Source organism: Bacillus sanguinis (genome assembly GCF_018332475.1).
Taxonomy (GTDB): Bacteria; Bacillota; Bacilli; order Bacillales; family Bacillaceae_G; genus Bacillus_A; species Bacillus_A sanguinis.
In genome coordinates this window covers 1-89,235 of the sequence record NZ_BOQB01000013.1, presented here as the reverse complement: position 1 = coordinate 89,235, position 89,235 = coordinate 1, and the positions used below count along the sequence as shown (strand labels likewise).

The following is an 89,235-nucleotide window of genomic DNA, read 5'->3' as shown; positions in this document are numbered from 1 at the left end:
AAAGCAAAGTCCCCTCTTTAGAAAGAGGGGACTTTGCTTTATTTTATAGGAACATCATACCTGCAACTGCTGCATTTAAGAAGTTAGCTAGTGTACCAGCGATAACTGCTTTAATCCCTAATTGTGCAATTTGTTTACGGCGAGTAGGAGCCAATGTTCCTGTTACACCTAATTGAATTGCGATAGAAGAGAAGTTTGCGAATCCACAGATTGCGAATGTTAAAATTAAATTTGTTTTGTCAGAGAACTCTGCCATGTGTGGTCCTAAGTTTGCGTATGCAACGAATTCGTTGATTGCAAGTTTTTGACCGATAAAGCTTGCTGCTTGTACAGCTTCACCAGGAGAAACCCCGATTAAAATTGCAAATGGTGATAGTAAGTAACCGAAGATTAAATCAAGGCTAAGTTTAATATCGAACAGAGAGCCAATTAGTCCTAATAAACCGTTTAATAAAGCAATTAATGCGATGAAAGCCATTAACATTGCTGCCACGTTAATAACAAGTTGCATACCTTCAGATGCACCACGTGCCGCTGCGTCAATAACGTTTGCATCTTCACGTTCTGTAGAAAGTTCAACGTTATTATCTACTTTTTCTGTTTCTGGCATAATTAGTTTCGCAATTAATAAACTTGATGGAGCTGCCATAATTGCTGCTGCTAATAAGTGTTCTAACGGAATACCCATTGCTGCATAGCCGACAAGAACTGATCCAGCAACAGCTGTCATACCGCTTACCATAATAGTGAAGAATTCACTATTTGTTAAACGTGCTAAGTAAGGTTTGATTAAGATTGGAGCTTCAGTTTGTCCTAAAAACACAGTTGTTACTGAGTTTAAACTTTCTGCTTTAGAAGTTCCAAGAAGTTTACTTAATGCGCCACCAACGACACTAACAAATCTTTGCATAATACCGAAATGATATAAGATTGCTACTAATGAACTAATAAATACGATTGGAAGTAGTGCTTGAATGAAGAAAACAAATCCCCAAGGGCCTTTTGCGTTGACTAAATCCCCAGCAACGAACTTAATTCCCTCGTAAGAAAAATTAATTAATCCTTGAACGCCGTCCGCAGCGTATTTTAAACCTGCTTTACCGGCATCCCAGCGTAATACGATAAATGAAAATGACATTTGTAATGCTAGCGCGATTAAAATTGTGCGCCAATTAATAGCTTTGCGGTTGGAAGATAGTAAGAAAGCAATTGCTAATACTCCAATCACGCCGCCAATTCCCCATAAAAGATTCATGCAGTGTATGCTCCTTCCTCATAGTAAAAAAATGTATAAAACAGTTGTCTATACTTCTGCAAATATAACATCTTAAGTAACTTATCATAATGGACATCGGAGGTCAAACGTCTAACGAAAAGTTTAAATAAAAAGAAAATTCTTTAAAAAAACACATATAAAATAAATAGACATGAAATAGGTTATGTTTTTTATGTAAAAGTATACATTATGATAACGTTATGGATCATTATTGTAGAATATGGTGTATAAAATAGGAAAATAGATACATTATTTTTTCGGAGAAATAGGTTATACACATTAAAAAAAGTCTTCTAGTAATCTAGAAGGCTTTGAAACTATTAATTAAGGTGCTTTCGTGTATCCTAAGAAATGGCTCTTCCAATAAGAGTTACTTAACGAAGCGATTGCTACACCTTTATCTCCAGCTTGGATAAATGATCCGCCCCCAAGGTAAATACCCATGTGAGAAGGACCCGATTTATAAGTGTTTTGGAAATAAATTAAGTCGCCTGGTTGTGGATTTGAAGTTTGTGGTAGGCTACCCCAATATCCCGCAACACTTTGACGGCTAATGTTATGACCAAATTTCTTAAATACGTGGTAGATGTAGCCACTGCAGTCCACACCGTTAGCAGAAGTTCCGCCCCAAACGTATGGTACGCCTTGCATTCCTTTTGCATATGCAAGTATGGAAGAACTGTTGCCGCTATTATTACCTGTATTGTTGTTATTGTTTTGATTGTTATTTTGGTTGTTGTTAGGCTTATTATCTACTGCGCCCCCAACTGGTGTTTTAGAAAGATAACGTGTTCCGATATAACCAGTTTGACCGTTGTAATTAATTTTGCTCCATCCAGAGTTTTCAGAGATTACTTGAACCTTCTGTCCTTGTGGAAGTGCGCCTATGATTCTATAATTTGTGCCTTCACCACTACGTACATTTAAGGCAGAAGCATTAATGTAGTAGTCACCAATTGCACCTTGATTAGGTTGTTCAGGTTGTTTTGGTTGCTCAGGAGTAGTAGTGCCACCTTTAACGAATTTCATAAATTCGCTACTAACGTAGCCTGTTTTTCCTTGATAGTTAACTTTAAACCAGCTACCTTCAGAGCCAATTACGTTTAATGTCGTACCATTTAATACGCCACCAATTACGCTATGGTAAGTAGCAGGGCCTGTGCGAACGCGTAGAGATGTTGCGTTAACAACGTAAGTACCACCAGTTTGAACAGTTACATTATTATTTTGATTATTATTTTGGTTGTTTCCTTGTGTAGCGTTATCGCTAGAACCGCCTTTTGTTACGTAGTCTTTGCTTACGTAAGCTGTTTGTCCTGCATAATTGATTTTGAACCAATCTTGAACTTCGCCAACAACTTGTACAACTTGTCCTTTTGTAACAGAAGCTACAGTTGTGTGAGAAGTGCTAGGACCTGTACGAACACGAAGGGAAGATACATTTACTGTATAGTTTCCGCTTGCTGGTTTTACAGATTCTTGGTTGTTATTATTCGTATTGTTGTTTGAAGAACCTGCATTAGAAGAAACGCCAGATACGAATTCGCTACTTACATAACCAACTTGTCCATTATGATTGATTTTCACCCAACCATTTTCTTGACCAATTACGTTTAAAGCTTGTCCTTCATATACACGTCCTGAAACAGAACTAGAAGTGTTTGGAGCTGTACGTACACGTAATACATCAGCAGTAACTTTATTGTTTCCACCTGTTGTACTTACATTAGAATTGCTTGCTCCATTTTTTGATACAAATTCGCCACTAACAAATCCTGTTTGTCCATTAATGTTAATTTTGAACCAACCATTTTCTTCGCCAATCACGTTTAGTGATTGACCGTTATAAACACGCGAGATGATGTCGTGAGAAGTACTTGATCCTGCACGAACATGTAATACGCTAGTGTTTACCGTATAAGATGAGCTGTTTGATGCTGAAGCTTGGACAGTTGTAGCAGCTTTTTGTGTATTTTGTTCAGGGGCAGCTTGAACACTATCAAGTGTAGGTGCTGCTCCTCCTGCTACAGACACTGCCGCAAGACCGGCAAGGTATTTTTTCATAATTTGTCGATTCCTTTCTGTCTGTAATGTAGTGAAGAAATATTTACCAACTGTTAAAAATTCTAAAGAGCATGTCGATTACTGTCAAGACTTATGCGGGAATCTGAATATGACAAAAAGATTACAAAAAAAATCAAGGCATAAATCTATACCTTGATTTCCATTTAAATACATATATTGAATGTAGAAAGGATAGAAATTATACGTGTTTAAGAAGATGACATATTGGATTGTAACAAGCTTTGAGAAAATGATCTTTGTAGCATTTTTGTGATAGGGCCAACTTGACCATCTTGAATTGCAGTTCCATCAAGGTGAGTCATCGGCAAAATTTCAATCGTCGTTCCTGTAAAGAAGCATTCATCTGCTTGATAAACATCACGAATGCTGAAAAGTTCTTCTTGTACCGGAATGCGAAGTGTTTTCGCTAAAGAAAGGACATATTGACGAATGATTCCATTTAAAATAAGGTGATTGGCTGGATGTGTATAGAGAGTTCCATTTTTTATGAGAAAGAAATTAGAACAGCTGCCCTCAGTTACGGTACCATTTCGTACGAAAAGGGCCTCTTTACAACCTTTGCGCTCAGCTTTCGTAGCAGCTAATACATTGGGTAATAAATTTAATGATTTGATATCACAGCGTAGCCAGCGTGTATCTGGTTCTGATATAGCACGTACACCATATTCAATCCATAAAGCTGGTCTTTCTTTCTTCGTAATATAGGCATAGATTGTCGGAGGGACATCATATGAGAATGTATGGGAACGAGCTTGTACACCACGAGATACTTGTAAATAAATCGTTCCATCTTCGTGGAAATTATTATTTTCAATTAGTTTGTAAAGTAGGATAATAAGTTCTGCTTTTGAGAAAGGAAGTGATAATTCTATTTCTTCCATGGAGCGATATAATCTTGTGATATGTGGATCTAATAAGTGAAAGTTCCCTTTATATAGGCGAATAACCTCGTAGACACCATCTCCAAACTGCAAGCCTCTTTCTTCAAGTTCTATGTACGTTTTTTGTTTCGTTGTATCAATAACTGTATCATTCCAAAGTACAAATCTTTCATATGCCAATTGCCGTCCCATCCTTTCGTAAGTGCATAAGTAAAGTGAAGCTTTAATTCGTTCGGTCTGTGTACTAATAGTGGAATAAAGTCCTTATAGTAATTTTTATGTGAGTAATTCTTTACATATGACGTATATGTATTTGTAAATTGTAGAGAAGTAGTAGTGATTTACAGCATTTTGTATATACAAATTCGAAAATGAGAAATAAGAATCCTGCTTTTAAATAAAAAAAAGCAACATTCTTATGGAATGCTGCACAAGGAGGGTAGCTATCTTTCATAGGGACATCGTCTTATTAAATGTTTTGTGTATGGAAACAAAACATGTTGAAAGACAATTATAAGAAAGTAGAAATAAACGATTCACATATTTCTTTAAGGGATCTTATTACAGATGAGAGATAAGAAATATAGAGAATCTCGTTTACATATTTTATTATAGAGATGTTTCATTAATTCCATGTGAATATTTGGTAAAGGTTATGTAATGTTAAAGTTAATGAATATAAGTAATTGTATGGAGAAATATAAAAAAAAGAGGCTGAGATTACTCAGCGCTCTTCTTTTCTTCTTTAATAGCTGTCTTTACTTCACCAGTTTTGGTCTTGTTACTTTCAGAGAAGCGAAGTAAGTCACCTTCAATGATTTTGTCAGACATGTTCAATTCATTTTGGGCACGATCAATGAGTGGTTGAGATTCTTCTTTTGGCAGTTGTACAACTTCACCAGTAGTACGGTCGTAGAATGTACTGTTCGTGTACATGTACTTATCTGTAACGAAGCTACCGTCACGAAGAACAACGAATCCTTTATTGTCTGGTGAGAATACATCATGACCGAATTGAATTTGATTCGTAGAATCTACACCAAGTAAGTTTAGAATTGTTGGTTTAATATCAATTTCACCAGTTGGTTTTGAAATTGTTTTACCTTCTTTTTGACCTGGAACGTGAATAAACATCGGTGTTTTTTGTAAGTTCATATGGTCAAATGTAGTGATTTCTTCTTTTCCTAAGAACTGTGCCATTGCACGGTTATGGTTTTCAGAAATACCATAGTGATCACCGTAGAATACGATAACTGAGTTGTCGTAAATGCCTTCTGCTTTTAGGCGCTCAATAAAGTGTTTCATTGCTTCGTCTAAATAGCGAGCAGTTACCATGTAACGGTCAAATACGCCATCACCAGAATTGTATTCATCGATTAATTTCGTGTTTTCATCATAAGTGAATGGGTAATGGTTTGTTAATGTAAGGAAGCGAGTGTAGAACGGTTGCTTCACTTCTTTTAACATATCGATAGATTGATCGAAGTATTCGATATCTTTTAATCCCCAATTTAATTTTGTTTCTGGCGTAATCTTGTAGTCAAGCTCGTTGTAGTAACGGTCATAACCAAGTGCCGGATACATAATGTTACGGTTCCAGAAAGTTGCGTTGTTCGCGTGGAATACTGATGTGTGATATCCTTGCTCGCGTAAAATTTCTGGAGTTGCTGTATATTCGTTAGTACCGTGTGTGAAGAATACAGCACCACGGTCTAGTGGGTACATTGAAGTATCTACTAAGAATTCAGCATCTGATGTTTTTCCTTGCCCAGTTTGATGGAAGAAGTTATCAAAGTAATAACTTTCTTTCGTAAATTGGTTTAAGAATGGTGTAACTTCTTGTCCGTTAACTGTTGCACCAATTAAGAATGTTTGTAATGACTCAAGAGAGACAACAATTACGTTTTTTCCTTTTGCAGTACCAAACATATTTGGATCTGGTTTACTTTGCGTTGTTTTTACGTAGTTCTCTGTTTCCTGTAATTTACTACCGTCAGCAAATGCTTTTTGTGAACTTGATTTTGCTTGTAAGCCAAGGTCATACACTTGGTGTACATATAAACCTAAATTTTTAACAAGCATAACACGGTCGAATGAACGTGTTAATAGTTCTGGACGCTCAGCTTCTGCCAGTCCTAAGTTTACGAAGAAAATAGCAACTGTTGACACGAAATATAGGGAACGCATTGGGCGTGCTACACGCTCTGTCGGTGCAAAGCTTTTCTTCTTCTTCAATAAAATGAAGAATACGATAATATCAGCAAATGCAAGGATGATTTTGTAGTTGAACAATTCTTTCACACTAGAACCTAAACTTCCAAAGTTAGATGTTTGTCCTAGTACTGGTAAAGTAACGAAGTCATTGTAGAATCCGTAGAACATTACGTTACCAACAAGAACGATTGTTAAAACAAAATTAATTCCAAGTGCTATATAGTTACGTTTTTTCCCTTTTGCAAATAATGCAAGACCAACAAGCAGTAATGATGCTGCTAATGGGCTAAGGAATAAAATGAATTCTTGCATGAAAGATTCAAGTTTTAAATCAAAGCTTGTGCGTGTAATAAGATACGTCTTCAACCATAAGGCTAAAGCTACGAATACAGTGAAACGCACATTTTGAAATTGTGATTTCAAGGTTTCTTTCATTCATTTCCACCCTTTCTCTATCAGGCTTGGTCGATTTTGGAGCGAAAAATGCTAAAATAAAAAATACATAGTTTTCTTGGCCATAATTAGAGGTTCTATACTCACCCATATACGACTATAACTATGCATACCCTTTTGGTTTCTTGTGTTGCTCATAAGCATAACGTCATTTCTGTATTATACAACAAAATTCATTTCTGAGAAACACTATAACATTTTACATTTTTTGTATGAGATTTGTCACTACCAGAGAAAACTTTAACACTCGTTTATATGTCCGTCAACTAGAAAATATAACAAAGGTAGAGCAGAATGTTAAGTGAAATTGAAAATTTTCTTTGTTGAGAAATAAGAAATGACGATGGGTAAGCGGTTATCTAGAAACCTATTATATGAAGGAAAGTATGGAAAAATTAACGAACACTTGTTCTTTTTTGGTTTGTTTGTTACAATAAAAGTTCATTGATAGATTATGTGTAATTTTGATGAACTTTTACTGATAACATATTGTAGCTTATTTCTTTTTTAAAAATAGGGAGGCTTTCACATGGAACAAAAATTTTCAGTTGAAGCGTTTTGGAAGAAAGCAAAACATGTTGCAAAGCAAGCAGGGCAGTCGGTTATTTATGCAAGTTTATTATTGTTTTACGTTTTGCAAAGACCTGATGTTCCAAAGCGAGTGAAAATTATTGTGATTGGAGCACTTGCTTATTTTATTGCACCAATTGATGCCATCCCAGATTTCATTGCTGGAGTTGGTTATACAGATGATTTAGGGGCGTTGATGGCTGCGCTATTACAAGCGTCGTTATACGTCAATGAAGAGGTGAAAGATAAGGCACGAGTGAAGTTGGCAGAATGGTTTGGTTCGGATATAGACACATCCTTTATCGATCAGAAATTAGATCAATAGGTGAGAACTGTCATATGGTGACAGGGGGAACGTAAGCGAGGAAGTGCATTATGCCATCAGGAAGAACGCATACGAAAATAAACTTAATATCCCTTCCGGTTGTTTTGTTTATGCTCTTTTCGTATGGATTAACCAATTTTGATTTTTTATTAACTTTTGCAATTGGCTTTTTAGTAGGTACTACATTTTTAACGCCGGATTTAGATACGTATAGTAATGCGTATAATAAATGGGGATTCTTACGTATATTTTGGTATCCGTATAAGAAGGTAATGCCGCATCGCTCCTTCTTTACACATACAATTATACTTGGTGATGTGATTCGTATTGCATACATGTTAATTGTGTTTTCTCCATTTTTATTCCTATTAAATATAATCGCACTTGACGGGAATTTAATAGAACTTGCGAAGCAGCATGAGGTTGAAATTGTAACGTTCGTAATGGGAATTGTTGTGGCAAGCACGCTTCACATTATAGCGGATAAAGTGAATACGCGCCGCAAGAAGATGATGAGAAAAAAGAAGAAACGCAGAAGATAAAAAAACCGTCCTAAAAGATATTTTGGGACGGTTTTTTCTTATTAATCAAACGTTTGTTTAAAAAGGAAATTAAGCTTTCAGTACTTTAATACCTTTTACGATGTTCCAAATGAAGTAGTATAGGCTAATAATTCCGCAAATGCATAAGACAATCATTGTACCGATTCCAAGTGTTACATCTGGTTGATTTGATCCAATACCCATAATTCCTAGAATAGCAAATCCAATAAATGAAGCGATGCTTGGAATGATGTGTGTCCATAGAGCACGTTTTGCGTGTGGTTTTGTTTCAGAATCGCCCACAATCCACACAATAATAGGGAATAAGATAGGAGCAAATAATACACTAAAGTATGATAAAGCTGCTAATATTTTGTTTCCGTTCATATATATCACCTCATAAATAATGTCCGTTGTTATACCTTTATTATGCAGGAGATTTAGCGAGCTTCCTATCGATGAACATTACAAGAACGTGACGTTTTTGTAAGATTTCTATAGTAAATAATGAAATTTTCAAAAAAATCTTTCTAAATGGAAATTGTTGTGATAGAATTAATGAAAACGTTTTCTTAAGCGTTTTTTTATTTTAGACTTAAAGGTATGATGACCTGATAGTCTATTGATAAGTTTATTCTATTTAAAAGGGGATTCTTTAGGGGGAGAGAACAATGAACACATGGACACAAGTTTATGATCCGTTCGGAAACATTTGGATTTCGGCAGCGGTCGCACTTATTCCGATTATCTTTTTTTTCTTAGCTTTAGCAGTTTTCCGCATGAAGGGGTATGTGGCAGGATTTATTACAGTTGTACTTACAATTTTAGTGGCATTATTCGCTTATAAGATGCCGTTCAAGATGGCAATGGCAGCGACTGGATATGGTTTTTTATACGGACTATGGCCAATTGCTTGGATTATCATTATGTCGGTATTTTTATATAAAATATCTGTGAAAACAGGTCAATTCGATGTGATTCGTGCATCTGTATTATCTATTACAAATGACCATCGTTTACTCGTTATTTTAATCGGTTTTTCATTCGGAGCATTTTTAGAAGGGGCAGCAGGATTTGGTGCACCAGTAGCGATTACGGCAGCACTTCTTGCAGGTCTTGGGTTAAATCCTTTGTATGCAGCAGGTCTTTGTTTAATCGCAAATACGGCACCAGTAGCGTTCGGAGCGATGGGAATTCCGATTACAGTTGCTGGACAAGTAACAGGTATTGATCCACATAAAATTGGACAAATGGCTGGACATCAATTACCGTTCTTATCATTATTTGTTCCATTCTTTATCGTATTTTTAATGGACGGGTTGAAAGGGGTAAGACAAACGTGGCCTGCTTTACTTGTAGCGGGTAGCTCATTTGCCATTACGCAGTTCATTACGGCGACGTTCTTAGGACCAGAACTTCCGGATATTACGTCTGCACTTGTAAGTTTAGTTAGTTTAGCGCTCTTCTTAAAAGTATGGCAACCGAAAGAAATCTATCAGTCCGGGCAAGCAGATAGTGAAGTAGCCGCAACAACGGCGGCATCGATGCCAAAATTAACGTTAGGAAAAGTAGTAAAGGCATGGTCTCCATTTATCGTATTAACAGTTATGGTAGTCATTTGGAGTCAAAGTTTCTTTAAAGCATTATTTGCTCCAGGTGGCGCATTGGAAAACCTTGTGTTTAAGTTTGAGGTTCCAGGCTTACACAATCTAGTAATGAAAGCAGAGCCAATTGTAAATAAACCGACACCTTATGAAGCAATCTTGAAATTAGATATTTTATCAGCGACGGGAACAGCAATTTTAATTGCTTGTATCATTTCTATCTTTATTTTGAAAATGAGTGCAAAAGATGCAGTAGTAACATTTAAAGAAACGCTAAATGAGCTTAAGATGCCAATTCTATCTATCGGATTCGTATTAGGATTCGCATTTATCGCAAATTATTCTGGTTTATCTTCTACACTAGCGTTAGCGCTTGCTGGAACAGGCGGACTATTCCCGTTCTTCTCACCATTCTTAGGCTGGATCGGTGTGTTTTTAACAGGATCAGATACGTCAGCGAATGCACTGTTCTCGAATTTACAAGCGATTACCGCGCAGCAAGTCGGTGTATCTGAAGTACTTCTCGTTGCAGCAAATACAACGGGCGGTGTAACAGGAAAAATGATTTCTCCGCAATCGATTGCGATCGCTTGTGCGGCAGTTGGACTTGCTGGAAAAGAATCAGATTTATTCCGCTTTACAGTGAAGCATAGTTTATTCTTCGTAATAATTGTTGGGATTATGACGTATGTGCAGGCATATTATTTAACGTGGATGATTCCATAAAGAGCAAAAGAAATAAACTTTGCATTTTTCAGATTATCGTGTATGATGGGAAAGTATTGAAAATTAAATCAGTGATAAACTAGGGGTGCCTAACATATGCGTAGGCTGAGAGAGAAGCGCGTGAACTTCTTAACCCTTTGGACCTGATCTGGCTCGTACCAGCGTAGGGAAGTTAACGGCTTTACATAATGATGTCTTTATGAGCCAGGTCCTTATTTTTTTATGGACCTGGCTCTTTTTATTTTGGCATACGCTGGCCATATCTCGTCCTTGTCACGTACAGGGGGGCAACAAAGGTTATGAAACAGTCTGTTTCAGCTGAGCAAATTGAATTGAAATCGAGTTTACCAGGAAGTAAGAAAGTGTATGTGGATGGAACACGAGAAGGTATGAAAGTGCCGATGCGTGAGATTGAACAAAGCGATACAAACGGCGTTCCAAATCCACCAATTCGTGTATATGATACGAGCGGCCCTTATACAGATCCTGCGTATAAGGTGGAGCTGGAAAAAGGGTTACAGGCGCCGCGCCACTCTTGGATTGTGCAGCGCGGAGATGTAGAAGCATACGAAGGGCGTGAAGTGAAACCAGAGGATGACGGTGTGAAGGTGGCTTCGAAACACACACCTGTTTTCCCGCAAATGGATCGCAAACCGCTTAGAGCAAAGCAAGGTGCAAATGTTACGCAAATGCATTATGCGCGCAATGGCATCATTACGTCTGAGATGGAATATGTTGCGATTCGTGAAGGAGTAGAGCCAGAGTTTGTTCGTAAGGAAATCGCAGAAGGGCGTGCTATTTTACCAGCGAATATTAATCATCCGGAAGCAGAGCCGATGATTATCGGACGTAATTTCCACGTGAAGGTCAATGCAAATATCGGAAACTCTGCTGTATCTTCTTCTATCGCAGAAGAAGTAGAGAAGATGACGTGGGCAACGCGCTGGGGTGCAGATACGATTATGGATTTATCTACAGGTAAAAATATTCATACGACGCGTGAGTGGATTATTCGTAACGCGCCTGTACCAGTTGGAACTGTACCGATTTATCAAGCGCTGGAAAAAGTAAACGGAATTGCAGAAGATTTAACGTGGGAAGTGTATCGTGATACGTTAATTGAGCAGGCGGAGCAAGGTGTTGATTACTTTACGATTCACGCGGGCGTATTACTTCGTTACATTCCAATTACTGCAAAGCGTACGACAGGTATCGTTTCACGTGGTGGTTCAATTATGGCGCAGTGGTGTTTATTCCATCATAAAGAAAACTTCCTATATACTCACTTTGAAGAGATTTGTGAAATTATGAAGCAGTACGACGTTTCGTTCTCTCTTGGAGATGGATTACGTCCAGGGTCTATTGCGGATGCAAATGACGAAGCGCAGTTTTCTGAGCTTGAAACACTGGGTGAATTAACGAAGATTGCTTGGAAACATGATGTGCAAGTGATGATCGAGGGACCTGGGCATGTACCGATGCATTTAATTAAAGAGAATATGGAGAAAGAGCTTGATATTTGTCAGGGAGCGCCGTTCTATACACTTGGGCCGTTAACGACAGATATTGCACCAGGTTATGACCATATTACATCGGCAATTGGAGCTGCGATGATTGGCTGGTTTGGAACAGCGATGCTTTGTTATGTAACGCCGAAAGAACATTTAGGTTTACCGAATAAAGATGATGTTCGCACGGGTGTTATTACGTACAAAATTGCTGCACATGCAGCTGATCTTGCGAAAGGGCACAAAACGGCTCATCAGCGTGATGATGCACTTTCAAAAGCTCGCTTTGAATTCCGTTGGCGCGATCAATTTAATTTATCTTTAGATCCTGAACGTGCGATGGAATATCACGATGAAACATTGCCAGCAGAAGGCGCGAAAACGGCTCATTTCTGCTCAATGTGTGGACCGAAGTTTTGTAGTATGAGAATTTCACATGATATTCGTGAATATGCGAAAGACAACGATTTAGAAACGACAGAAGCAATTGAAAAAGGGATGAAAGAGAAAGCGAAAGAATTTAAAGACACTGGTAGTCATTTATACCAATAACACGTTCCACCTCTTTACTTGATTGATCACACTGTAGTACCTAACTTAAATATAGAAGAAGCCCGCTTTGCTAAGACGGTAGCAAAGCGGGCTTCTATTTTATAAGGCGAAGAATAAGTGTACCCAGTAGTATAAGAGGAATAAGGTGACGACTGTTGTGAGCGGAATAACGATAAGGGATACACTTAAATAGTCTTTCCATTTTACTTTAATTTTGTTTTGTTTCAGGATATACATCCAAATGAGGGAAGCTAGTGTACCGATTGGTAATAATAGTGAACCGATGTCACTACCAATGATATTTGCGAGATAGATAGTTTTTAATGTGACTGGATCTAGTCCCATTTCTGTTAACGTAATGGTCCCAATCATAAGTGCAGGGTGATTATTGAAGATGTTAGAGAGGAGGGAAACGAGTCCGCCCATTGCAAAACTAGCATAGAGTAGATGCTGACTTACAACTGGCTCAAGCCAATTTACAAGCGCAGCTGTTAACCCTGCGTTATGAAGCCCGTAAATAATGACGTACATAGAGAATGCGAAAATTAAAATGTGCCATGGTGTCTTTTTCAAAATGTCGACAGGGTTCGTTCGTAAGTAGTACCATCTCCAGATGAGAAGAACGAGTGAACCGAGTACGGCAACAATTTCAATTGGAATGGATAAGAAGGATGCAACGAATAGAAGACAGCGCATAAGGAAGACAAATCCTAATACTTTTAGCATGAATTTTGTCCGTTTTTGTTTCGTATCAACAGAATTTTTTCCTTTTAACGGATGGAAGTTTTTTGTGAAGAACATTTCTTCGATATCATATGAAGAAACAGGTAATTTCTCTGGTAGTTTTTTCTTTAAAACTGTGTACATAAGCCATGACATAAATAATAATCCTAATGTTGCAGGTACAAACATCATAGCAGTATGCATATAAAGAGTCATATTCACAATATTTAATGCGATTAAGTTTACGATATTACTTACACCAATTGGCGCACTAGAGGCAGTGGCGATTAAAGCACCACTTAATAAATAAGGGATTTGTTGATGAGGTTTTAATTTAAGGTTTCTCAGTAGTAAAATTAGGATTGGAGTTGTAATTAAAATACTGCCGTCGTTATTAAATAAAAGAGTCATCAGAAAACATAATAATTGAATATACCAGTATAAACGGCGACCGGAGCCTTGTGCTAAATTTGCAAGTTTCGCTGCGGACCAGTGGAAGAAGCCGAAGCTTTCTAATATAACCGCCATAACGATGGTCGCTAATATTGTTATAGAGGCACCGCCAATTTTACTAATAATGTCCATGACGTCTGGCTTTGATACAAGTCCAGTAATCAAGATAATGCCAGCACCAATTGCTGCCGGCCACGCCTCATTTAAACCACGGGGTCGCCAAAAGATAACAATCATCGTTAAGAAGAATACAATAATAGTAATCCATATTTCAATGCTCATATTTTGCCTACCTTTCTATTTTCCCTTGAACAAATGTAGCTTGTCTCAAGTTTGTATTGATAGTATATTCAGCAAAAAATAAGAAGAACTAGACGTATAATGGAATGAAGCGAATATGTGTTTTTCAAGCGAAAGGACAAGTGTCACGAATAGTGAAATAACTATTGTGAGAGGAGTCTATAAATTAGTGGGGCAGTAAGATAGTAAATGAAATTTATATGGGTGATTATGGAGATATATCGGCGCAACTTAAAATATATCAGCGATTTTTAAAATATATCGACTTATCGACAAAACATGACAAAAGAAGCCCATCCCAAAATGCCTTTTGGAACAGACTCCTCACTATATTATTTTTCCTTCAAAAAAGTTCGATCCTTCAAGAATAAATTCCAGAAGAAAATAAATCCTGGTAATAAAATTGCAATCCCAATTGCGTATAGAATAAGCAATGCATAGAATGTTTCGACCGTTGTAAAGCTTGTAAATACAGTTACATCAGGATAAATAATATACGGTAAATGCGCAACACCGTAAGCATAACTTGCAAATGCATATTGAGCGACGACTGCTAAAACGGCAATACGAGGGTATCCTAGTGTGTCATACTTCTTGTTTGTCCACCAGAGAGAAGAGTACCCGATAACGAATAAAACGATAGAAACTGTAAACCATGGGAATTGCTTTATTAGTCCTTGCATAAGCCAGTGTGTTTCTGGATCCATTACAACGAGGGCGATAATCGCCGTAACGAGCGTTGCAGGACCAAGGATGATCGCGTTTCTTCTATAAATTTTATATGCATCTTCTGAACCTTGTTCTCTCGCAAAATCAGCAAGAAAGAGAGAAGATAGAAATAGTTCCGAAGTTAGTCCAAAGAGCATATAACAATAAATAACAGGACTTGAAAGAAGTTTTCCATACAGGAGTACTTCTTTTCCTTCAGACATTGTAATATAGGCACCTTCTGTAACGGGTAACACGGTAATTAATAGGGCTGGAATTAAGAGTCCTGTAATACCTGAAATAATACGAAGAAGGTGTTGGTACTTCGGCAGAGAATAAGCAAATACCATAAATGTACTGCGAATTGCCACGAGTACTAAAATTAACATAACGGGTACGAACATTACTGTCGCAAGAGTAAAGGCTGCTTTCGGAAAGAAGCCAAGAAATGCGACAACGACAAAGACGAGAAACGTATTTGTTACTTCCCAAGTCGGTGATAAGTATCGGTTGGCAAGCTTGGCAGCGAGCGTTGGATGTTTTGCGTATACCATGCCCCAAAAACCTGCTCCAAAATCGATGGATCCTAATATACTGTATACGAAAATAAGGGCCCATAAGATGATGATTGCAATACTTTCCTCATGCACGAGAATCGCCTCCTTCGTGATGTAAATCATTTGTAAGGGGATGTTTCTTAAAGAATGTCCGTAGCACAAAGACTGTTAAAATACCGAGTCCAATATATAAAATGATGAATAGAATAAATAAAGGACCGACAAAATCAGCGCGTGTAGAAGCATCGACTGTACGTTGCATACCGTAAATGGTCCACGGTTGACGACCACTACAGCTGAAAATCCACCCGAATTCAATACCGAGCATCATAACTGGTCCACATGCGGCAGCTCCCCAAAGAAGCCACTTCGGTAGTTCGGCTCCTTTTTTTCGGTAAACAAAGTACCAATATAAGAGGGCGATTGCTGCAACTGCAAAAGTAAAGGCAGCGGTGCCGACCATTAAGTTGAATAATGTATGTGTGTAAAATGGTGGCCATGTTTCTTGCGGGAATTCATTTAGTCCTTTTACGACAGTGCTAGGATCTAGTCCCACTAGTAGGCTAAGCATGTTCGGAATTTCTAGTGCATAGTTTAGTTCCAGTGTGTTAGGGTCTACGACTCCGCCAATTGATAACGGTGCATGTGATGTCGTTTCAAATAAAGCTTCAGCAGATGCAAGTTTCTCAGGAGAATGCTTATGTAAGGCAATTGCTGATTCATGTCCCGAAAGCCACATCGTAGCACCTGTAATAAATGTCACGACGAGTCCTAACAGTAGTCCTTTTTTATGGTATGCGACTTCGCGTTTACTTAAATTCTTCTTTAATAATTTAAATCCAGCGATAGAGGCAATGACGGCAGCTCCAGTTGCATAGGCTGTAATCACAACGTGGAATGCGCTTGTGCCAAAACTCGGATTAAAGAAAGCTTTCCACGGATCAACGTTAAAAACTGATCCATCTGGCCCCATTGAAAAGCCTGCGGGTGTATTCATCCATGTATTTGCTGATGTAATAAGCACGGCGGATGCCGTGGCACCAATCATGACGAAGAATAGCGAGATTAATCTCATGAATGGAGGTAGTTTGTCAGCTGCATATACATAAATGGACATGAACAAAGCCTCTAGAAAGAAAGCGAAAATCTCAATTTGAAAGGGAACAGAAATCACCTGTCCAACAATTTTGGCAAAACCAGGCCAAAGAAGTGAGATTTGCACACCAACAATTGTTCCAGTTGGAATTGCTACACCAAGAAGGATGGCAAACGCCTTTGTCCATCTTTTCGCCATAATGGCGTAATCGGAATCTTTCTTCCAGTGGTAGAGTATTTCGCTTATAAAAATCATTAATGAAAGTCCCACGCCAAGTGTTGCGAAGATAATGTGGAATGCTAGTGAAGAACCGAAAAATGCTCTTGCTAATGTTACCGTATCCATATGTAAACTCCTCTTCTTTTTTGCCATTATTTTCTGATTGAATTGGAAGATTTATTCAAAAAAACTACCAAAAATATATATGTATTTAAAAAGTGGATATGGTAATATGTTGATTGAATATTTGGAATAGAAAGAAGTTAGTGTTTAATAATATTTTGTTTGTTTTTTAGTAAGGAATATTTTATAATCTTTTATGCGAACATAAGTTCTGTTTTTCAGAGTGAAGAAGTTTATGTGAAATGGAGAGGATGTTTTATGTATCCTGAAGTCATTAAAAAGATGGCATTTTCAAAAGAGCATAGAGATTTATTACTGAAGCTATATAATAAAGAGATTACGCGTAGTGAGTATGATCGACTCGTGGCATCGCTATATAGACCTTCTAAAGAGGCTTGTGAAGGATAGAGGAACGGGAGACAATCTAATAGATTGTCTTTTTTACATTTACGTATGTTCTGGTAAAATTAAGGATAGCCTTACTAGGGAGGTGAAAAGTTTGCGGAAACGTATATATATAGTGATTGGAGTTATTCTTTTAATCGCTTTAGGTGGAATTGTATTTTGGTCAGCTTTGCAAGGAAACCGTACGGAGCATTTTATTTTAAGACATATGATGAATGAAAATGGGACGCTTGCTACATATCGTTTAGAAGATACAAAAGCAGGTACCGATGAAGCGAAAGGCCGTGAAGCTTTATCGGAATCAGCAGGACTGTGGCTACAATATACATTGGATAAAGATGATCAAGCGTTATTCGATGAACAAGTTAAGGTTATTCAAAATAACTTTGTACATAAGGACCAAATTGTTTTATGGAAAATCTCTGAAAAGGGAGAAATGCAATCAGCTACAAATGCACTTATCGACGATCTTCGTATTATAGAACAGTTATATCGCGCTTATGAAATGTACAAGGAAGAGCGTTATAAAAACTTGGCAGATCAATTGAGTGATGCTGTAATTCGTTATAATAAGAAAGGTAATTATTACGTTGATTATTATGATGCAGATGCAGGGAAACAAAATAATTTTGCAACTACATCATACATAAATCCGCACGCATTCTCGTATATGAAAAAGTATGGGAAAGTTTCTGCTCAGCAATATCAGGAAGTCGTTCAATTTTTAGCCGATTACCCAAGGCATGGATGGGCATTCCCGAAAGAGTATAAAGAAGATGGTACATTTACGTACGATAAAGAAGTGAATCTTATTGACCAATCATACGTTGCATATCATCGTAGTTTAGGTGGCCTCTCATCAGATGCTTACTTGGAATTTATAAAGAAGAAGTTCCAGGAGGATGGAAAGCTATACGGTCGTTACAATCTAGAAACGGGAAAACAAACCGTCAAGTATGAATCACCAGCCGCTTACGGATTAACAATTTTGTACGTACTACAAACAGGCGATACAAAGTTTGCAAAGGAATTGTATGATCATATGGCCACATTCCGAAATGACAACGTATTTAGTAGATATTACGGTGGATACGTAACAGGCGAAAATAATAATACGCATATTTTCGATAACGTATTGCCACTTTTAGCGGAAATAGAACTAGAGAAGAGTAAACAATAGAAGGTGCCACCCTATGGGAATGGCACCTTTTATTTATTGATATCATTTTACGCCTTAATATTGGAGAAGTAATCAATCACAAATTCACGAAATTTCTGAGCAGTTTTCGATAAGTAGCGTTTCTTCGACCAACTTAAGCCGATAGTTCGCTCACAATTTGGTTCAATAATACGTAACTTATTTAATGCTAAAGTAGAGTTTTTTAATAAAGTTAAACTTGGGACAAAGGCGATGCCGAGACCTTGCTTAATAAGATCGCTAATTACGGTTGGTTCATCTACTTCAAAAGCGATGTGTGGAGTGAAACCAGCTTCCTTGCAAAATTCATCTGTTAGGTGCCGAAATCCGTAACCAGTGTTCATACTAATAAACGGTTCGTCTTTTACTTCATGCAGATGGATACTTTCGCGGCCTGATAAACGATGGCCTGCAGGGACGACTAAGAAAATCTCTTCTGTAATAAGTGGTTCCCAAATAATTTCCTCGCCTTCAATTGGCACAGAAGAAATGCAAAAGTCGATTTCTATATTATCTAGTTGTCGTTTCATAGAAGGAGTAGATGCGAGAAATTGCTGGAATCGAACGTTAGGGTGTTCTAGTAAAAAAGAACCGAGTAGTTCTGGTAATATTCTCGGAATAGAAACTGCCAGTGTAATAGAGCCTTGTTGTAATTCAGCTAAATCTTTAATTTCTCTTTCACCTTCACTTAATTCATGAAAAATGCGCTCTACTCGTTTTAAAAATACTTTTCCAAAAGAGTTTAATGTAATTTGTCGACCTTGGCGATCAAATAACGGGACGCCTAAGTCTTTTTCTAGTCTAGCAATTGTTTTGCTGAGTGAAGGTTGTGCGATATGTAATTCTTCAGCCGCTTTTGTCATATGTTCTAATCGTGCAACTGTTTGAAAGTATTTTAGTTGAAGAAGTTCCATTTTGAATCTCCTTTCTATAGACCAAAAGGAATGAATTGATAATTAAAGATGTATTATACAGTATGAAAATGGACGTGTATAGTAAATCTGTTAAACCATTCTAATGGTGTTAAATTAGGAGAAGGAGTATGTTTCATGAAGGGAATTCAACTTATATTTAAAGATTGGAAAGCGATGTGGCACCATAAACATGGACGTATCGCTTTAATTTTTTTATTAATCGTTCCTTTAATTTATTCAGGATTCTTTTTAGCTGGATATTGGGATCCGTACGGACGATTAGATAAATTACCTGTTGCGATTGTAAATTTAGATAAAGGTGCCGCGATGGATGAGAAAACAATTCGTGCAGGAGACGATTTTGTAAAAAATTTAAAAGAGAATAAGGAACTGGCTTTTCATTTCGTATCAGAAAAAAATGCTGATGAAGGACTAAAAGAAGATAAGTACTATATGGTTGTTACAATTCCAGAGGATTTCTCTAAAAAGGTAAGTACACTTATGGATGAGAAACCAGAGCCAGCGCAGCTTCAGTACAAAGTAAATCCGGGTAAAAACTTTGTAGCAGCGCAAATTGGAACGACAGCTGTTGAAAATATGAAAACAAAAATTTCAAATAGTATTACGAAATCTTATACAGAAGGTGTCTTTTCAAAGTTTCAAGACTTAGCACAAGGGTTGAATGATGCAAGTAATGGTGCTGAGAAGTTACATGAAGGAACGACAGATGCAAAAAATGGGGCAAATCAGCTTGCAGATGGTATTCATCGTTTAAGTGACGGGACATCAAAAGTGAAAGAGGGAAGTGACAAACTTGCTTCTAGCAAATCTGCCTTAACTGACGGAGCGAATGAGCTAAGTCAAGGAGCAACATCACTTCATAGCGGTATGGGGTTACTAGCACAAGGTGAAAAAACTTTACAATCAGGGGTTAGTGAATTAAGTGCTGGTACAAATGAATGGGTGAACGGAAGTGAGAAACTTGCTGACGGGCAAGTGAAAGCGGACAATGCAGCAAATAGTGTAAAACAACAATTAGAAGAGTACGTGAAAAGTCATCCAGAAGTGCAGCAAGATCCTGCTTTTCAAAAGATTATTGTTACGTCCAATGGATTAGCTCAAGCAACAAACACTTTAAATGATAGCCAACAAAAATTGGCACAAGGTGCGCAGAAGCTTGCAGATGGTCAGCGTAAGATTGAAGAAGGTATGAATACATTCGGAGTTAAGTTAAATGAAGCGACTGCTGGAACGAAAAAGATAGCAGATGGTGCTTCGAATGTAGCTGATGGATTTACAAAATGGGGAAATGGATTTACATCATTACAAGAAGGTGTAAATCACCTTGCGAGTGGCGGAACAGAGCTGAATCATGGTGCTGATCAGTTAACGAACGGACTTGTTAAACTTGACGATGGTGCGAAAGAGCTTTCTACGAAATTAGGAGAGGGCGCAGAGAAGATAGCAGATGTTCGCAATAATGATGCACGCAATACGATGTTCTCAGAGCCGGTTCAATTAGTGAAGTCAACAGTTTCTGATGTGCCTAATTACGGTTCAGGTATTGCACCATATTTCTTATCGCTTGCATTTTATGTTGGCGGAATTATGGCGTCGAATATTTTACCGCTTGGCCGTAGACAAAATATGAAAGTAAGCGGAACGGTACATTTTATTAATAAACTAGGGTTGGTATATGTAATTGGGCTTATTCAAGCATTGCTTGTGGATGTGGTTGTGCTAGGAGTTATGAAATTAGAAGTTGCAAGTGTGCCGCTCTTTGTTTTATCAAGTATCGTTATTTCCTTTACGTTCATGACGTTTATTCTTATGTTAGTAACGGTGTTTGGTCTTGTTGGAAAGTTTTTAGCGATAACGCTGCTTGTCCTGCAGTTAGCGACGAGCGGGGGTACTTTCCCAGGAGAATTAAATATAGATGTTCTTAGCAAAATTGGACAGTTCCTCCCAATGTCTCATTCTCTTAGAGGATTACAAGATGTGATCTCTTTAGGAGACTGGTCACAATTACAAATGCAAATTTTAATATTGTTATGTTACCTCGTTGTTGCTGGCGGAATTGCTTGGATCACGAGCCATATACAGCATAGAGAAACGAATGCAGAACAAATTTCTTAAAATGAAAGAAGCTATCCAGTTTTTTCGGATAGCTTCTTTTTTATTTGCGTTCCATTACCGCAAAGTAATTGTTTTCATTATCAGCAAAGTTGAATGCTCTACCAGTAGGTAAATCTACAACTTGTCCAACAGTAACGTTTTTCTCAGAAAGATCTTTATATAGTTGATCTAAGTTGTTAGAGAAGAACATAAGTGAAGGAGTACCTAAGTTTAATTCAGGTTGCATCTTTGCAATTAACGCTTTATCGTGAAGGACGATACTTGTGCCTACTTCTTTCGTTGGTGCAATTTCAATCCAGCGAAATCCTTGTCCGTTATTTTCTTCCGCAATAATTTGGAATCCTACTATCTCAGTCCAAAATTGCACTGCTTCATCTTGATTATTTACATATAACATAATTTGTCCAATTTGATTAATCATAGGTGTATCCTACTTTCTTTTCTTGTATGGAATTCTATTATATCAAAGATATGGTTTGCATACTTTTTCGTGATGTTTCCGAAGTATGATCTTCGCCCATTTTATATTTGTTGTAGGAGAAGGTCCTGTAATCCACGTATGAAGAGGTAGTGTACTACAAATAACCATTGCTGAAATCGAGATTGTGGCCGTTATTGTAAATAATAATAGGCTATATAATATTGTATTTTCTTGCATTGCGAATAAAGAAAGAAACTTTGTACATAGTTGCAAGAAGAAAAAGTGAGCTAAATAAGCACCATATGTGTAATTCCCGATAAATCGTAAAGCTTTATATAAGAAACCGCGTCTCTGTACGATTGTAATAGATAGCACGTAAAGTATAATAATTTCGCATACAATATATAAAAACATAGACGGTTTTAAATAAGTCGAAACGGTTAAATGAATAGAGTTTGCGCCGTAAAAACTAAATAACTCATAATTGATGAATAAAAATAAGATAAAAAATAATATTGTGATAAGCGGGATATGTTTCATGACGAATAGCCGCCAAGTTTTTAGTGCTACAGCAGCGATTCCTCCCATGACGAAATAGAACGAGTAGAAGAAGAAGGAACGATCTGTATAATGTAAAATGGTTGAGCTAGTCAATTTTTCTCCATTAAAAATGTAGTGAGAAGAATACCACATTAAGAGGAAATATAGAGAAGCAGAGATGGTCATATATTTATATATGTCTTTTTTATTTTCTGTTCGTTTTTGAAACCAATAAAATAGTGTGCATAGTAAAGGAAACAATAAATGAATTTGGAACATCATAATCACGTACCAAAGATGGGGTGCGGCTGTTCCGAGCAATAAACTTTTTATACCACTTTGTAGTGTAATCATATCGTTTGTTGTTAATAAGTAAAGAATAGACCAGAAGAAATAAGGAATGAGTAAATGTGCGGCTTTTTCAGAAATATATTCTTTGTATACTAATTGCTTCGTATATTGCTGGATTAAATGAAAGCCGACGATAAATATGAATGCAGGTGCCGAAAATTTTGCAAGGTTAAATAACATGCCCATAATGAGAGATTGCTCAAGTAAGACATTTCCTTGGTTCATTGTATATAATAACGAACTTTGCAAAACGACAGCAAGGAATGCAATGCTTTGCAAAACTTTAAATTCTGGTGCGCTTTGAGTCATTATGTCCATCTCCTTTTCCATACATGATTATAGTACGGAGAATGGATAATGGATGTGGAATATTTGTGAAGATTTCAACAAATTTGTGGCGGAATGGATTAACATCAAAAAAAGAGGATGCTCGTTTGGAGCATCCTCTTTCTATCTATTAAGCAAATTTGTTTTTGATCCAGTTCTTACCTTCTACAAGGCGAGCTGTCATTACGGCACAAGCGTTATCTGCTGTTACGTTTAACATCGTTGCAGGAGGATCGATGATTGTACTAATTGCCGCGATAATTGGCAATGCTTCTGGCGGGAAGCCGTATAGAGAAACGATTAACATTTCACCAATCATACCGCCGCCTGGAATAGCGCCCATTACTGTTCCTACTAATAGAGAAACAACAAGTGCGATTGCCAATGTTTTTGGTCCTTCGAATTCCATGTTGAAAATACCAAATAAGAAAGCAATTTTTAATACGCCACCTAAAACAGAGCCGTCTTTATGAAGTGTAGATCCAAGAAGGACAACTGTTTCACGAACGTCAGAAGAGATACCCATTTTCTTCGTTGCTTCCAAGTTCGCTGGAATACTAGCAGCACTACTACAAGTTGCAAGAGATGTAACTGTAGGAGAAACCATGTTCTTCCAAAATACTTGTACACCTTGCTTACGACCTGCAAGGTATGCATAGAACGTGAAGAATACAAAGAAATAAATGAGAGACGCTGGATAGTATACCATTGCTGCTCGGAAATAAGTTCCAAGAAGTTGTGGTCCGAATTCACCAACTAATGCTGCGAAGTAAGCAGCAAGTCCGATTGGAGCGTAGTACATAATGAAAGATACAACTTTCATTGAAATTTCTGCACCAGCTTGTAGGAATGTAGCGAATGGTTTTCCTTTTTCACCAACTGCTGAAGTTGCAATCCCCATTAAGATAGAGAAGAAAATAAGTGCTAACATATTTTCACGAGATAGTAACTTTGAGAAGTCAGATACTGTTAGAATACCAACAATTTGGTCCGCAACACTAACAGCTTTGTCAGCCTTGTCAGGTTGTGTTAGTTCTAATACAACACCTTGTGCTGGCGGGAATACTTTCACGACAATAATCATAAAAATAGCAGCTAAAATACTTGTAAATAAGAAAGTTCCAGCCATACTAGACATAATTTTACCGAAACGTTTTAATCCATCCATATTAGCAATAGATGACGCGATGCTAAAGAACACTAAAGGTACAACAATCGTAAACATTAAGTTTAAGAAAATGTCACCAAGCGGCTTTAAAGCAACTGCATCGGCACCCATGAAATAACCAATGAAACCACCAATTAGGATAGAAGATAATAAAATAAGTGGAAAGCGATATGCCTTCATAAATATACCCTCCTATCAATTATAAAAAATCATACTGAATCATTATAGCGAGTTAGAGCCTTCTTTACTAGAAGAATACTGATAGATGGAATAGCGTGAAAACCGAGAAATTTTTGTTTTTAAGCTCGGCATACAGCAGGAAATCTAGACATATATATTTGTAACCTAGTGGTGGCAAGGGGTGCATTATAACTTAGGTTGAGAACAAGGGGGAGGGAAGCGAGATGAATATTTTGCTTTGCTGTGCAGCGGGAATGTCTTCCAGTTTGATTGTTACAAAAATGGAGAAAGCAGCAGAGGCAAGAGGGATAGAGGTGAAGATTTGGGCAGTATCAGGTTCTGAAGTAAATAGCCACATTGATGAAGCGGATGTACTGCTACTTGGACCGCAAGTACGTTATTTATTACCGAAAATGAAAGAATTATGTAAGGAGAAAGGGATACCCGTTGATGTCATTCAATCTGTCCATTACGGGCTTTGTAATGGAGAAGCTATCTTACAAGCAGCTTTGTCAATGAAACCATGAGGAGAGTGGGATAGATGATACGGTTTTTAGAGAAATATGTAATGCCGGTAGCAGGAAAGGTTGCAGAGCAGAGGCATTTGCAAGCGATTCGTGATGGGATTATTTTGACGATGCCGTTCTTAATTATTGGATCATTTTTCCTCATCATTAGTGCTTTACCAATACCAGGGTATAATGATTTTATGGCAGGTTTGTTTGGGGAGAATTGGCAGAGGGCTTTGGGGTATCCAGTTAGTGCAACTTTTAATATAATGGCTTTAATAGCTGTTTTTGGAATCGCTTACAGACTTGGGGAGTATTATAAAGTGGATGCTTTAGCATCTGGGGCATTGTCGCTTGTGACGTTTTTACTTGCGACACCATTTCAAGTCGCATATATTATACCAAGTACAAAAGAGAGTGTACTTGTAGAAGGTGCTATCCCAGCAGCATTAATGGGAAGCCAAGGGTTGTTTGTAGCAATGATTATTGCACTTATATCTACTGAACTTTATCGGTTTATTGTACAAAAAAAGATAATTATAAAGATGCCAGAGACAGTTCCACCAGCTGTGACGCGTTCATTTGCGGCACTTGTTCCAGGATTTATTGTTGTAACGGTTATTTGGATTATACGCTTAATTATAGAAAATACTTCTTTTGGCAGTATCCATAATATTGTAGGGCAAATTTTGCAGGAACCACTTAGTGTACTTGGTGCTAGTCTTTGGGGCGCAATAATAGCAGTTATTCTCGTTCATGTTCTTTGGTCGTGTGGAATTCATGGTGCTACTATTGTTGGTGGTGTAATGAGCCCCGTTTGGTTGTCGTTAATGGATCAAAATCGAGTTGCTTTTCAAGCAGGGCAAGAGGTACCAAATACAATTACCGCACAGTTTTTTGATTTATGGATTTATATGGGCGGTTCCGGTGCAACACTTGCTTTAGTTGTAGGAATGTTATTATTTGCGCGAAGTCAGCAATTAAAAAGTTTAGGGAGATTGTCAATTGCACCGGGCATATTTAATATTAATGAGATGGTAACTTTTGGTATGCCGATTGTAATGAACCCAATTTTATTAATTCCATTTATATTGGTTCCAGTTGTGTTAACAATTGTTTCTTACTTTGCAATGGAATGGGGATGGGTAGCTCGGCCGAGTGGAGCTGCTGTACCTTGGACGACACCAATTCTATTTAGTGGATATTTAGGATCAGGCGGGAAAATTTCAGGCGTTGTTTTACAACTTGTTAACTTTGCGCTTGCATTCTTCATTTATTTACCATTCTTAAAAATATGGGATAAACAAAAGGTAGCGGAAGAAAAGGGGGAGTAAAGAACTAAAATGGATACGATAGAGACGAAAGCTTTTCATTTAATTTTGCATGGGGGAAATGCGAGAAGTTGTTCAATGGAAGCAATTGATTGTGCAAAGCGTGGAGAGTTTACAGAAGCAGAAGCGAAATTACAAGAAGCGTTAGAGGAATTAAAAGAGGCGCACCGTGTACAAACGGAGCTCATACAGAAAGAAGCTGGTGGTGAAAAGACCGAAGTTACTCTTCTAATGGTGCACGCGCAAGATCATTTAATGAACGCGATTACGGTGAAGGAATTAGCGAGTGAATTTGTAGAATTATATAGGAAGATATTAGCGACTGAATGAACCTTGCGTATGCAAGGTTTTTTTATGTATATGTCTGTACCATCAGTGGAGTGTTCGTGCCACTGATGGTATCATACAACCCTCCTTTTGTACGGATGAGTAAGAGTGTTAATTAATCAGTAGTAACAATTTCTCCTATACCACGAATTAATTTTTTTGTATGCATCCGTTCTGGTTTTAATATATTTACGATATAATCAATCGCTATTTGCGGTTCAACGGTTGTACCGCATGTATAACAATCAATGGCTGCAAAGTTTTTTTCTGGATAAGTGTGAATAGAAAGGTGGCTTTCTGATAGCAAAATTAATACAGTAACGCCATAAGGCTGGAATTTTTTTTTACTTACGTTTAAAACGTGTGCACCAGATTGATCTGCAGCGGTAACTAAATGATGTTCTAAAAAGTAAATATCATCTAATAGGGGAGAATCCACTCCCCACAAATCTACTATTATATGCTTACCGAAAGTAGAATATTCCATAAGATAGCACTCCTTACCATAGTATCGTTAAAACTCCATTTCCTGTTTGTAACATTCATGTAGGATAAGATTCGATTCTGAGTTTAGAAGAGCGAGATTACGTTGTTCTAAATGTTCTTCTTTAAATTGAAATAAAGGAGAAAGAAGAGAAGGTAATGTTCGAGGAGATGGCACTACGTATAATTGCTCTATTTGATCGAGTACATAAGCAGAATTAGCGGCAATATGAAATCCCCAGTCAGTTCCGAAAGAAGGAACGATTGTATGATAACTTTTCACAGTTAATCCAGCATGTTCAATTGTGTTACCGATGCTCCAATAAACAAGAGGTGCATCCGCAGGGGAATTAGATTGGCAGACGAACGCGCCGTCTTCTGTTAAGAATGTAGCTATACGAGCAAAAAGTTCGCTTGTATATAAAGTACTTAACAACTCTGTCGCTGGGTCTGGAAAATCAATAATGATTACATCGTATAAAGAGGAAGGAGTACTTAGAAACTCTTTTGCATCACATACGTGTGTATTTACACGATTATCAAAAAATGCGCTTTTGTTTAAAGAAACTAATTCAGGAACATTACGAGCCATATCAATCATCGATCCATCTAAGTCAACAAGATCCACATGTAGTACAGTTTCATATTTCAAAACTTCTCGCAGGGCAAGACCATCGCCACCACCTAATATGAGAACACGTTTTGGATCAATTACTTTTGACATAATTGGATGTACAAGTGCTTCATGATAAATTTGCTCATCGACGGAACTAAATTGTAGTTGCTTGTCCAAATATAAACGGATATCGCTTACTTGTAACAAAGTAATATTTTGATAATTGCTTTGTTCCGCAAATAAATTTGTATGTTCACCAGTTTGTATTTCCTTTAGAGAAATTTCATCCCACACATCTAAGCTGTGTGAATCTGTGGGTACTATGACTACATTTTCCGATTGTACTTGCTTGTCCTGCTTGTCTTGCTTGTCCTGCTTGTCTTGCTTGCCTTGCTTGTCTTGCTTGTCTTGCTTGTCCTGCTTGTCTTGCTTGTCTAGTTTGTCCTGTTTACCATGATTGTCCTGCTTATTTTCTATCTCCTGCTGTTCTAGTTCAAATTTGTCAGAGTCTAATTCAGAGCGCTTGTCTTTTTTATAGCTTGTTATTCTATAAATCTTTATTTTGCTTTGTTTTCTATGTTTTGGCATAGGAATCCCCTTTCGAATTGTGTTATTTTATTCTATTCTATGTAATTTAGTAGAGTCTGCTTGGACAATAGATAAGGGAGTGTGTTCAAGAGGAGTTTATTTTTAATAGATTTTCACGCTAAAAAATTTTTTTTAGTGTTTTTTGTTTTAAATACAACTAGACAACTAAACACTAATCTATTTTCATACAGTTATGTGTTAAAAGCGTGTTGTTTTATAACACACTGTGTGTTTTTTTGCTGACACACTAATTGAAAGCGTTAACACACAAAGAAAACAGTCGAAAAAGTGCTGATTTTAGTAGTTTTAAAAAGTTGGCACGCTAATTGCATTTATAAATAGCGTAAAGAAAAATAAATAAAACATAAATTTTTTATACTACACAAGGGGGATTTTCAAATGAATATTTTATTATGTTGCTCAGCAGGGATGTCTACAAGTTTACTAGTTACAAAAATGGAAGCGGCTGCAAAAGCTCGCGGTCTAGAAGGAAAGATTTGGGCTGTATCTGGGGATGCAGTAAAAACAAATATCGATCAAGCAGATGTACTATTACTAGGACCACAAGTTCGTTACATGCTTTCTTCAATGAAAACGCTTGCTGATGAGAGAAACGTTGGAATCGACGTTATCAATCCAATGCACTACGGCATGATGAATGGAGAAGCAGTTTTAGATCACGCGTTAACACTAAAAAAATAATTAGGGGGGAAGCGAAATGCAAAAATTTATTGCATTTATGGAGAAATATATTGTTCCTGTCGCTGGTAAAATCGGATCGCAACGTCACTTAGCTGCGATCCGTGATGGATTTATTGCAGTTATGCCACTTATTTTAGTTGGTGCACTGGCATCACTAATTAATGGTTTTCCGTCTGAAGCTTTCCAAGAGTTCATGAAAGGTTTGTTTGGTGAAACGTGGAAACAAGTTGGCGGTGGAATGTGGACTGGTTCTTTCGCAATTTTAGCACTAATCATAGCATTTACAACAAGTTATAACTTAGCAAAATCTTACGGCGTTGATGGTTTGTCAGCAGGTATTATTTCATTTGGTGCGTTAATTATTCTTACGCCAACAACACCGAAAGAAGGCGGATTGAACTTAGCTTGGACAGGTGCACAAGGGTTATTCGTAGCAATTATTGTGGCACTCCTTGTTACTGAGGTATTCCGTTTCTTTGTACAAAGAAACATTACTTTTAAAATGCCGGATGGAGTACCACCAGCAGTTTTAAGATCTTTCGCAGCTATCGTTCCAGCATTTGTTATCTTAACAGCAGTTGCAGGTATTCAATTAGCAGTGAAATTAGCTGGTACAAGTGTTCATGAATTTATCTTTAATACGATTCAATCACCACTGCAAAGTTTAGCAGGGACATTACCAAGTGCAATTGTCATTGTACTGCTTGTTCATCTTCTTTGGTTCTTCGGTTTACATGGTCCAAATATCGTTGGTGGTATTATTGAGCCGTTATACTTACCAGCATTAGAGAAAAATATGCAGTTATTCAAAGGTGGCACATCTGCATTTGATGTTCCAAACATTGTTACAAAACCATTCTTTGATACTTTCGTATATCTTGGTGGTTCTGGTGCAACATTAGCATTCTTAGTAGTTGTATTACTTGTAGCAAAAAGTGCACAATTACGCGGTGTATCTCGCTTATCAATTGGACCAGGTGCATTCAATATTAACGAACCAGTAATATTTGGTACACCAATTATTTTAAATCCAGTTTTATTCTTACCGTTTATCATAACACCAATTGTATTAGTAATTACTTCTTATACAGCTATATCTATTGGATGGGTACCAAAAACAGTTGTAATGATTCCATGGGCAACACCACCAATTATTAGTGGTTATCTTGTAACAGGTGGACATCTTTCAGGCGCAATTCTACAGTTATTCAACTTTGTGATTGCGATGGTAATCTACTATCCATTCGTTGTATTATGTGACCGTTCAGTTGTTCGTACTGAAAAAGCAGCGGCGCAAGGAAATAACAACTCTGTACCTATGTAACATAGGGATTGTTCTCACAGATAACATGATCTGTGAGAACAATTACCTTTATATCATGTTCAGAAAGATGAGACCCATCTAGAAGAACACCAAACTATCATTCATAAAATAATAATTTAATAGAAATGTTCAAACTGAAGGGGTAATTAAATCGGTTGAACCATAATAGAGAGGGCGGTAATTATGATGACTACAGCAGAACAAATTCCATTCCAATTAATTTTAAATAGTGGTAATGCAAGAAGCTTTGCAATGGAGGCACTGCAATTCGCTAAACAGGGGAAAATGGCAGAGGCTGATGAAGCGATGGTAAAGGCGAAAGAAGCGATTAATGAAGCGCATCATTTCCAAACAGAGCTCATACAATCAGAAGCAAGAGGAGAAAAAACAGAGATTAGTGTTCTTTTAATTCACGCACAAGATCATTTAATGAATGCGATTACAGTAAAAGAATTAGCAGCAGAATTTATTGACCTTTATAAAAAGTTAGAAGCGAAAGGGGAATAAAGCATGACTGGAATTAAAATTGCTACAATCGGCGGTGGATCTAGTTATACACCAGAATTAATTGAAGGATTTATTAAACGTTATGATGAGCTTCCTGTTCGTGAAATTTGGTTAGTAGATATTGAGGCAGGAAAAGAGAAGTTAGAAATCGTTGGTAACTTAGCGAAACGTATGGTGAAAAAATCAGGTTTACCAATCGAGGTACATTTAACGCTTGATCGTCGTGAAGCATTAAAAGATGCTGACTTCGTAACAACGCAGCTTCGCGTTGGTTTATTAGAAGCACGTGCAAAAGACGAAGCAATCCCGTTAAAATATGATGTAATCGGTCAGGAAACGAATGGTCCTGGTGGTTTATTCAAAGCACTGAGAACGATTCCTGTTATTTTAGATATTTGTAAGGATATGGAGGAGCTTTGTCCGAATGCATGGTTAATTAACTTCGCGAACCCAGCTGGTATGGTAACAGAAGCTGTCCTTCGTTATACAAATATTCAAAGAGTAGTTGGTCTATGTAACGTTCCAATCGGAATCCGCATGGGTCTTGCGAGATTACTTGAAGTAGATGCAAGTCGTGTCCACGTTGATTTTGCAGGTTTAAATCATATGGTATACGGACTAGATGTATACTTAGATGGCGTAAGTGTAATGGATCGTGTGTTAGAGCTTGTAACAGATCCAGAAAAGCAAATTACGATGGAAAATATTGCAGCGCTTAACTGGGAGCCAGACTTTATTCGCGGCCTTCGTGCAATTCCATGTCCATACCACCGTTATTACTACAAAACACGTGAAATGTTAGAAGAAGAGAAAGAAGCTTCGATTGAAAAAGGTACACGTGCAGAGGTAGTAAAACAGTTAGAAGATGATTTATTCGAGCTATATAAAGACCCGAACTTAGATATTAAACCACCACAATTAGAAAAACGTGGCGGTGCTTATTATAGTGACGCAGCATGTAGCTTAATTACGTCTATTTACAATAATAAAGGTGATATCCAGCCTGTTAATACACGAAACAACGGAACAATTGCAAGCTTACCACATGATTCGGCTGTTGAAGTGAACTGTATTATTACGAAAGAAGGTCCAAAACCAATTGCAGTTGGAGATCTTCCGGTACCAGTTCGCGGTTTAGTACAGCAAATTAAATCATTTGAGCGCACAACAATTGAAGCTGCTGTTACAGGGGATTATCATAAAGCGCTGCTTGCTATGACAATTAATCCACTTGTACCATCAGATAAAGTTGCAAAACAAATTTTAGATGAAATGTTGGAAGCACATAAAGAATATCTTCCGCAGTTCTTCAAAAAGGTAGAGAAATAAAGCGGCGCTATTTAGCCCGCTTTTTTTATTCTATTAGGAGGTATTATGATGATTAAGTTAATTGTAAATGCAGATGATTTCGGTCTTACAGAAGGTACAAATTATGGCATTATTGATGGACATATAAATGGACTTGTAAATTCAACGACGATGATGATGAATATGCCCGGAACAGAGCATGCGGTACGCTTAGCAAAAGAGTATAAAACGTTAGGGATAGGAGTACATCTCGTATTAACGGCAGGGAAACCAATTCTTGGAGACGTACCATCACTTGTAAGTAGCGATGGGTTGTTTCATAAACAAAGCGTCGTATGGGAAGGGAAGGTAAATCCAGAAGAAGTCGAGCGAGAATGGACTGCTCAAATTGAGAAATTCTTATCTTACGGATTAACACCAACTCATTTAGATAGTCATCACCATGTGCACAGCTTACCGATTTTGCACGATGTTCTTGAGAGATTAGCGGCTACATATAATGTTCCGATTCGTCGTTGTGAGGAAGAGCGAGCAGTACGCCCGTTTTCTGACGTATTTTACAGTGACTTTTATGCGGATGGTGTGACGGAAGATTACTTTGTGAAGTTAAAAGAAAGAGTACACGGCGAACAAACGGTAGAAATTATGGTTCATCCAGCGTATATTGATCCAGAGCTTGTGAAGCGTTCCTCTTACGTAATAGATCGTGTGAAGGAATTGCGTATTTTAACAGAGAGTGAGTTGCCTGAAGGAATAGAGCTTGTAAAGTTTTAATAGAAAAAAGACGGCTACATTATGCCGTCTTTTTTTATTTACAAAATGGATAGAATATATCCGCCAAAGGCTCCAAGTATAACGATAACCCAAGGTGGTGTTTTCCAAAAAGCGAGCAAGCAAAATAGAAGAGATGCAAAAACAAAATCTACAGCGTTTATAATTGTGCTCGTCCAAATGGGATCGTAAAAAGCGGCAATTAAAATACCAACAACTGCGGCGTTAACACCGAGTAGTGCGCCTTGTATGAAAGATATTTTTCTTACACTGTCCCAAAAGGGTAAAACACCAATAACGAGTAAGAAAGCAGGAAGAAAGATCGCAATTGTTGCGAGTATTGCACCAAGCGTTCCGTTTAACACTGCTCCTATATAAGAAGCGAATGTAAACAGTGGTCCTGGCATTGCTTGTGTTAATCCGTATCCAGCTAGAAACTGTTCTTTTGTCATCATTCCGTTTTGTACGAATTCACCTTCAAGAAGAGGTAGCACGACGTGTCCGCCTCCAAATACAAGTGCGCCAGAGCGATAGAAACTATCGAATAAGGCGATGTAATAAGAGAACGGTCTTAAAATTGGTAGCAGTAGTAATAGTCCGAAGAATAAGACGAGACACGAAACTGCTATCTTTTTTGAAATAGGTACTTTTATATTTTGAGATTGGCTAATTGGTTGGTTGCGATATAAAAACCAGCCGATAAAGCCAGATATGATAATGAGAATGACTTGTGTCCAGCTACTTGGCCATAATAGGGCGATTGCGGCAGTTGCAATTGCAATCGTCGCACGATTTCGGTCTGGCGTTAATTTTTGCGCCATTCCCCATATTGCATGAGCGACAATAGCGACTGCTACAAGTTTTAGCCCATGAATCCAGCCAGCACTTCCAAAATCGAACTGATTAAAGAATGAAGCGAAGAAAACTAAAACGAGCACAGACGGTAGTGTGAATCCAATCCATGAAATAATAGCTCCTAATAGTCCGCCCCTTAATAATCCAACCCCCATACCGACTTGGCTGCTAGCAGGACCAGGAAGGAATTGACTTAGTGCTACTAAATCTCCGTAGCTCCGTTCATCCATCCATTTTTTTTTTTGCACATATTCGTGGTGGAAATACCCAAGATGGGCGACAGGACCACCAAATGAAGTAAGTCCTAATTTAAATGAAACGAGAAAAATCTCTAATAATGTGTGAAAAGTGTATTTGTTATTCTTCAAAATGCCCTCCTAGAATGTTTTTCTAAGTGCATTATACAAGAGGTAGTAAAGCAAAAGGAACGATTCTAATGTAAAGATTGTGTGAATCTTTTCTTCGTAATTAACACTTGAAAAAGTCATAAATGATTATGTATAAACCATAAAGTAGTAGAAGTAGTGCTGGGAAATTTATATAAGGAGAATGCCCGTATGACAACACATTTCTTTGCGAGGTTAACAGGTAAGAGGGAAATACCCCCTGTAAATACAGAAGCTTATGGCGTAGCAGAGTTTATATTTAGTGAGGATTTAAAGAAGTTGCAATATCGGGTCATATTGAAAAACATCGAGAAAGTTACATCATGCCAAATTCATTTAGGGAAAGCAGATCAAATTGGTCCAATTGTTTTAAGTTTATTTGGTCCATTAAAGCAAGGTATTAGTGTTAATGAAGGAGTCGTCACTGGTGTAGTTAATGTGGGGGATTTTGAAGGGCCTTTACAGGGGCGAGCGTTTGATAGCTTACTTCAAGAAATCATTCAGGCGAATGTATATGTAAATGTTTATACGAAGTCCAATAAGAAGGGCGAAATCAGGGGGAGAATTAGGAAAGTAAAGAAGTAGAAAAAAGGCTGTCCATATTTTGGAACAGCCTTTTTTGCTATAAGGTGCAAATTTTAGCGATTCTTGCCGGTAAATCGATATATTTGAAAAGTTGCTGATAAAATCGGAGTTGCGCTGATATATCTTGAAAATCGCTGATAAAATCGGAGTTACGTTCGATATACTAAAAAACTGCCTCGATTAATTTTTTACAGGCTGATTTTTAATGAAGAAGTCCATAACATAAAACACTTCGTCATCAGGTATTTGTATTTCAAATGTATTTTCAATTGGCTGCAATGCTTTTTTAACTTTCATATACATCCAGTATTCATCTTGTCTTCGTTTCTCTTTATCCGGATGAGGGAGGAGGCTTTCTCCTTTTTGAAGACGGTCAACCATACAGCTCATATGCAGAATAACACCCATTAAACTGTCAGGAGTTAGCTGTAAGGAAATTAATTCTTGAATTGTATTCAATGCGTAACGGATCGTTTTAATAAGTAATGCTCCGTCGTTACGCTGCATTTGTTGTTCAAGAATATCAGCCATTTTTGCATATGTTTCTTCATACGTAATTAATTCTTGAATGGGCTGAATTGCTGTGTAGTTTACAATGTCTTGGAAATGATAAGTTAAGCATGGCACCTGCACATCGAAATTCGTAACGATACAAATGATATTCCGCTCTTTTTTTATGTTCTCAATCATTTTTGTTAAATCTTTTTCATGGACGATACTAATCGGGATGATTTCAATTAATTCCTTGTCAAATCGTAAATAGTTCTCCAACATTTTTTGAATAGCTAAAGCACTGCCTTCCCCAGTTAAACAAGCTGTCAAAATAACAGATTTCATTGGTGATAGTGGCTTTTTCTTTTCTTCTTGTACGTTTAAGTAAAACGGTGTTAAGTTCTTCACTGTTTCATATAATGCATCTAACGAGTAGCCAAGCTGAGCTTTTCGAGCAGCTTCTAGTGCATGTGGAGTGCTCGTCATGGAAAGGACACGTACCGGAATTTTGAACTCAGTTTCTAATATATCACCAATATAAGCGAGTGATCCCATATCAACGAGTAAGAGAAGCCCGTTTACATTTTGGAGTGTTTTCATATACACTTTCACGCGTTCTAAGAAATCTTTCGGTGATTCATGTAACGGCATATCGATACCGGTTACTTCCTCAATGCCGAGCAATTCGTTTGCGACGTTTGCCATTTCTGTTGCGATTCCGTTGCCGTGCGCTAATATTAATACTTTTACTTCTGTTTGTGAGGCAGGAATTGGATCAACAACGAAGAACATTGTTAAAAAGCCTGCTTCATCAATAGGCATTGTTATTTGTAATTCGTCCTCCAGTAGTTGAATGCATTGCATAGCTACGGAAAAAGCTTCTTTATATTTCGTACGAATTTGATTTAATTGTGGGTGATGAATTTGTTTCCCAGCCTGCAAACGTTGTAGAGTTGTCTGTACATGTAAGCTTAAAGCGAGAAATACTTTTTCATCAAACGTCTTAGATAAATGTTTTTCAGCAAGTTCCGCAATTTTTTCACATACGGAAACGATATTACGATCCACAATTTTAAAAACATTTTCATGACTTGTTTTTTTAGAAATTTGGTTAAAATATTGTACGAAAAAGCTTTGAATATCATTTTCTATTAGTAATTCTAATTCGTCCTCTTCAATACCGCGAGCTTGAAGTTCTTCATATTTATAATCAATATAATCGTATATAGAAGATTGTTTTTCATTTTCTATTTTATGATTACTCCAACCTTCATTACCTGTAAATACAAATGTTTCATTTGGTATTTGGTATAGATGACGGCTTTTTCTTTCAATGAATAGCCCTTCTTTCATATACCAAGGTAAATCTGTACTTGAAACATAGACAGAATCACGTTTCTTTGTCACAAAGTCAGAATAGGCTTTTGCACAGGCAATTTGTACATCCGTTTTTAATTGCCCGATGTTATTGGGACAATTGTAAAAGACGAAAGCACGCATTGCATTCGGGCTAACGTGAATTTCTTTTCGCAGGCGGATTGCTTCATTTGTGAAAAATAGTTGCAGTAAAGCAAATCGTTCTTTATGTGTACGCTCACGAAGTGGTGGCAGCGTAACAGTCATCGGTATACGTCTTGTAAATGTTTTTAATAAAAATGAATTTGGTTCTTCTGTTGTTGCAGTAATGATTAATACTTGTGCCTTACGCTCGTTTTCTGTTTCTCCAAGGCGGCGGTATACTCCGCGGTCAATAAAGGTAAAAAGCATTTCTTGTCCCTCTGGAGGAAGGCGATGTACTTCATCTAAGAAAAGGATCCCTTCATGTGCTTTTTCAATTAACCCTTTTTGATCACTTGCCCCTGTATACGCTCCTTTTTTAATCCCAAATAATTGCCCTAGTAGTAGCTGTGGGTTATTTGCATAATCAGCACAGTTAAAGACGATAAATGGTGCATTTTTAGGAAGCTGTTCAACTTCAATTGCATATTCGTGCATTAAAGAAGCAAACATGGATTTTCCGACGCCTGTTTCTCCGAGCAGTAAAGTATGCATACCGTTTGGAGGATAGAGAATAGAAGCTTTCGCTTTTTCAATTGCGATTTTAAGGCTCGTATTTTCAACTGCAAATGTATCTAATGAAGTCATTTCCTTTGAATGCGTTTCCAATGAAGCGTTCGTTTCTATATAAAAACGAACAGGACGCGTATTTGTTTTTAATAAACGTTTATCTTTTACAAGTTTGTTTAAGTCGCTACTTACATTGGCTCGATCTAGTTGCAACAGGGTAGCGAGTTCTGATGCAGTTACACCTTCTGTATAATTGCCTTTTTGTATTGCGTTAAAAATGAGATCTATTCGTTTCATTTCTATTCACCTCGAAACTTCATCACTATTTAAAATTTTACACAAAAATGGGAAGGGTGGGAAGAGAAAAATAAAACAGCTTTAGCACATAGGCACTAAAGCTGTTACAATCTTGTGTCTTTCCAAAAATTAACTTTGAGATGAGAAGATGGATTATAGGGAAGAAGTTTGTATCCTTGTGACTGTAAATAATCAATTACTTTTGGCAGTATTTGTACAGTGACACTCGAATCATGCATTAAAATTACTTCGACTTGTTCATCGCTTTGATTACGTACCCTTTCTAGTATGGCAGAAGGATTGTCATAGCTTTTCCAGTCATATGTATCGATTGTCCAATCCCACATTTTATACCGGGCTGATACAAGTGCATCACGGTAATTCTTTTTTAAATACGGCATGCTACCATACGGGACACGAACGAGATGTGTATTTAATTTTGTAACTTGCTGGACAATGTTTTGTGTTTGTTCCATTTCTGTAATTAAAGCAGATGGATCACCAGTGTAAAGGCGTTTTACATCGTGTGACATACTATGAAGTCCAATATAATGTCCATCTTTAATTAATCGTTGCATTGTCTTTTTATAATGTGGTACTTTTCCACCAATAACAAAGAAAGTTGCTTTTCCGTTCTTTTCTTTTAAGATGTTTAAAATTTGCGTAGTATATTTGTTTGGTCCGTCATCAAATGTTAAGTACGCGATTTTTTGGGTAGAAGAGGTAGTTTCAGTGTTTGGATGATGTTCAGCAGGAACCATTGTAGTTGCCCCTGCATGAGATGACGCGTACATAGTAATCGTTAAAAATAAAATAATGTATTGAAATACTCGCTTGATCATAACATTCACCCTCAGTTTGACAATCAAGATGTAAAAAAGAAAATATAATCCTTTTCTTATTATGTATATCTTTCTCCAATAGTGGAACTCTCAAACAAACTATATTTTGGAAATATGAAATGGGGAGTAAAAAATAAAAAATAGCATCCTCTTATAAGAAAGAGGATGCTATTTGAATATTTCATAATTGTAAAGGCTATACTACAATTAGTCTTCGCGTTTTTTCACTTTTTTATAAAAGGAAATAAGTGGTTTGTAACGTTCATGTACAAGCCCAATTACTTCAGCAATGATCTCTGTAAAGAAGATTAAAACGAAAAGAAGAATAATGGATAACCATAATGTCGCACTAGAGAAAATGATTGCATTTACACTAAAGAAAATACCGAATGCGTATATAATTAGTACCGTTTTACGATGAGAGAAGCCCATTGCAAGTAAACGGTGATGTAAATGCGATTTATCTGGTGCCGATATAGGTTTTTTATTTACGATACGACGGATAATCGCAAATGTCGTATCGAATACAGGTACGCCTAAAATGATAACTGGAACGATAAAGCTGAATAACGTTACACTTTTGTATAATCCAAGTAACGATATAACAGAAATACAGTATCCTAAAAATAGTGCGCCTGTATCTCCCATGAAAATTTTTGCTGGATGGAAGTTGTAGAATAAAAATCCAATTGTACTTGCTAATGTAATTAATGCTAGTGGTAAGATAATAGCGGCTCCAGTGCCCCATGGGCTAGTGAAGGCCATATATGCTAGCGTTGCAAGCACGATAGATGAAATACCAGCAGATAACCCATCTAAGCCATCAATTAAGTTGATTGCATTTGTAATACCTACAATCCAAAATACTGTAATTGGATAAGCAAGCCATCCGAGTTCAGTATCCCCGAGGATTGGAATATATAATACTTGCACTAATAATCCACTTTTTACAATCATCATGGCAACTAATAGTTGTCCACCGAATTTTACCTTCGCAGATAACTCGTACATATCATCTAAAATACCGATGATTACAATGATAATCGCACCTAGCGTTATCGATAACATTCTTTGTTCGTATAAGCCGCCGACAACAAATCCTACAGCTACACCAATAAATATCGCTAATCCGCCAAGACGAGGCATGATCTTTTGGTGTACTTTACGAGCGTTTGGCTTATCTGTTGCTCCTATTTTAAAAGCTAACTTAATAACTAAAGGAGTAACGACGAGTACAGTGATGAAAGATGCCAAAATGGCATAAATCACTTGTGAGTCCATTAATACCCCACCCTTTTATAGTCTAACGTAATTTTTTTAAAATGTATTTATCTGAAAATTATGATGTTTATTTACAGGCTCATAACATATGGTATCACAAAAAGATTAGAATTCAATCTTTTTTTCTTTGTACGGCAAATGGAAGCAGCTAGAATATATGACAATTGTATACAGAATATTGAATCGTTTGAGAAGGTTAATCGTATTGGACTTTAGAATATGACATTTTCTCTTTTTCTTCGATAATGAATATTTTTATTTCAGTATTATAAGTGTTACACGTAAAATGAGTAAGTTCCGTGTTAAAATGTGGGAATTTATCAGTATGAACGGCCAGTAAGGCTTTCACCTCAAAATTCAGTTGGGGCAAAGAAATTAGTGGGAACCTTCATTCCTATAAAATCTTGATTGGTTTAACTAATAATTAGTGAAGGATGGATACCCCTCACTGAATAAAACTTCATTTTATATTCTTGCATGTAATTTTACAAAAACTTAAAAAAGAATGGAAAAAGTAATTCATATAATAAAGAAGTAAAAGAGTTTTCTCATTTTTAATGTGAGAGGGGGAAGCACAGGAGAAATTTTATGTATTCGTATATTTTCTATTGTATATTCCTGTGCGAAAAGGAAATGAAAATTACGATAATAGGTACCGGATACGTTGGGTTGATTACAGGAGTAGGGTTGGCTATGTTAGGCCATTCAGTCACATGTTTTGATATAAGTGATGAGAAAATTGAACAGATAAAGCAAGGGAATCTGCCTATTTATGAAGCGGGTTTATATGAATTAATACATGATGCATGTGAGAATGATTGTTTAAGTTTTACAACAAGCAGAGTAAAAGCATTTTACGATGCAGAATTTATATTTATTGCAGTTGGAACGCCATCTTTATTAGATGGGACAGCGGATTTAACATATATTCGAAGTGCTTGTGACGATATCGGAACATATGCGACGAATGATATTATTGTCGTTACGAAAAGTACGGTTCCTGTAGGTACAAATGATGTTATGAGGGGATGGATTGAGGAGAAATTACAAAATAGATATGAATTACATATCGTATCGAATCCAGAATTTTTACGAGAAGGTTCAGGGATTTACGATTTTTTTCAGGGAGATCGCATTGTAATTGGAGCAGATAATGAGGAAGCGGCACGAAAAGTGGCGAATTTGTATAGTGAATTACGCTTGAAAACATATGTTACAAATATAAAAAGTGCAGAGATGATTAAATATGCATCGAATGCTTTTTTAGCGACAAAAATTAGTTTTATCAATGAAATTTCAAATATATGTGAGAAGGTAGGAGCCAATGTATTAGACGTTGCACAAGGGATGGGAATGGATAAGAGAATTGGGGCGTCTTTTTTAAATGCGGGCATTGGTTACGGAGGGTCGTGTTTTCCGAAAGATACGAAAGCGCTTGTGCAGATTGCAGGAAATGTGGCGCATGATTTTCGCTTGTTAAAAGCAGTCATTGAAGTGAATAATAAACAACAGTTGTTATTGATTGAGAAAGCGAAGAAAGTATTAAATATGAATAAGAAGCGGATTGCGGTGCTGGGAGCGGCATTTAAACCGAATACTGATGATATAAGAGACGCACCGTCCCTTATTATGATACGAGAATTAATTCATATAGGTGCGGATGTAGTTCTATATGACCCAAAAGCGATTCCAAATATGAAAAATATCTTTGGAGAGACTATACAATATAGCGAATGTATAGATGAATCGATTAGAGGAGCGAGTGCGGCTTTTATCATGACAGAATGGGAGGCTATCCGAGCTTATCCGTTAGAAAAGTACGCACAACTTATGAGAGAGCCTATTTTATTCGATGGAAGAAATTGTTATACTGATGAGGGTGTCAAGAAGCAAGAGATAGATTATTATTCGGTTGGCAGAGAAAGTATTTGTAAGAGGGACTTTTCCGTTATTCGTTAAAAGGCATGTATTCATGTATATTCTTATATGTCATAATAGAATTTGTAACTAGTGAAAGAAAAGAGGCAATGAAATGACTGAACGTTTAAAAGTAATGACAATTTTCGGGACACGTCCAGAAGCAATTAAAATGGCACCTCTTGTGTTAGAGTTGCAAAAACATCCAGAAAAAATTGAATCGATTGTGACTGTAACAGCACAACATCGTCAAATGTTAGACCAAGTATTAAGTATCTTTGGAATTACGCCAGATTTCGATTTGAATATTATGAAAGACCGCCAAACTTTAATTGACATTACAACGCGTGGTTTAGAAGGTTTGGATAAAGTGATGAAAGAAGCAAAGCCGGATATTGTACTTGTACATGGTGATACAACGACAACATTTATTGCAAGTTTAGCTGCTTTCTATAATCAAATTCCAGTAGGTCATGTTGAAGCAGGACTTCGTACATGGGATAAATATTCTCCATACCCAGAAGAGATGAATCGTCAATTAACAGGTGTAATGGCAGATCTTCATTTCTCACCTACAGCAAAATCAGCAACGAACTTACAGAAAGAAAATAAAGATGAGTCACGCATTTTCATAACAGGAAATACAGCGATTGACGCACTAAAAACGACTGTAAAAGAAACATATAGTCACCCTGTACTAGAGAAGCTTGGAAATGATCGTCTTGTACTTATGACAGCTCACCGTCGTGAAAACTTAGGAGAGCCAATGCGTAATATGTTCCGTGCAATTAAGCGTCTTGTTGATAAGCATGAAGACGTACAAGTTGTGTATCCTGTTCATATGAACCCTGTTGTTCGTGAAACAGCGAATGATATTTTAGGCGATCATAGCCGCATTCATTTAATTGAGCCGCTAGATGTAATTGATTTCCACAATGTTGCAGCTCGTTCATACTTAATGTTAACTGATTCTGGTGGTGTACAAGAGGAAGCGCCGTCACTTGGTGTACCGGTTCTTGTTCTTCGTGATACAACAGAGCGCCCAGAAGGTATTGAAGCAGGTACATTGAAATTAGCAGGAACAGACGAAGAGACAATCTTTGGTCTTGCTGATGAGTTGTTATCAGATAAAGAGGCTCATGATAAGATGTCAAAAGCATCTAATCCTTACGGTGATGGCCGTGCATCAGAGCGTATTGTAGAAGCAATTTTAAAACACTTTAATAAGTAAATAAAAAAGAGCCAAATCGTATGATTTGGCTCTTTTTGTTATTGCTGATTTCTCATAATCCACTCTGCATGAGCATTCGTAGAAGGAGGTGGCTCAGTTGGTGTTTTGTTCTGATTCTGATTCGTTTCTTTCTTTGCTTTTTCGTTAGAGCTTGAAGAAGGATTTGATTCGGTTTTTGTTGTTGGATCTTCTTGAGTGTTTGCTGTTTCCCCTAATTCTTTTTTAATTTCGTTACGTACTGTCTCTACACCGATTGGATCTGGAAGGAAGTAATAAATACCACCTATTTTTTTGTCTTCTCCTTCAAGTTTGAACGTTTGTATTGTAGAAGGATCAAACCCAGATATTTTATTGTAAAGTGCAAGTCCGTCAGAAATAGGAATGTCAGTTTTTATATATTTTCCAACGACTGCCGTTAAATCTTTAATTTTAAATACGGTAGAGGCTGAATTTAGTTTTTGAGCAACAGCGGCTAGTAACTGTCTTTGTCTAGCGGCTCGACCATAATCGCCGTTTGGATCCTGCTTTCGCATACGTACGTATGCGAGAGCTTCTTCCCCATTTAAGTCTTGTTGTCCTTGCTTAAATTCGATTTTCTTGTAGTAATCCACGTCCGAACGCTCCCAAAAATCGAATGGGACATCAACGGTAACACCGCCAACAGCATCAACAATACCTTTAAAGCCTTGGAAATCAATTTTAATATAATGGTCTACAGGAACTTTTAGAAAACCTTCGACAGTTTTGATTGCCATTTCTTCTCCGCCGTAAGCGTGCGCAGCGTTAATTTTGTCCTCTTTGTTCTTCCCGACAATTGGAACGCGACTATCACGAGGGATGCTCATAAGCGAAATCTTTTTAGTCTTAGGATTGACTGTCGCAAACATTAATGAATCTGTACGACCATTTTGACCGTCCGTTGCATAATCTTCTATACCCATAATAAGGAGTGTAAAAGGCTCCTTTGTAATTTCCACATCTTCGGTTCTCAAGTCCGATTTTTGACGAGTAAAACCACTATACATCCCCATGAGAGAAGAGTAGGAATTTAATATATAAAGTCCTACACCACCAAATAAAAATACGAAAATAAGGAAGTAGAAAAACTTTCTTCTTCGTTTCTTTTTTATTCTGCTATTTTGGAGATGATAATAACGTTCTTCCATATATAATCTCCTTAGTTCATTTGTAGGGAAGTAATTCACTACATTAATCTTTAAAGGTGAGGATGTAGTTATTCTTAGATAACATCTTGTTCTAAGTACAACATATCTCCTTCTGTAATTTTACATTTCCCATTTGTTAATTCAATCATCCAATCTGTGAATGCTTGTTTTCCGTCTTCTTCTACATACGTATCAAATGTGACATTCTCTAGATAATGTATATCTTTAATGGCATATTTTGAATTGCGTAATTCATTTTCAACCTTGCCAAGTAATGTGTAATCAATGTCGGTCTGCATAACACGCATTAGTTTTCGCTCGACAACACCGACATGGTTAATGCCCTCGCTTGTACATTTTCCATATGCGCGAATTAATCCACCTGCGCCAAGTTTGATGCCGCCAAAATAGCGAGTAACGACAACGACGGTATCTTTTAAACCGCGTTTTTTTAGTACTTCTAACATAGGTACGCCAGCTGTACCGCTAGGTTCTCCATCATCATTCGCTTTTTGTATTTGATCTTGTTCGCCAATCAAATACGCAGAACAATTATGTGTGGCATTCCAATTTTGTTTTTTAATTTTTTGTATAAATTCTTGAGCTTCTTCTTCGGTTGTAGCTCGACTAACATAACAGATAAATCTTGATTTTTGAATGACAATTTCGTGCTCACCGTAGTCTTTGATTGTTAAATATTGTAATAACACTCGTATACGCCCCTATCTACCAAAATGACTAGTACTTTACATTTTAAAAGCGAGCGTTTTTATATTCAAACATTTTTTATAAATAAGTTGAAATTTTTGGTGAGTATTTCCCCTTTTTGTTGTAATTTGTCGAGATGGTGAGTATAATTTCAAATCGGCATTTTCATGTATGGATGCACCATTTTTAGTTTTCGTGTAAACTTAGGGAATAAAAACTTTTTTATAAGGCAGGTACGCAAATGAAAACAGCTATTGTTACTGATAGTACAGCATATATACCGAAGCATATTCGTGATGAACTCAATATATATATGATTCCATTAAACGTTGTGTTTGGAACGGAATCTTATCAAGAAGAAGCTGAAATTTCAGTAGATGATTTCTATGTAAAAGTACGTGAGCAAGAAGAACTTCCGAAAACTTCTCAGCCAGCAATCGGAAAGTTTGTTGAGTTATTTGAAGAACTATCGAAGGATTATGATGCGGTTATTAGCATTCATCTTTCAAGTGGGATTAGTGGTACATATCAAACGGCAACGACAGCCGGGCAAATGGTAGAGGGTATTGATGTATATACGTACGACTCTGAAATTAGTTGTGAAGTACAAGGATTCTATGTACGTGAAGGGGCAAAATTAGCAAGTGAAGGAAAAGATCCGAAAGAAATTGTTGCCCGTTTTGATGAAATGAAGCAAACGATGGACGCCTATTTTGTAGTGGATGATTTACATCATTTACAACGTGGCGGCCGATTAAATAGTGCACAAGCCTTCATTGGTAGTTTGTTACAAGTGAAGCCGGTTTTATATTTTAGAGATAAAATCATTATTCCATTTGAAAAGATTCGTACGCGTAAAAAAGCGTTAAAACGAATTGTTGAAATTTTTGATGAGCAAGCAAGTAAAGGTGTACCTATGGAAGCAGTTATTATTCATGCACAACGTGAAGAGGAAGCGAATGAATGGAAGGCTGAATTAGAAGCAAAATATCCTCATGTCACAATTCGCACAGGTTATTTTGGTGCTGTAATTGGTACGCATTTAGGTGAAGGTGCACTAGGTCTTGGATGGTATACGAAGTAATAAGATATAAAAAGCTCTCTTTTTGAAGAGGGTTTTTTTACGGATATTTTACGTGTAGTTGACAAGTTAATATTTGGAAATGGTAAAATGTACGTAAAATATAATAATGAGGAAAGTTTTATAACTTACTTTTTACAAGAGACTATATTATAATAGAAGAGAGGTGAAACATATGGAGCATAATTCTTGTTTATGTCCAAAGTTTGAGTCAGCTTTTACTTTGCTTAGTAAAAAATGGACTGGCTTAATTATTAAATCTTTGCTTGAAGAGTCAAAACGTTTCAGAGAAATTGCAGATATTATACCAAATATGAGCGATCGCATGTTGTCAGAGCGTTTAAAAGAATTGGAAAGCGAAGGCATTGTAGTTCGTAATGTTTATCCAGAAGTACCAGTTCGAATTGAGTACGGCTTAACTGAAAAAGGGAAAGCATTAGAAAGTGTTATGGATGAAGTCCAAAACTGGGCTGAGAAATGGATGAAATAACGCTTGGATTACATTCGTATTAGTATATTTAATAAAACGTAAGGGAAACCTTGCGTTTTTTTCTTTGCTTATAAAAAGCTTTTAAAATTCTACACATACATACAAAAATATGCATATTTTACGATGGAGTTACATATAATATTACATTTGTTTTACAATAGCGTAACATTAGCAAAAAAAATCCCGAATTATGGTATAAATTTTATAGGTTATATACGGAAAAAAGACAAAAGAAAGCGGTGTAAAAAATAAAATGAAAAAGCTAAAAATGGCATCTTGCGCATTAGTTGCAGGGTTAATGTTTTCAGGACTAACACCAAATGTATTTGCAGAAGATAAAATTTCTGACGTGAAATCACAAATTAATACACAAAATGACACTTTACATAAACAACAAAAAGAACGTGATGAATTACAAAAACAAATGAACGACTTAAACAAAACGATTCAAGGTTTAGATAAGTCTGTTCAAGAGAATGCTTCAAAACTTGATGAAACAACGAAAAAAGTTGCTGATACTGAGAAATTAATCGAAAATAAAAATAAAGATATTGCAGAACTACAAACGAAAATTGCAAAACGTGAAGAGTTATTAAGAAAACGTTTAGTTGCACTTCAAGAACAACCAAACACAAATGTTGTAACAGAAGTTCTTGTAAACTCTAAAAACGTTGCAGATTTAGTTGATCGTTTAACTTCTGTTTCTAAAATTCTTGAGTCTGACGAAGATATCATGAAAACACAACAAGAAGACCAAGCGAACGTGAAAAAAGATGTTGAAACGGTAAAAACAAAGCAAAAAGAACTAAAAGAAGCACAAGCTCAAATTGAAACTGCTAAGAAAGAACTTGACGCTGAAAAAGCGAAAAAAGCAACAGCAGTAAACGATTTAAGCGGTAAAATGGACACAGTTGTAACTTCAATGACAAGCACGGAAAGTCAATTGAAAGATCTTGAAAAACAAGCACTGCAATTACAACGTATTGCTGAACAAGAAGCGCAAGAAAAAGCTGCACAAGAAGCTGCTGCTCAAAAACAAGCAGAACAAGCTGCTAAAGATGCGCAAGCTCAGCAAGCACAAGCACCTGCTCAGCAAGCTGCACCAGCAAACAATGGTGGACAAGCTAAAAAAGAAGAACCTAAAAAAGAGGAACCTAAAAAAGAAGAGCCTAAAAAAGAAGCACCTAAGCAAGAAAAGAAACAAGCAGAACCAGCACCAACTACAAATGCGGGCGGTGTAATTGGTAAGGCGCAAGGCTACTTAGGTTTACCATATGTTTGGGGAAGTGCATCTCCATCAAACGGTGGTTTTGACTGTAGTGGATTCATTTCTTACATCTATGGTGTAGGACGTCAAGACGTTGCAGGTTACTGGAACTCAGTTTCTAAAGTAAGTAGCCCACAACCTGGAGATTTAGTATTCTTCCAAGGTACTTATAAGCCAGGTCCATCTCACATCGGTATTTACGTTGGTAATGGCCAAATGATTCATGCTGGTGATAAAGGGATTGCATACTCTAGCTTAAGCAGTAGCTATAACCAAAAACATTTCTTAGGATACGGTCGATTCTAGGATTTATAATCGAATAAAACATGTGTATAAAGTCGATAGCTTACTATTTTATAAGTAGGTTATCGGCTTTTTTGAGTTTTTACGAGATTATAAGAAAGGTTTATAGTAGTGCTGGAGGTGGTTGCTGATGCTTGCTGGAAAACAGTTGCTATTAGAAGAAATTTCTTCAGGTTTACGGAGAGAATTAAGTGATTTGAAAAAGAAGGGAGAGGCCGTATGTGTACAAGGCGTAATCAAGAAGTCTTCTAAATATATATGTCAGCGCTGCGGAAACGTAGAGCAACGATTATTTGCATCATTTTCATGTAAAAGGTGCAGTAAAGTGTGCACGTATTGCCGGAAGTGTATAACGATGGGGAGAGTTAGTGAATGTGCTGTACTCGTTCGTGGGATTGCTGAAAGAAAAGGTGAAAAAAGTTTAAATTCGTTACAGTGGAATGGGACTTTGTCTACTGGTCAGGAGTTGGCGGCGCAAGGTGTTATAGAAGCTATTAAGCAGAAAGACTCTTTTTTTATTTGGGCTGTGTGCGGGGCTGGAAAAACAGAAATGTTATTTTACGGTATTGCAGAGGCACTTCAAAAAGGAGAAAGAGTTTGTATCGCAACGCCAAGAACAGATGTTGTACTGGAATTAGCACCGAGATTACAAGAAGCGTTTCCTAGTATAAACGTAGCTGCTTTATACGGAGGGAGTGTAGATCGTGAAAAAGATGCAGCGTTAGTCGTTGCAACGACTCATCAATTGCTACGTTACTATAGAGCGTTTCATGTCATGATTGTAGATGAAATTGATGCCTTCCCATATCATGCGGATCAAATGTTACAGTATGCAGTACAACAAGCGATGAAAGAGAAAGCGGCGCGTATTTATTTAACTGCAACCCCAGATGAAAAGTGGAAGCGTAATTTCAGAAAGGGTAAACAAAAAGGTGTCATTGTTTCTGGGCGATATCACAGGCACCCGTTACCAGTTCCTCTATTTTGCTGGTGCGGAAGTTGGAAGAAAAGCCTCTATCATAAAAAAATTCCTCAAGTGTTACTACAATGGTTAAAAATGTACGTAAGCAAAAAGTATCCCATTTTTTTATTTGTTCCCCATGTGCGATATATAGAAGAAATGAGCCTGTTATTGAAATCGTTGGATAATAGAGTTGAAGGTGTACATGCAGAAGATCTTATGAGAAAGGAAAAAGTAGCAGCTTTTAGAAAGGGAGAAATTCCGTTATTAGTTACAACGACAATTTTAGAGAGAGGAGTAACTGTGAAGAACTTACAAGTTGCGGTGTTAGGAGCGGAAGAAGAAATCTTTTCGGAAAGTGCACTCGTACAAATTGCAGGCCGAGCAGGTCGTAGTTTTGAAGAACCTTATGGCGAGGTCGTTTATTTTCATTGCGGTAAGACAGAGGCGATGGTACATGCGAAAAAACATATTCAAATTATGAACAAAAAGGCAAAAGAACAAGGATTAATCGATTAATGCATTGTCTACTTTGCGATGAGTATATGTTAGAAACAGTTAGTTGGTACACCTTCTTTGTAAAGCCTCATAAAAAATATATATGTGATAGGTGTGAGCGGAAACTTTCCTATATTATAGGAGAGATTTGCATGGAGTGTGGGCGCCCTTTAGAGGACTTGCCTTCCGAATATAAAGAAAATGATATTTGTGTGGATTGCGTAGGGTGGATAAACAAAGAGAAGTATCGTCCTTTTAAAAATCGTTCTTTGCATGTGTACGATGATGAGATGAAAGAAATAGTAGCAAAGTTTAAGTTTCGGGGGGATGCGGAGTTAGTTCATATTTTTCATCGATCCTTTCGGAAGCTATTTGAAAAGCATTTTACGAGTATTTCAAGTGTGATTGCTGTTCCGCTTAGTAGGGAACGGGAATATGAACGTGGTTTTAATCAGGCAGAGTTATTAGCAGCTTGTTTACCTGTCAAAATTTCTTATCCATCATTAAGAAGGAGAGAAACAGAAAAGCAAAGTAAGAAGACGCGTAAAGAAAGGCTTTCGGGAAGTAATCCTTTTTATTTTCAGGGAGAAGAGATGTTTCATGATCAAAACATTTTACTCGTGGATGATGTATATACGACAGGAATTACAGTTAGACAAATTGGAAGTCTTTTATACGATAGAGGAGCAAGGGAAGTTTCTAGTTTGACGCTCTGTAGAAGTTGACCTGTAACTGTCGAAAGAGATAATAAAAAGACGATAAGTCTTCTTTGACTTCATAAGTTGTCATTCGTTATAGTCAAATTATGGGGCAAATGCCCTGATTTTTAGAGTGAAGGGAATGGAATGAACATGCAAGGAAGAGTGAAATGGTTCAATGCAGAAAAGGGATTTGGGTTTATTGAGCGTGAAGATGGTGATGATGTGTTTGTTCATTTTTCTGCGATTCAACAAGATGGTTATAAGTCATTAGAAGAAGGGCAACAAGTTGAGTTTGACATTGTAGATGGAGCACGTGGACCACAAGCAGCTAATGTTGTAAAACTGTAGGAATATTGTTTTTGGGAAGAGAAAGCTGCGTTTGTGGCAACGTTATATATATGGTAGAACCTCTTGTTTTTTGCAAGGGGTTTTTGTTATGAATAGAGTTGTCAAAAAGTTGTTTCTTTTCTGTAACGAATTGTCCACAGTTATATTCGTTATTCACGATGTTAATAGGATAAAATAAAGATAGAAACGATGCATCTTTTCATTTCAACAAAAAACGATAAAAAAATCGCAATTCCACTAATTTTTTTAAAAAAGTTAGAAGGAGTTTTTAAGCCAGTGTCGAAATTATAGTACATAGGCTTGAAAGGAGGAATTCATCTATGAAATTCAACATTCGTGGTGAAAATATTGAAGTAACTCCAGCATTAAAGGAATATGTAGAGAAAAAACTAGGTAAGTTAGAGCGTTATTTTGATACATTCCCAGAGATTAAAGTTAATTTAAAAGTATACTCTGACAAGCAACGTGTCGAGGTAACAATTCCATTTACTGATTTATTACTTCGTGCAGAAGAAACTAATAGCGATATGTACGCTGCTATCGATTTAGTAGTTGATAAACTTGAGCGACAAATTCGTAAACATAAAACAAAGGTAAATCGTAAGTTACGTGAGAAAGGTTCTATGAAAACGAACTTTATCCTTCCAGAAGCAGTAGCTGTTCTGGATGAGGTAGAAGAGGATGAACTAGAGCTTGTACGTACAAAACGATTCGATTTAAAACCGATGGACGTTGAAGAAGCAATCCTACAAATGGATATGCTAGGACATAATTTCTTCGTCTTCACAAATGCTGATACAAATGAAACTAATGTTGTATATGGCCGTAAAGATGGGAAATATGGTTTAATCGAAACTAAATAATAATTCAAAAGCGCAGCCGAAATGGCTGCGCTTTTTTTGCTGAAAATAGATTTTGAAAAAAAGTTTTCTTAATTTAGAACGAGACATTCGGCCGATTGTTGTCATAGTTATAAGACAAGTGTTACAATTATCATTAGGTATATACATTTTAGTTTTTTTAATTAGGAGAAAAATTGGCATAACATACATTTGATTTTTATAACGACTGATTGTAATAGAGAGAAAGAAAAACAATCGGAAGTTTTATTTTAATAAAAAGAGGAGCGTATTTCCTATGATCGGTATTTTAAAAAAGGTGTTTGATGTAAATCAACGCCAAATTAAACGTATGCAGAAGACAGTTGAGCAAATTGATGCACTAGAGCCATCTATTAAGCCATTAACTGATGAACAATTAAAAGGAAAGACGCTTGAATTTAAAGAACGTCTAACAAAAGGTGAAACAGTAGATGATCTACTACCTGAAGCGTTTGCGGTTGTTCGTGAAGCTGCGACTCGTGTTCTTGGAATGCGTCCGTATGGCGTACAGTTAATGGGTGGTATTGCCTTACATGAAGGGAATATCTCTGAGATGAAAACGGGTGAAGGTAAAACGTTAACATCTACATTACCTGTATATTTAAATGCTTTAACAGGAAAAGGTGTTCACGTTGTTACAGTCAATGAATACTTAGCGCAACGTGATGCGAGCGAAATGGGACAACTTCATGAGTTCCTAGGATTAACAGTAGGAATTAACTTAAACCATATGTCGCGCGAAGAGAAACAAGAAGCTTATGCTGCTGATATTACGTATAGCACAAATAATGAGCTTGGATTCGATTACTTACGTGACAACATGGTTTTATATAAAGAGCAGTGCGTTCAACGTCCGCTTCACTTTGCTATTATCGATGAGGTCGATTCTATCTTAGTCGATGAAGCGCGTACGCCGCTTATTATTTCTGGACAAGCTCAAAAATCAACAGAGCTATACATGTTTGCAAATGCATTCGTTCGTACATTAGAAAATGAAAAAGAATATTCATTTGATGTGAAGACGAAAAATGTAATGTTAACAGAAGATGGTATTACGAAAGCCGAGAAAGCTTTCCACATTGAAAACTTATTCGATTTAAAACATGTAGCGCTTCTTCACCATATTAATCAGGCACTTCGTGCGCACGTTGTTATGCACCGTGATACAGATTATGTTGTACAAGAAGGCGAAATCGTAATTGTAGACCAATTTACTGGTCGTCTTATGAAAGGGCGTCGTTATAGCGAAGGTTTACACCAAGCTATCGAGGCAAAAGAAGGCGTAGAAATTCAAAATGAAAGTATGACGCTTGCGACAATTACGTTCCAGAACTACTTCCGTATGTACGAAAAGTTATCTGGTATGACTGGTACAGCGAAAACAGAGGAAGAGGAATTCCGTAACATTTATAATATGAATGTTATCGTAATTCCAACGAACAAACCGATTGTTCGTGATGACCGTGCTGATTTAATCTTCAAATCAATGGAAGGTAAATTTAATGCTGTTGTTGAGGATATTGTAACTCGTCATAAACAAGGACAACCTGTTCTTGTCGGTACAGTTGCAATTGAAACGTCAGAGCTTATTTCAAAAATGTTAACGCGTAAAGGTGTACGTCATAACATTTTAAATGCGAAAAACCATGCGCGGGAAGCGGATATCATTGCAGAAGCTGGTATTAAGGGCGCTGTAACGATTGCGACGAACATGGCGGGCCGTGGTACGGATATTAAGCTTGGAGACGATATTAAAAATATTGGTTTAGCAGTTATCGGTACAGAGCGTCACGAAAGTCGTCGTATTGATAACCAGTTACGTGGTCGTGCTGGTCGTCAAGGGGATCCTGGTGTTACGCAATTCTACTTATCGATGGAAGATGAACTAATGCGCCGCTTCGGTTCTGACAATATGAAAGCGATGATGGATCGTCTTGGTATGGATGATTCACAGCCGATCGAAAGTAAAATGGTTTCTCGTGCAGTGGAGTCTGCGCAAAAACGTGTAGAAGGAAATAACTATGATGCACGTAAGCAGTTACTACAATACGATGATGTACTTCGTCAGCAACGTGAGGTTATTTACAAACAGCGTCAAGAAGTAATGGAATCGGACAACTTACGCAATATTATTGAAGGTATGATGAAATCTACAGTAGAACGTGCTGTTGCGCTTCATACACAAGATGAAATTGAAGAAGATTGGAACATTAAAGGTCTTGTTGACTACTTAAATACAAACCTTCTGCAAGAAGGAGATATAAAAGAAGAAGAATTACGTCGCCTTGCTCCAGAGGAAATGAGCGAGCCAATTATCGCGAAATTAATAGAGCGTTACAATGACAAAGAAAAGCTTATGCCAGAAGAGCAAATGCGTGAGTTCGAAAAAGTTGTTGTATTCCGTGTTGTGGATACGAAATGGACAGAACATATTGATGCGATGGATCACCTTCGTGAAGGTATTCATTTACGTGCTTACGGTCAAATTGATCCACTTCGTGAGTATCAAATGGAAGGATTCGCAATGTTTGAATCAATGATTGCTTCTATTGAAGAGGAAATTTCTCGTTACATTATGAAGGCTGAAATTGAACAAAACTTAGAGCGTCAAGAAGTTGTTCAAGGTGAAGCAGTTCATCCATCTAGCGATGGCGAAGAGGCGAAGAAAAAACCAGTTGTAAAAGGTGACCAAGTGGGGCGCAATGATGTATGTAAATGTGGTAGCGGTAAAAAATATAAAAACTGCTGTGGTATCGGGAAGTAATACTGGGCAGTAGTCCAGACCACTTTGCAAACTTTTACATCAAAAATGTATAATTAAGAAGGCTTAAACTCTCTCCGTCATAAGTGGAGAGAGTTTCCCTTGTTTTCATACGAAAGTAACAGCAATTACATAGAGGTGAAGGAAATGGAATTAGTAGAAATTAGACAAGAATTAGAGAAAATGGCTAAGAGATTAGCGGCTTTTAGGGGGTCTCTTTGACCTTCCTACTAAGGAAAAACAAATTGCAGAATTAGAAGAGAAAATGATGGGCGCAGGATTTTGGGATGACCAACAAGGCGCACAAGCTGTAATTAACGAAGCGAATGCACTGAAAGATATGGTTGGAAAGTTCCGTCAGTTAGATGAGACGTTTGAAAATTTAGAAATCACGCATGAGCTTTTAAAAGAAGAGTATGATGAAGATTTACATGAGGAGCTTGAATCAGAAGTAAAAGGATTAATTCAAGAAATGAATGAGTATGAACTTCAGTTACTACTAAGCGATCCTTATGATAAAAATAACGCGATTTTAGAATTACACCCAGGTGCTGGTGGAACAGAGTCACAAGACTGGGGTTCTATGCTATTACGTATGTACACACGTTGGGCTGAAAAACGTGGGTTTAAAGTAGAAACGGTTGACTACTTACCAGGTGATGAAGCTGGTATTAAGAGTGTTACTTTATTAATTAAAGGTCATAACGCTTACGGTTACTTGAAAGCAGAGAAAGGTGTACATCGTCTTGTACGTATTTCGCCATTCGATTCTTCAGGCCGTCGTCATACATCGTTCGTATCTTGTGAAGTTGTACCTGAGTTCAATGATGAAGTTGAAATCGAAATACGTTCAGAAGACTTAAAAATTGATACGTACCGTGCAAGTGGTGCAGGTGGACAACATATTAATACGACAGACTCAGCAGTTCGTATTACACATACACCTACAAATACAGTTGTAACGTGTCAGTCAGAGCGTTCACAAATTAAAAACCGTGAGCACGCAATGAAAATGTTAAAAGCGAAATTATACCAAAAGAAATTAGAAGAGCAACAAGCGGAGTTAGATGAAATTCGCGGTGAACAAAAAGAAATCGGATGGGGTAGCCAAATTCGTTCTTACGTATTCCACCCGTATTCTCTTGTGAAAGACCACCGTACAAATACAGAGGTTGGTAACGTGCAAGCGGTTATGGATGGAGAAATTAATCCATTTATTGATGCTTACTTGCGTTCTCGCATCTAATAAGCGAAAAAAAGCCAACAAGGTTGTCGGCGTATGCTGGGGATAATCGAGGATATAAAGAATTTGATTTTATTTCTATAAATGAAGTAAAGAGGAAGAGAAGTTGGAAACGACAACTTCTCTTTTTGATGGGATTATATGTAGCATATAATGTTGTATATTGTTTTGTAAAAAGTAGAGAATAGTAAAACAAAGCGGTAATAGAGTAAGACTTGAACAGAACTTTTCTGATTTTCTGTTCAAAAAGAATTCTTTATAGAAGTTTTTACGTTGTTCACAGAATTGAAACAAATTATGAAAGCTTTATATTATCAGGGTTCTTACTGTATTTTTGAAGAATATGAAATATACCTTAGTTTTTCTATATAAAGATAATGCTTATAATGAAAATGAGTGTGTTAGGAATGAAAAGAATATCAACAATGGGGAGCGATAGAATTGAAAAAGAAATTGTTGGCTATTGCGCTAGGAACATCAGTCGTTTTTGCTTTAGGAGCATGTGGAAATAAAGAAGAGAGTAAGCCTTCGAAACAATCTGCAAGCACGGATAGTGCAGAACAAATTTACCAAAAAAGTTGTATAGGCTGTCATGCGAAAGATTTATCGGGAGCAACTGGACCGGATTTAAGAAAAGTGGGACAGAAATATGATGCAGCAGAGATTGAAAAGATTATTGAAAAAGGTCGCGGTTCTATGTCACCAGGAATTATTCAAGGTGAGGATGCGAAAAAAGTAGCTGAGTGGTTAGCTGAACATAAATAAAAAGGGTAAAATGGACGAGTTGATTATATAATCTTATCCCAAAATGATTTTGGATAAGAACTATGACAGCTCGTTTCCTATTTTTGGAGTGTAACATAACTGTAACAAAATTGTATCCGAACTGGAAAGAGTTTGATGTTACAATGGGGTTTGTAGAATTTTGCTGAAATATATTACATAGTAGTATTGCTTATAAAAAGATTGTAAGTAGACTACCTTCAACAAGAGTGGTCAAGCGAAAATAAAAGGTTATCTTTATTTTCAAATGTACAGAAAAGTATTTGTAAAAAAATCATTAAGTATTGGGTGATAAATAATGATAAAAATGACGAATGTTTATAAGGAGTACCCAAATGGTATGAAAGCCATTGCTGGTCTCACAGTTAACATTAAACAAGGTGAGTTTGTATACGTAGTTGGACCGAGTGGAGCCGGGAAATCTACATTTATTAAAATGATGTATCGTGAAGAGAAGCCATCTACAGGATCGATTAATGTAAATGGACTTGTTATTGAAACATTAGCAGAAAGAGACGTTCCATATTTCCGACGTCAATTAGGCGTAATTTTCCAAGATTTTAAATTGTTACCTAAGTTAACGGTATATGAGAATGTTGCGTTTGCTTTAGAAGTAATTGAAGAAGAAAAAGAAGCAATTCTTGAGCGTGTAACAGAAGTTTTAGGTCTTGTAGGTCTTGAGGATCGTGCAGACGCACTACCAAGTGAACTTTCGGGTGGGGAGCAGCAACGTGTTGCCATTGCGAGAGCGATTGTTAATAGACCAAAGGTTGTAATTGCCGATGAGCCAACAGGTAACTTAGATATTGAAACAGCTCTTGATATTATGAAGATTTTCACGCGTATTAATGAGCGTGGTACAACGATTGTTATGGCGACACATAACGCAGATATCGTAAATACAATCCGTCATCGTGTAATCGCGATTGAAGGCGGAAAAATTGTTCGAGATGAGATTGAGGGAGGATACGGATATGAAGGCTAAGACCCTTAGTCGACATTTGCGAGAAGGTGTAAAGAATCTATCACGTAACGGATGGATGACGTTTGCTTCTGTTAGTGCAGTAACAGTTACATTATTACTTGTAGGTGTCTTCTTAACAGCGATTATGAATATGAACCATTTTGCGACGAAAGTAGAGCAAGATGTAGAGATTCGTGTACACATTGATCCAGCAGCAAAAGAAGCTGATCAAAAGAAATTAGAAGATGATATGAGTAAGATTGCAAAAGTGGACTCTATTAAATATTCTTCTAAAGAAGAAGAGTTAAAACGTTTAATTAAAAGCTTAGGCGATAGCGGAAAAACGTTTGAGTTATTTGAACAAGATAACCCACTTAAAAACGTATTCATTGTAAAAGCAAAAGAACCAACAGATACAGCGACAATCGCGAAAAAGATTGAGAAAATGCAGTTTGTAAGTAATGTTCAATATGGTAAAGGGCAAGTTGAAAAATTATTTGATACTGTAAAAACAGGACGTAATATCGGGATTGCGTTAATTGCAGGTCTTTTATTCACAGCGATGTTCTTAATCTCTAATACAATTAAAATTACAATTTATGCTCGTAGTACAGAAATCGAAATTATGAAGCTAGTAGGTGCAACAAACTGGTTTATTCGTTGGCCGTTCTTATTAGAGGGATTATTCCTAGGAGTATTAGGATCAATTATTCCAATTGGCCTAATTCTAGTTACTTATAATTCACTACAAAGTGTGTTTAACGAAAAACTTGGCGGAACAATTTTCGAACTTCTACCATACAGTCCTTTCGTATTCCAATTAGCAGGTTTATTAGTGTTAATCGGGGCTTTAATCGGTATGTGGGGAAGTGTAATGTCAATTCGTCGCTTCTTAAAAGTATAAAAAGTTGCAAACATAATTCGTACAAGCTTATCATATAGTAGAAATAGGTAAAGGCATCACACACTGTGTGATGCCTTTTGCTACACCACCTGTGTGTTTTGGAAAGGGGAATTCCGCATTGAAACGTAGAGTTGCAATTATTGGAATGGTTGTTGCATTTTTAATTGGTGCTGGCGGAATGTTTGCAGGTATGTCTTTATTTGGGGTTAACCCAGCAGAAGTAACGCAAACAATTTCGAGTGGAAATGCTAGCACCGCGCAAGGGAATTTGGCAAAAATTAATGAGGCGTATGCACTAATTGATTCACGTTATGTGGAAGACGTGAAGGATGACAAGTTAGTCGAAGGTGCAATACAAGGTATGTTGTCTACGCTGAAGGACCCTTATTCCACGTATATGGATAAAGAAACAGCTAAACAGTTTAGTGAATCGCTTGATCCTGAGCTAGAGGGGATCGGGGCTGAGGTGAACAAAACGGACGGTAAGCTTATTATCGTATCTCCAATTAAAGGCTCACCGGCAGAAAAGATTGGAATTAAACCGAATGACCAAATTTTATCTGTAGATGGAAATAGTGTGAAAGATTTATCACGTGAAGAAGCAGTATTAAAGATTCGTGGTAAAAAAGGAACGACTGTTGCGATTGAAATTAAGCGTGCAGGAGTAGCTGATCCGATTGTATTCAAAATTAAGCGTGAAAAAATTCCGATCTTCACAGTGTTTAGTTCTGTGAAACAAGAGGGCGGAAAAGATATCGGTTATATGCAAATCACTTCCTTTGCTGAAAATACAGCGAAAGAATTTAAGGATCAGTTAAAAGAGTTAGAGAAGAAAAACATAAAAGGCCTAGTTATTGACGTGCGTGGTAATCCTGGTGGCTACTTAAATAGTGTAGAAGAGATACTAGGGGAAATTATGACGGATAAAAAGCCAATGCTACAAGTAGAAGAGCGAAATGGTGGGAAGAAGAAATTCTCTACGGAACTGAAAGAGAGAAAGCCATATCCAATCTCAGTATTAATTGATAACGGAAGTGCTTCTGCTTCAGAGATTTTAGCGGGTGCGCTAAAAGAGGGAGAAGGATATGATTTAATTGGTGAAAAAACGTTTGGTAAAGGTACTGTGCAGCAAGCCGTTCCATTTAAAGATGGCAGTAACATTAAATTAACGATGTTTAAATGGTTAACACCGGATGGAAACTGGATTCATAAAAAAGGAATCGCACCAACAGTAGAAGTGAAGCAACCAGATTATTATCATGCGACACCAATTCAAATTGAAAAGACACTTTCATACAATTCAAATGATGTGCAAGTAAAACACGCACAAGAAATGCTTAAGAGTTTAGGATATGTACCAGGACGTGAAGATGGATACTTTAGTAAAGAGACAGAATCAGCACTGAAAGCATTCCAAAATGCGAATGAGATGGAAGCGACAGGACAGCTGGATAAAAAGACAGCTGAGGCGATTCAAACGAAAATTATTGAAAAAATCCGTTCTGGAGAAAATGATCTACAATTACAATCAGCATTAAAATTAATAGCGAAATAAGAAGAAATACAGGCAGTTTGTTGCCTGTATTTTTTTGTGTTAAACAAACGTTTGTCCAGTTATGATAATATAAAAAGAAAGAATGATATAAATGGTGGTGAATGGGTTCGTGGAGGCATGGATTTTTGAAATAATGCGGGCAGTTGGACGTTTTTTCTTACACCCTGCTGTCTATGTATTTTTAATAAGTAGTATCTTCGTTGGATACTTACGTATGTTACGAGAACGAAAGGATTTTTCCTTTAAAGTTTATGATATTTGGTTTGAACTGCGAACATCGTTATTTGCGGGAGTTAAATACGGATTAATCGTATCTATTATTACAATTGGCTTTGGACTTGTTGTTTCCAAAGCAAGCTTATGGGTCATCTTACTTTGGACGTTACTATTTGGATTAACTGCTATGTATCGATATTTATCAGCAGCTTATACGTTTAGTATCGCGATTGTATGCGTACTACTATCTTCTAAGCTGCCAGTTTCCTTCTTACAGCTTGGAGAAGGTGAAGAGGGTACGATTGTATCTCTTGCTATTTTACTAGGCGTCATGCTAGTTGTAGAGGGCTTATTGATTTCTAAAAATGCAGTGGGATATTCGACGCCGAAGATTAGGAAGGGTAAGCGCGGGCTAAAGATTGGTTTACACGAATCAAAGCGTTTATGGATTGTTCCTATTTTTATTCTTGTACCAGGTGATGCAGTAACGAAGTTTATTTCATGGTGGCCTGTCGTTTCAATCGGTTCAGATACATATTCTCTATTCCTCGTTCCATTTTTAATTGGATTTATGAGAAGGATTAGAAGTTATGAGCCGACGGAAGCTTTATTATTTACAGGAAGACGTGTGTACGGATTAGCAGGAATTGTGCTTGTTCTAGGAATCGCAAGTTATTGGTGGCACGTACTTGCGATTATCGCGATGGGCGTTGCAATGCTTGGACGTTTCACGATCTCCATGCAAGAAAAAATTTCCGATGAGACAAGACCAGCGTACTTCGCTGCACGTAATGATGGACTTGTTGTATTAGATACAATCCCGAATACAATTGGAGCAGAGCTGAATTTATTACCCGGAGAAATGATTACGAAAGTAAATGGAGTCATTCCAAGAAGCGCTGAAGAATTTTATGATGCGCTTCAAACGAAGACGACAGGAGCATTTTGTAAATTAGAAGTATTAGATACAAATGGAGAGCTTCGCCTTGCTCAAACAGCGTTGTACGCTGGAGGACATCATGAATTAGGTGTTGTGTTTGTGCAGCAAGAGCATGAGTGGGATTCGGAAGCGATGTAATAGAAGAAAAGGTATCACCTTGTGGTGATGCCTTTTTTTGTTTTTTGGGGGTGGGGGATAGTTAGTACATGAAATTTATATCAGCGATTATTGGAATATATCGACTTTCCGGCAAAAAAAGACAAATATCGCAAACCTTATTTTCAGTTTCATAGACGGATAACTTGAATAATTATTTGATAATGGTTATCATTTAGGGAGTCTTTTTAATTTTGGAAAATGGAGGGAAGATATGCTACGTAAATTTTTTTCTTACTATAAACCGTATAAAGGTTTATTTATACTCGACTTTTCTTGCGCGGTTGTCGCAGGGTTACTAGAACTTGGCTTCCCACTTATCGTAAATCAATTTATTGATAAGTTATTGCCAGGACAAAACTGGACGCTTATTTTATGGGCTTGTTTCGGTTTACTTGCAGTTTATATGTTAAATGCAGGTTTGCAATATGTCGTTACATACTGGGGACATATGCTTGGTGTTAACATTGAAACAGATATGAGGCAGAAATTATTTGATCACATTCAAAAGTTATCATTCAGATTTTTTGACAATAATAAAACAGGTCATTTAATTTCACGTCTTACAAACGACTTAATGGAAATTGGGGAAATTGCTCACCACGGACCAGAAGATTTATTTATCGCCGTAATGACTTTAGTTGGGGCATTCTCATTTATGATGATGATTAACTGGAAGTTAGCGCTATTAACGTTCTTCGTCATTCCATTCTTATTATGGTTAGCACTTTACTTCAATAAAAAAATGACAGGTACGTTTAGACGTTTATTCTCAGATGTTGCTGATTTCAATGCATGTATTGAGAACAACGTTGGTGGTATCCGCGTTGTACAAGCATTCGGAAATGAAAAGTTTGAGAAAGAGCAATTTGCTGTGAACAACGCTCGTTTCCGTACAACGAAATTAATGGCGTATAAAATTATGGCATTAAATTCATCGATTAGTTATATGCTCATGCGTCTCGTAACGCTCTTCGTCTTAATATGCGGTACATGGTTTGTTCTGCAAGGTGAATTAACGTACGGTGGATTTATCGGATTCGTTCTATTAACGAATATTTTCTTCCGCCCAATTGAAAAAATTAATGCGGTAATTGAAAGCTATCCGAAAGGGATCGCTGGTTTTAAGAGATATGTAGAGCTTCTTGAAACGGAGCCTGATATTGTAGACTCTAAAGATGCAATGGAAGTAAAGCATGTACACGGTGATATTCAATATAACAACATCACGTTCGGTTATGAAAATAAAGAACCGATTTTAAATGACATTAGTTTAAAAATACATGCAGGTGAAACAGTTGCGTTCGTTGGACCGTCAGGAGCTGGGAAAACGACGTTATGTAGCCTATTACCACGCTTTTATGAGCAATCATCTGGATCGATTCAAATTGATGGTATTGATACGAAAGACATGACGTTATCTTCACTTCGTAAGCAAATTGGAATTGTGCAGCAAGATGTGTTCTTATTCTCAGGAACGATTCGTGAAAACATTGCTTACGGAAATTTAAAAGCATCAGAGGCTGAAATTTGGCAGGCAGTAAAACGTGCGCAATTAGAAGACTTAATTTACTCACAACCAGACGGTTTAGATACCGTTATCGGTGAGCGCGGCGTGAAACTTTCAGGCGGACAGAAGCAGCGTCTAGCGATTGCACGTATGTTCTTGAAAAATCCGCCAATTTTAATACTAGATGAAGCGACTTCTGCGCTAGATACAGAGACAGAACTTGCAATTCAAAAATCACTTGCTGAACTATCTGTCGGCCGTACAACGTTAGTTATCGCTCACAGACTTGCAACGATTAAAAATGCAGATCGCATCGTCGTTGTAAATAAAGATGGGATTGCAGAACAAGGTTCACATGATGAATTAATTGAACAAGGCGGAGGATACAGTAGGTTATACGAAGCTCAGTTTAGTTCGTAAATATAATTTTTACTGAATTAGTGCACCATAAGTAGGTGAAAATCACATATGGGAGGCTATAAAGTATGATTGTAACAACAACGTCTACAATTCAAGGAAAAGAAATTATCGAGTATATCGATATCGTGAATGGAGAAGCGATTATGGGCGCGAATATCGTTCGTGACCTTTTCGCCTCTGTCCGTGACGTAGTCGGTGGTCGTGCAGGTGCTTATGAAAGTAAATTAAAAGAAGCGCGCGACATTGCAATGGAAGAGATGAAAACTTTCGCAAGACAAAAAAATGCGAATGCAATTGTTGGTATCGATGTGGATTACGAAGTAGTTCGTGAAGGGATGTTAATGGTTGCGGTCAGCGGGACTGCTGTTCGTATATAAAGTAAAAAGCCGTGCTGGTGCACGGCTTTTTTGTTATGTCGAAGTTCCAATATTTCTTGGGAAATGCGGAAGGCCTTGTCGATATATAGGGAAGACATTAGAGGGCTCCCTTACACTTCTGGATTTGAACTAATAATGTTTCGTATTCTTGTTCGAGAGATGTGATGTCATCGTGATGGTTTCGTATGGAAATTCGGCCGATGATTTCTGTTAATTTTGTTTGTAATCGTAATAATTCTTGTTCAGTAACGTTTACAGAATCCCCGGTTGTTCTTTTTGTGTATTGCTCGTAATTACCGTGGAATACTCTTGGTTCACTCTCATCCACTTGTAGAATATGGTCTGCAACAGAGCGAATAAAGGCACGATCATGGTTAATGAAAAGCACTGTGCCAGGGTATTCTTGTAACATGTTTTCTAATTCTTCTTGCGTTGCTAAGTCTAAATAGTTTGTCGGTTCGTCGAGCAGAAGCATATTATAGTTTCCTAAAAATACTTTTGCGAGTGCGACCTTCATTCGCTCGCCGCCGCTTAGAACGTGCACAGGTTTATGAACATCTTCACGGCGAAATAGGAGTCTTGCAAGTATTGTGCGAACGAATGCTTCTGTATAGTTTGTTTCTTCTAGAACGTTTTCTAAAATGGTTTTATCTGTTTGTAAAATTGATAATGTTTGTTCGAAGTATCCAATTTTACAACTTTTCGATAGTTGCATGCCACGCTCGTTTGAGAGGAGCATGTTGAACAAAGTTGTTTTGCCGCTTCCGTTTGCACCTAAAATAGCAAGTTTTGCACCAGGACCAATAGTTCCATTCATATTTTTAAATAGTGTGCGGTCACCTATCTTTTTCGCTGCTTTATTGAACTGTACTGCCACTTTACTATGAATGGGTGTATGATATTGCACGTCAAACTGAGCCTGAGAAAAATCCTTTGGTTTTTCTTTCTTTTCTAGTTTTTCGAGACGTGTTTCTAATGATTTCGCTGCTTTGCTAACTTGTTCTTGCCCATGAGCTCCGCTTAACTTATACAGTTTAGATTCAGATGAACTGAACCGAGTTGGGATTTTTGTCATGCTAGAAGCACGTTGCTTTTTTTGTGAAATTGATTGCTCTAAACGATTTTTTTCTTGTATATATTGCTCATACTCTGCTTGTTTTTGTATTCGTTCACGTTCTTTTTGCTTTCGATAGTTGGAATAGTTTCCTTTATACTCTTGAATCATGCCGTTTTCAATTTCAATAATTTTTGTACATATATTATTTAAAAAATCACGATCGTGCGATATTAAAACAAGAGCCCCTTTATAAGATAAAAGTGTTTTTTCTAATTGCTCTGTACCGATCATATCTAAGTGGCTTGTTGGTTCATCGGCGAATAGAATGCCTGCATTCTGTTCGAGAGCGTGGGCAATCTTTAGACGCATTCGTTCACCACCGCTCATTGAATTTGAGACGTTTGAAATATTCCATTTTCCTTTTGCGAGAGAAGAAGCGGTCTCCGGTAATTCCTCGCTAATTTGAGGGATGATGCTGATAGAGCTATGATGAGTTACTGTGCCTTTATCAGCCTCTATTTCTTTACTTAATATTTGTAATAACGTAGATTTTCCAGCTCCGTTGACTCCGACAATTCCTATACGATCATTTGCTTGAATTTCCAGTGACGGTAACGTAAATAGAGTGCGATCACCAAAGCTCATTTCAATATTACGTGCGAATAAAATAGTCATAAAAAAACCTCCCTAGTTTCACTAGAGAGGATAAACGTCGCCCTTACATGTAAAAAATCGTACATAAATAAACGATTTTTTTACATGATCGTTTCGAAAGAAAGTATCGACAAATGGACAGACTAATCCTCTGCTAGTTTTCATCATTTTTGTTCACTATTTGTGATGGATGAAATAAATAAGAGAATTAGAACTTCATTGGTCAAAGTACCTTCCTTTCATAATATTACTTTTATTGTATGCGCATACAAAATGATTTGTCAAACTTATTTCTATTTACTATTTTTGAATTTATTATTATACAATTGTGCCTTCGCTAGCGCCTCTGCATCATTTTGGATTTCATCTAGGCCATTCGCATCCCCAATAACATACCCTTCAAATGACGAACCAACAAAATCAAAGATGTATTGAAACTGAGTGATAAGCGGTAATGCTTTCAGTTTTGGATTATCTCCGCCAACGATGACAACGTACATTTTTTTACCTTTCATTTTCTCTTTGAAATGAAGTGATGTATCGCGTAAGCTTTGTGACCAGCGATCAACGAAGTTTTTCATATGGCCGCTCATTCCGTACCAGTATAGCGGTGTAGCAAAGATAATTGTGTCGTGCTCTAGCATGCGTTCAATTAAATGTTGATAGTCATCGTTTACAGACTGGAATCCTTCTGCATCATGACGTTGGTCTGTAATAGGATGGACCGTATGATCACGCAAGTAAATTTGTTCCGTTTCAATTCCTTCAATCATCATATGTGTTAAAGCTTCTGTATTTCCGTTTTGTCTTGAACTGCCGTGTATAACAAACATGTAATCATTCCTTTTCTTTAGCTTGTTGTAGGAGTGAAACGTGTTTTTGCAAATTCGTTTGAATGCTGGAAAGTAATGAGATTTGTTTTGTTACTTCATTAAGTTTATCTTCGTAAAGTGCCAGAATACTGCTACATGGATTTTCGTACAGGTGTGGTTCAATTTCAAGGCAACGCAGCATCCTTGCCGTCTCTTCTAAATTTAAGCCGATTTGTAAGTACATTTGAATAAGTTCTACTTTTTCGATGGCACTTTCATCAAAATCACGGTAGCCATTTGCGAGGCGCTTCGAAGGGAGTAAACCCTTTTCTTCATAATGTCTTAGTGATCTTTCGCTAACCCCGGTTTCTTTTGATAACTCTCCAATTCGCAATGCGTTTCACTCCCTTTACATGTATTGTAAACCTTCACACTAATGTGAAGGTCAACTCTGTTTTTTCGCAAAAGAATCTACATGATTTAAAAACACTTGAATAGCTTTAGACGGAATAAAGTATTTGCCACGCACGATGGAGAATGGACGGATGAGTTGTTCATTTGGAACTTCGACGTGGAATAGCTCTCTTGCCAGTAGCTCTTTTCGTACAGTCCAATCAGAAAGGATAGCGATGCCAAGCCCGGCACTAACTGCTTCCTTTACGCTTTGGATACTACTAAATGTAAAGAATCGTTTCATTTTCAAATGGTGTTGATGAATAAAGCGGTCACTATAAGCGCGTGTACCAGAACCACTTTCTCTTAATACCCATACTTGATCTTGGAGTGTGCTTTCATTTATTTTATTTGTGCGGAGTAGTGGATGATTTGGCGGAACGACGAGCTTCATTTCATCTTGCATAAATGTTTCAACATCAACGTCGGCGTATACGACTTGCCCTTCCACTAAGCCGATATCAATTTGATTAGAGCGAAGGCTTTGCAAAACGTCTTCTGTATTTGAGATAAAAGTATGAACTTCGACGTGTGGATTTTCATTCGCATAGTTAGCCAGTATTTTTGGAAGTAAGTATTCGCCAATTGTAAAACTAGCACCGATGCGAAGAGTTCCTGTTACAACGTTATGTAGTTCATTAATTTCTTGCTTAGCATCTTCGTAAAGAGAGAGCATTTGCTTTGCATGTATATATAGTATGTTTCCAGCCTCCGTCACTTGAACGTGCTTTGGGGAGCGCTGAATAAGAGTGGTGCCAAATTCGTTTTCTAAGTTGCGTATATGCATACTTACGCCAGGTTGTGAAAGGTTTAATAATTCTGCTGCACGGGAGAAGTGTTTCTGTTCAACGACAGTAACAAATATTTTTAAAATGTCTACGTTCATGCAATGGGCTCCTTTCCTTTTCTATCATCTTATCATAAGTATTTTTGATGATAGAGATTCAATATTGATATTAAACTTATTATAGAAACTCTCTTATAATGTAAGTAGAAAGAACATGCATGTTCCAATACGATTATTGGAGTGGTTCAAAGTGGAACAAACACTTGTTATACAAAAGAAGAAGGGCTTTGGATTTTCGCAAGGAATTGGGATTACACTATTAATCGCAATTGCCGCGAAATATTTAGCAGAGCTTCCGTTTTTAAATATTATGGGACAATTAGTAATTGCTATTCTAATTGGGATGGTTTGGCGTGCGGCAATTGGAATTCCGCAAGATGCGATTGCAGGGACGAACTTTGCGAGTAAGAAGTTGCTGCGTTTTGGGATCATCTTACTCGGAATGCGGTTAAATCTTGTTGATATTGCGAAGGCAGGGCCGAAAGTATTGGTTATCGCTGCGGTTGTTATTACATTTACGATTTTCGTTGTATATGGACTAACGAAAGTATTTAAAGTAGAGAAGAAGCTTGGAATTTTAACAGCATGCGGGACAGCAATTTGCGGCGCGGCTGCGGTCGTGGCAATTGCGCCGCAAGTGAAAGCGAAGGATGATGAAACGGCAGTTGGTGCCGCGATTATTGCTATTTTAGGTACAATATTTACACTTATTTATACGTTATTGTATCCGGTGCTTGGCCTATCTCCATATGGATACGGAGTGTTCTCAGGGGCGACGCTGCATGAAATCGCTCATGTCATCGCAGCTGCGGCGCCAGGGGGAAGCACGGCTGTAGATATCGCAGTTATCGTGAAGTTAACGCGCGTTGCAATGCTTGTGCCAGTAGCGATTTTAATTGGATTATGGTTTGGTAAGAGTGAAGGTAGCGAGGAAAAAAGATCATGGCGCGACCTTCCAATACCATGGTTCATCTTCGGATTTTTAGCAATGAGTGCCGTGCATTCACTCGGGGTTATCCCAGAAGTTGTTGCGGGATACATTGTTGTTCTTGCTTATATGCTTATCGCAATGGCGATGGCGGGGCTTGGTTTAAATGTAGAGTTTAAAACGTTCCGTAAGCTGGGAAGTAAAGCATTTGTGGCAGGGCTAATCGGCTCGGTTTGCCTTTCTATTCTTGGATACGTTCTTGTATATGTATTAGGATTTATGTAGTAGGACGAAAAAGCTGTTCCAAAAGATATTTTGGGACAGCTTTTTTCTTATGATTATAGTACTACGGATGTCGATATATGTAAAAAATCGCTGATATAAATTGAATTACTCTTGTACTTGGTTAGAGGAGATGTTCAGTGAAGTGTTTTTCTAAAATTTGTAAAGATATCTTTACTTGAAACTGGAAAATATTTATAATTTAAGTAAAGATATCTTTACTTTCGAAGGTGGAGCCTATGGGTGTGAAAAATATAATAAAAGAGTTAAGAAAGCAACATCATATAACGCAAGTTGAAATGGCAAAGGCGATGCAGGTGACACGGCAGACGATTGTGGCGATTGAAAACCATCATTATAACCCGAGTCTAGAGTTATCCCTAAAAATCGCCAAATATTTTGGGGTGAAGGTGGAGGAAATATTTACGCTAGAGTAAGGGGAGAAAAAATGGAAGATACTAAAAAGTTATTGATTGGTGCGACTATTGGATTGTTTTTGGGAGACATTGTAGTTCATATTATGAATCCGGCTATACCAATTTTACCGCTCGTAGTGAGTAACGTTTTAGCAATTGTATTTTTGATAGTGTATACGTATTACAAAAAGCGTAAGTACAAAAAAGAAGAACTTCCAGATATAGATGAACGAGTAAATGAAAATATAAAAAAATATGTAAATATCTCATTTGTATTCGCGTTTCTATTGCTTATTGTTTATATTGTTGCGAGTAAAGCAATAGGCAGAGCTGTTATACCAGTACAAGAAATATTTATGATATGTAGTTCCTTATTTGCGGGTAGTCTCATCATAGGAGCCATGATAGGAAAACGAGCATAGCGATAGGAGGAATGAAAGATGCAAGATGAGTTTGAGAGATTTCAGTCGGATAAAGCGTTTAAATATGTAGGAGTATTTTTAGCAATTAGTTTAGCGGTATGGAGTTTGTACAATTTAATTGTTTACGGAAATGCTGGCATGCCTTTTGTTTTATTTGTACTAGGGCAGTGGGTGTATTTTCTTGTGAACTATTGGCCGAAATGGAAATATAGAAATCAAAAAGAGGTTGATCATGTATGAGTAAGCAAGATGTTATGAGGTTTATAGGAAGTTTATTTTTAGCAGGTCTTATTTTAAATGCGAGTTTAATAATGTTAAGTATTTCGTGGGGAACTATTTTCATATCGAATGTAGCGCTAGTTATTTTATATGGGGTTTCAGAATATAAAGAACAGAAGCGTTTGAAAGAAGAGGGAGTACCGTCGATTGATGAGCGAGTTGTGAACAAGATGAAGTCATATTTTACGATTAGTATGACAAGCTTCGTTTTCTTGTTCATTATGTATCTTTGTGTAAATAAGTATTTAGATAGGCAAGCAGTACATGTAAATGAGTTATTATATATTGCTATTTTTGGTTTATTAATAAGTATGGCATCGACGAGTGTGTTAGCAACAAGGAATAGATAGAAAAAGGGGAACTGGGATGGGATTACCGGTATTATGTGTCGCTACGGCTATTTTTGCTTTGTTTTGGGGAATGCAGAACTTCCCGCGTAATCCAGTGCCGAGCATTTGTATTATGCTTGGTACTGTAGGTTTATCATATTATTTATTAGTTTCAGCTCATTATCATAAAACAGCAACGAGTGTTGTTGTTGGAGCACTTATTTTATGTTGTGGGCGCGCTGTACAAAAAGGATTATTTCCGTAAAAGCTGTTTATACGAAGAGTATAAACAGCTTTTTGTATTTTTTTTACAAAAGACTTGAAAGTTACGTAACGTCATCTTTTATAATGAAGGGGAAGAGGTGATGGTAGTGATTTCAATACAACAATTGACGAAAGAAACAGGGGTAACAGTACGTACATTACGTTATTATGATCAAATAGATTTATTAAAGCCGAGCGGGAAAACAGAAGGTGGGCATCGTTTATATAGTGAAGCTGACGTAATACGGCTGCAACAAATTTTATTTTTAAAGGAAATGGGATTTTCGTTAAAAGAGTCTGCGAATATGTTAATAAAAGGTGAGCTTAATTTAAAGGATTCGCTTGAAAAACAACTTCGATTTGTACAAGAAGAGCAAAAGAAGTTTAATCGAATGGAGCGTGTTTTACAAGCGGTTGTTTATTCGGTAGATGTGGAGGGAGAACTTGATTGGAAAGTTATGTTTGAACTGATTCAGCTTTCGAAACAGTCTTCTCGTATACGTGAAATATTTCAAAATGAAGTATTTTCAAAGAAAGAACAAAAATTGCTGCATAACTTGCCAAATATGAGTGAAGAAGATCCGAATGTTTTAGAATGGGTGGATTTATTAAAGCAATTCCGTACTTTCATGAAAGACGGTAAAGAAGTAACTATTGATGAGGTACAAGGGGCAACGAAGAGATTAATGCAGAAGTGTTTAGAAATGGCCAATGGTGACGAAGCGTTTTTAGATAAGTTATGGGAAGTTAGAAAATCGAAGGAAGATTCACAGAAAATGAGCATGTATCCAATTGAAGAAGAACTTTTATTATATATGGATGAAGCTTTTCGTATATATGATGAAAAGGAGAGGGATAAATGAGTATACTCGCAGAATATCGTTGGTATTTTTTAATTGGGGCAGAGATTGTATTTTGGTTATCGGCTATCGGTTTCTTTTTACTCCGTTACGGATTCCGTTTGAAGAAGGCGAGCTTTATTATCGGAATGGTGCTACTCGTAAATGAAGTGTTTATTTTAACATTAGGGGTAGTGGACTATTATCAAACAGGAAAGTTTTCTAACTTTCAAATCATTACGGTAATTATTTTATTGTATGCAGTTTTCTACGGGAAAAAGGATTTGAAGAAGCTTGATATATTTGCGCAAAAGCTAGTTGCGAAATGGCGGAATGAACCAGCACCTATTATCGAAGAACAGGTAGAATTAACAGGTATGGCTTATGCGAAGCAGGAAATGAAAAATTGGGTATTGCACCTTAGTTTGTTTGTTGTTGTGCATATTTTCTTTTTCTTTCTGTACGGTCTTGCCCCGGTTGAACAATGGCATAATTGGTTAGAAACGGGAATTGTTTTAAATAAATCAGCTAGTCGAGTTAGCCAAGTTTGGGCGATTATACTTTTAGTGGATACAGTTATTTCATTTTCATATGTTCTTTTTCCGAAGAAGGAGAAAGGAAAAGAGAAGCTACTTTCGTAGAGGAAAGTAGCTTTTTTAGTATATCAATAGTTTGTATAGGGGAGGATGACAGTAGGGAAAAGAGCTGATTTTAAATGAAGTGGAATCTTAATCAGTGTGGTGCTTACTGTTTGTTCATGCGGAAGAAGATTTGATAAGGAAGGAAGTTTTTACTCCTTCCTTTTTCTATGTATATATTGTCGAAAATTTTACCGAATATCTGTTCGTTTTCTTGGTTTTTTTATGGGCATTCGTGGTAAAATGGGAATACAGATTTTTTACGAGGAGGTCGGTTTTGTTTGGAACATCAATTTGAAATTATCTCAGCGTATTCCCCGCAAGGTGATCAGCCGGTAGCTATAGAGAAGCTTGTAGAGGGAATTAATAGCGGGAAGAAAAAGCAAGTGTTGCTTGGAGCGACAGGAACGGGTAAGACATTTACGATTTCAAATGTCATTAAAGAAGTGCAAAAGCCAACACTTGTCATGGCTCACAATAAAACGTTAGCAGGACAGTTATATAGTGAGTTGAAAGATTTTTTTCCGAATAATGCAGTTGAATATTTTGTTAGTTATTACGATTATTATCAGCCAGAAGCGTATGTGCCGCAAACAGATACGTTTATTGAAAAAGATGCGCAGATTAATGATGAAATCGATAAATTGCGTCACTCAGCAACATCTGCATTATTTGAACGGGATGATGTAATTATTGTTGCGAGTGTTTCGTGTATATATGGTTTAGGTTCTCCAGAAGAATACCGCGAGTTAGTTGTTTCACTTCGAGTTGGTATGGAAAAGGACCGCAATCAATTGCTTCGTGAACTTGTTGATGTGCAGTATGGACGTAATGATATTGATTTCAAGCGTGGTACATTCCGTGTGCGCGGAGATGTAGTTGAAATCTTCCCAGCATCACTTGATGAGCATTGTATTCGAATTGAGTTTTTCGGCGATGAAATTGATCGTATTCGCGAAGTAAATGCGTTAACAGGTGAAGTATTAGCAGAACGTGATCATGTAGCAATCTTCCCAGCATCTCACTTCGTTACACGTGAGGAAAAAATGAAGGTCGCTATTGAAAATATCGAAAAAGAATTAGAAGAGCGTTTAAAGGAATTAAATGATAATGGCAAGTTGTTAGAAGCGCAGCGTATAGAGCAACGTACACGTTATGATTTAGAAATGATGCGCGAGATGGGATTTTGTTCAGGGATTGAAAACTATTCCCGTCATTTAACACTTCGTCCGGCGGGTGCGACGCCATATACGTTATTAGACTATTTCCCAGAAGATTTCTTAATCGTTATGGATGAGTCACACGTATCCGTGCCACAAGTAAGGGCGATGTATAACGGGGACCAAGCACGTAAGCAAGTACTTGTGGATCATGGATTCCGTTTGCCATCAGCTTTAGATAATAGACCGCTTACGTTTGATGAGTTTGAAGAGAAAACGAATCAAGTTATTTACGTTTCAGCAACGCCAGGACCGTACGAATTAGAGCAGTCACCAGAAGTAATAGAACAAATTATTCGTCCAACAGGGCTTTTAGATCCACCAATTGATATACGTCCAATTGAAGGTCAAATTGATGATTTATTAGGAGAAATTCAAGATCGTATTGCAAAAAATGAACGTGTATTAATTACGACTTTAACGAAGAAGATGTCAGAGGATTTAACAGATTACTTAAAAGATGTAGGAATTAAAGTGAACTATCTTCACTCTGAAATTAAAACGTTAGAACGTATTGAAATTATCCGTGACCTTCGCCTTGGTAAGTTTGATGTACTTGTCGGTATTAACTTATTACGAGAAGGATTAGATATTCCAGAAGTATCGCTTGTAGCTATTTTAGATGCTGATAAGGAAGGGTTCTTGCGCTCAGAGCGTTCATTAATTCAAACAATTGGTCGTGCAGCGCGTAATGAAAATGGCCGCGTAATTATGTACGCAGATCGTATAACAAGATCAATGGGAATTGCGATTGAAGAAACGCAGCGTCGTCGTACTATACAAGAAGCTTACAATAAAGAGCATGGTATTACGCCGAAAACGATTCAAAAAGGTGTGCGTGATGTTATCCGTGCAACGACAGCTGCTGAAGAACCAGAAACATATGAAGCAGCACCAGCTAAGAAGATGACGAAAAAAGAGCGTGAAAAGACAATTGCGAAGATGGAAGCAGAGATGAAAGAAGCAGCAAAAGCGTTAGATTTCGAGCGTGCAGCTGAATTGAGAGATTTACTATTAGAATTAAAAGCGGAAGGGTGAACAGAGTGAGCATGAGCAAGGATTTTATTGTTGTAAAAGGTGCTAGAGCACATAACTTAAAAAATATTGATGTAACCATTCCGAGAAATCAGCTTGTTGTTGTGACGGGATTGTCTGGTTCAGGGAAATCATCATTAGCGTTTGATACGATTTATGCAGAAGGGCAGCGCAGATACGTAGAATCGTTATCTGCGTATGCGCGTCAGTTTTTAGGACAAATGGATAAGCCGGATGTAGATACGATTGAAGGATTGTCACCAGCGATTTCAATCGATCAAAAAACAACGAGTCGTAATCCACGTTCAACTGTCGGGACGGTAACGGAGATTTATGATTATTTACGTCTATTATTTGCGCGAATTGGTACGCCAATTTGTCCGAATCATGGTATTGAAATTACATCACAAACAGTAGAGCAGATGGTAGACCGTGTACTTGAATATCCCGAGCGTACGAAATTACAAGTGTTAGCTCCTATCGTTTCTGGGCGTAAAGGTGCACATGTGAAAGTGCTTGAAGATATTAAGAAGCAAGGATATGTTCGTGTACGTGTTGATGGTGAAATGCTGGATGTGTCTGAAGATATTGCGTTAGATAAAAACAAAAAGCATTCAATTGAAGTTGTAATTGACCGTATTGTTGTAAAAGAAGGAATCGCAAGCCGTCTGGCGGATTCACTTGAAAGTGCATTAAAGCTTGGCGGAGGCCGAGTGTTAATCGATGTAATGGGAGAAGAGGAACTTCTATTTAGTGAACATCATGCTTGTCCGCATTGTGGTTTTTCAATTGGAGAATTAGAGCCGCGCATGTTTTCATTCAACAGTCCATTCGGGGCATGCCCTTCTTGTGATGGACTTGGTTCAAAGTTAGAGGTAGATTTAGAACTCGTTATTCCGAACTGGGATTTATCATTAAATGAACATGCAATTGCTCCTTGGGAACCGACAAGCTCACAATATTATCCGCAGCTTTTACAATCTGTATGTAATCATTACGGCATTGATATGGATGTGCCTGTGAAAAATATACCGAAAGATTTATTTGATAAAGTGTTGTACGGAAGCGGTGAAGAGAAAGTTTATTTCCGCTATGTAAATGAATTTGGTCAAGTAAAGGAAAATGAGATTTTATTTGAAGGTGTTATTCCAAATATCGAACGTCGTTATCGTGAAACGAGTTCTGATTATGTTCGCGAGCAAATGGAGAAATATATGGCAGAGCAAGCTTGTCCGAAGTGTAAAGGTGGACGCTTAAAGCCTGAGAGTTTAGCTGTTTTCGTTGGTGATAAAACGATTGCTGACGTAACGAAGTATTCTGTTCAAGAAGTACAGGAATTCTTCTCAAATGTAGAGCTAACGGAGAAACAACAAAAAATTGCTCATTTAATTTTAAGAGAAATTCAAGAGCGCGTTGGGTTCTTAGTAAACGTCGGTTTAGATTATTTAACGTTAAGTCGTGCCGCAGGAACTTTATCAGGTGGTGAGGCGCAGCGTATTCGTTTAGCAACGCAAATCGGTTCTCGCCTTACTGGCGTACTTTATATTCTTGATGAGCCTTCTATCGGTTTGCATCAGCGCGATAATGACCGTCTTATTCGCACATTGCAAGAAATGCGTGATTTAGGAAATACGCTAATTGTCGTTGAACATGATGAAGACACGATGATGGCTGCTGATTATTTACTTGATATCGGGCCTGGTGCAGGTATTCACGGTGGTCAAGTTGTATCAGCAGGTACGCCAGCTGAAGTGATGCAAGATGAGAATTCGCTAACAGGTAAGTATTTAAGCGGTAAAGAGTTTATTCCGGTTCCACTTGAAAGACGTAAAGGTGACGGACGTAAAGTGGAAATTGTCGGTGCAAAAGAGAATAACTTAAAGAATGCGAAGATGTCATTCCCACTTGGTACGTTTGTAGCGGTAACGGGTGTATCTGGTTCCGGTAAAAGTACGATGATTAATGAAGTACTATATAAATCGTTAGCCCAAAAATTATATAAAGCAAAAGCGAAGCCAGGTACGCATAAAGAGATTAAAGGTCTTGAGCATTTAGATAAAGTAATCGATATTGATCAATCGCCAATCGGTCGTACACCACGTTCTAATCCAGCGACGTATACAGGTGTATTCGATGATATCCGTGATGTGTTTGCACAAACGAATGAAGCGAAAGTGCGCGGATATCAAAAAGGACGTTTCAGCTTTAATGTAAAAGGTGGACGTTGTGAAGCGTGCCGTGGTGATGGAATTATTAAAATCGAAATGCACTTCTTACCAGATGTATACGTTCCGTGTGAAGTTTGTCACGGTAAACGTTACAACCGTGAAACGTTAGAAGTGAAATATAAAGATAAAAACATTTCTGAAGTGTTAGGGATGACAATTGAAGATGGAGTAGAATTCTTCGCTAATATCCCAAAAATTAAGCGTAAACTTCAAACGCTTGTAGATGTAGGGCTTGGTTATATGAAATTAGGACAGCCAGCTACGACGTTATCTGGAGGAGAAGCGCAGCGTGTGAAGCTAGCTTCTGAGTTACACCGTCGTTCTACAGGACGTACGCTATACATTTTAGACGAGCCAACGACTGGTTTACATGCACATGATATCGCACGTCTTCTAGAAGTGCTGCAACGTCTTGTTGAGAGTGGTGAGACGGTACTTGTAATTGAACATAATTTAGATGTAATTAAAACAGCCGACTATATCGTTGACCTTGGACCAGAGGGCGGAGACAAAGGTGGACAAATCGTTGCTTCCGGAACGCCAGAGCAAGTAGTGAAAGAAGAGCGTTCGTATACAGGTAAGTATTTAAAAGAAATTTTAAATCGTGATAAAGCAAGAATGAAAGAGAAAATAAAAGAAGTAGAGCTATCTCAATAAGGGTATTATTAAAAACCGAGTGGAAATGACACTCGGTTTTTAGTTCATAGGGGGAGAAAATGGAGTTTGTAGATGTTTTAAGAAAGAAAAATATGAAGGTAAGAGAGTTTCAAAAGTGGGGCATATATTTTCGGAAGCGCTGGGAGAATCATTTTGCAAACCATTTAAGTAATGAGGAAAAGGAAGACATCTTTCTGTATGGTGATAAGTATGCATGTGGGTATCTATGGCACATATTTAGTTATGAGAGAAAGAAGTGTTTAGAGGGAGAAGAAGCGGAGAACGCGTTTCATAATGAAGTGAAAAAGGATTGCTATATCTTCTATCAACACTATGATGATGTATTGCTAATAAAAGATGCGAGTTTATTAATTATGGATGATATATTAAGTGAAACAGATGATATGTATAAAGGTGATATCTATATTGTAGATAAAGATTTCACTTGGACTTTTGTAAAAACGCATGAGCATAGATGGTGTGGGCCTTATTTCGCAAAGAAGTGTTAGTAGGTATACAAGCAGGAAGAGTAGAATAAGTTGATATAAGTGTTTGCGTGATACTTGCGTTTATAATCTATTAGCGTATGATGAAATATATATGTCAAAAGGATGTGTAAGAAAATGAGATGGATTGTATCACTTCTTGTAAATAGCGTTGTGTTAATCGCTGTATCGGGACTTTTAAAAGGGATTGCACCAGACGCTTTTTATGTAGCGAATATACAAACTGCAATTATTGCGAGTATTATCTTGGCCGTTTTAAATGTGTTTGTAAAACCGTTTTTAATTTTAATTACGCTACCGATTACTGTTGTAACTTTCGGGTTCTTCTTAATCGTTATTAATGCAATTACGTTAAAAATAGCAGATTCATTATTAGGGGATGCATTTAATATATCAGGGTTTGGTGTAGCAATCGTTGCGGCAATTTGTATTTCTATTTTTAATATGATTATTGAAAAGGCAATTGTGGAACCTTTATATGAAAAAAAGAGAAAATGACAAAAAGAAAAACATTTCATGATGTGTATGAAATGTTTTTTTCTATTTATTAGAAACCGTATTTCTTGTTTCCAGAAAAAAATGGTACAATATCCGGTAGAATGGAATTTTACATCAAATGAGACTGAACCCGCAGCGGAGTGGAGGTTTATACATATGCCGAAAGTAAGGACAAAAGATTTAATTGAACAATTTCAATTGGAGTTAATAAGTGGTGAAGAAGGAATTCATCGTCCGATTGATACAAGTGATTTATCACGACCTGGAATTGAAATGGCAGGATTTTTTACATATTATCCAGCTGATCGCGTACAGCTTCTTGGAAAGACGGAGCTTACGTTCTTTGACACGCTAACGACAGAGCAAAAACAAGAGAGAATGAAAGCGCTTTGTACTGAGGAGACGCCATGTATTATTATAACTCGTAATCAAGATGTACCAGATGAGTTACTGCAAGCGTCACGTGAATCGGGTATGCCTTTATTACGTTCTTCTCAAACGACAACAAGATTATCAAGTCGTTTAACAAATTATTTAGAAGGTAAGTTAGCGCCAACAACAGCTGTACATGGTGTCTTAGTAGATATTTACGGTGTTGGTGTTTTAATTACAGGTCAAAGTGGTGTCGGTAAAAGTGAGACAGCTCTTGAACTTGTGAAACGTGGTCACCGCCTTGTTGCGGATGATAGCGTAGAAATTCGCCAAGAAGATGAAGACACATTAGTAGGAAGCTCACCAGATTTAATTGAGCATTTATTAGAAATTCGTGGTCTAGGTATCATTAACGTTATGACGTTATTCGGTGCAGGGGCAGTGCGAAATTATAAGCGTATTACACTTGTTATTAATCTTGAAATTTGGGATCAAAAGAAAAATTACGATCGCTTAGGTCTTGATGAAGAGAAGATGAAAATTATTGATACAGAACTTACGAAGATTACACTTCCAGTTCGTCCTGGTCGAAACTTGGCTGTTATTATTGAAGTGGCAGCGATGAACTTCCGTTTAAAACGTATGGGAGTCAATGCAGCACAACAGTTCTCTGAACGATTAATGAGTGCGATTGAGTTAGGGAATCAGGAGTAAACATTGGAGAGGGAGGTCATACATATGCTGTTAGGTTCTGTGCCACAGCTTGACCGCGTAGCGATCCAACTCGGGCCGTTTCCTGTTTATTGGTACGGGATTATTATCGGGACAGGTGTGCTATTAGGTCTTTGGCTAGCAACTCGCGAGGGAGAAAGGCTAGGTATTCCAAAAGATACATTTGTTGACCTTGTATTAATTGCAGTACCGATCGCTATTCTATTTGCGAGAATGTACTATGTTATTTTTGAATGGGAATATTACGCGCAAAACCCGAGTCAAATTATTAATATTCGTCAAGGTGGCTTGGCGATTCATGGTGGTTTAATTGGGGCTGTTATTACAGGTATTCTTTTTGCGAAACGCCGCGGGGTTTCATTCTGGAAGTTGGCTGATATTGCTGCGCCAAGTATTTTACTAGGACAAGCAATTGGCCGATGGGGAAACTTTATGAACCAAGAGGCACATGGTGATGAAGTAACGAGACAGTTTTTAGAAGGCCTTCATTTACCGGATTTCATTATTAATCAAATGTATATTGATGGTGTGTACTATCATCCGACGTTTTTATATGAATCATTATGGAATTTTGCAGGTGTCATTTTATTACTTGCATTACGAAAAGTGAACTTACGCCGCGGGGAACTATTCTTCACATATTTAATTTGGTATTCAGTAGGGCGCTTCTTCGTAGAAGGCTTACGTACAGATAGTTTAATGCTAGGACCACTTCGCATCGCACAAGTAATGTCAATTGGACTTGTTGTTATTTCTATTATTTTCATTATTGTGAGACGAAAAATGGGGCAAGCTGATAAAAGATATTTGGAAAATTAGAGAAAAGTAGCATCTTATTATGAGATGCTGCTTCTTTCATATTCAGGAAAGAGAAAGGACTAAGGCAATGAGAATAAATACAGTGTTATTTGATTTAGATGGAACTCTAATTAATACAAACGAACTTATTATTTCTTCTTTTTTACATGTGTTACATACATATTATCCAGATCAATATAAACGTGAAGATGTATTACCATTCATCGGTCCGTCTTTACATGACACTTTCAGCAAGATTGATGAAGACAAGGTTGAAGAGATGATCACATGTTATCGTCAATTTAACCATGATCATCATGATGAATTAGTAGAAGAATATGAAACTGTATATGAAACAGTTCAAGAGCTGAAGAAGCAAGGCTATAAAGTTGGGATTGTTACAACGAAAGCGAGACAAACTGTTGAAATGGGATTAAAGTTGTCAAAGCTTGATGAATTTTTTGATGTTGTCGTGACAATTGATGATGTAGAGCATGTGAAACCACATCCAGAGCCACTTCAAAAAGCGCTCCAGTTATTAAATGCGAAACCGGAAGAAGCATTGATGGTTGGGGATAATCATCATGATGTTGTTGGCGGACAAAATGCGGGTACGAAAACAGCTGCTGTTTCATGGACACTGAAAGGTAGAGCGTATTTAGAGGCTTACAAGCCGGACTTTATGCTAGATAAAATGAGTGATTTGCTACCAATTTTGTCTAATATGAACCGTTCATAAAGGTCCAAGTAAGTTAGTAGGGGAGATATTTCTCTACTAACTTACAGTTTCACTTTTTAGTAGAGGAGCGAGCAAAGTGCGACGGACAACACGCTATCCTGTTTCGGGAGAAAATTCATTATGGAATGTGTATAAAACAGTGTCCTTTTGGAAGGTAATGAAGAACTTTATTATTATCCAGATTGCTCGTTATACACCATTTTTATCCGTTAAGAATTGGTTGTACCGCACATTTTTACGGATGAAAGTCGGAAAGAAAACATCGTTCGCGCTTATGGTAATGCCGGACATTATGTTCCCAGAAAAGATAACTGTGGGAGAGAATTCGATTATCGGCTATAATACAACGCTTTTAGCACATGAATATTTAATTCGCGAATATCGACTTGGAGAGATTGTCATAGGAAATGAAGTGATGATTGGAGCGAATACAACGATATTACCAGGTGTGAAAATTGGAGATGGCGCGATTGTTTCAGCTGGCACACTTGTTCATAGGGATGTCCCAAGTGGTGCTTTCGTGGGTGGAAATCCAATGCGTGTTATTTATACGAAAGAAGAAATGGATGCTAAAGAAGTTTGATACTAAAAATGTAACATTTCTCTTCTTTTTTAATGAATAAAAAGGAAATAATTGAGTATAATATACTGTTTTGTTTTTTACGGAATCGTTTATACTTATAGATAGAAGAATGTGTGAACGAAGAAAACAAAAAACTGGAGGATATATGGGGAAAAATCAAGGAATATATAAGGAGAACGGACAAGTTATCTCTTTTAATCAATTAGCGGACTTCTTTTATAAAAAAGGGATGAGGGCTTACAAAGGGCAGAAATTGCAAGATGCAATTAAATATTTTCGAAGAGCGGCACAAAGTGAGAAGGAGCCGTTTATTTTATGTCAATTAGCAACAGTATTATCTGAGGCTGGTGAATATCAAGAGTCGAATCAAACCTTCTTTAAGCTTGTTAGATCTAATCCAGAACTTGAACAGTGTTATTATTTTATTGCAAATAATTATGCATATATGGGACTATTTCAGCAGGCGAAGAAGTATGCGGAGCGTTATTTAGAAGTTGCAGAAGAGAAGGAATTCGTAGAAGATACATTGGAATTACTTGAAATTATGGAAGAAGAAGCGATGGGTGCGGAAGAGATTGAGGATGAAGATGATTTAATTGTTATGCAGGAAGAAGCAAATCGTTATATTCGTAACGGACAATTGGAAGAAGCAATTGCTACATTAGAAATTGTTACGAAAGATTATCCGGAATTTTGGTCGGGTCATAATAATTTAGCCATTGCACATTTTCAATCTGGTAATGTAGATAAGGCGCTGAAGTTAACGGAAATGATTTTAGAGAAAAATCCTGGTAATATCCATGCGCTTTGTAATACGCTTATTTTCCTATATTCAATTGGAGAGCATAAACAAGTAGAAGCGTTAGCTGCGCAGTTAGTTGCAGTATATCCAATTTCATTCGAACATCGTTTAAAACTTGGAACGACACTTGCAACAATTGGTCATTTCGAGCATGCATATAAATGGTTTAAAGTATTAAAGCGTCAAGGATACGAGGGAGACGTTAGTTTTTATTATTGGTTTGCATATTCTGCTTATATGGTGAAAGATCAGCAAGTAGCTGAAAAAATGTGGCAACATGTTGTAGAATTGCACCCTGATAAAAAGGGAAAAGAACCGTGGAATGCGCTGAATTTAGCGGATGAAGGACAAAACGTGTTATTTGAGGAATTACGAAAATCGTTTCAGCAAAGTGGAACGCTAGAGGAACAAATGCTAGCTTTATATTTAATGAATGAATTGTCCACGCCAGAGAAGGTGGGATTCTTCTTTGATGTAACGCAGGCGAAGAACGGTGTTCCAATCGTATCGCAACTTGCAAAGTATTTCTTTTTACTGAATAGCCATAAGAGCATTCCAGCTGAGTTACAACAGTTTGAACAGTGTGCGCGAATCGCGGATGCCTTATACAATTATACGAAAAAAGATGATGAATTAATCGAAGAGTGTTTACAATTTTGGTTTTGTACGTTCATCCGTTTATATACATCTGGGGCAGCTTTTACAAATGTATACGGCTGGTCAGCGGCGATTGAATATATCGTACGCAGTGAACAAGGAAATAAGATGACACAGTCGGAGCTCGGAGATGTATATAATGTATCTGTAGCGACTGTTCGAAAGTATGTGCAGGCTGTGAAACGTACGCACACATAAGATAAGCAAATCATTGGGAAAAAAATGATGCTAACAGTATAATGAGGGTAACTTAATTGTGTAGGAATGAATAGGAGTGAATGGTGTGTCAGAAGAAAAAATTTATGATGTCATTATTATTGGTGCAGGACCAGCTGGTATGACAGCTGCAGTATATACATCTCGTGCGAATTTAAGCACATTAATGCTTGAGCGTGGTATCCCAGGTGGCCAAATGGCAAACACGGAAGATGTAGAAAACTACCCAGGTTATGAGTCTATTTTAGGACCCGACTTATCAAATAAAATGTTCGAGCATGCGAAGAAATTTGGTGCTGAATATGCATACGGTGATGTGAAAGAAATCATCGATGGTAAAGAATACAAAACAATTATTGCTGGTAAAAAAGAATATAAAGCACGTGCAATTATCGTTGCAAGCGGTGCAGAATATAAAAAAATTGGTGTGCCAGGCGAAGCTGAACTTGGCGGCCGTGGTGTATCATATTGTGCAGTATGTGACGGAGCATTCTTTAAAGGAAAAGAACTTGTAGTTATTGGCGGCGGAGATTCTGCTGTTGAAGAGGGTGTGTTCTTAACACGCTTCGCATCAAAGGTAACAATCGTTCACCGTCGTGACACGCTTCGTGCACAGAAAATTTTACAAGATCGCGCTTTCCAAAACGAGAAAGTAGACTTCATTTGGAATCACACTATTAAAGAAATTAACGATGCAAATGGTAAAGTAGGAAGTGTAACACTTGTAGACGTAAACAGTGGAGAAGAGAAAGAAGTCAAAACTGACGGCGTATTCGTATACATCGGTATGTTACCATTATCAAAACCATTTGTTGAACTAGGTATTACAAATGAAAATGGTTACCTTGAAACAAACGAGCGTATGGAAACGAAAGTTCCAGGTATTTTCGCAGCTGGTGATGTTCGTGAAAAAATGCTACGTCAAATTGTAACTGCAACAGGCGATGGTAGTATCGCAGCACAAAGTGCACAACATTACGTAGAAGAATTATTAGAAGAATTAAAAACTGTATCAGAAAAATAAGGGATAACATACCTTTTGAGAAGAAAGCTACAGATAGTCGCTTTCTTCTTTTTTTTGTGAAAATGTCAAAGTTTTGTCAAAAAATATTAGGATTATAAGCTTTCTTATTGATATACTAGACTTTACGGAAAAAATCACTATAAGAAATGAGGAATTTATTCAGTATGGAATGGCGTAATATATATCGTGGATTTTGTATGGGCGTTAGTGATTTAATTCCTGGTGTGAGCGGCGGTACAATCGCTGTTGTGTTAGGGATTTATGAACAATTACTTGCGGCAATTAGTGGATTCTTTAGTCGTGAATGGAAAAAACATCTAGGATTTTTAATTCCCCTTGCAGCTGGTGTGGCAGCAGCGTTTTTAACGTTAAGCCACGTTATTAAATATTTACTTGCAAATCATTATGAACCGACTCAATTTTTCTTCCTCGGTTTAATTATTAGTATATTACCGATGTTAATGAGAGAAGCTGATGCAAAGTCTTCGTTTAAAGGTAAGCACATTGTTTTATTAATCGTTGCAGCAATTCTTGTTGCAATCACAGCTTTCTTTAAACCAGATAAGGCAGCAGATCCAATTACGACGTTAACAATTTTAAATGCAATTGGTTTATTTTTCGCAGGATGGATGGCTAGTATGGCTATGTTGCTTCCTGGAATTAGCGGATCATTTATTCTATTAATTATTGGTGTGTATCCGACAGCAATTAATGCTTTAACTACACTGAACTTACCTCTAATCGTAGTTATCGGTGCTGGTGTTATGGTAGGGTTTGTTGTGAGTAGTAAAGGAATTAGTTTCTTATTAGATCGTTATAAAAGTATGACATTTGCGGCAATTATTGGACTTGTTATCGGTTCGATTGTAATTGTATTCCCAGGTATTCCAACTGGAGGATTTTCAATTATAAGTTCAATTATTACCTTTATTTTAGGATTTGCGATTGTTACTTATTTCGGTAAGAAATAAGGGCTTTAATCCCCTTGGCGATAAAAATCGTTAAGGGGATTTTTCATGCTATTCATTGAAAATCTAAGCATTTACATTGCTTGTTCTAGAAAGCTTTTTTAAAATTGTTGAGTAGCATATGCTTAGCGAAAGAGGACTGGCTCCTTCGTTGTAGCAAACTGTTTTTGATAGTATAATGAAATGAGTATGCAGTGAGAATTTTACTGCAAGTAGCTGAGGTGAAGAAACATGCAAAGAGTGACAAACTGTGTGTTAATTAGAGATAATGAAGTACTCTTACTCCAAAAACCTCGCCGAAATTGGTGGGTTGCACCAGGCGGGAAAATGGAGCGTGGTGAGACTGTAAGAGATTCCGTTGTTCGCGAGTATCGTGAAGAAACAGGTATTTATTTAAAGAACCCAGCGTTAAAGGGGGTCTTCACCTTTGTCATCCAAGAAGGTGATAAAGTTGTTTCTGAATGGATGATGTTCTCCTTCTTAGCGACAGATTTTGCAGGAGAAAACAAACTAGAGAGCGAAGAAGGCATCATTGGTTGGCATACATTTGATAAAATTGATGATCTAGCAATGGCACCAGGAGATTATCACATTATTGATTATTTAATTAAAGGAAATGGCATAATCTACGGTACATTTGTATATACCCCAGATTTTGAGTTGCTTTCATATCGATTAGATCCGAGTTAAACCGTCAAGGAGAGGATACGATGACAGAGAATAATGATATAAAAATGGTAATTATTACAGGAATGTCTGGAGCTGGAAAGACAGTAGCTTTACAAAGTTTTGAAGATTTAGGATATTTCTGTGTTGATAATTTACCACCGATGTTATTGCCAAAGTTTATTGAGCTTATGGCAGATTCAAAAGGAAAAATGAATAAAGTAGCACTTGGCGTGGATTTACGTGGCCGAGAGTTTTTCGAACATTTATGGGGAGCACTTGATGATTTATCAGAACGTACATGGATTATTCCTCATATTTTATTCTTAGATGCGAAAGATGGCACGCTTGTAACTCGTTATAAAGAAACGAGACGTTCGCATCCACTTGCACCAACTGGTTTGCCGTTAAAGGGAATCGAAATGGAGCGTAGCTTATTAACTGATATGAAGGCGCGAGCGAATATTGTGCTTGATACATCAGATTTAAAACCGAAAGAATTGCGTGAAAAAATTGTTCATCTGTTTTCAACTGAAACCGAGCAAGCATTTCGTGTAAATGTTATGTCATTTGGATTTAAGTACGGTATTCCAATTGATGCAGATTTAGTATTTGATGTTCGTTTTTTACCAAATCCATATTACATTCCACATATGAAGCCGTTAACAGGACTAGATGAGGAAGTTTCATCGTATGTGCTGAAATTTAATGAGACACATAAGTTTTTAGAGAAATTGACGGATCTTATTACTTTCATGCTGCCTCATTATAAAAGAGAAGGCAAGAGTCAACTTGTAATTGCAATTGGATGTACAGGTGGACAGCATCGTTCTGTTACGCTTACAGAATACCTTGGGAAACATTTGAAACCAGAGTATAGCGTTCATGTATCTCATCGTGATGTGGAGAAGAGAAAGGGCCATTAAGGGATGAAAAAAGAGAGAAAGCCTAAAATTGTTATCATGGGAGGCGGCACTGGACTATCTGTTTTATTGCGAGGATTAAAACAATATCCGGTTGATATTACAGCAGTTGTTACAATCGCTGATGATGGTGGTAGTTCAGGTAGATTACGTGATGAGCTAGAAATTCCACCCCCAGGTGACATTCGTAACGTACTTGTTGCGTTATCAGATGTAGAGCCGCTGGTGGAAGCTTTATTTCAGCATCGTTTCACAACAGGAGATGGGCTGAAAGGTCATGCGTTAGGAAATTTATTATTGGCGGGTATGACCTCGATTACAGGAGACTTTTTCCACGCGATTACGGAAACGAGTAAAGTATTAAACGTCAGAGGACGTGTGTTACCAGCAGCGAACCAAAGCGCGGTACTTCATGCGGAACTAGAAGATGGAGAAATTGTAACAGGTGAATCAAAGATTCCGTATTACGGAAAGAAGATTAACCGTGTCTTTTTAACTCCAGAAGATGTAGAGCCGTTACATGAAACGTTGGCTGAGATTAAGCGAGCTGATTTACTTGTTTTCGGTCCAGGAAGTTTGTATACGAGTATATTACCGAATTTAGTTGTTAACAAAATTGGGGACGCTGTTCTTGCTGCAAAAGCGAAGAAGGTATATGTGTGTAATGTTATGACACAAGCTGGTGAAACGATGGGATATACTGCGTTTGACCATGTGCAGGCGTTACATGATCATTTAGGTAAGCCATTTATCGATACTGCAATTGTAAATAACCGTGATATTCCTTGTGAATTACGTCAGTTATATGAGGAAGAAATGTCGGCACCAGTTGTAGTAGATGAAGAGCGTTTTACTGAAAACAATATTGATGTCATTCAAGATCAATTAGCGAAGTATGATGATCGTGTTGTAAGGCACGATACATTAAAGCTAGCTTCAATTTTATATTCACTGTTGTAGATGTGCGTTGCCTCGTTTGGGGTAACGCTCATCATTTCATATAGGACAAGATTTTTGTTCCACAATAATCGTATAAGGAGGTGTTGACTGTGTCATTTGCATCAGAAACAAAGAAAGAGTTGACGAATCTTGAGATGAAGGAATGCTGTGAGAAAGCAGAATTATCAGCGTTACTTCGAATGAACGGCTCGCTTTCTTTTTCAAATCGTCGTCTATCTATCGATATTCAAACGGAGAATGCGGCAATTGCAAGAAGGATTTATACGCTTTTGAAAAAAGGATATGACGTGACGGTAGAATTACTTGTTCGTAAAAAAATGCGATTGAAGAAAAATAATGTATATATTGTGCGACTTGTTGAGAAGTCTCGCGAAATATTAGCTGATCTTCATATTGTTCGAGACGACTTTTCATTTATTCGAAATATATCACAAGAATTGATTGAGAAGAAATGTTGTAAACGATCGTATTTACGCGGTGCATTTTTAGCAGGTGGTTCGGTAAATAACCCAGAAACATCATCTTATCATTTAGAGATCTTTTCGTTATATAAGGAACATAATGATGCTATATGTGAACTGATGAACGGATTTGATTTAAATAGTAAGACGTTGGAAAGAAGAAAAGGGTACATTACGTATTTGAAAGAAGCAGAAAAAATTACAGAGTTTTTAAATATTATAGGTGCTCATAATGCACTTTTAAGATTTGAAGACATTCGAATCGTACGTGATATGCGTAATTCAGTAAATCGTTTAGTGAACTGCGAAACAGCTAATTTAAATAAAACAATTGGTGCAGCGCTAAGGCAGATTGAAAATATCCGCTATATTGATGAGACGGTCGGTCTTGATATATTGCCAGATAAACTACGAGAAATTGCACAACTACGAAGAGATTATCAAGATGTAACATTGAAAGAATTAGGTGAGATGGTATCCGGGGGGAAAATTAGTAAATCGGGTATTAATCATCGTTTGCGTAAAATCGATGAGATTGCAGAGAAATTACGCGCGGGGGAAACGGTAGCAAAAAAATAAGAGGTTAAAGGGGAAATGGAGCTGTGGTTCAAAAAAGAGTTCAGGTTTCATTAAAAAACGGTTTACAAGCACGTCCGGCTGCGTTGTTTGTACAAGAGGCAAATCGCTTTCATGCGGATATCTTCATCGAGAAAGATGGAAAGACAGTGAATGCAAAGAGCATAATGGGGATTATGAGCTTAGCAATCGGAACTGGTAGCATGATAACAATTACAACGGAAGGTTCAGATGCAGAAGAAGCTTTAGAAGCGTTAGCTGCATATGTACAGTAAAAAACTATCGCGCATGTGCGATAGTTTTTTTATTTGTTGATGATTGTCGGTGGGGATGTAGACGGTACGTGCTTGTCGAGGATTGTCGGTAAGTCGATATATTTAGTTGGATACTAGGTGGGGTATGCGTGTGCGAAGACCTAGATATAAAAAAAGCGCCCTATAATAGGGCGCTTCCGCTTTAAATCTATCCAGCTTCAGCGGCTAGAATCTCCGGTTGTTTCGCTTTTACATTCGAGGCAAAAAGCGCCTCGGAATCAGGGGCTCCATCGCCCTGTGATTCTAAACGAGCCGCTTCCGCTTTTAGTTATATCTAGCTCCAGCGGCTAGAATCTCCGGTCGCTTCGCCCCTTCATTCGAGGCAAAAAGCGCCTCGGAATCAGGGGCTCCATCGCCCTGCGATTCTAAACGAGCCGCTTCCGCTTTTAGTTATTAACGATTTGTAAAGATCTTATCGATTAAACCGTATTCTAAAGCTTTTTCTGCTGTCATGAAGTTGTCGCGGTCTGTGTCGCGTTGTAGTACTTCAAGTGGTTGACCTGTGCGGTCAGCAAGAATTTGGTTTAGTTTTTCACGTAAGAATAGGATACGTTTTGCAGCGATTTCGATTTCAGTCGCTTGACCTTGTGCTCCGCCAAGTGGTTGGTGAATCATTACTTCACTGTTTGGAAGTGCGAAACGTTTTCCTTTTTCACCTGCTGCTAGTAAGAATGCACCCATAGATGCCGCCATACCGATACAGATTGTTGATACTTGCGGTTTAATAAACTGCATTGTATCGTAAATTGCCATACCTGCTGTGATAGAACCACCAGGGCTGTTGATGTAGATGTGAATATCTTTTTCTGGATCTTGAGATTCCAAGAATAAAAGCTGGGAAACGATTGAGTTAGCTACGTTGTCATCAATTGC

General features: G+C 37.4%; 82 protein-coding genes, 1 pseudogene and 1 riboswitch. Of the genes and pseudogenes, 58 read left to right on the top strand and 25 right to left on the bottom strand.

Translation table 11 applies throughout. From position 1 onward, the window contains the following. Positions 1–43: 43 nt before the first annotated feature. From KI369_RS02005 to KI369_RS01990, 4 genes are all read right to left on the bottom strand, one after another. The gene (locus tag KI369_RS02005; RefSeq protein ID WP_212954903.1) at positions 44–1,255 is read right to left on the bottom strand and encodes a NupC/NupG family nucleoside CNT transporter; all 1,212 of its coding nucleotides are present in this window, start codon (positions 1,253–1,255) and stop codon (positions 44–46) included. Between the two features lie 345 nt (positions 1,256–1,600). After that, complete coding sequence (locus KI369_RS02000) at positions 1,601–3,340, bottom strand: C40 family peptidase (protein ID WP_212954902.1); 1,740 nt, start codon at positions 3,338–3,340, stop codon at positions 1,601–1,603. A 209-nt stretch (positions 3,341–3,549) separates the two neighbouring features. After that, on the bottom strand, positions 3,550–4,434 hold the full coding sequence (locus tag KI369_RS01995) for a D-amino-acid transaminase (RefSeq protein ID WP_212954901.1): 885 nt from the start codon (positions 4,432–4,434) through the stop codon (positions 3,550–3,552). 528 nt (positions 4,435–4,962) lie between these two features. Next, the gene (locus tag KI369_RS01990) at positions 4,963–6,891 is read right to left on the bottom strand and encodes an LTA synthase family protein (RefSeq protein ID WP_212954900.1); all 1,929 of its coding nucleotides are present in this window, start codon (positions 6,889–6,891) and stop codon (positions 4,963–4,965) included. A gap of 547 nt (positions 6,892–7,438) precedes the next feature. Between KI369_RS01990 and KI369_RS01985 the strand changes: the two genes are divergently transcribed. Then, positions 7,439–7,804 (top strand): YkvA family protein, encoded by a 366-nt coding sequence (locus KI369_RS01985; protein WP_000435500.1) that lies wholly within the window; start codon positions 7,439–7,441, stop codon positions 7,802–7,804. A gap of 50 nt (positions 7,805–7,854) precedes the next feature. Beyond that, entirely contained in the window at positions 7,855–8,346 is a 492-nt protein-coding gene (locus KI369_RS01980; RefSeq protein WP_212954899.1) for a metal-binding protein, read from the top strand. Between the two features lie 69 nt (positions 8,347–8,415). Here the strand turns inward: KI369_RS01980 and KI369_RS01975 are convergent, their stop codons facing one another. Then, a complete protein-coding gene (locus KI369_RS01975; protein WP_212954898.1) occupies positions 8,416–8,733 on the bottom strand; it encodes a magnetosome magnetite crystal formation protein family in 318 nt (105 codons plus the stop codon). A 284-nt stretch (positions 8,734–9,017) separates the two neighbouring features. Here KI369_RS01975 and lldP point away from each other — a divergent pair, with 284 nt between their 5' ends. Together lldP and thiC are read left to right on the top strand one after the other, a co-directional pair. Further along, positions 9,018–10,676, top strand: a complete 1,659-nt coding sequence (gene lldP / locus KI369_RS01970; RefSeq protein ID WP_212954897.1) for a lactate permease LctP family transporter — start codon at positions 9,018–9,020, stop codon at positions 10,674–10,676. 71 nt (positions 10,677–10,747) lie between these two features. Continuing rightward, a riboswitch (TPP riboswitch) is annotated at positions 10,748–10,863 on the top strand. Between the two features lie 112 nt (positions 10,864–10,975). Continuing rightward, a complete protein-coding gene (gene thiC, locus KI369_RS01965; protein ID WP_212954896.1) occupies positions 10,976–12,736 on the top strand; it encodes a phosphomethylpyrimidine synthase ThiC in 1,761 nt (586 codons plus the stop codon). Positions 12,737–12,835: 99 nt separating this feature from the next. Here the strand turns inward: thiC and KI369_RS01960 are convergent, their stop codons facing one another. The 3 genes from KI369_RS01960 to cydA form a co-directional block, all read right to left on the bottom strand. Beyond that, positions 12,836–14,194, bottom strand: a complete 1,359-nt coding sequence (locus tag KI369_RS01960) for an arsenic transporter (RefSeq protein WP_212954895.1) — start codon at positions 14,192–14,194, stop codon at positions 12,836–12,838. Positions 14,195–14,544: 350 nt separating this feature from the next. Next, complete coding sequence (locus KI369_RS01955) at positions 14,545–15,570, bottom strand: cytochrome d ubiquinol oxidase subunit II (RefSeq protein WP_071723582.1); 1,026 nt, start codon at positions 15,568–15,570, stop codon at positions 14,545–14,547. After that, positions 15,563–16,918, bottom strand: coding sequence for a cytochrome ubiquinol oxidase subunit I (gene cydA / locus KI369_RS01950; protein WP_000381957.1), 1,356 nt, complete (start codon positions 16,916–16,918; stop codon positions 15,563–15,565). The genes KI369_RS01955 and cydA overlap by 8 nt, the downstream gene beginning before the upstream one ends. 255 nt (positions 16,919–17,173) lie before the next feature. Here cydA and KI369_RS01945 point away from each other — a divergent pair, with 255 nt between their 5' ends. Both KI369_RS01945 and KI369_RS01940 read left to right on the top strand, forming a co-directional pair. Then, on the top strand, positions 17,174–17,323 hold the full coding sequence (locus KI369_RS01945) for a hypothetical protein (protein WP_212954894.1): 150 nt from the start codon (positions 17,174–17,176) through the stop codon (positions 17,321–17,323). Between the two features lie 91 nt (positions 17,324–17,414). Beyond that, positions 17,415–18,500, top strand: coding sequence for a transcriptional regulator (locus tag KI369_RS01940; RefSeq protein ID WP_212954893.1), 1,086 nt, complete (start codon positions 17,415–17,417; stop codon positions 18,498–18,500). Between the two features lie 47 nt (positions 18,501–18,547). Here the strand turns inward: KI369_RS01940 and KI369_RS01935 are convergent, their stop codons facing one another. After that, entirely contained in the window at positions 18,548–19,432 is an 885-nt protein-coding gene (locus KI369_RS01935; RefSeq protein ID WP_212954892.1) for a LysR family transcriptional regulator, read from the bottom strand. A 135-nt stretch (positions 19,433–19,567) separates the two neighbouring features. On the opposite strand from KI369_RS01935, the gene KI369_RS01930 reads away from it, so the two are divergent. After that, a complete protein-coding gene (locus KI369_RS01930) occupies positions 19,568–21,568 on the top strand; it encodes a YhgE/Pip domain-containing protein (RefSeq protein WP_212954891.1) in 2,001 nt (666 codons plus the stop codon). A gap of 40 nt (positions 21,569–21,608) precedes the next feature. Here the strand turns inward: KI369_RS01930 and KI369_RS01925 are convergent, their stop codons facing one another. From KI369_RS01925 to KI369_RS01915, 3 genes are all read right to left on the bottom strand, one after another. After that, complete coding sequence (locus KI369_RS01925) at positions 21,609–21,989, bottom strand: VOC family protein (RefSeq protein ID WP_212954890.1); 381 nt, start codon at positions 21,987–21,989, stop codon at positions 21,609–21,611. 42 nt (positions 21,990–22,031) lie between these two features. Beyond that, positions 22,032–23,189 (bottom strand): acyltransferase, encoded by a 1,158-nt coding sequence (locus KI369_RS01920; protein ID WP_212954889.1) that lies wholly within the window; start codon positions 23,187–23,189, stop codon positions 22,032–22,034. Between the two features lie 148 nt (positions 23,190–23,337). Beyond that, positions 23,338–24,555, bottom strand: a complete 1,218-nt coding sequence (locus KI369_RS01915) for a dicarboxylate/amino acid:cation symporter (RefSeq protein ID WP_084063856.1) — start codon at positions 24,553–24,555, stop codon at positions 23,338–23,340. A gap of 224 nt (positions 24,556–24,779) precedes the next feature. Here KI369_RS01915 and KI369_RS01910 point away from each other — a divergent pair, with 224 nt between their 5' ends. The 3 genes from KI369_RS01910 to KI369_RS01900 are packed head-to-tail and all read left to right on the top strand — an operon-like array spanning position 24,780 to position 26,725. Beyond that, positions 24,780–25,082, top strand: coding sequence for a PTS sugar transporter subunit IIB (locus tag KI369_RS01910; RefSeq protein WP_063221820.1), 303 nt, complete (start codon positions 24,780–24,782; stop codon positions 25,080–25,082). A gap of 14 nt (positions 25,083–25,096) precedes the next feature. After that, a complete protein-coding gene (celB, locus tag KI369_RS01905; protein WP_212954888.1) occupies positions 25,097–26,398 on the top strand; it encodes a PTS cellobiose transporter subunit IIC in 1,302 nt (433 codons plus the stop codon). Between the two features lie 9 nt (positions 26,399–26,407). Next, entirely contained in the window at positions 26,408–26,725 is a 318-nt protein-coding gene (locus tag KI369_RS01900) for a PTS sugar transporter subunit IIA (RefSeq protein ID WP_212954887.1), read from the top strand. Between the two features lie 112 nt (positions 26,726–26,837). Here the strand turns inward: KI369_RS01900 and speD are convergent, their stop codons facing one another. Together speD and KI369_RS01890 are read right to left on the bottom strand one after the other, a co-directional pair. Next, positions 26,838–27,209: an adenosylmethionine decarboxylase gene (gene speD, locus KI369_RS01895; protein ID WP_212954886.1), complete on the bottom strand. Its 372-nt coding sequence runs from the start codon at positions 27,207–27,209 to the stop codon at positions 26,838–26,840. A gap of 27 nt (positions 27,210–27,236) precedes the next feature. Further along, positions 27,237–28,409 (bottom strand): polyamine aminopropyltransferase, encoded by a 1,173-nt coding sequence (locus KI369_RS01890; protein ID WP_212954885.1) that lies wholly within the window; start codon positions 28,407–28,409, stop codon positions 27,237–27,239. 399 nt (positions 28,410–28,808) lie between these two features. Here KI369_RS01890 and KI369_RS01885 point away from each other — a divergent pair, with 399 nt between their 5' ends. From KI369_RS01885 to chbG, 5 genes are all read left to right on the top strand, one after another. Then, complete coding sequence (locus KI369_RS01885) at positions 28,809–29,111, top strand: PTS sugar transporter subunit IIB (protein ID WP_001023569.1); 303 nt, start codon at positions 28,809–28,811, stop codon at positions 29,109–29,111. Between the two features lie 16 nt (positions 29,112–29,127). Then, entirely contained in the window at positions 29,128–30,435 is a 1,308-nt protein-coding gene (gene celB, locus KI369_RS01880; RefSeq protein WP_212954884.1) for a PTS cellobiose transporter subunit IIC, read from the top strand. Positions 30,436–30,618: 183 nt separating this feature from the next. Continuing rightward, the gene (locus KI369_RS01875; RefSeq protein ID WP_000989050.1) at positions 30,619–30,942 is read left to right on the top strand and encodes a PTS lactose/cellobiose transporter subunit IIA; all 324 of its coding nucleotides are present in this window, start codon (positions 30,619–30,621) and stop codon (positions 30,940–30,942) included. A gap of 3 nt (positions 30,943–30,945) precedes the next feature. After that, positions 30,946–32,271 carry a 6-phospho-beta-glucosidase gene (gene celF, locus KI369_RS01870; protein WP_000145754.1) on the top strand — a complete coding sequence of 442 codons (1,326 nt, stop codon included), beginning with the start codon at positions 30,946–30,948 and terminating at the stop codon, positions 32,269–32,271. 48 nt (positions 32,272–32,319) lie between these two features. Continuing rightward, positions 32,320–33,024, top strand: a complete 705-nt coding sequence (chbG, locus tag KI369_RS01865) for a chitin disaccharide deacetylase (protein WP_000593466.1) — start codon at positions 32,320–32,322, stop codon at positions 33,022–33,024. A gap of 38 nt (positions 33,025–33,062) precedes the next feature. Here the strand turns inward: chbG and KI369_RS01860 are convergent, their stop codons facing one another. Next, complete coding sequence (locus tag KI369_RS01860) at positions 33,063–34,244, bottom strand: chromate transporter (RefSeq protein ID WP_212954883.1); 1,182 nt, start codon at positions 34,242–34,244, stop codon at positions 33,063–33,065. A gap of 189 nt (positions 34,245–34,433) precedes the next feature. On the opposite strand from KI369_RS01860, the gene exsM reads away from it, so the two are divergent. Further along, positions 34,434–34,847 carry an exosporium regulatory protein ExsM gene (gene exsM / locus KI369_RS01855; RefSeq protein WP_000207028.1) on the top strand — a complete coding sequence of 138 codons (414 nt, stop codon included), beginning with the start codon at positions 34,434–34,436 and terminating at the stop codon, positions 34,845–34,847. Between the two features lie 180 nt (positions 34,848–35,027). On the opposite strand, the gene KI369_RS01850 is transcribed toward exsM, so the two are convergent. From KI369_RS01850 to tagO, 3 genes are all read right to left on the bottom strand, one after another. Further along, positions 35,028–37,703, bottom strand: a complete 2,676-nt coding sequence (locus KI369_RS01850; RefSeq protein WP_212954882.1) for a sigma-54-dependent transcriptional regulator — start codon at positions 37,701–37,703, stop codon at positions 35,028–35,030. A gap of 104 nt (positions 37,704–37,807) precedes the next feature. After that, on the bottom strand, positions 37,808–38,545 hold the full coding sequence (locus KI369_RS01845) for a polysaccharide deacetylase family protein (protein WP_212954881.1): 738 nt from the start codon (positions 38,543–38,545) through the stop codon (positions 37,808–37,810). Positions 38,546–38,752: 207 nt separating this feature from the next. Then, positions 38,753–39,826 (bottom strand): UDP-N-acetylglucosamine--undecaprenyl-phosphate N-acetylglucosaminephosphotransferase TagO, encoded by a 1,074-nt coding sequence (gene tagO / locus KI369_RS01840; protein ID WP_000378314.1) that lies wholly within the window; start codon positions 39,824–39,826, stop codon positions 38,753–38,755. 588 nt (positions 39,827–40,414) lie between these two features. Between tagO and KI369_RS01835 the strand changes: the two genes are divergently transcribed. Both KI369_RS01835 and wecB read left to right on the top strand, forming a co-directional pair. Then, positions 40,415–41,785, top strand: a complete 1,371-nt coding sequence (locus KI369_RS01835; RefSeq protein ID WP_274382455.1) for a UDP-glucose dehydrogenase family protein — start codon at positions 40,415–40,417, stop codon at positions 41,783–41,785. A gap of 73 nt (positions 41,786–41,858) precedes the next feature. Beyond that, positions 41,859–42,974 (top strand): non-hydrolyzing UDP-N-acetylglucosamine 2-epimerase, encoded by a 1,116-nt coding sequence (gene wecB / locus KI369_RS01830; RefSeq protein WP_212954880.1) that lies wholly within the window; start codon positions 41,859–41,861, stop codon positions 42,972–42,974. 38 nt (positions 42,975–43,012) lie between these two features. On the opposite strand, the gene KI369_RS01825 is transcribed toward wecB, so the two are convergent. Next, on the bottom strand, positions 43,013–44,140 hold the full coding sequence (locus KI369_RS01825; protein WP_212954879.1) for an LCP family protein: 1,128 nt from the start codon (positions 44,138–44,140) through the stop codon (positions 43,013–43,015). Positions 44,141–44,214: 74 nt separating this feature from the next. Further along, complete coding sequence (locus KI369_RS01820) at positions 44,215–44,850, bottom strand: YigZ family protein (RefSeq protein ID WP_212954878.1); 636 nt, start codon at positions 44,848–44,850, stop codon at positions 44,215–44,217. 239 nt (positions 44,851–45,089) lie between these two features. Here KI369_RS01820 and KI369_RS01815 point away from each other — a divergent pair, with 239 nt between their 5' ends. From KI369_RS01815 to KI369_RS01740, 16 genes and pseudogenes are all read left to right on the top strand, one after another. Beyond that, positions 45,090–45,932: a DegV family protein gene (locus KI369_RS01815; protein WP_144615092.1), complete on the top strand. Its 843-nt coding sequence runs from the start codon at positions 45,090–45,092 to the stop codon at positions 45,930–45,932. 172 nt (positions 45,933–46,104) lie between these two features. Then, positions 46,105–46,419, top strand: a complete 315-nt coding sequence (locus tag KI369_RS01810) for a winged helix-turn-helix transcriptional regulator (RefSeq protein WP_000400858.1) — start codon at positions 46,105–46,107, stop codon at positions 46,417–46,419. Between the two features lie 147 nt (positions 46,420–46,566). Next, positions 46,567–47,992: pseudogene (locus KI369_RS01805) on the top strand (C40 family peptidase). A 127-nt stretch (positions 47,993–48,119) separates the two neighbouring features. Beyond that, a complete protein-coding gene (gene comFA, locus KI369_RS01800; RefSeq protein WP_212954876.1) occupies positions 48,120–49,469 on the top strand; it encodes an ATP-dependent helicase ComFA in 1,350 nt (449 codons plus the stop codon). Then, positions 49,469–50,173, top strand: coding sequence for a ComFC family protein (locus KI369_RS01795; RefSeq protein ID WP_212954875.1), 705 nt, complete (start codon positions 49,469–49,471; stop codon positions 50,171–50,173). Before comFA ends, KI369_RS01795 begins: the two co-directional genes overlap by 1 nt. Positions 50,174–50,299: 126 nt before the next feature. Further along, positions 50,300–50,497 (top strand): cold shock protein CspC, encoded by a 198-nt coding sequence (gene cspC / locus KI369_RS01790; RefSeq protein WP_001990088.1) that lies wholly within the window; start codon positions 50,300–50,302, stop codon positions 50,495–50,497. Positions 50,498–50,817: 320 nt separating this feature from the next. Further along, a complete protein-coding gene (hpf, locus tag KI369_RS01785; RefSeq protein ID WP_087959291.1) occupies positions 50,818–51,360 on the top strand; it encodes a ribosome hibernation-promoting factor, HPF/YfiA family in 543 nt (180 codons plus the stop codon). A gap of 274 nt (positions 51,361–51,634) precedes the next feature. Next, positions 51,635–54,142: a preprotein translocase subunit SecA gene (gene secA / locus KI369_RS01780; RefSeq protein ID WP_212954874.1), complete on the top strand. Its 2,508-nt coding sequence runs from the start codon at positions 51,635–51,637 to the stop codon at positions 54,140–54,142. A gap of 144 nt (positions 54,143–54,286) precedes the next feature. After that, positions 54,287–55,385 (top strand): peptide chain release factor 2 gene (gene prfB / locus KI369_RS01775; RefSeq protein ID WP_212954873.1). Its coding sequence is split into 2 segments (ribosomal slippage): positions 54,287–54,358 and positions 54,360–55,385, totalling 1,098 coding nucleotides; the frame shifts between segments, so codons are not numbered across the junction. A 438-nt stretch (positions 55,386–55,823) separates the two neighbouring features. After that, positions 55,824–56,147, top strand: a complete 324-nt coding sequence (cccB, locus tag KI369_RS01770; RefSeq protein WP_000727965.1) for a cytochrome c551 — start codon at positions 55,824–55,826, stop codon at positions 56,145–56,147. Positions 56,148–56,463: 316 nt separating this feature from the next. After that, positions 56,464–57,150 (top strand): cell division ATP-binding protein FtsE, encoded by a 687-nt coding sequence (ftsE, locus tag KI369_RS01765; RefSeq protein ID WP_000594323.1) that lies wholly within the window; start codon positions 56,464–56,466, stop codon positions 57,148–57,150. Beyond that, positions 57,140–58,033, top strand: coding sequence for a permease-like cell division protein FtsX (gene ftsX / locus KI369_RS01760; RefSeq protein WP_144615102.1), 894 nt, complete (start codon positions 57,140–57,142; stop codon positions 58,031–58,033). The genes ftsE and ftsX overlap by 11 nt, the downstream gene beginning before the upstream one ends. A gap of 118 nt (positions 58,034–58,151) precedes the next feature. Continuing rightward, a complete protein-coding gene (locus KI369_RS01755) occupies positions 58,152–59,588 on the top strand; it encodes a S41 family peptidase (protein ID WP_438800492.1) in 1,437 nt (478 codons plus the stop codon). A gap of 109 nt (positions 59,589–59,697) precedes the next feature. Further along, positions 59,698–60,882 carry a PDZ domain-containing protein gene (locus KI369_RS01750; RefSeq protein WP_212954872.1) on the top strand — a complete coding sequence of 395 codons (1,185 nt, stop codon included), beginning with the start codon at positions 59,698–59,700 and terminating at the stop codon, positions 60,880–60,882. 232 nt (positions 60,883–61,114) lie between these two features. Continuing rightward, positions 61,115–62,830, top strand: coding sequence for an ABC transporter ATP-binding protein (locus tag KI369_RS01745; protein ID WP_000944619.1), 1,716 nt, complete (start codon positions 61,115–61,117; stop codon positions 62,828–62,830). Between the two features lie 65 nt (positions 62,831–62,895). Continuing rightward, positions 62,896–63,207, top strand: coding sequence for a heavy metal-binding domain-containing protein (locus KI369_RS01740; RefSeq protein ID WP_000637523.1), 312 nt, complete (start codon positions 62,896–62,898; stop codon positions 63,205–63,207). A gap of 97 nt (positions 63,208–63,304) precedes the next feature. Here the strand turns inward: KI369_RS01740 and abc-f are convergent, their stop codons facing one another. From abc-f to KI369_RS01720, 4 genes are all read right to left on the bottom strand, one after another. Beyond that, on the bottom strand, positions 63,305–64,939 hold the full coding sequence (gene abc-f / locus KI369_RS01735; protein WP_212954871.1) for a ribosomal protection-like ABC-F family protein: 1,635 nt from the start codon (positions 64,937–64,939) through the stop codon (positions 63,305–63,307). Positions 64,940–65,211: 272 nt separating this feature from the next. Next, positions 65,212–65,751 carry a flavodoxin family protein gene (locus tag KI369_RS01730; RefSeq protein ID WP_212954870.1) on the bottom strand — a complete coding sequence of 180 codons (540 nt, stop codon included), beginning with the start codon at positions 65,749–65,751 and terminating at the stop codon, positions 65,212–65,214. Between the two features lie 4 nt (positions 65,752–65,755). Next, positions 65,756–66,124: a MerR family transcriptional regulator gene (locus KI369_RS01725; protein WP_199695634.1), complete on the bottom strand. Its 369-nt coding sequence runs from the start codon at positions 66,122–66,124 to the stop codon at positions 65,756–65,758. A 51-nt stretch (positions 66,125–66,175) separates the two neighbouring features. After that, positions 66,176–67,069, bottom strand: coding sequence for a LysR family transcriptional regulator (locus KI369_RS01720; RefSeq protein ID WP_212954869.1), 894 nt, complete (start codon positions 67,067–67,069; stop codon positions 66,176–66,178). A 151-nt stretch (positions 67,070–67,220) separates the two neighbouring features. On the opposite strand from KI369_RS01720, the gene KI369_RS01715 reads away from it, so the two are divergent. The 24 genes from KI369_RS01715 (at position 67,221) to KI369_RS01600 (ending at position 88,323) form a co-directional block, all read left to right on the top strand. Next, positions 67,221–68,243 carry a YeiH family protein gene (locus KI369_RS01715; protein WP_212954868.1) on the top strand — a complete coding sequence of 341 codons (1,023 nt, stop codon included), beginning with the start codon at positions 67,221–67,223 and terminating at the stop codon, positions 68,241–68,243. Between the two features lie 236 nt (positions 68,244–68,479). Beyond that, positions 68,480–68,677, top strand: coding sequence for a helix-turn-helix transcriptional regulator (locus KI369_RS01710; RefSeq protein ID WP_074601745.1), 198 nt, complete (start codon positions 68,480–68,482; stop codon positions 68,675–68,677). Between the two features lie 11 nt (positions 68,678–68,688). Further along, positions 68,689–69,078 (top strand): hypothetical protein, encoded by a 390-nt coding sequence (locus tag KI369_RS01705; RefSeq protein WP_212954867.1) that lies wholly within the window; start codon positions 68,689–68,691, stop codon positions 69,076–69,078. Between the two features lie 18 nt (positions 69,079–69,096). Beyond that, positions 69,097–69,318: a hypothetical protein gene (locus KI369_RS01700; RefSeq protein ID WP_212954866.1), complete on the top strand. Its 222-nt coding sequence runs from the start codon at positions 69,097–69,099 to the stop codon at positions 69,316–69,318. Next, entirely contained in the window at positions 69,315–69,707 is a 393-nt protein-coding gene (locus tag KI369_RS01695; protein WP_212954865.1) for an ATPase, read from the top strand. Before KI369_RS01700 ends, KI369_RS01695 begins: the two co-directional genes overlap by 4 nt. 16 nt (positions 69,708–69,723) lie before the next feature. Next, positions 69,724–69,951, top strand: coding sequence for a hypothetical protein (locus KI369_RS01690; protein ID WP_212954864.1), 228 nt, complete (start codon positions 69,724–69,726; stop codon positions 69,949–69,951). Positions 69,952–70,051: 100 nt separating this feature from the next. Continuing rightward, positions 70,052–70,813 (top strand): MerR family transcriptional regulator, encoded by a 762-nt coding sequence (locus tag KI369_RS01685; protein WP_212954863.1) that lies wholly within the window; start codon positions 70,052–70,054, stop codon positions 70,811–70,813. Beyond that, complete coding sequence (locus KI369_RS01680) at positions 70,810–71,430, top strand: hypothetical protein (protein WP_212954862.1); 621 nt, start codon at positions 70,810–70,812, stop codon at positions 71,428–71,430. The genes KI369_RS01685 and KI369_RS01680 overlap by 4 nt, the downstream gene beginning before the upstream one ends. 278 nt (positions 71,431–71,708) lie before the next feature. Continuing rightward, entirely contained in the window at positions 71,709–73,685 is a 1,977-nt protein-coding gene (uvrB, locus tag KI369_RS01675; RefSeq protein ID WP_061679311.1) for an excinuclease ABC subunit B, read from the top strand. Between the two features lie 11 nt (positions 73,686–73,696). Then, entirely contained in the window at positions 73,697–76,567 is a 2,871-nt protein-coding gene (uvrA, locus tag KI369_RS01670) for an excinuclease ABC subunit UvrA (RefSeq protein ID WP_212954904.1), read from the top strand. A 59-nt stretch (positions 76,568–76,626) separates the two neighbouring features. Next, a complete protein-coding gene (locus KI369_RS01665; RefSeq protein ID WP_212954861.1) occupies positions 76,627–77,076 on the top strand; it encodes a DUF4275 family protein in 450 nt (149 codons plus the stop codon). A gap of 114 nt (positions 77,077–77,190) precedes the next feature. After that, positions 77,191–77,571, top strand: coding sequence for a phage holin family protein (locus KI369_RS01660; protein WP_001267308.1), 381 nt, complete (start codon positions 77,191–77,193; stop codon positions 77,569–77,571). 156 nt (positions 77,572–77,727) lie between these two features. Beyond that, entirely contained in the window at positions 77,728–78,657 is a 930-nt protein-coding gene (gene hprK, locus KI369_RS01655) for an HPr(Ser) kinase/phosphatase (RefSeq protein WP_001127251.1), read from the top strand. Between the two features lie 24 nt (positions 78,658–78,681). Next, the gene (gene lgt, locus KI369_RS01650) at positions 78,682–79,494 is read left to right on the top strand and encodes a prolipoprotein diacylglyceryl transferase (protein WP_000924232.1); all 813 of its coding nucleotides are present in this window, start codon (positions 78,682–78,684) and stop codon (positions 79,492–79,494) included. 67 nt (positions 79,495–79,561) lie between these two features. Then, complete coding sequence (gene ppaX, locus KI369_RS01645; protein WP_212954860.1) at positions 79,562–80,212, top strand: pyrophosphatase PpaX; 651 nt, start codon at positions 79,562–79,564, stop codon at positions 80,210–80,212. A 76-nt stretch (positions 80,213–80,288) separates the two neighbouring features. Then, positions 80,289–80,795: an acyltransferase gene (locus KI369_RS01640; protein WP_212954859.1), complete on the top strand. Its 507-nt coding sequence runs from the start codon at positions 80,289–80,291 to the stop codon at positions 80,793–80,795. A gap of 145 nt (positions 80,796–80,940) precedes the next feature. Then, a complete protein-coding gene (locus KI369_RS01635; protein ID WP_212954858.1) occupies positions 80,941–82,452 on the top strand; it encodes a tetratricopeptide repeat protein in 1,512 nt (503 codons plus the stop codon). Positions 82,453–82,537: 85 nt separating this feature from the next. Further along, the gene (trxB, locus tag KI369_RS01630; RefSeq protein WP_212954857.1) at positions 82,538–83,494 is read left to right on the top strand and encodes a thioredoxin-disulfide reductase; all 957 of its coding nucleotides are present in this window, start codon (positions 82,538–82,540) and stop codon (positions 83,492–83,494) included. Positions 83,495–83,658: 164 nt separating this feature from the next. Then, a complete protein-coding gene (locus KI369_RS01625; RefSeq protein ID WP_000455196.1) occupies positions 83,659–84,465 on the top strand; it encodes a DUF368 domain-containing protein in 807 nt (268 codons plus the stop codon). 228 nt (positions 84,466–84,693) lie between these two features. Continuing rightward, the gene (locus KI369_RS01620) at positions 84,694–85,152 is read left to right on the top strand and encodes an NUDIX hydrolase (protein ID WP_001190080.1); all 459 of its coding nucleotides are present in this window, start codon (positions 84,694–84,696) and stop codon (positions 85,150–85,152) included. A 20-nt stretch (positions 85,153–85,172) separates the two neighbouring features. Continuing rightward, entirely contained in the window at positions 85,173–86,054 is an 882-nt protein-coding gene (rapZ, locus tag KI369_RS01615; RefSeq protein WP_000138462.1) for an RNase adapter RapZ, read from the top strand. Between the two features lie 3 nt (positions 86,055–86,057). Then, positions 86,058–87,011: a gluconeogenesis morphogenetic factor MgfK gene (locus KI369_RS01610; protein WP_144488534.1), complete on the top strand. Its 954-nt coding sequence runs from the start codon at positions 86,058–86,060 to the stop codon at positions 87,009–87,011. Between the two features lie 89 nt (positions 87,012–87,100). After that, positions 87,101–88,051, top strand: coding sequence for a DNA-binding protein WhiA (gene whiA / locus KI369_RS01605; RefSeq protein WP_000006563.1), 951 nt, complete (start codon positions 87,101–87,103; stop codon positions 88,049–88,051). A gap of 23 nt (positions 88,052–88,074) precedes the next feature. Then, on the top strand, positions 88,075–88,323 hold the full coding sequence (locus tag KI369_RS01600; protein ID WP_000250307.1) for an HPr family phosphocarrier protein: 249 nt from the start codon (positions 88,075–88,077) through the stop codon (positions 88,321–88,323). Between the two features lie 432 nt (positions 88,324–88,755). Here KI369_RS01600 and KI369_RS01595 read toward each other — a convergent pair. Beyond that, a partial coding sequence (locus KI369_RS01595; protein WP_212954856.1) for an ATP-dependent Clp protease proteolytic subunit occupies positions 88,756–89,235 on the bottom strand: 480 nt, incomplete at its 5' end.

What these genes read in the sequence shown, in the direction of transcription:
- KI369_RS02005 (WP_212954903.1), bottom strand. Translation starts at nt 1,255, where the DNA reads ATGAATCTTTTATGGGGAATTGGCGGCGTGATTGGAGTATTAGCAATT.
- KI369_RS02000 (WP_212954902.1), bottom strand. Translation starts at nt 3,340, where the DNA reads ATGAAAAAATACCTTGCCGGTCTTGCGGCAGTGTCTGTAGCAGGAGGA.
- KI369_RS01995 (WP_212954901.1), bottom strand. Translation starts at nt 4,434, where the DNA reads ATGGGACGGCAATTGGCATATGAAAGATTTGTACTTTGGAATGATACA.
- KI369_RS01990 (WP_212954900.1), bottom strand. Translation starts at nt 6,891, where the DNA reads ATGAAAGAAACCTTGAAATCACAATTTCAAAATGTGCGTTTCACTGTA.
- KI369_RS01985 (WP_000435500.1), top strand. Translation starts at nt 7,439, where the DNA reads ATGGAACAAAAATTTTCAGTTGAAGCGTTTTGGAAGAAAGCAAAACAT.
- KI369_RS01980 (WP_212954899.1), top strand. Translation starts at nt 7,855, where the DNA reads ATGCCATCAGGAAGAACGCATACGAAAATAAACTTAATATCCCTTCCG.
- KI369_RS01975 (WP_212954898.1), bottom strand. Translation starts at nt 8,733, where the DNA reads ATGAACGGAAACAAAATATTAGCAGCTTTATCATACTTTAGTGTATTA.
- lldP (WP_212954897.1), top strand. Translation starts at nt 9,018, where the DNA reads ATGAACACATGGACACAAGTTTATGATCCGTTCGGAAACATTTGGATT.
- thiC (WP_212954896.1), top strand. Translation starts at nt 10,976, where the DNA reads ATGAAACAGTCTGTTTCAGCTGAGCAAATTGAATTGAAATCGAGTTTA.
- KI369_RS01960 (WP_212954895.1), bottom strand. Translation starts at nt 14,194, where the DNA reads ATGAGCATTGAAATATGGATTACTATTATTGTATTCTTCTTAACGATG.
- cydA (WP_000381957.1), bottom strand. Translation starts at nt 16,918, where the DNA reads ATGGATACGGTAACATTAGCAAGAGCATTTTTCGGTTCTTCACTAGCA.
- KI369_RS01945 (WP_212954894.1), top strand. Translation starts at nt 17,174, where the DNA reads ATGTATCCTGAAGTCATTAAAAAGATGGCATTTTCAAAAGAGCATAGA.
- KI369_RS01935 (WP_212954892.1), bottom strand. Translation starts at nt 19,432, where the DNA reads ATGGAACTTCTTCAACTAAAATACTTTCAAACAGTTGCACGATTAGAA.
- KI369_RS01930 (WP_212954891.1), top strand. Translation starts at nt 19,568, where the DNA reads ATGAAGGGAATTCAACTTATATTTAAAGATTGGAAAGCGATGTGGCAC.
- KI369_RS01925 (WP_212954890.1), bottom strand. Translation starts at nt 21,989, where the DNA reads ATGATTAATCAAATTGGACAAATTATGTTATATGTAAATAATCAAGAT.
- KI369_RS01920 (WP_212954889.1), bottom strand. Translation starts at nt 23,189, where the DNA reads ATGACTCAAAGCGCACCAGAATTTAAAGTTTTGCAAAGCATTGCATTC.
- KI369_RS01915 (WP_084063856.1), bottom strand. Translation starts at nt 24,555, where the DNA reads ATGAAGGCATATCGCTTTCCACTTATTTTATTATCTTCTATCCTAATT.
- KI369_RS01910 (WP_063221820.1), top strand. Translation starts at nt 24,780, where the DNA reads ATGAATATTTTGCTTTGCTGTGCAGCGGGAATGTCTTCCAGTTTGATT.
- celB (WP_212954888.1), top strand. Translation starts at nt 25,097, where the DNA reads ATGATACGGTTTTTAGAGAAATATGTAATGCCGGTAGCAGGAAAGGTT.
- KI369_RS01900 (WP_212954887.1), top strand. Translation starts at nt 26,408, where the DNA reads ATGGATACGATAGAGACGAAAGCTTTTCATTTAATTTTGCATGGGGGA.
- speD (WP_212954886.1), bottom strand. Translation starts at nt 27,209, where the DNA reads ATGGAATATTCTACTTTCGGTAAGCATATAATAGTAGATTTGTGGGGA.
- KI369_RS01890 (WP_212954885.1), bottom strand. Translation starts at nt 28,409, where the DNA reads ATGCCAAAACATAGAAAACAAAGCAAAATAAAGATTTATAGAATAACA.
- KI369_RS01885 (WP_001023569.1), top strand. Translation starts at nt 28,809, where the DNA reads ATGAATATTTTATTATGTTGCTCAGCAGGGATGTCTACAAGTTTACTA.
- celB (WP_212954884.1), top strand. Translation starts at nt 29,128, where the DNA reads ATGCAAAAATTTATTGCATTTATGGAGAAATATATTGTTCCTGTCGCT.
- KI369_RS01875 (WP_000989050.1), top strand. Translation starts at nt 30,619, where the DNA reads ATGATGACTACAGCAGAACAAATTCCATTCCAATTAATTTTAAATAGT.
- celF (WP_000145754.1), top strand. Translation starts at nt 30,946, where the DNA reads ATGACTGGAATTAAAATTGCTACAATCGGCGGTGGATCTAGTTATACA.
- chbG (WP_000593466.1), top strand. Translation starts at nt 32,320, where the DNA reads ATGATTAAGTTAATTGTAAATGCAGATGATTTCGGTCTTACAGAAGGT.
- exsM (WP_000207028.1), top strand. Translation starts at nt 34,434, where the DNA reads ATGACAACACATTTCTTTGCGAGGTTAACAGGTAAGAGGGAAATACCC.
- KI369_RS01850 (WP_212954882.1), bottom strand. Translation starts at nt 37,703, where the DNA reads ATGAAACGAATAGATCTCATTTTTAACGCAATACAAAAAGGCAATTAT.
- KI369_RS01845 (WP_212954881.1), bottom strand. Translation starts at nt 38,545, where the DNA reads ATGATCAAGCGAGTATTTCAATACATTATTTTATTTTTAACGATTACT.
- tagO (WP_000378314.1), bottom strand. Translation starts at nt 39,826, where the DNA reads ATGGACTCACAAGTGATTTATGCCATTTTGGCATCTTTCATCACTGTA.
- KI369_RS01835 (WP_274382455.1), top strand. Translation starts at nt 40,415, where the DNA reads ATGTATTCGTATATTTTCTATTGTATATTCCTGTGCGAAAAGGAAATG.
- wecB (WP_212954880.1), top strand. Translation starts at nt 41,859, where the DNA reads ATGACTGAACGTTTAAAAGTAATGACAATTTTCGGGACACGTCCAGAA.
- KI369_RS01825 (WP_212954879.1), bottom strand. Translation starts at nt 44,140, where the DNA reads ATGGAAGAACGTTATTATCATCTCCAAAATAGCAGAATAAAAAAGAAA.
- KI369_RS01815 (WP_144615092.1), top strand. Translation starts at nt 45,090, where the DNA reads ATGAAAACAGCTATTGTTACTGATAGTACAGCATATATACCGAAGCAT.
- KI369_RS01810 (WP_000400858.1), top strand. Translation starts at nt 46,105, where the DNA reads ATGGAGCATAATTCTTGTTTATGTCCAAAGTTTGAGTCAGCTTTTACT.
- comFA (WP_212954876.1), top strand. Translation starts at nt 48,120, where the DNA reads ATGCTTGCTGGAAAACAGTTGCTATTAGAAGAAATTTCTTCAGGTTTA.
- KI369_RS01795 (WP_212954875.1), top strand. Translation starts at nt 49,469, where the DNA reads ATGCATTGTCTACTTTGCGATGAGTATATGTTAGAAACAGTTAGTTGG.
- cspC (WP_001990088.1), top strand. Translation starts at nt 50,300, where the DNA reads ATGCAAGGAAGAGTGAAATGGTTCAATGCAGAAAAGGGATTTGGGTTT.
- hpf (WP_087959291.1), top strand. Translation starts at nt 50,818, where the DNA reads ATGAAATTCAACATTCGTGGTGAAAATATTGAAGTAACTCCAGCATTA.
- secA (WP_212954874.1), top strand. Translation starts at nt 51,635, where the DNA reads ATGATCGGTATTTTAAAAAAGGTGTTTGATGTAAATCAACGCCAAATT.
- ftsE (WP_000594323.1), top strand. Translation starts at nt 56,464, where the DNA reads ATGATAAAAATGACGAATGTTTATAAGGAGTACCCAAATGGTATGAAA.
- ftsX (WP_144615102.1), top strand. Translation starts at nt 57,140, where the DNA reads ATGAAGGCTAAGACCCTTAGTCGACATTTGCGAGAAGGTGTAAAGAAT.
- KI369_RS01745 (WP_000944619.1), top strand. Translation starts at nt 61,115, where the DNA reads ATGCTACGTAAATTTTTTTCTTACTATAAACCGTATAAAGGTTTATTT.
- KI369_RS01740 (WP_000637523.1), top strand. Translation starts at nt 62,896, where the DNA reads ATGATTGTAACAACAACGTCTACAATTCAAGGAAAAGAAATTATCGAG.
- abc-f (WP_212954871.1), bottom strand. Translation starts at nt 64,939, where the DNA reads ATGACTATTTTATTCGCACGTAATATTGAAATGAGCTTTGGTGATCGC.
- KI369_RS01730 (WP_212954870.1), bottom strand. Translation starts at nt 65,751, where the DNA reads ATGTTTGTTATACACGGCAGTTCAAGACAAAACGGAAATACAGAAGCT.
- KI369_RS01720 (WP_212954869.1), bottom strand. Translation starts at nt 67,069, where the DNA reads ATGAACGTAGACATTTTAAAAATATTTGTTACTGTCGTTGAACAGAAA.
- KI369_RS01710 (WP_074601745.1), top strand. Translation starts at nt 68,480, where the DNA reads ATGGGTGTGAAAAATATAATAAAAGAGTTAAGAAAGCAACATCATATA.
- KI369_RS01705 (WP_212954867.1), top strand. Translation starts at nt 68,689, where the DNA reads ATGGAAGATACTAAAAAGTTATTGATTGGTGCGACTATTGGATTGTTT.
- KI369_RS01700 (WP_212954866.1), top strand. Translation starts at nt 69,097, where the DNA reads ATGCAAGATGAGTTTGAGAGATTTCAGTCGGATAAAGCGTTTAAATAT.
- KI369_RS01695 (WP_212954865.1), top strand. Translation starts at nt 69,315, where the DNA reads ATGAGTAAGCAAGATGTTATGAGGTTTATAGGAAGTTTATTTTTAGCA.
- KI369_RS01690 (WP_212954864.1), top strand. Translation starts at nt 69,724, where the DNA reads ATGGGATTACCGGTATTATGTGTCGCTACGGCTATTTTTGCTTTGTTT.
- KI369_RS01685 (WP_212954863.1), top strand. Translation starts at nt 70,052, where the DNA reads ATGGTAGTGATTTCAATACAACAATTGACGAAAGAAACAGGGGTAACA.
- KI369_RS01680 (WP_212954862.1), top strand. Translation starts at nt 70,810, where the DNA reads ATGAGTATACTCGCAGAATATCGTTGGTATTTTTTAATTGGGGCAGAG.
- uvrA (WP_212954904.1), top strand. Translation starts at nt 73,697, where the DNA reads ATGAGCAAGGATTTTATTGTTGTAAAAGGTGCTAGAGCACATAACTTA.
- KI369_RS01665 (WP_212954861.1), top strand. Translation starts at nt 76,627, where the DNA reads ATGGAGTTTGTAGATGTTTTAAGAAAGAAAAATATGAAGGTAAGAGAG.
- KI369_RS01660 (WP_001267308.1), top strand. Translation starts at nt 77,191, where the DNA reads ATGAGATGGATTGTATCACTTCTTGTAAATAGCGTTGTGTTAATCGCT.
- hprK (WP_001127251.1), top strand. Translation starts at nt 77,728, where the DNA reads ATGCCGAAAGTAAGGACAAAAGATTTAATTGAACAATTTCAATTGGAG.
- lgt (WP_000924232.1), top strand. Translation starts at nt 78,682, where the DNA reads ATGCTGTTAGGTTCTGTGCCACAGCTTGACCGCGTAGCGATCCAACTC.
- ppaX (WP_212954860.1), top strand. Translation starts at nt 79,562, where the DNA reads ATGAGAATAAATACAGTGTTATTTGATTTAGATGGAACTCTAATTAAT.
- KI369_RS01635 (WP_212954858.1), top strand. Translation starts at nt 80,941, where the DNA reads ATGGGGAAAAATCAAGGAATATATAAGGAGAACGGACAAGTTATCTCT.
- KI369_RS01625 (WP_000455196.1), top strand. Translation starts at nt 83,659, where the DNA reads ATGGAATGGCGTAATATATATCGTGGATTTTGTATGGGCGTTAGTGAT.
- KI369_RS01620 (WP_001190080.1), top strand. Translation starts at nt 84,694, where the DNA reads ATGCAAAGAGTGACAAACTGTGTGTTAATTAGAGATAATGAAGTACTC.
- rapZ (WP_000138462.1), top strand. Translation starts at nt 85,173, where the DNA reads ATGACAGAGAATAATGATATAAAAATGGTAATTATTACAGGAATGTCT.
- KI369_RS01610 (WP_144488534.1), top strand. Translation starts at nt 86,058, where the DNA reads ATGAAAAAAGAGAGAAAGCCTAAAATTGTTATCATGGGAGGCGGCACT.